The sequence below is a fragment of the Neisseria sp. HMSC078H04 genome, assembly GCF_001838135.1.
In the GTDB taxonomy this organism is placed as follows: Bacteria; Pseudomonadota; Gammaproteobacteria; order Burkholderiales; family Neisseriaceae; genus Neisseria.
Window position 1 is genome coordinate 176,914 of record NZ_KV835852.1, and the last position, 115,343, is coordinate 292,256.

The following is a 115,343-nucleotide window of genomic DNA, read 5'->3' on the forward strand; positions in this document are numbered from 1 at the left end:
AAGGCCGTCTGAAAAGTTTTCAGACGGCCTTTCTGTTATAATTTCAACATTCTTAAATTGACAAGACAAAACATTATGTTCAACCAAGCTGCTCAAGAGCTGACTACTGTTCGCGATTTATTGCGTTTTGCCGTCAGCCGTTTTAATGATGCCGGACTGTTTTTCGGACACGGAAGTGATAATGCCCATGACGAGGCAGCCTATTTGATTTTGCACACTTTGAACCTGCCTTTGGATATGTTGGAGCCTTATTTGGATGCCAAATTGTTGCAAAGTGAGAAGGAGGAAGTGTTGTCCATTATCGAACGCCGCGCAGTTGAGCATATTCCTGCCGCGTATCTGACGCATCAGGCATGGCAGGGTGAGTTTGATTTTTATGTCGATGAGCGCGTTATTGTGCCTCGTTCTTTCATTTATGAATTGCTTGGCGACGGTATCCGTCCTTGGATTGAACACGATGAGTTGGTGCATCGAGCTTTGGATTTGTGTACCGGTAGCGGCTGTTTGGCTATCCAAATGGCGCATTACTATCCCGATGCACAAATTGATGCCGTTGATTTGAGCTTGGATGCGCTGGAAGTGGCCGCCATCAATATTGAAGATTATGGTTTGGAAGACCGCATCAGCTTGGTGCATACTGATTTGTTTGAAGGTTTGGATGAAACCTACGACTTGATTGTTTCCAATCCGCCTTATGTCGATGCGGAATCTGTGGAGGCGTTGCCTGATGAATATCTGCATGAGCCGGAATTGGCTTTGGGCAGTGGCGAAGATGGTTTGGATGCTACACGTCAAATCATTCTGCAAGCGGCAAAATATCTGAATCCGAAAGGTGTATTGTTGGTTGAAATCGGTCACAACCGTGAGGTATTGGAAGCGGCTTATCCCGAATTGCCATTTACTTGGTTGGAAACCAGCGGTGGCGATGGGTTTGTATTCTTGTTGACCCGTGAGCAATTATTGGGTGAAGAGTAGTTTATTTTGATATAAATAAAACAAAGGCCGTCTGAAAAAGCTTCAGACGGCCTTTGTTTTGTATAACCTTTAATATTTTAAGAAAATACAAATGCCTATGGTATGCCGAATATGAAATCCAAGCAGGCTTTGAAACTATGGCTTATAATATTTGCCATAGTTTTTAATGTCAGTGGATTCTTATTACTGACTGTTTGTAGAACATATACTGCCAAACTCCATATTATGAATAATTATTTAAAATCAGGCCTGTTGGCTGCTGTTTTATTCAGTACGCCCGTTGTCGCTTTTGCCCAGCAATATACCGTTTATTTCAATCAAAACGGTAAACTGACGGCAACCATGCCTTCGGTTGCTTATGTCCGCCAATACAAAATTGCGGCAGGTAAGGCGCAGGTTCAGGATTTTTACTATCCATCAATGAAAAAATATTCTGATCCGTACGAGATACCTGCTGGTCAGATTAAGGTTTTTGTGCCGGCATTGGATAATGGCACATTAACCCTGTGGCATTTTAACGGGCAGAAAAAGATGGTTGGCAGCTATCGCAACGGCAAGCCGCACGGCGAGTGGATTAACTGGTATCCAAACGGCAAAAAATCTGCGGTCATGCCTTATCAAAACGGTTTGAGTGAGGGCGTAGGCTCTCGTTATTACCGCAACGGCGTCAAAGAAAGCGAAATCCAATTCAAGCACGATAAGGCAAATGGTTATTGGAAACAATGGTATTCAGACGGCAGCCCGAAAACCGAAATGATGATGAGTAATGATAAACCGACGGAGATTATCAGTTGGGATGAAAATGGTCGCATTGTGTCTGAATTGAGTATTCGCAACGGCAAACGCAGTGGCATTATTTTGGATTGGTATGATGATGGTGCGAAGAAATCCGAGTTGGTTTATAAAGACGATCAGTTGGTGAGAAAAACCTTTTGGGATACAGACGGATACGTTCTCGAGTAATTTTGACAATAAAAAACCGCAGGCTGATCGGCTTGCGGTTTTTTGTGTGTTACATACAGCCTTTGTTTTGGCATAGGGTAAATAACGGCGCGCCGCTTTCGCGGATTTTTTTGCCGCCGTCCAAGTCGGTAAATTCCAAAATGGCAGCCGCTTCGATTACTTCGCCCCCCAGTTTGCGGATCAGCTCGACACCTGCCAGCATTGTGCCGCCGGTTGCTACCAAATCATCTACCAACAAAACGCGTGCGCCCGGCTTGATGGCGTCGGTATGGATTTCTACCGTTGCTTCGCCATATTCCAAAGCGTAACTTTGAGAAACCGTATCAAACGGCAGTTTGCCTTTTTTGCGGATGGGGACAAAGCCGACGTTCAGCTGATAGGCCAAAGCTGCGCCAATGATGAAGCCGCGCGCATCCAAGCCTGCTACGACATCAACTTTTTGCCCCATATAGCGGTAAACCAGTAAATCGACCAGCAGGCGGAAATATTCTGCGCTTTGCAAAACGGGAGTAATGTCATGAAACAAAATCCCTTTTTGCGGCCAGTTTTCAATTTTACGGATTTTGTCCGCCAAAGCTTCTACGCCCATTACTTCAGGATGAATCAACATCTCGACATTCCGAAATCAAAAAGTTTTTAACACGATATTGTAGCGGCCATATGCGGACTTGCCAAATTAATCGATACAATAGCCAAATTTTGCAACATGCCGTCTGAAATTCCGAGAAACATTGTGTTGTGTTATAATTTACAGATACATACCATCGGCTGAACCACCATGCAAAATCATAAAAAAGGCAATATTTACATCATTTCTGCCGCTTCCGGCACAGGTAAAACGACCTTGGTGTCGCGCCTGTTGAAAAATCATGACGACATTCGTGTTTCCATTTCTCATACTACGCGCCAGCCGCGTGAGGGTGAGGCACATGGTGTGCATTACCACTTTGTTCCCAAAGAAGAATTTGAATCGCTGATTGATCAAAGAGCCTTTTTGGAACACGCCAATGTATTCGGCAATTATTACGGCACCAGCATCGCCGGCGTGAATTCGTTGAGCGAAGAGGGCTATGACGTGATTTTGGAAATTGATGTGCAAGGTGCAGCGCAAGTGCGTAAATCGTTGCCTGAAGCCAGTAGTATTTTTATTCTGCCGCCTTCCTTTGAAGTTTTGGCGCAACGTTTGATCGGCCGTGGAACAGATAGCGAAGAAGTTATTCAAACACGCCTGTCCAAAGCCCGTCATGAGATTGAGCAATCCGTTTTGTTCGATTACGTCGTCGTGAATGACGATTTGGATCGTGCCGAAGCCGATTTGTTCCACATTATTAAAGCAGGCCGTCTGAAAAAATCCTCTCAACAGGGATTTATTTCAAACCTGTTGGAAAATTCGTAAAAAACAGCGAAAATAACCGTTTATTTGAAACATAGAAAGAAAGCAAGCAAACATGGCTCGTATTACTACTGAAGACTGCACAGGTAAAATCCCTAACCACTTCGACCTTACCCTCGTTGCCGCCCGTCGCGCACGCCAATTAGAAAACGGCAACACGCCATTGGTTGACGACATTCGCAACAACAAACCAACCGTAACCGCCCTGCGCGAAATCGCTGCCGGACAAATCGGAACCGAGCTGCTGACCCGCAATAAATAAACCAACCGGCAAACCGATAAAACCGCCGCGCGGACTGTATCGGTGCGATATCACAACCGATACAGTCTGACGGCTTAAAAAAATAGCCATAAAAGGCCGTCTGAAAATGCCAGCCCCACTGCCTACCGCCCCCTATGATCCGTTGACAGCAGAAGCGCGCGAGCTTCTGTTTCGCACCGCATCCTATCTCAATACCAATGAGCAGGCCGAGCTTGAAAGAGCCGTTGCCTACGCTTTCCACGCCCATGACGGACAAACCCGTAAAAGCGGAGAACCTTACATCACCCATCCCCTTGCCGTTGCCACGCAGCTTGCGATTTGGCACATGGATGTTCAAGGCCTCTGCGCAGGCGTTATGCACGATGTATTGGAAGATACGGGTGTAACCAAAGTCGAAATGGCGGCGGAATTCGGCGATACCATTGCCGAAATGGTAGACGGCCTCTCCAAGCTGGAAAAACTCAAATTTGAAGATCATGCCGAGCATCAGGCGGAAAGTTTCCGCAAACTTATCCTCGCCATGACTAAAGACGTGCGCGTCATCGTCGTCAAACTTGCCGACCGATTACACAATATGCGCACCGTTGGCTCTATGCGTCCGGAAAAACGCCGCCGCATCGCCAAAGAAACCCTCGAAATCTATGCTCAAATCGCCAACCGCATTGGTCTGAACAATGCGTATCAAGAGCTTCAAGACTTATCGTTCCAAAACCTCCACCCAAGACGCTACGAAACCCTGAAAAAAGCCATGGACAACAGCCGCAAAAATCGCCGCGATGTTGTCGGCAAAGTGTTGCGTGCATTCGGTCAGCGTTTGGTCGGTGTCAATATTGAAGCCAAAATCAAAGGCCGCGAGAAAAACTTATACAGCATCCATCAAAAAATGCTGGCTAAAAAGCTGCGTTTTGCCGAAGTAATGGATATTTACGGCTTTCGGGTCATCGTAAACAACATTCCTGCCTGTTATGCCGCGTTGGGCGCATTACATAATTTATACCACCCCAAGCCCGGCCGTTTTAAAGACTATATCGCCATTCCGAAAAGCAACGGTTATCAAAGCCTGCACACGACCTTGGTCGGCCCTTACGGTTTGCCGATCGAAGTGCAAATCCGTACGTGTGAAATGGATGCCGTGGCAGAGGGCGGTATTGCTGGCCATTGGATTTACAAATCCGGTGAAAACACTCCGGACCAAGCCGTCCTCCATATGAACCGATGGATGAAAAATATTCTTGACCTGCAGGCCAGCAGCTCAAATGCCATCGAGTTTCTGGAGCATGTCAAAGTCGATTTGTTCCCCAACGAAGTCTATATCGTTACCCCGAAAGGCGATATCCTTACCTTGCCTAAAGGTGCGACGCCGATTGACTTTGCCTATGCCGTTCACACCAATATCGGTCATAAAACCGTTGCCGCACGTATCAATAACGTCATGATGCCGTTGCGTACTAAGCTGAAAACAGGCGATACGGTAGAAATCATTACTTCCGAGCATGCCAAGCCTAATGTGGCATGGCTGAACTTTACCGTTTCCAGCCGTGCGCGCAGCGCCATCCGCCAATACATTAAAAATCTGAATCGTCACGATGCCGTTGTTTTGGGTGAGAATCTGCTGCAAAAAGCTTTATCCAGCCTGTTGCCTAAAGACATCCTGCTTTCAGACGACCTCAAAGAAAAATACCTTGCCGATTTGAATACCAAACAAACCTCGTTTGAAGAGGTTCTCTACAATGTCGGTATGGGGCATACTTTGCCGGTACACGTTGCCATGCACATTGCCGAGTTGGCAGGCCAACATTTTGGCAGCACGGTCAAACTCAGCCCGATCAAAGTCAACGATCAGGAAACCGGCCGGATTCATTTTGCCGAATGTTGCCATCCGATTCCCGGCGATGCGATCCGCGCATTATTGGTCAAAGACAAGGGTATGATTATCCACCGAGATACCTGTCAAACTTTGGTCAAAGCCGATCCGGAAGAGCAACTGGATGCGGGTTGGGACAGTTTGCGCAATCAAACGTACCGCACCATCCTCAACGTTAAATCCGAAGATGCGCATGGTTTGTTGGCCTCAATGGCGCAAGCGATTTCAAATTCCGGTGCGGATATCGAATCTGTCGATACGCCAACCAAAGCGCAAGCAGGAACGGAAGGTTTTGTAGAATTTAAATTCACAATTAAAGTCAAAGACTTGGATCAGGTTAATCAGATTATTCATGCAATGCATGCCAATCCGAATATCCGCAAAGTGATTCGAGGATAATCTCGTTATAAGCAAAGGCCGTCTGAAAGTGTTTTCAGACGGCCTTTTTGATGTTTGCAAATAAAAGCTGTTGGCTTCTTTTTAAGAGGGTTTATGGCTTTTTTGTAATTGGATTGGGTTTAACTCAACCAAAAACGGAAAACCAAGAAGAAAACTAAGGCCAAAACGCCGGCCCAAACCAGCAACATGAATCCGGCTACTGCCTGCCCCAAGCGGTAAACAGGGTTTTTGCGTTCGTCTTCGAGTAGGGGATTAGGTGTATCGTGCGGTTTGTCGGACATGATGAAGCTCTGATTGAATTATTGAATAAAAGCGTAAGGGTACGCCGATAGAAGCAAAGTTTCAAGTGGGAATGATTATTGATAGAAGTCTTCGTCTTCATTCCACGCGGTTTTTAAGGCCGTCTGAATGGTGTCGGCACCAAAGCCGCGATAGGCAAGGAAACGCGCTTGTTTTTGTTTTTCTTTCAAATCTTGGGCTTCTTGCTTGAATTTTTTACGCAAGACGGAAATAGCGGTTTGCAGCTCGTCCTCCCTATCGGGTAGGAACTCCCGACAGTCGTCTGCATCGATACCTTGTTGTGCCAAGGCTTGCTTGAGGCGGAGCGTGCCGTAACGGTTGCTTTTGCTGTGAATATAGGCTTCTGCGTAACGTTGGTCGGATTGCCAATTTCGTTCGACGAATTCGTCCAAAACCTTTTCCAATTCTTCTTCGCTTTCGGCGTGGGGAGCCAGTTTGCGTTTCAAGCCGACACGGCTGACTTCTTGACGGGAAAGAATATCCAAGGCGCGGGCGCGTAAGGTTTTGGGAGGTTTCATGGGGATATGGAAGAGGAGGGAGTTTAACTACATTGAATTACATTTCAGACGGCCTGATTGGGTGAAAGCACCGAAAAGGTCGTCTGAAAATAAAGCCGAATTATTCTTCGTCTTTGTTTTTTTGCGGTTGCAGATTTTCGTAGATTTCAGGCAACGCGCGAATCAACAAATCAGGTTTGGTCGCTTTGTCTTGCGAGAGCAAGGTCATGTCGCTGTAGCCGAATGTTACGCCGACACTGAAACAACCGGCCGCTTTGGCGGCAATAATGTCATTTTTAGAGTCGCCCACCATCAGCATATTGGCAACGTCGATGCCCAAAACTTCGGCCGCATGTTGAAGCGGCAATGGGCTGGGTTTTTTCTCAGTCAGGCTATCGCCGCCGAGAACCAGGCTGAAGTAGCCGTCGAGATTGAGCTGCTTCAGCAGCTCTGCAGCCAGTACTTCGTTTTTATTGGTAATGACAACCAATGGAATACCCAAGGACTTGAGCAGGCCGAGACCGGCTTCGGTTTCAGGGTAGGGGCAGGTAAAGTCGCTCAAGTGATCGCGATAATATTTCATAAAGAACACAAAACCTTTTTCCCAGATTTCAGGATCGGCTTCTTTTTCACGATCATTGGTAATGACGCGATGAACCAACTTGCTGATGCCGTCGCCGACATAACTTTCAACCGTTTGGGTGGGCAAAACAGGTAAACCCAAGTGCGCACACATGGCTTGGGCTGCTGCGGCCAAATCGGGAACGGAATCACATAAGGTACCGTCCAAATCAAAGGCAACGGCTTGAACGTGTTCTAAAGCAGCAGTGGTCATTGAGTAGCTTTCTGTCATATTATTTAAGCGCTTATTTTAACATTGTTTGCCTGATTTGCCGATGTTTTGCTGATTCTTTAAAGGGATATTTGTTTAAATTGTTAACAATTTTTGCTGGTGTAAGGCTATCAGCCTATTGGGAATGTGGAAGGGATTTTGTCAACAAAAAGGGCAGTTTGGTAGGCATTAAAAAACAAAGGGTTTGTGTGTTTTTTTGAATGGTTTGATGAGCATTTATACTAGGCCGTCTGAAAATTTTTTGGTCGGCATGCCGATATTTTCAGACGGCCTCAAACTAAATTTATATATAAATGAATGGATTTGCTTTTTATCGACTACATGCTATTACATTTTTTCCTGTTTTTGTATATAGTAACAAGTATGGCTCTCGTCTAATCATGTGTATGAAAAGGAAAAATACATGTCCGCATCTGCTGTTAAAGAAACACTGAATCCGTTTGAAATTGCACAAAAACAAGTAAAAATTGCCTGCGATCGCCTGAATGCCGACCCGGCAGTATTTGAAATCTTGAAAAAGCCACAACGTGTTTTGGAAGTCAACTTCCCTGTCAAACTCGACAACGGTACAGTAGAAAATTTCACCGGTTACCGTTCCCAACACAATAACGCCGTCGGCCCTTACAAAGGCGGCGTGCGCTTCCATCCCAATGTAAATCTGGACGAAGTCAAAGCACTGTCTATTTGGATGACCATCAAATGCTGCGTGGCCGGTATTCCTTACGGCGGCGGTAAAGGCGGCATCACTTTGGATCCGCGCAATTATTCCGAAGCAGAATTAGAACGCATCGCCCGCGCTTATTCTGAAGCTATTTCTCCGCTGATTGGCGAGAAAATCGACATTCCCGCCCCCGATGTGAACACCAACGGCAAAATCATGTCTTGGATGGTTGATGCCTATGAAAACGTGGTGAAACATTCCGCACCGGGCGTATTTACCGGCAAACCGGTTGAGTTTGGCGGCTCCTTGGCGCGTACCGAAGCCACCGGTTACGGCGTAAACTTCGCCGCCGTCCAAGCTTTGGAAAAACTGGGCAAAGACGTGAAGGGTGCCACTTACGCCATTCAAGGTTTCGGTAATGTGGGCTACCACACCGGTTACTATGCACACAAAGCCGGTGCGAAAATCGTTGCTGTATCTACTGTTGACGTTGCCATCTACAATGAAAACGGCTTGGATATGGAAGCAATCATTAAAGAATTCCAAACCAAAGGTTTCATCACCAACGAAGCCGGCTACGGCAAAGAAATCAGCAATGCCGAACTTTTGGCTTTGGATGTGGACGTACTCGCCCCTTGCGCGCTGGAAAACCAACTGACTTCTGAAAACGCCGGTAAAGTCCGCGCGAAAATCGTGGTTGAAGGCGCAAACGGCCCGACTACTCCAGAGGCCGACGTTATTCTGCGTCAAAACGGCGTATTGGTTGTTCCTGATATATTGGCAAACTGCGGCGGCGTGGTTGTATCCTATTTTGAATGGGTACAAAACCTGCAAGGCTACTACTGGGAGTTTGACGAAGTTCAAGAGAAAGAAACCGTTGTCCTGCGCCGTGCGTTCCGCGATATCTGGAACTTGGCTCAAGAATACGATGTCGACCTGCGTACCGCTTCTTATATGATGAGTATCCGTCGTGTTGAAAAAGCAATGAAGCTGCGCGGCTGGTATTAATCGTTTGAGCGATAGCTAAGAGTAGGCCGTCTGAAACCTGTTTTCAGACGGCCTTAATGTTTTTGATAAGAGCCTTTACAAATTTTAATCCACCTTGATTCCATTTCAATCAAACTCAGCTATAATCCCCTTTTTTGACCTTTCCGGAAAAGACATAATCATGAACAAAACTTTCAAATTCAGCGCATTGGCTTTGTCTGCTTTGTTGGCACTGACTGCTTGCAACCAAAAAGACACTGCCGCTAAAGATGCCCCTGCTGCTTCCGCAGCTTCAAATGCGACTGCAGATGCTTCTGCCATCGGTTCTACTGCCCAACAAGCCAGCTACGCAATGGGTGTGGATATCGGCCGTTCATTGAAACAAATGAAAGACCAAGGTACGGAAATCGATTTGAAAGTCTTCACCGAAGCCATGGAAGCCATGTTTGAAGGTAAAGAAGTCAAAATGACTGAAGCCCAAGCTCAGGAAGTGATGATGAAATTTCTGCAAGAGCAACAAGAAAAAGCTACTGCCAAACGTGCTGAAGATGCCAAAGTAAACTTGGAAAAAGGCGAGGCGTTCTTGAAAGAAAACGCAACTAAAGAAGGCGTGAAAACCAGCGCTTCCGGTCTGCAATACAAAATCACCAAAGAAGGCGAAGGTAAAAAACCAACTAAAGATGATATGGTTACCGTTGAATACGAAGGCCGTCTGATTGATGGTACCGTATTTGACAGCAGCAAAGCCAACGGCGGCCCAGTAAGCTTCCCTGTAAGCCAAGTGATTCCAGGTTGGACTGAAGGTATCCAGCTCTTGAAAGAAGGCGGCGAAGCAACATTCTATATCCCTGCCAAATTGGCTTACCGCGAAGTGGGTGCCGGCGATAAAATCGGCCCGAACGCTACTTTGGTATTTGACGTGAAACTGGTTAAAGTCGGCGCGCCTGATGCTGCTGCGCAACAACCTGTACAAGTTGACGTACAAAAAGTTCAATAATCCGAATCAAGGCTTACGCCCTTAAACAACGGATAAAAGGCCGTCTGAAAAATTCCGTTTCAGACGGCCTTTGTTCCAAACCAACAAGGAATTATGATGAAAAATATCGTCATCCTTATTTCCGGACGCGGCAGCAATATGCAGGCGATTGTGAATGCCGATATTCCCGATGCCAACATTGCAGCCGTATTGAGTAACAACGAGACCGCGGCCGGATTGGCATGGGCGGCAGAGCGCGGTATAGCCACCGACAGTTTGAACCATAAAAACTTCGACTCGCGTCAGGCATTTGATCAGGCCATGATGGAAAAGATCGATGCCTATCAGCCGGATTTGGTCGTATTGGCGGGCTTTATGCGCATTTTGACTCCGGAGTTCTGCGCACATTATGAAAACCGCCTGATCAACATCCATCCGTCCATCCTGCCTTCTTTCACCGGTTTGCACACCCACGAACGCGCATTGGAAGCAGGTTGCCGAGTGGCAGGCTGCACCATCCATTTCGTAACGCCCGAGTTGGATTGCGGCCCGATTATTTCACAAGGCATTGTTCCTATTTTGGACGGTGATACCGCTGACGATGTTGCCGCACGCGTGCTGACGGTTGAACACCAGCTTTTCCCACAAGCCGTTGCCGACTTTGTTGCAGGCCGTCTGAAAATCGAAGGCAACCGCGTTTTGAATGCACAACGCAATGCTGCCGGTCAAAGCCTGTTGGCTTAATTAAAACACCATACACACAAGGAAAACATCATGAATCCGATTAAAACAACCCTGCTGACACTTTCCCTGCTCACTGCCTCCATCGGCGCACAAGCCGCTGAATTGCCGCAATCTGCCGTTTTGCAATACTCAGGTAGCTACGGTATTCCTGCAACCATGACCTTTACACGCAGCGGTAGCCAATACAAAATCGTTTCTACCATCAAAGTACCGCTTTACAATATTCGCTTTGAATCAGGTGGCAGCATCAACGGTACGACACTGCATCCGTCTTACTACAAAGATGTACGCGGCGGTAAATTGTATGCCGAGGCCAAATTCTCCGGCGGCAACATCACTTACGGCAAAGCAGGTGATTTGAAAACTGAAAAATCCGGCCCGGCCATGGACTTGTTCACTTTGGCATGGCAACTGGCCGCCAATGACGTGCGCCTGCCGTCAGGCTTGAAAATTACCAACGGTAAAAAACTGTACACCGTCGGCAGCATGAACAAAATCGGCAGCGAAAGCTATAAACTGAACGGCGGCACAACGCCTGTAAGCAAATATCGCGTCCGCCGCGGCGACGATACCGTTACTTACTCGTTTGCTTCCGATATCGACAATATCCCTGCGCAAATCAGTTATACCGATGACGGCAAAACCTACAACCTGAAACTGACTTCCGTTAAAATCAACGGTAAAGTAGTGAAACCGTAATCTTTATTTACTCAAACAAGAAGGCCGTCTGAAAAGTTTTCAGACGGCCTTTTATTTTTACAGCAACACAATATCGTATTGTTCCTGCGTGTAGGCGGTTTCGACTGCCAGTGAAATCGGCTTGCCGATAAAGTCTATCAACATCGCCAGCGATTGTGATTCTTCGTCTAGGAACAAGTCGATGACATTCGGAGCGGCCAAAATGCGGAAGGCTTGGACATCGTAGCGGCGCGCTTCGCGGACGATTTCGCGTTGGATTTCGTAGCACACGGTTTGCGGCGTTTTCAGACGGCCTCGGCCTTGGCAGGAAGGGCAGGGTTCGCAGAGGATTTGGCTTAAGTTTTCACGCGAACGTTTGCGGGTCAGTTCGACAAGGCCCAGACTGGTAAAGCCGTTGAGGGTGACGCGGGTGCGGTCGAAACTCAGGGCTTTGGCAAGCTCTTGCAGGACGGCTTCGCGGTGGATTTCCTGCGCCATATCGATGAAGTCGATGATGATGATGCCGCCGAGATTGCGCAGGCGAAGTTCGCGGGCGATGGTGTGGCAGGCTTCGAGGTTGGTGCGGAAGATGGTTTCATCAAAATTGCGCGCGCCGACAAAGCCGCCGGTGTTGACATCGATGGTGGTCATGGCTTCGGTGGACTCGATGATGAGGTAGCTGCCGAAGTTGAGATTGACGCGCGGTTGCAGGGCGCGGGCGATTTCCTGCTCGATGTTGTGGGTTTCAAATAGGGGGCGTTCGCCTTTGAACAGCTCGATTCTGCCTAATGCGCCTTGAACGTATTGTTCGGCAAACTGGGTCATGCGGCGGTGGTTTTCGGTGGAATCAACCAGGATTTTGTGCGTATCGAGGCTGAACATATCGCGCAAAACGCGCAGGCTCAAAGGCAAATCTTGATACAGCAGGGTTTCGGGCGGCTGAATTTTCGCTTGTTTTTGAATGTGTTCCCATACTTTGGTCAGATAGTTGATGTCTGATTGCAGTTGGTCATCGGAAGCGTTTTCGGCGTTGGTACGGATGATGTAGCCGTGGCAGGCATTTTCGGGCAGCAGGTTGTTGAGGCGCTCCCTCAAACTGCTGCGTTCGGCATCATCCTCGATGCGTTGGGAAATGCCGATGTGGTCTTCTTGCGGAAGATGGACGAGGAAACGGCCGGCCAGCGAGATTTGAGTGGACAGGCGCGCGCCTTTTGTGTTGATGGGGTCTTTGATGACCTGAACCAAGACAGACTGGCCTTCAAAGAGCATGTGTTCGATGCGTTGGGTTTCGTCCGGATTGCGGCGTTGTTCGAGGACGTCGACGATATGCAAAAACGCGGCGCGTTCCAAGCCGATATCGATGAACGCGCTTTGCATGCCGGGAAGGACGCGTTTGACAACGCCTAAATAAATATTGCCGACCAAGCTATGGCCGCTGTTGCGCTCGATGTGCAGCTCGCAGATATTGTTCTCTTCCAAAACAGCCACACGCGTTTCTTGCGGCGTAATGTTGACGAGGACGGTTTCGGGCGGACGCACGGCGTCCTTGGGGATGGGGATTCCTGAAAGCATGGGGATACCTGATTTTGAATAGAAAAACTTTTGCGAAGTGTTCTTCTTCAAAAAAACAAATGGCAAAAGTCATTCAGCGAAAGCGCTTATCATACTTTAATTATGGGTTTTCCGCATCTGCGCAGATGTTTATAGTCAAGAGGCCGTCTGAATGTTTTTTACAACCGTACGGCGGGAACACTTGTAAAATAACGCTTATGCCCATATAGTCATGAACATTGGTATTTTGGAAGAAATCATGCAAACCGTTACTGTTTATACCGGTCCGTATTGTCCGTACTGCACCATGGCGAAAAGGCTGTTGCAGGCGGTGGGCGTGAAAGAAATCAACGAAATCCGCATTGACGGCAATCCGGAAGTTTTTGCCGAAATGCAGCAGCTTTCCGGCCAGCGCAGCGTGCCGCAGATTTTTATCGGCGACACCCATGTCGGTGGCTTTACCGATTTGTACCGCTTGCAGCAGGAAGGCAAGTTGGACGAATTACTGAATCCTTAACCCTTAACTTAGGAAAATAAAATGAGCGAAGAATTGCAACCCGTATTCAGCGTTGAGCGTCTGTATGTAAAAGACTTGTCTTTGGAAGTGCCTCACGCGCCACAAATCTTCTTGGAACAAGGCGAGCCTGAAGTGGATATGCGCGTTTCTACCGGCAGCAGCAAACTGGAAGACGGTTTCTACAGCGTTGACGTTACCGTGACCGTGACTGCCAAACTGAACGAAGAGCGCACCATGTTCTTGAACGAAGTTACCCAAAGCGGCATCTTCCGTCTGGAAAACATTCCTGAAGAAGACGTACAACTGCTGCTGGGCGTTGCTTGTCCGAACATCCTGTTCCCTTACGCACGCGAAGCCATTTCCAACAGCGTAACCCGCGCCGGCTTCCCACCTGTATTGCTCGCTCCGATCAACTTCGAAGCCATCTACCAACAACAACAGGAAGCTAACGCTTAATCGCGTTATACCTAAATTGAGGCCGTCTGAAACATTGCGTTCAGACGGCCTTTTTTATCTAAAAATCAGGACATAAGAAAAAATCTATAACAAAAAGTTCATATATTAATGCATCAGGTATATAATGATTCCGCCTATCATTACTATTATATTTTAATTTTATAGATTAAATATCATTTAAAATTAATAAATTATAATTTTTATCAAATAGGTAAGTAGATTTTATTAATTAAGGAAATAGTTGTGAAACCTGATTTTCAAATGAAAACAATCTGTTTGTTATTAGTACTGCCTTGCCAAACTGTTTTTGCAGATACGGGACATCAAGAAGTGGAACATGTAGATATGGATACGGTCAAGGTCAGTGGCAAACGGCAGGCACAAAGGAATACCGAGCGCAGTCAGTCTTATACAATCGGAACGATGGCAACGGCGACTGGCTTGCGTATTTCAGGCAAGGATACGCCGCAGTCGGTGAGCGTAATGACGCGTCGGCAGATAGATGATAAAGCAATATATTCTTTAGAAGAGGCAATGAAAAACACTACGGGAATCAACGTGGTTCGCGATTCGGGTCTACAAACTCGTTTTTTGTCTCGTGGTTTCTATGTTGATCAGATTGGTGAAGACGGTATTACCACTAATGTGTCTGGACGTTCGGGCTATACGGCAAAAATTGATGTCTCTCCGAGCACAGACCTTGCTGTTTATGATCACATTGAGGTTGTCAGAGGTGCAACCGGTCTTACTCAATCCAATTCCGAACCAGGTGGAACCATTAATTTAATCCGTAAGCGGCCAACAGCTTTGTTTAAGCATACCGGTGAAATCAGCACTGACCATAGGGGCAGCAAGCGTTTGGCTTTGGATGTATCTGGAAGCTTGAATAATGAACATACGGTACGCGGTAGGCTGGTTGGTGTTCATGAGGACCACCGTTCTTTTAAAGAGGGTGTATGGAACAAGAAAGACATGGTTTATGGCGTGATCGATACGGATTTGAGTGATAACAGTATGCTGACTTTGGGTGGTACTTATCAGAAAAATAAAGACATTCCCGATTTTGCCGGCGTGATTTTACCTTGTGAGGATCAAAAAACTGCGGCCTTCAGCTCCAGTCCGGCCTGTAACAATCCTTTGAAATTGCCACGTAATACTTATTTGGGTGAAACCTCATGGTCACGCCTGAATGCTGATAAATACAATATTTTTTCCGGTTTCAAACATGTCTTTGACAATGGATGGCAACTCAATGCCGAAATTTCTTATACGCATAATGATTCAGATGCCAAAGTCGGACAATTTTTTCTGAAAAACGAACACGCGGCAGGTATTTCAGCATCTGCGGCAACAGGTTTCCTAACTGAAAAGGGAGAGGTGATCCCTTTTGAGCCTAAAGACAAGGCGTTGGCAAAATTAAAAGAATATCGTGATGGCGTCACGAAAACATATGAAGAGAAAAAAGCAGATTACGTTGCCCATCATTTCGATGCATCTGCTTTTGAACAATATCGCTCCCAAAGGGCGGCAGCACGTCGGGCAGGTTTTGATCAATGTATGCAGGACATTGGTTTGGATTTCCTGTGCAACGACTGGCAGGATCCGGGTGTAGAAGTAGATAAAAAAGAGTTTGTTGATAAGGAGCTTGCAAAGCAAGGCATTATTAACAATGCAGAAGGCCTGTTTCCCAACCGTCTATACGACTCAGCATACAATCTTCGCCACACATACAACCGCCGTTACAACTTCATGCCGTTGCACTATACCAAACATGATGTGCAATGGGGCTTTAAGCTGGATCTGACAGGTAACTACCGCCTGCTTGGACGTGAACATGATTTCTTTGTCGGTTATGCGTATAACAATGAAAAAATTCGTTCTGCTTATACGGAAATCTATCAAAACCGTTATTTTGTCCGTCCTCAAGGTTATGCAGGTGCAGGCAGTTGCGGCATTCATCCCGATGGTCCGGAGCGTAATCCTTTAGAAAAAGGCATTGTCGAACCAGATTGGCATATTTATAACGAAAAAGGTAATAACAAAATCTATGTGCCGGAATGTAGTGGCGCGCATGTTACCAAATATACTCCCCGTTTGGATGCAGAGGGTAAGCCTGTCTGGACAGTCAACGACAATGGTGAGCGCGTAATGGTGCAAGATCCTGTTTACGAATTGGATGCAAATGGAAACAAAATACAGGAGCGGGATGAAGAGGGAAATTTGAAATGGGCAAACCAATATCTGAAAACGCCGCTGTGGAAAACTGTTCAGGTTGCAGATGATCATGTTCCGGCGTTATACAATTATTCGAAATACCTTAACACGAATAAAACACATTCTTTGACTTTCAGTACCCGCTTTAATGCAACCAACCGTCTGCATCTCTTGGGTGGGATGCACTATACGCGCTATGAAACCACACAAACCAAAGAAATGCCTGTACGCTACGGCCAGCCAGCTACGGCATTCCAAACTGAGAGCAGTAACAAAATCGACAAAGAGCATTACACCTCAAAAATGCAAAGCCATAGGTTTACGCCATATGCCGGCATTACCTACGACCTGACACCGCAACAAAGCTTGTATGCCAGCTATACTAAGATTTTTAAACAACAGGATAACGTTGATGTAACCAGCAAATCCGTTCTTCCACCACTCATCGGTACTAACTATGAAATAGGTTGGAAAGGGTCGTTCTTGCAAGGCCGTCTGAATGCTTCGCTTGCCTTGTTTGTCTTACAGCAGAAAAACCGTACCGTTGTCGATTTCGGATTTGTTCCCGATACTAGTCGTAACGGAGGTTCATTCCAAACCATCGCTAAACCTGTGGGTAAGGTTAAGAGCAGCGGTGCAGAACTTGAATTGGCTGGCGAATTGTCGGAAAACTGGCGTATTTTTGTTGGCTACACATATAACAAAAGTAAGTATAAAAATGCTGCAGAAGTCAATGCGGAGCGGTTGGAGAAAAACACGACTGCCGACCCGTATAACTTCAGTAACTTCACGCCGGTACATATGTTCCGCCTCGGTACAAGCTACCGCTTGCCTCAAACTAAATTGACCTTGGGTGGCGGAATATCCGCGCAAAGTCGCACAAGTAGCCTTTACAATATTCGCCAAGGAGGCTACGGACTTATAGATGGCTTTGTTCAATATGACTTCCACAAACACGGCAGAATCAGCCTGATTGGAACTAACCTGGCTGACAGGACGTATTTTGAAAATAACTACAACCGTACGCGAGGTCAAAACAATTTCTATGGCGAACCGCGGACAGTCAAATTGAAATTGGATTGGCATTTCTAGAGTGAATGGGTGATGATTGGGTATGTGAACATTATTGGCCAAATTCCTGATAAAAGTATGGATTGAACATCCTTCTTTTTTGAAAGCTGTTTTCTAACAATGGCTGAAATTGATTCGATAGCCGGCGTATGTTCAAATATTCATTTGTTTCAAGTATTCAGCTTTGAAGGCCGTCTGAAACATTGCGTTCAGACGGCCTTTTTGTTTTCGGATAAAATACAGCAAACTTCAAATCAGCTTCCTTTTAAGATGACGCCAGAAACCCAAAAACAGCTCAAAATCACCGATGTTTCCGCCAAGAAGCTCGACAAACTCAACCTCCATACCGCATGGGATTTGGTGTTGCACCTGCCGTTGCGTTACGAGGACGAGACGCACATCATGCCGATTAAGGATGCACCAATCGGCGTGCCGTGTCAGGTTGAGGGCGAAGTCATCCATCAGGAAGTGACATTTAAACCGCGCAAACAGCTGATTGTCCAAATCGCTGACGGTTCCGGCAGCGTCCTTTTTCTGCGCTTTATCCACTTTTACGCCAGCAATCAGAAACAGATGGCGGTCGGCAAACGCATCCGTGCCGTGGGCGAAATCAAGCATGGGTTTCACGGCGACGAGATGATTCACCCTAAAATCCGTGATGCCGAGAGCAGCGGTTTGGCGGAAAGCCTCACGCCGATTTATCCGACTGTAAACGGTTTGAACCAGCCCACTTTGCGCCGTATTATTCAGACGGCCTTGGACGTTACGCCGCTGCACGACACCTTGCCTGATGCTTTATTAGGCCGTCTGAAATTGCCGCACCTTGCCGAAAGCCTGCGCCTTTTGCACTCGCCGCCGCCGAGCTTCACCATTCATCAACTTTCAGACGGTACGCTGCCTGCATGGCAGCGACTCAAATTCGACGAACTTTTGGCGCAACAGTTGTCCATGCGGCTGGCGCGACAGAAGCGCATCAGCGGCACTGCGGCAGCATTGGGTGGCGACGGTACGTTGACTCAAGCCCTGCGCCATGCCTTACCGTTTGCCCTGACCGATGCACAAGAAAAAGTTGTTTCCGAAATCCGCCGCGATATGGCACAAACCCACCCCATGCACCGCCTGCTGCAAGGCGATGTCGGCAGCGGCAAAACCATTGTTGCTGCTTTGTCTGCTTTGACGGCTATTGAATCCGGCGCGCAGGCGGCTGTAATGGCACCAACCGAAATCCTTGCCGAACAGCACTTCATCAAGTTCAAACAATGGCTTGAGCCCTTAGGTCTTGAAGTCGTCTGGCTTTCCGGCAGCCAGCGCAAAAAAGCCAAAGACGAAGCCAAAGCCAAACTGGCTGACGGCTCTGTCAAAATCGCCGTCGGCACGCACGCCCTGTTTTCAGACGACGTCGAGTTCCAAAATCTGGGCTTAGTGATTGTGGACGAACAACACCGCTTCGGCGTCGCTCAACGCCTTGCCCTTAAAAATAAAGGGCGCGACGTCCACCAGCTGATGATGTCCGCCACGCCCATCCCGCGCACGCTTGCCATGAGTTTTTTCGCCGACTTGGACGTGTCCGTCATCGACGAATTGCCGCCCGGGCGCACCCCGATTAAAACCCGCCTCGTCAACAATATCCGCCGCGCCGAAGTCGAAGGCTTCGTTCTCAACATCTGCCGCAAAGGGCAGCAGGCATACTGGGTCTGCCCGTTGATTGAAGAAAGCGAAACCCTGCAACTGCAAACCGCTACCGAAACCCTCGAGCAGCTTCAGGCGGCATTGCCTGAACTCAACATCGGCTTGGTACACGGGCGCATGAAAGCCGCCGAAAAAGCCGAAGTCATGGCGGAGTTTGCGGCAGGCCGTCTGAACGTCTTGGTCGCCACTACCGTCATCGAAGTCGGCGTAGATGTGCCCAACGCCGCCCTGATGGTCATCGAACACGCCGAGCGCATGGGCTTGGCGCAGCTGCACCAATTACGCGGACGGGTAGGGCGCGGCGCGGCAGAAAGCGTGTGCGTCCTCCTGTTTGCCGAGCCCTTGAGCGAACTCGCCAAAGCGCGGCTGAAAGTCATCTACGAACACACCGACGGCTTTGAAATCGCCCGCCAAGACCTCAACATCCGCGGCCCCGGCGAATTTCTCGGTGCGCGTCAAAGCGGCGTTCCCATGCTGCGTTTTGCCAACCTTGAAGAGGACTTACACCTTTTAGAACAAGCGCGCGAAATCGCCCCTTTGCTGATTGAACAAAACCCTGAAATCGTCGAAGCGCATTTGGCAAGATGGCTTTCCAGCAGGGAAGGTTATTTGGGCGTATAAAATTTGTATGAAAAGAAAAAGGCCGTCTGAAAACAGACGGCCTTTGGTTTGACTGGATAGGGGTTTAGAAACCTTGCGCCAACATGGCATCGGCAACTTTGACGAAACCGGCAATGTTCGCACCATTGACGTAGTTCACTTTGTCGCCGACTTTGCCGTATTTCAGGCAGGATTCGTGGATGTTGTGCATGATGTCGAACAGGCGTTGGTCGACTTCTTCACGAGTCCAAGACAGGCGGATGGCGTTTTGGCTCATTTCCAAACCTGAAGTCGCTACGCCGCCGGCGTTGGACGCTTTGCCCGGAGCGTAGAGGATACCGGCTTTGATAAATTGTTCGACCGCGCCCAAAGTTGACGGCATGTTCGCACCTTCTGCAACCACATAGCAACCGTTTGCCAGCAGGATTTTGGCGGCATCTGCGTCCAATTCGTTTTGGGTGGCGCAAGGCAGGGCGACTTCGGCTGCGATGTTCCACGGTTTTTGGTTTTCAAAGTATTGCAGGCCTTGTTCTTTGGCGTAAGTGGCGACGCGTTCGCGGCGTACTTCTTTCAGCTCGATCAAAGCGGCCAGTTGCGCTTCGGTCATGCCGCTGTCAGGGAAGAGGACAAAGCCGTTGGAGTCGGAAACGGTCAGTACTTTTGCACCCAGTTGGATGGCTTTTTCGGCAGCGTATTGCGCCACGTTGCCGGAGCCGGAAATCAATACGCGTTTGCCTTCGATGCTGTCGTTGCGGGTTTCCAACATGGCTTGGGCAAAATACACGCAACCGTAGCCGGTGGCTTCAGGGCGAATCAGGCTGCCGCCCCATTCTAGGCCTTTGCCGGTCAGGACGGAAGCAAATTCGTTGCGGATTTTTTTGTATTGGCCGAACAGATAGCCAATTTCGCGGCCGCCTACGCCGATGTCGCCGGCAGGAACGTCGGTGTCGGCGCCGATGTGGCGGTAGAGTTCGGTCATAAAGGCTTGGCAGAAGCGCATTACTTCGGCATCGGATTTGCCTTTAGGGTCAAAGTCGGAACCGCCTTTGCCGCCACCCATAGGAAGGGTGGTCAGCGCGTTTTTGAAGACTTGCTCAAAAGCGAGGAATTTCAACACGCCCAAATCGACGGTCGGGTGAAAACGCAAACCGCCTTTGTAAGGGCCGATGGCGGAACTCATTTGAATGCGGTAGCCGCGGTTGACTTGGACTTGGCCTTTGTCGTCCATCCAAGTGACGCGGAACATAATCACGCGCTCCGGTTCAACAATACGCTCAAGCAGGCTTTGTTGGGTGTATTTTGGGTTTTTCGCCAAAAACGGATCCAAACTCATGAACACTTCTTCAACGGCTTGATGGAAGGGTTCTTGGTTGGGGTTGCGTTGTTTAAGATTGGTAAACAGGGTGTTCAGGTCAGTCATTTTTCTACTCCTATTGAGTGAGATATTTCAATATTTATGTTTTGAAATATAGCTGTAAAAATTTTACTTGCCAAGAAAAATTTTACCTAGATTGTTGACATTATTTTTTTACCAATTTGTAAAAATGGAATTATATTTTAAATTTAATTAAAAATATATAAAAATATTTCATTAAATAGATTTAAATAAAAATAAAATGCTGAGTAATTAAACTAGAAAATGTTGAAAATTTTTTTGTAAAAATTTAAGTCAGCTCATAAATTTGTGTAAATTAGCGCTAAATTGTCAACATTGTTAATGAGTGTACTACGCGAATATGGGGAAGGCTGGCCTATTGAAGACAGAGAGGCAGGCCGTCTGAAAATTCGGTACAATACACAAGAAATTCCCACAACACATACATTAAGGAAACACATGAAAGCCTATCACGACCTTATGCGCCATGTTCTCGACAATGGCATCGACAAATCCGACCGTACCGGCACCGGTACGCGTTCCGTGTTCGGTTACCAAATGCGTTTTGATTTGAGTGAAGGCTTTCCGCTGTTGACCACCAAGAAACTGCATCTGCGCTCGATTATTCATGAGCTGCTTTGGTTTCTCAAAGGCGATACCAACATCAAATACCTGAAAGACAACAACGTTTCCATTTGGGACGAATGGGCGGACGAAAACGGGGATTTAGGCCCGGTTTACGGCTACCAATGGCGCAGCTGGCCCGCACCCGACGGCCGCCATATCGACCAAATTGCTAATGTGGTGGAACAAATCAAGAAAAATCCCGACTCGCGCCGTCTGATTGTATCGGCATGGAATCCGGCTTTGGTCGACGAAATGGCCTTGCCGCCTTGCCACGCGCTGTTTCAGTTTTATGTTGCCAACGGCAAACTGTCTTGCCAGCTTTACCAACGCAGCGCCGATATTTTCCTTGGTGTGCCGTTCAACATCGCCAGCTATGCATTGTTGACCATGATGATGGCGCAAGTATGCGGCTTGGAAGCCGGTGAATTTATCCATACGTTTGGTGATGCGCATTTGTACAGCAACCATATCAAGCAGGCTCAGCTGCAATTAAGCCGCAACTTCCGAAGCCTGCCGACCATGAAAATCAATCCTGAAGTCAAAGACTTGTTTGCCTTCAAATTTGAAGACTTTGAATTAGAAGGCTACGATCCGCATCCGCACATCAAAGCAGCCGTATCGGTGTAATCCAAGTTGAAAAACAAAAGGCCGTCTGAAACTTCAGACGGCCTTTTGTTTAGGCAGGTTTATTGACGTTTCGCGCCATAGCCACCGATTAAGTGTTCGGTTGCATCTTTGTTTTTCAAGCCGTAAGTGCCGCCAATTTCTGCAGCATTGGGGCCGTAGAATTTGCCGTTCAGGTTGCCGCTTAACTTGTCATCGGCCGTGCTGACTTTACCGGAGAAGAGGTTGCCGTCTTTCCAGCTTGCCGTACCTTTGAAATCGTAGTTTTTATCTGCTTTGGATACGCGCTTATCATTTTCCAAAGTATGGAAGTGTGAGTTTGATGTTTCAAAACGGACACCTTTGAGGCCGAAATCAACAATAGCCATGACATTGGAAGTCAACTGACGATTGTTATTGTCGGTAACCACATAGGCAGTGGAAATACCTTTGTAGGTGGCTGTACCTTTTGCAGGCAGGGTAGTGAAGACAGTCTCATCACCCAAGCTTTGGTAGCCTTGGTATACATGTCCTTTAGGGTCGGTGTAATGCGCGAAGGTTTGATATGTCCAGCCGGCTGCGGAAGGATCATGCAACACAATTTTGGTGCCGTCATCAAAGTTGATAACATAAACGCCATCGAATTGTTTATCGAAGACTAAGCCATTTTTATCAGTGCGGAAGTAGGCTAACTTATCGCTGTCAATTTTATTAAAGGTTGCCAGACCAGTACGATGTTGCAGATTTTTTTGGTATAAAGAGTCTAATTCTTCAATTTTAGCTTTAATTTCCTTTATTTTGTCATGATCAACTTGACCAGACTCTGAGTTTTGTTCTTTTTTTAGATTTTCTTTTTCAGCTTCTAACTTCTTATAAAGTTCAACAATACGTTCATCCAAAGTTGATTTACCATATGCGAATTCGGTATTTTTCTCTTTGCCTGTTTGTTCGCTGACATCAGTTTGAGTATTGCCTTTTGAATATACTTTGGCAATAACAGAAGCGTAGCTTGTCCATGTAGGTTGGGTTGCGTTGCCATTAGAGGTCTTATTAAATAACACAACGCCGTCCATTTTGACTTCATCATTGCTGTTAAAGTCAATAGAACTGATCAGGCCATTTTGGTTACGGTCTTGATTGTCCGTTTGGAACATTTTGCCTGCGGCATCTCTGCGGATTTGTACGTTAGGGTTGGATTGCTGTGCACCTTTGGAAGAGATGAAATGTGTGTGCAAAGGCTGGCTAACGTTGGCCGGATCGATTGGAGCTTCATCGGTCAGTGCGGCAAGGTTGTCGGCACTGTTAGTAAGCGTAGTAGACGGCGCTTTCGGAGTGTTGGCATTGCTGTTGTTGGTAGGATTACCATTATTGCCAGCAGAGTTGCCGGTATTATTGGTAGGAGTCGCGCCGGTGCTTAAAGCAGATGAACCGCCGCCTCCGCCACCACCGCATGCGGACAAAATGGCTGCGCTGATGGCTGTAAAAACGATGGTTTTAAGTTTGGTTTGGATGTTTGACATGAGATTCCCTGTATAGTTATTCGCTTGATGAAAAGGTTGGAGAGATCGTTTATCTGATTTTTAAACCTTTAATACCTGATAATAACCATAAATCATAAAAAAATAAACAGTTTGTTTGCATTTCTGTACAAAAATTAATCAAAGGGCAGGTGGTTGGGTAGATGTTTTTTTAGTTATTTGTTTTATATGAATTTATTTTGAATATTTTAGTGAGTTCGATAGCTGGTCTGTTTCTTTTTAACAAACTTTACAGACGGCCTTTTGAGGATAAAAAAGCAGTCGGACTTTATGGATGCTTTTCTCTCAACGGATAAGCGTATTTCCGTTAAAATACGTCTTCTTTTCCGATTCGAAACATTGCCATGCGCCTTACCCACATTAAACTTTCCGGCTTCAAATCTTTTACCGACCCGACCACGATTCATGTGCCGGGGCAGCTTGTTGCGGTTATCGGGCCGAACGGCTGCGGCAAGTCGAATGTGATTGACGCGGTTCGCTGGGTGTTGGGCGAGGCTTCGGCGAAGCAGCTTCGCGGCGAGAGTATGCAGGACGTGATTTTTAACGGTGCGGCAACGCGCCGTCCTGCGCCGAGGGCTTCGGTGGAGCTGGTGTTTGACAATAGCGACCACAGTTTGCAGGGGGCGTGGGGGCAGTATGCCGAGGTGAGCATCAAGCGGCAGCTGACGCGTCAGGGCGAATCGACTTATTTCATCAACAATCAGACCGTGCGCCGTCGCGACATTACCGATTTGTTTCTGGGTACGGGCGTGGGCGCGCGCGGTTATGCCGTTATCGAGCAGGGGATGATTTCGCGCATCATCGAAGCGCGACCGGAGGAGTTGCGCGCCTATATCGAGGAGGCGGCGGGCGTGTCCAAATACAAGGAACGCCGCAAGGAGACGGAAGGTCGTCTGAAAGACACGCGCGAGCATTTGCAGCGTTTGGGCGATTTGCAGAACGAGTTGGCGCGTCAGGTGAAAAAGCTGGAGAAACAGGCGGAAACCGCCGAACGCTACAAATCCCTGACCGCGCAGTTGAACCAACAACAGGATTTGCTCGATTACGCCCAATGGCAGCAATCGCTTGCTGCCGCCGACAAGGCGACCGCACAACATCAGTCTTTGCAGGCGCAGCAGGACGAAACTGCCGCGCAGGTTCGGGCGTTAAACGACGAAGTACACGCCTTGCAGACTGCCGAACAGTCGCAGCAGCAGGCAGTACACGAATTGAGCAACAAACGCGGCGTGTTGCGCGAGCAGATTGCCCGTTTGGAAGAACAAATCCGCCATCAGCAAAACCTGCACCAACGCATCGAACGCGACAAGCAGGCGGCGCAGGCGCAGATGCAACGCATCCATCAGGAGCAGCAGCAAATCCGTGTGCAGCTTGAAGAAAACGAGTTGCAGGCGGAAGAAAAGCAAACCGAATTGGCGGAATGGGCGATGCAGGTTGCCGAACACGAAGAGCGTCTGCCCGAATTGGAAGAAGCCCAAGCCACGCTCAATGCCGCCTTCCAAACCCAGCAGGACGAGGCAAACCGCATCCGTCGCGAACTGGCGTTGAAGCAGCAGCAGCTTGCCCATGCCGAACAAACCGTTGCCAAGCACGAAGAGCGCAAAGGTCGTCTGAAACAGGAAAACCAAGCCCTGAACCTGCCCGACGAAGCCGAAACCGCCGCCGCGCAGGAAGCCGCCGTCTTGTTGCAAAGCCAGCAAGAGCATTACGAAGAACAAATCATTGCCGCCGAAGAAGCCTTACACGCCGCCCGCGAAGCGTTTCAGACGGCCTCAAACCGCTTCCAAAGCCTGAAGCAGCAACATATTACCTTGCAGGCGCAGCAGCAGGCGTTGTCGCAAATCCTGTCGCAACAGCAGGAAGCCGCCGACTTCTGGCAGGCAACCGACCACGCCGCCGCGCCGCAACTGTGGCAACACATCACCGCGCCCGCCGAGTGGCAGCACGCCCTGTCCGTCATCCTTGCCGAACGCCTGCACGCCCGTAGCGTGCCGCACGGCTTCGTTCCCCCCGCACCTTTGCCGCAGGGGCAGGCGGCATGGCTTTCAGACGACCTCTCCGGCGGCATCAAAAAATCGCTGCCCGTACAGGCATTGCTGAACCAAATCCAAGCGCAGCCGCCATTTCAGACGGCATTACACCACTGGCTCGACGGCGTATTGTGCGCGCCCGATTTGAGCTACGCCCTCGCGCATCAAAACGATTTGGGCACGCATCAAATCTGGCTCACGCCCGAAGGCCATCAGGTCGATAAAGTCAGCGTCCTGCTCTATGCCAAACCCGCGCAGGAAAGCCTGATTGCCCAAAAAGCGCGCCTCGACGGCATCGCGTCCGAACTGGAAAACCTCGCCCCCGAACTTTCAGCCGCCGAAGCTGCGTTCAAACAGGCGGAGGCCGCCGTGCGCTCGTCAGAAGTGCAACATAAAAACCTGATGCAGCAGCAACAGCAGCACACGCGCCAATACAGTCAGGCGCAGCAACGCGCCGCCGAACTTCTGGCGCGCACCAACCAAGGGCAAATCCGCCGCGAACACATCGAGCGCGAACTGGCGCAGTTGGCGGAAGAGCAGACCGTGTTGCAACACACGTCCGACGGGCTTTCAGACGACATCGTTACTTTGCAGGAAGCCGCCGCCGAACTCGAACACCAACAGCAAACCACCGCGCACAGTCGCCAAGAGCAGCAAGGCCGTCTGAAACAGGCGCAGCTTGCCCTGCTGGAAGCCAACCGCCAATACGGGCTTGCCGAAGTCGCCGTCCACAAACTCAACCAGCAAAAACAAAACTACCAGCAGCAAATCGCACGGCTCGAACAGCAAACCCTGGACTGGCAGGAACGCCAGCAAGAGCTTGCCCTTGCCTATGAAACCGAGTTCCAAAACGATGAGCAGCACATCAAGCTCGACGAGTTGACCGAAGCCGTACAAACTTTGGATGAAGAATACATCGCCGTGCAGGACAAACTCGCGCAGATTCAGGAGCAGGGCAGGGAACAATACGCCCGCGTACAAACCCTGCAAACCAAGCTGCCGCAGCTTCAGGCCGCCACCCAAACAGCCCTGTTGCAGCAGCAGGAAGCCCTGATTAACGCCAAACGCTACCATCAAAACCTGACCGAACGGGCCGCTGATTTGGACGCGCTCGAAGCGTTGGCGAAAGAATCGCCGAAAGTATTGAACAGCAGCATCGGCAGCCTCACCCAGCAAATCGAAGCCCTCGGCGCCGTCAACCTCGCCGCTTTGCAGGAACTCGAAGAAGCGCGCGAACGCGACGGTTATTACCGCAGCCAGAGCGAAGACGTACAGGCCGCCATCACCCTTTTGGAAGAAGCCATCGCCCAAATCGACGACAAAACCAAAGCGCGCTTCAAAGAAACCTTCGATGCCGTCAACGGCAAAGTCCAAACCTTCTTCCCGACCCTCTTCGGCGGCGGCGAAGCCACCCTCAAAATGATAGGTGACGACCTCCTGACCGCCGGCGTGTCCATCATGGCGCGTCCGCCCGGCAAGAAAAACAGCACCATCCACCTCCTCTCCGGCGGCGAAAAAGCCCTCACTGCCATGAGCCTCGTGTTCGCTCTGTTCAGCCTCAACCCCGCCCCCTTCTGCCTTCTGGACGAAGTCGACGCCCCGCTGGACGACGCCAACACCTCGCGTTTCTGCAACCTGGTCAAAGAAATGTCGGCGCAAACCCAGTTCCTCTACATCTCCCACAACCGCCTGACCATGGAAATGGCAGAGCAGCTCGTCGGCGTAACTATGCAGGAAAAAGGCGTATCGCGCGTTGTAGCCGTAGACATTAAACAGGCGTTGGAAATGGCTGAACCGAATTGAGGTAAGAACAAAGGCTGACGATTAAGAAATTCTGATGGCTAGTTACACAATTAAGTGAGCCTGAATGGGGAGAACTTTAATTTTTCCTTAAAGCAATAAAAAGGTCGTCTGAAAACTTTGGGTATAGTTTTCAGACGACCTTTTTATTCACTTCCATTCTAAAATTGTTTGGAAATATCGATAAACAAGCGATGCTGGTTTTGACGGTAATAAAAATGATTGCTGTGGACATGTGTCCAACCCCAGTTCAGGCGCGGAGTAAAGCCTTTCCAGGACAACTTTTTATGACCCGCTGACAAATGGACGTAGGTTTCACGGTCATTTCGTTTGATATTGAAAATATCTTCTGCCTGATAGCGGCGGTACTGTACAGTGGTATTGAGTGAAGTAACAAGCTTGCCTGACTTGCCCCATGCTTTTGTCCAGCCTGCACGCAGATTTTCATATTTATAGGCATCAGAACGGTCACGCGCACTGTTGTATCCTTTTCCTGCGCCAAATACGAAATATTCACCACTCTTACGATAATAGAGGGTTGATATAGAGGCAATATGGTTTGCACCGTTTAAGAATTTTCTTTCTTTATGTTTACGGTAGCCGGACTGCCATGCGCCGAATACTTGCCATTTGGGCGATAACACACGTGAATAGCGCAAAATACCGCCTGATGTATTGGAGTAGGGCTCTGTACCATACCAGCGCTTTTCATAAAATGGCGATAAGGAGACTTCCTGAGTATGATTCCGCCAGCCGGCACCGGTTTCAGCACGCACAGTTAAATCATCATAATCATGCGCATCCCAATAAAATTTGCCACCAGCAGAAAGGTTTTTTTTCCAGACCCAATGTCCATTGAGCGGAGTATTTTTTTGTGCAGAAACATCGTAGGCAATACCGTTTGCTGTACGAGGCGCTTCAAACTCAAAACCTCCGTACACACGTTCGCGCGGCGTTCGGGCAATATTATTGTCGCGAACGTAGGAAATATTACCGTCAAAATTCCAAGATTTATCTTTCTTCAGAAATTTATCAAATTCATTCAAATATTGCAGTGTTGGTTCAGGTAGGTCGGGAGTTTTGCGGACTTCCTGTAACTCTTTTGCTGCGTCACGCATTTTTCCGTCTTGTGAAAGGGTTAATGCCAATTGTAGGCGTACAGGAGAGTAGTCAGGATGATTGGCAAGGATATTCCGAAAATCCTGTTCTGCTACTTTGTACTTTCCATCTGCACGGGAAAGAATTGCATCTGCATAGGAAACCATTGTTTCGTCGTGTCCGGTCATGCGACGGTAGAGTGGCAATAGGAAACGGATGTTGTCAATATTTTGGCGTGCAAGGGCGGTATCCATTGCATCGGTTAAGATTTCAGGTTGTTGGAGCAATTCTTCTGATGACATAGAAAACTGTTGTTGCTCAACCTGATTGTCTTCTTGCAGAGTTTGTTTTTCAGCCTTGCGGATTTGATTATGGTTTAGGTCGGGCTGAATTTCATCGTGTGGTGTTGGTGCTGCTGAGGCATAGTGTACCGCAGCGCATAAAATTAAAGCCAAAGTTGGATAGCGCATATTTTTTATTTCGTTTTGGGGCGTTTGAGCATGGTAAAAATTCTTTCAGACGGCATATTGGTAAAACAAACCGCCCGGCAGATGCCGGACGGTTGAAAGCGGCAGATTATTGTTTTTTCGCGCCGAAAGAGCCTTGGTAAACATTATTCTCATGCTCAGCACTAAAGACACCGCCTAATTCTGCAGCTTTAGGACCGAAGAAATTACCCTTCATACGGATACCATCTTGCTCGCCGCTGAAGGATGAACCGGAAATTTTACCGGAAACAGGAATATCATATACATGGTCAATCAGGCCTGAGATGGTTTTACGGCCGAAATCAACATCAAATTTAGATGCGCCTGTTGTATAAGCTGCACCTTGAAGCAGAATGGCATCACCAACATAAGATGCTTTGCCAGAAGTTGGCATAGCACCTGCACCACTAGTTGGCGTAATACTACCAATGGCAAAAGAGTCATGATGAAGTGTTGTTTGATAAGTAGGGCTAATAATGCCGACAGTTTGTGCACCGAATTGAACATGGCTGTATTTGCGTCCGCTCAAAACAGTCATACGGGTCGACATATTATCTTTGGTAGGGCCAATTTCTCTGTAGAAGAGAAATGCTGCATTGGCTTTGGATAAATCAATTTTACGACCGTCAATGGTAACACTAGCATTCATCTCGCCTTGAGGAGTAACGTATTTTGCAGTGTTATAGGATGCATTTGTTGAAGTCATTGCATTACCGCCAACAGCTGCACTAGGTGTTGGTTGAGATGGAGTAGTCGGTTTAGCCGGAGTTACAGGAGTGGTCGGTTTAGCCGGAGTTTCAGGAGTGGTCGGTTTAGCCGGAGTTTCAGGAGTAGTTGGTTTAGCTGGAGTTGTAGGTTTAGAAGGAGTAATCGTATTAGAAGGGTTGATATCTGGACCGCTCTCACCATTGCTACTACATGCAGTTACCGCGAACAAAGCGGCGCAAACCAAAGCTGTCGTTTTGATTTTTGTATCATAAGTTTGAATCCTTAAGTATTTGAATATCGGTTAAATCTGGTTAATGACTTTTACGGTCAAAAAAATTCTACAACAAATACATACATAAACAAACAGATAAGATAGAAAGTGTAGGAGGAAACTATTAGGGTAATAATGAAATTTAAATATTTCTTTTATGAAATCAAGATATTACGTATTTTGATATTTTTGAATATTTTTTTGATGTTGTAGGAAAGATACAATATATAAAACAAAATGTTATCAAAAATTAAGAGGAATTAAGTCAGGGTAATATGTATAGTCTTACGTAATAGCGTGTCAAATGCTTTTATTTAATAAACTGTTAATAAACTGTTTAGAGTGTGCCTCAAGTTTGTTTATATTTTTTCAGAGATAAATTAATTCTTTGAAAATATTCTGTTAAATTTAAAAGGGCTATATTTTAATCAGATTCAAATTGGGTATATTTGATTGCATTAATAAATCTATTTTATTGACGATTAAAATATGGAGTATTTGAGTAGTTTGGATTTGTTTTATACATGGTGCTTATTTCTATCTAGATGGATAGTGTCAGAGAAGCATGTTTTGAACATGGCAAATTGAAGTGTTTTTATTTTCAATGAAAAACTGCCTTCGTGCATTAAATATGCAGAAGACAGTTTTTTAAGTTGGCTTGCTATATTTGAATTTTTGATAAAAAGGCTTTGATATAAAAGGATTTTAATCTGATATAAATATTATTATTGTTTTGACGTATTATCTTTGGCGCGTTGAGACTGTCCCGAGCGTTGGTTGCTGCGGTTGACGGCATCGCGCCATGCTTTGCGTTCGGCTTCGATTTTGGCGGCTACTTCGTGAACCATGGTTTCTTGTTTTTTGACGGCCGGCTCTTTTGGTGTGTTGTCGGAAAAGTGGAGGCCGTACCACAAGGCGGCGAAAATGCTGCAGACGAAGATAACGGCAATCAGGCCGACGATGGCTTGTTTGCCGGCGAGGGGTTTTTCAGGGGGAGGGACGAGGACGTCAAAGCAGTCGGCGCAATCGAGGGCGAAGCAGACGTTTTCAGCTTCTTTGCGGCCGCGCCGGCCTTCTGTGATGTTGAAGGAGATGTGTTGCCCTTCGGCCGGAAGGCGGGTAAGGGTGGTGAAGGCGGCAAGGGCAAGAAAGATTTCTTGGCCTGTGTCTTCTATGGTAGCGGCGCCGAAGCCGCGCTTGCTGTTCCAGCGAGTAATCGTTCCGTAATAGCGCATAATGTATGTGGGGATATTATTATAGGTAACAGTTTTTCCTTGGACTGATTTTAAATCAAAAAGTTTGGTTATTGTCTTAATTTTACACTAGATTTGTCTTGTTGGAAGAAGGCGGGCCGTCTGAAGGATTTCAGACGGCCTGCATGGTTTATGCCTATTTATTAAACACTTTTTGGAAGGTGTCGATCAGGTGTTGCGCTATGGCTCGGCTGCCGAATTGTTGCAGGCAATCTTGGCGCAAGCGGACGGGATCGTAGTGTGCATGGTTTTCGTAGAGGGTGAGCAATGCTTTGGTCAGTTCCGGTATGTTTTCGATTGGCACCAGCAGGCCGTTGTCGGAAGTGACGATGGATTCGGGGCCGCCGCAGCGTGTGGCGATAATGGGTAAACCTTGCGACAGTGCTTCGATATAGACGACGCCGAAGGTTTCGGTACGGCTGGCGAGGACGAATGCGTTGCTGTGGCGCATGAGGTCTAGGGTTTGGTCGGTAGTCAATGCGCCGGTAAAGGTAACGGCGTGGTTAATGCCCAAGTCGCTTGCCAGTTGTTTCAGACGGCCTTCTTCTGCGCCGCCGCCGCCGATTTTGAGTTTGAGCTGCGGATAGGTTTTGAGTGCTTCGGCAAAAGCAGGCAGGAGCAGGTCGTGGCCTTTGAGGTGGCGCAGGTGGGAGACGCTGCAGAAGGTGAAGTCTTGATTGTTTTTTTCGGGGAACTCGAAATCCTGTTCAAAATTGCCGCCCAGCATATTAGGCAGGTATTGCCAGTCTGTACCGGCGTAGGTTTTTTCGAGAATACGGCAGAAATCACGGCTGACGGCGAACCGGGCCGCGCTGTGGCGCACGGCTTCGTGCATGGACGGCCATTGGTTTTTGCGGACAAGGCCGCGTGAAATGGCGCTGCTGTGTTCGGTAATCACATAGGGAACGCCGTATTTTTTGAAGATGGCGCAGGCCAAAATAGCGGCGTAGTTGACGCAATGGGCGTGAATTACGTCGGGTTTGTCGTTGTCGGCGATATAGGCTTCAAAAGCTTTCATGCCTGCGTTGACCCAGCGGATGCGGTCGATATCGACAACTGGGCAGCGTGGGAAGAAATACATGCTGTCATAGGCGTAAGTGTTGAGCCCGCCTTGCTGATGGCGGCGCAGGCCGTAGAAGCGTGAGAAGATGGTTTTCGGCTGGCTTCTCAAGTAGCGGAACATGGGCACGACCATGCCGATTTTCATGCCTTCGCGTTGCAGAGCTTGGGCTTGGAGACGGAAAAAGATTCCGTCCACGTCGGTTTCGGAAGAAGGATACCAAGAGGGGATAACGACAATATGCATGATGTGTTTTTTATAGAAGTAGATAACGGCGAGGCCGTCTGAAAAGAAAAGATATCTTTCAGACGGCCTTTTGTATATTTAGTTCAATCAGTTGCCGGCAACCGTCATTTTAGAAACCAAGATGGAGCCAATTTGGTTGGACGAGCGGCGTAATGCGTCGTCTGCCACGCCGGTGATGTCGCGGTACATATCCTGCAAACGTCCGGCAATGGTGATTTCCTGAACCGGATAGGCAATGACGCCGTTTTCCACCCAAAAACCGGCCGCGCCGCGCGAGTAGTCGCCGGTAATGCCGTTGACGCCTTGTCCCATCAATTCGGTAACCAGCAAACCTGTTCCCATTTCTTTCAACAGGTCGGCCTGCGTGGCATGGGTGTGGTTCAGATACAGATTGTGCGCGCCGCCGGCATTGCCTGTTGTCTGCATACCGAGTTTTTTCGCGCTGTAACTGCTAAGGAAATAGCCTTCGACTATGCCGTCTTTCACCACAAAACGCGGCTGCGTGGCCACGCCTTCGGCATCGAAATAAGTGCTGCGGAACGAGCGCAGAATATGCGGTTCTTCGCGCAGGCTGAGAAACTCGGGCAGCACCTGTTTGCCGATGCTGTCAATCAGGAAGCTGCTTTGGCGGTAGAGCGCGCCGCCGCTGAGTGCGCCGATAAGGTGGCCGATTAAGCCGACGGCGACAGTGGTGTCGAACAGTACGGGATAGCTGCCGGTCGGAACGCTGCGGCTGTTCAGACGGCGTAAAGTCCGTTCGGCTGCAGTTTGGCCGATGAGTTCGGGCGCGTCCATATCTTCGTGACGGCAGGAAGAATCATACCAATAGTCGCGCTGCATGCCGTGTTCGTCGCTGGCGACCACGCTGCAAGAAATGCTGTGGTGCGTGCTTTGCTGGTGTGCGGCAAAGCCGTGGGTGTTGCCGTAGACGTATTGGTAATGGCCGGTATGAACCGATGCACCTTCGGAATTTTCAATGCGTTTGTCCGTTGACAGCGCGGCCTGTTCGCATTGCTTGGCCAAATCGATGGCGGATTCGGTACTCAAATCCCATTCGTGGTAGCGGTCGAGGTCGCCGATATGGGTTGCCATCAAGGCAGCGTCGGCAAGGCCGGCGCAATCATCTTCGGCGGTATAGCGTGCAATATCGATGGCGGCTTTGACCGTATCTTGCAGGGCGCGTTCGGAGAAGTCGGCCGTGCTGGCGCGGCCTTTGCGTTGGCCGACATAGACCGTAATGTCTAAAGATTTATCTTGTTGGAACTCGATTTGTTCGATTTCGCCCAGGCGCACGCTGACGCTTTGGCCGAGCGACTCGCTGAAATCGGCTTCGGCCGAGGTGGCGCCGGATTGTTTGGCCAAATCCAGCGTGTGTCCGCACAAGCGCAACAGCTCGTCCGGTGTGTGGTTAAACAGCATAAAAAGGTTTCCTGACAGGGTTTTGCGGCATTTTAACCGTTTCAGACGGCCTCTGCAAAAATCGCACGGAAAGGCCGTCTGAAAACTGATAAAATAGGCAGATTCAGAAAATCAGGGAAACACAATGTTTGAACAAGAAGACGAATGGGTCAGCAAAACCCAAATGAAAAAGCAGATGAACGATTTACAGGCTTTGGGTATGGAATTGACCAAACTCTCCAGCGATACGTTGAAAAAAATCGGCTTGGACGAAGAGCTGTTCGAGGCCATCGCCACCTATAAAAAAATCACTTCCAACAGCGCGCTCAAACGCCAAGCCCAATTTATCGGCCGCCTGATGCGCGATACCGACCCTGCGCCCATCGAAGCCTATTTGGCCAAACTGCGCGGCGACAATACGGCGCACAATGCCTTTTTGCAACGCGTTGAGCAGGCGCGTATCCGACTGTTGGCAGACGATGGCGCGATTACCCAATTTATGGCCGATTTTCCGCAAGCCGACGCCGGTAAATTGCGCACCTTGATCCGCAACACCAAAAAAGAACAGGAACAAAACAAGCCGCCTAAAAACTTCCGCGCGCTGTTCCAAGAAATTAAAGCAGTGATGGAGGCCGGTCAATCCGACGCTCCAGAAGAAGGGCAGGATTGGGAGGAATAAACCTCAAGGCCGTCTGAAAACGGATTGCGGTTTTCAGACGGCCTGTATCGTAATGCCGAAGGAGAATGACCATGAAATTTCGCCGCTCTGTACCCGCCTTGTTAATCAGTGCACTAACCCTGAATGGTTGTACTGTCTTTCTTTGGGGAGAGAACAACCCGTTCCATAAAACCACAACCGAAAAAACCGTTGCCAAAGACAATATTCAAGCATTTGGCGTGGTCGCCAAAGACAATACGCAACTGGAAACAGGCAGCCTGGTCATGATGGGCAAAAAATATTGGTTTGTTGTTAATCCTAGAGATTCGGCCAAGTTGAAGGCGGTCTTAGATGTTAAATTGGACAAACAGTTTCAAATGGTTCAGCAAAACCCAAGATATGCGTATAAGGCTTTGCCGGTCGAATTGAAATCCCCTGAAGCGCAAACTTTCCGCTCAAAATTCTGCCTGCGTTACGATACTCAAAAAGCTGTCGAGATTGCCAAGTTGAAACAGTTGGCATTCAAGTCGGTCGAACTCGATGACAAAACTGTCTACACGCGGTGTATTTCTACCGAAGGTCATTATTACGCAACGCCCAAAAATGTTGCTGAAGACCGCCGTTTTGATACTGCCGTCCCGGTCAGAATTTATTATACGGAAACCAAAAAAAGCACTGATGTTCAGAAGTTGACGGAAAATATCCTGCAAACACCATTCACATTGGCTTTGGATGCAGTCGGCGCAGTGATAGCAGTCCCCTATGTCGTAGTCAGTGAAATTATCGATGCTTCACGCAAATAATATCCAAGGCCGTCTGAAAACGGATTGCAGGTTTCAGACGGCCTTCCCCACCTTAAAATAAACGCTTCAAAAATATATTAATTTTCTCTCTATTTAATCCCACATACCATGTCCGTCAAAATCCAAACACGCTCCATTAATCCGACTGTTTTCAACGACTTGCTCACTGCCGGTACCGATCCCTTGATTGCACGGCTATGTGCTGCGCGTGATGTGCAAAGTCCGGCCGAGTTGGACGACAAGCTTGCTGCGCTTTTGCCGTATCAAACGCTGACAAACTGCGAAGCCGCCTCCGGCCGTTTGGCGGATGCGATTGAGCGTCAGGAAAAAATCCTGATTGTCGCCGACTACGATGCCGACGGTGCGACGGCGTGTTCCGTCGGTATGAGCGGTTTGGCGGCGATGGGGGCGAAAGTAGATTTCCTTGTGCCCAACCGCTTTGAACACGGCTACGGCTTAACGCCAGAGCTGGCTGAAATTGCTGCCGAGCAAGGTGTGGATTTATTGGTGACAGTGGATAACGGTATCGCCAGCATTGCAGGCGTGGCGCGTGCGCAGGAGTTGGGTTTGGATGTGATTGTGACCGACCACCATCTGCCTGCCGAGACTGTGCCCGACTGCATCATCGTCAATCCGAACCAAAAAGGCTGTAGTTTTCAAAGCAAAAGCTTAGCGGGCGTGGGCGTGATTTTTTATGTATTGATGGCTTTGCGTGCCGAACTGCGCCGCCGCAATTATTTTTCAGACGGCCTAAAAGAGCCGAATCTGGGCGACTTTTTGGATTTGGTCGCACTCGGTACCGTTGCCGACGTCGTCACTCTAGACCACAACAACCGTATCCTCGTGTCGCAAGGGTTGAAACGGATGCGTTTGGGCAAAATGCGTCCCGGTATCCGCGCCTTGTTTGAAGTGGCGCGACGGGATTGGCGCAAGGCTCAGCCGTTTGATATGGGCTTTGCGTTGGGACCGCGCATCAATGCGGCCGGACGGCTGGACGATATGTCGGTCGGCATTGCTTGTCTGTTGGCGCAAGATGATGCCGAAGCGCAGGAACTGGCGGCGCAGTTAAACAACCTCAATATCGAGCGCCGTGAAATCGAGCAGTCTATGCTGCAAGATGCGCTGAATGATTTTCCCGAAACCCTGCCTTCAGGTCAGACGACGTTGGTGGCGTATCGCGACGATTTCCATCAAGGCGTGGTTGGCATTGTTGCCAGCCGCCTCAAAGACCGTTTTTATCGTCCGACCATCGTGTTTGCGCCTGCCGACAACGGCGAAGTGCGCGGTTCGGGGCGTTCCATTCCCAATCTGCACTTGCGCGATGCTTTGGACTTGGTATCCAAACGCCATCCCGATTTGATTTTGAAATTCGGCGGACACGCGATGGCGGCGGGTTTGAGCATACTTGAACACAATATTCCCGCGTTTCAGACGGCCTTTGAAGAAGCCGTGCGTGAGATGGTGTGCGAAGACGATTTGTCGCAAACCTTCATCACCGATGGCAGCCTGCCTGCACGCGACATCACGTTGGAACAGGCGCAAAACCTTGCCCGACACGTTTGGGGGCAGGGCTTCGCGCCGCCGAGTTTTACCGACGAATTTCACGTCATCCGCCAGCAGCCTCTAGGCGCGGAAGGCAAACATAAAAAAGTCTGGCTGCAAAAAGACGGCTACGAATTTGAAGCCATGTTCTGGCGTTGCAGCGAAGACATTCCCGAATACATCCGCACGGTGTACCGCCCCGTTGCCAACGAATGGCGGAATAATCTCGAATTGCAGCTTTATATCGACTACTGGGAAGCCGCGTAAGCAAAGGCTGTCTGAAAAATGAAGAAACAAAAACCTTGGCTCGGCTTTTCATTGGCTCTGCTTGCCACCATGACTTGGGGTTCGCTGCCGGTCATCGCCCAACAGGCCTTAAAAGCCGTCAATGCGCCCACGTTGGTGTGGGTGCGCTTTTTAGTAGCTTCGCTGGTGTTGTTTGTGTTGTTGGGGCTGACCGGCAAGCTGCCGAGGCCGTCTGAATTTTCCAGGCAAACCTTGTTTTTATTGGTGCTGGGCATTATTGGTATTTCCGCCAACTTCGTTCTCGTTGCCCTGGGTTTGCACTATATTTCGCCGACCACCACGCAGGTGTTGTGGCAGCTCTCGCCCTTTACCATGATTTTGGTCGGAGTGGGCGTGTTTAAAGAAGCCTTTACGCACTGGCAAAAAATCGGCTTGATGCTTTTGCTGACGGGTTTGGTCATGTTTTTCAACGATAAATTCGGCGAACTTTTCAGCTTGGGCAGCTACGCAGTCGGCGTGATGATGGCGGCTTCAGGCAGCATGATTTGGGTGTGCTACGGTGTGGCGCAAAAACTTCTGTCCAAACATTTCAATTCGCAACAAATCCTGCTCATGATTTATTTTTGCAGCAGCTTTGTTTTCCTGCCATTTGCCGAACCATTGCAAATCGCCCATATCGGCAATCCGTTTTTATGGGGCTGCTTTATCTATTGCTGCCTGAACACGCTGATCGGCTACGGTTCATTCGGCGAAGCGCTCAACCATTGGGACGCTTCAAAAGTCAGTATCGTCACCACGCTGATTCCTGTGTTCACCATGATATTTTCTACCATCGGTCATCATCTCGCCCCCGATTATTTTGCCGCTTCGGATATGAATCTCGTCAGCTATGTGGGTGCCATGGTGGTTGTGGCCGGAGCCTTGCTGGCTGTGGCCGGAGAGAAAGTGGTGGGGCTTTTTTTGAGAAAGATATAAAGCATTTATTGCAAAACAGAATAAAGCAAGGCCGTCTGAAACAGGTTTCAGACGGCCTTTATATTTTCTAAATCAGATTAATGTGAAAACGGCAAATCAATAGAAGCCTTCGCGTTCTTCACGGGTGCTGATGTAGATGTTTTTCACTTGGGTGTAGGCGGCGAGCATCATTTTGTGGGTTTCGCGGCCGATACCTGAAGTTTTGTAGCCGCCAAACGGTGCGCCGGCAGGCAGGCGGTTGTAGCAGTTTACCCAAACGCGGCCGGTTTCCAATGCATTGGAAACGCGCAGGCAGCGGTTGATGTCGGTACTCCACACTGCGCCGCCCAAGCCGTATTCGCTGTCGTTGGCCATTTTGATGACTTCTTCTTCGGTTTTGAATTTAATCACGGTGGCAACCGGGCCGAAGATTTCTTCTTGGGCAACGCGGGCTTCGTTGCTGCTGGCTTCAATCAAAGTCGGTTCGACAAATTCGCCTTTGCCCAATGCGCCTTCGATTTTTTTACCGCCGGTAATGATGCGGCAGCCTTCTTGTTCACCGATTTTGACGTATTTCAAAATAGTCTCGAGTTGACCGGCGTTGACTTGCGAACCCATTTGGGTGTCGTCTTCCCAAGGCAGGCCGACTTTGATTTTTTTGAATTCTTCAGCCAATGCATTGACGAATTTGTCGTAAATGCCTTCTTGTACAAAAATGCGCGAACCTGCGCAGCAGACTTGGCCTTGGTTGAACAAAATACCTTTTTGTGCGCCTTCGAGGGCTTTGTCGAAAGGCATATCGTCGAAGAAGATGTTGGCAGATTTGCCGCCCAATTCCAAAGTGGACGGAATCAGCAATTCGGCGGCGGCGATGCCGACGCGGCGGCCGACTTCGGTTGAACCGGTAAAGGCCAGTTTGTTGAAGCCTTTGTGGTGCAGCATGTATTCGCCGGATTTGGAACCGCGGCCGGTAATCACGTTCAACACGCCTTTAGGCAGCAAGTGGTTGATTTTTTGAGCGAGGGACAACAGGCTCAATGAAGTGCTGGAAGAAGGGTGGATGACGATGGTACAACCTGCGGCCAATGCCGGAGCGATTTTCCATGCGGCCATCAAGAATGGGAAGTTCCAAGGAATGATTTGGCCGACAACGCCGATCGGTTCGCGCAGAACGATGGATAAGTCTTCGGCGTCAAGTTGGGTCGCAGTGCCTTCTTCGCCGCGGATCACGCTGGCGAAATAGCGGAAATGGTCGGAAGCCAATGGTACGTCGGCGGCGCGGGTTTCGCGGATCGGTTTGCCGTTGTCCAAGGTTTCTTGCAGGGCAAACAATTCTGCGTTTTCGTCAATCACGTCGGCGATTTTGTTCAAAATGGCCGCGCGTTCGGCAGTCGTGGTTTTGCGCCATGTTTTGAACGCTTCTTGGGCAGCGGCCACGGCAGCATCGACATCGGCATCGGTTGCGTCTGTGAACTTGGCCAATTCATCGCCATTGGCAGGGTTGTAAGAGGATAAAAGTTTGCCTTCGCTACCTTTCGTCCATTCGCCGTTGATTAAAAGACCATATTCTTTATCAAACACATTTAAATCTTTTGCCATAATACTGTCTCCTTAATGAATGGGAAGGCGTATTTCTGCGCCATAAAAACAGCTTATGCTTTTTTCTTTTTAAGTTCAAGTACTAAAAATAATAATGTTCTCAAAATTTACATTTGCAATGTTATTTCATGTAGCAGGCCGTCTGAAAAATAAAGGATTTGATTGAAATGAAAGTGCATTTGTTAATATATTTAAAGATTCAGATAGTCTGAATAGGATTTGTTATGGTATAACATCATAACTCGTTGTTTTGAAAAAGATTATGGGTTGACGGTTTCAAACATGAGGAGTATTCTCATTTATAGCTAAACAGTTTTTCAACACCCTAGGAGACTCTCTCATGAAAATGCATGCTGTGGTAGTAAACAAAGATGTAGCAGGTGATGTGGAAGTTGTTGAACGCGAACTGCGTCCGCTGGAATACGGTGAGGCGTTGGTGGAAGTTGAGTATTGCGGCGTGTGCCACACCGACTTGCACGTTGCGGCAGGCGATTACGGCGACAAACCGGGTCGCGTGTTGGGACACGAAGGCATCGGTTTGGTTAAAGAAGTTGCTGACGGTGTGAAAAATCTGAAAGTTGGCGACCGTGTCAGCATCGCATGGCTGTTCCAAAGCTGCGGTTCTTGCGAATACTGCAATACCGGCCGCGAAACCTTGTGCCGCTCTGTATTGAACGCAGGCTATACTGCCGACGGCGGTATGGCGACCCACTGTATCGTGAGTGCCGATTACGCGGTCAAAGTCCCTGAAGGCTTGGATCCTGCGCAAGCTTCGAGCATTACCTGTGCCGGTGTGACCACTTATAAAGCGATTAAAGTTTCCGGTGTCCGTCCGGGCCAATGGATTGCGATTTACGGCGCAGGCGGTTTGGGCAACTTGGCGGTTCAATACGCGAAAAAAGTATTCGGCGCACACGTTGTCGCCATCGACATTAACGATGAAAAACTGGCATTCGCTAAAGAAAGCGGCGCTGATTTAGTCATCAACGCCGCCAAAGAAGACGCTGCCAAAGTGATCCAAGAAAAAACCGGCGGCGCACACGCAGCCGTTGTTACCGCCGTATCCGCCGCCGCGTTCAACTCCGCTGTGGACTGCGTCCGTGCAGGCGGCCGCGTCGTTGCCATTGGTCTGCCGCCCGAATCTATGGACCTGTCCATCCCGCGTCTGGTCTTGGACGGCATCGAAGTGGTCGGCTCTCTGGTCGGTACCCGTAAAGATTTGGAAGAAGCATTCCAATTCGGCGCAGAGGGTTTGGTTGTGCCTAAAGTCCAGTTGCGTGCTTTGGATGAAGCGCCTGCCATCTTCCAAGAAATGCGCGAAGGTAAAATTACCGGCCGCATGGTGATTGATATGAACAAAGAGTGCAGCTGCATTCATCACTAATCAAATGATTCCGTGATAAAAAGGCCGTCTGAACAATTTCAGACGGCCTTTTTCATTGGATTGAATAACTTAAAGCGTAAAGCTACTTTCAAATACGCGGATTTCTCCGCTGATAGGATCGGTAAACTCTATTCTTTTGGCCAGAAGTTTTAAAGGTCTGTCGTAGTCTTTATCACCGGCCGCCAAGGGGGTAGGGTAAAGCGCATCGTTCATCAGCGGCATATTCAAACTCATCATATGCACGCGGAGCTGGTGTTTCTTTCCGGTATGCGGCGTGAGGCGGTAGAGGCTGAATGCGCCGCGGTTTTCGATAAGCTCGATGGTCGTGTGGGCATTGGGTTCGCCTTCCGTTTCCTGTGTGAGGAAGAATTTTTTGCCGCGTTCCATTCGGGATGAGATATGCAGCGGATAGTCCAAATCCGTCCGCGTCGGCGCCACCGCTTCATAGATTTTTCGGACGGTTTTTTCTTGGAACATGGTCTGATAATCGCGACGCGTGGCAGGGTTGAGCGAAAGCAGCATAACGCCTGCCGTATCTTTGTCCAAGCGATGAATCGGCGTAATGTCTTCAACATTCAAATGCTGCAATTCAGGCCGCAAACGCAGGCGCGTGAGCAAGGTTTCCCGCAAAAACCTGCCGCTGGGGATGACGGGCAGAAAATGCGGTTTGTCCGCCACAATCAGGTGCTCATCAATATGCAAAATCTTTTCTTCAAACGGAATACGCGGCTCGCTCTCACGGCTGGTTTCACGGTAATAAAACATCGTCTTGCCGGGTTCGAACAAGGTATTCTCATCAAACGGTACGCCATCCGCGCCCACCACAAAACCGCTGTTCAGCCGCCGCCGCCAGTTTTCTTCGCCGACAAAGGGAAAATGGGAGCATAGAAAATGCAGCAGCGGCAAGTCGTAAAACTGCTTTTCATGCGGCAAAACCAAGTAGCTGGGTTTGACACCGTTTAAAAGGGGGAGGGGATTGGTACGTTTTTTCATGCGGCGGATTGTACTCGGTTTTTAGGATTTTTTCAGACGGCCTTGTTTATATGGAAAATAAACTTCTAATAACGGATATGTAGTGATGCAGGTTTTGTGCTTAAATAGATTCTTCAAACGACCAAAGAAACTGGTTTCTTTGGAACTTGCTTTTGTGGCATAAATTAAAGAAATGATAAAGAAGCAATATTTGAGAAAAGGAGAATATTATGCAGAAAGAAATCAGCATAATCATCATGTTATCTGTGTTTTCCGTATCCGCTATGGCGGGAGAGGAAGTTCGGCTTGGCAAGAGTAAGGCATACGATAATGAGTATGAACTTGTGGCAGAGCATGAAGTCAATGAAGAAGTTTCACAATTAAATCAAGATGAGTATGCCATACATCCAATACGCAACGATAGCGGCGTCATGCAGTCAGGAAAAGTGGCTTCAGGCAGACAAGCCGTTTCCCAATACGGAAAACCTAATTTGCCGCCTGTCCGCTTAAATCCGCACCCTTCACGACCTTGATTTCAAAATCAAAGGGCTGCTCCATTTATTTGGGCAGCCCTTTTGTGTTGTTGGCTCACTCACATTTTTGTTTGCGCAAAACGAGTTTGTAATCGGTTTTAATGCTGGTTTGATCGCCAATCATCTTGAAATCATCTATCAAACAACGGTTTTCTGTACATTTCAACATGAAATCTGCACCGACCCTATGGCCGTCAAATTGTTTAAATGTTGCCCGGACGGTATGGGGAGAAGTGCCCTTGACTTGCAAAGTTTTATGGAAGTTATCAGGATGATCCTGACCAAAGCCTAAGTAGTAATGTATCGGCATGTCACACCCCATCTCCATATCGGGTTGCTTACGGATATTTGTGTCGAATTTATTGAATTGTCGGATGATTTTTTGTAGTTCAGGCGTAGTAACACGATTGTGTTCAGAGCCTAAATCCACTTTGGTCAGATAAACCTTTTTGACTAAATCTATTTTCGTTTGATTGTTTGTGGCGTTATTTGCAGCCGTCGCTTGGGAGAATAAGCTGGTGGTTAACAAGCCGATAACAAAAAGAGAGTGCAGTGTTTTCATGATGTGCATAGGGATGGGATGAAAAGAATCCAAGTATAACGGCATTGAATCTATATTGAATATGTTTCTAAGAAATTTAAGTTGAAAAGCAGGGGAGGAATTGAAATCATTGAATGTGATTCTGCAATCTGCTTTACAGGCCGTCTGAATGCGAAAACCAATTTTCAGACGGCCTTTTGATTTGTTCCCAACCTCACAAACCCTTAAAAATCAGCTATAATGCCCAACTATTTGATTTTCGCTTATCCCATATTGAAATGGCACAAAAAATTCAATCTGTAAAAGGTATGAACGACCTTTTACCTGTCGAACAAAAAGATTTTAAACTGACGGCTGCGTTTTGGCAGGCGTTTGAAGATACAGTCGGCCGTTGGACACGCGCTTACGGCTATCAGCAAATCCGTACACCGATTGTCGAGCAAACCGGTTTGTTTGTCCGCTCTATCGGCGAGGAAACCGATGTGGTTGGCAAGGAAATGTACACCTTCTCCGATTCAAACGATTCTTTGAGTTTGAGCTTGCGTCCTGAAGGTACGGCTTCTTGTTTGCGTGCGGTGGTCGAACACAACCTTCTCTACAACAGCCCGCAAAAGCTGTGGTATATGGGGCCGATGTTCCGCCGTGAGCGTCCGCAAAAAGGCCGTTATCGTCAGTTCCATCAGGTCGGTATCGAAGCTTTGGGTTTTGAAGGTCCGGATATTGATGCGGAAATCATCGCAATGTCTGCCGATTTGTGGGAAAAATTGGGTATTCGCGAATACCTGACTTTGGAAATCAACAGCTTGGGCAACCGTGAGGAACGCACGGCACACCGTGCGGCATTAGTCGAATATCTGACCCGCTATGAAGCGCAACTGGATGAAGACAGCAAACGCCGTCTGAAAACCAATCCTTTGCGCGTTTTGGATACGAAAAACCCTGATTTGCAGGAAATCTGCAACGCGGCGCCGCGTTTGGTGGATTACTTGGGCGAGGCTTCGCAAAACCACTATGCACGCTTCAAGGTGATGTTGGACGGTTTGGGTATTCAATATATTGAAAATCCGCGCTTGGTTCGTGGTTTGGATTACTACAATCAGACAGTTTTTGAGTGGACGACCGATAAACTCGGTGCGCAGGCGACTGTGTGCGGTGGCGGCCGTTACGATGGTTTGATTGAAGAACTTGGCGGCAAACCTGCACCGTCTATCGGCTTTGCAATGGGTATTGAGCGCCTGCTGCTTTTGGTGAGCGAATACGGCTCGTTGGAAGTGAACGCTGCGCCTGATGTCTATGCAATGCACCAAGGCGAAGGTGCGGACTTGCAGGTGATGAAGTACGCGCAAGCCTTGCGCGCACAAGGTTTCAATGTGATGCAGCATTCCGGCTATCAAAGCTTGAAAGCGCAAATGAAAAAAGCAGACAACAGTGGCGCACGCTTTGCCCTGATTGTGGCTCAGGATGAGCTGGCAAACGGTACGGTTACCCTGAAAGATATGCAGGGCAAACACGAACAGAAAACCGTTGCCGCCGCTGATTTGACAGACACTTTACAACAATGGAAGAACGCATAAATGGCAGCCCATTTGGAAGAACAACAAGAGTTAGACAACTTTAAATATTTTTGGAAACGCACCGGCCGTTGGATCTTTGCCTTGCTGATCGTGGCGGCTTTGGGATATTTGGGTTACACCATTTACCAAGGCCAAAAAGCTTCAAAAGATCAGGAAGCCGCCGCCGTATTGGCGCAAATGGTGGAAAAGGCGCAGCAAAAAACCGACCAAAAAGCCATCAATGCCGATTTGGCCGAATTGCAAAAAAACTATCCTGATTCCATTTCGACAGCCCAAGCTACGTTGATGGTAGCGGCGACCGAGTTTGATGCCGGCCGTTATGATGTGGCGGAAGGTCATTTGAATTGGGTGCTGAAAAACCAAAACGCACCGCTGGTTCAAGCTTTGGCGGCGCAGCGTTTGGGCGTTGTCCTGTTGCAGCAGAAAAAATACGATGCCGCCATCAATGCCCTGAATACTCAGGTTGAGGCTGATTTCGAGCCTTTGATGCTGGAAACCAAAGGCGATGTTTACGTTGCCCAAAATAAAACCAAAGAAGCCGTACAAAGTTACGAAGCTGCTTTGAGCAAAATGCCGCAAACCGCAGTAGGCCGCGAATTGCTGCAAATGAAAATCGACAGCTTGAAATAAGTTTGTTTGAAATCAAGGCCGTCTGAAGTTGTAATGACTTTTCAGACGGCCTACACTTATCCTTATCAACCGTGTTTTTAAAACACCTGCTTGTGTTCCGCTCCCGTTTTTAGGCGGCACTTGACACAGAAAGACTCAATCATGAAACCAACCATCGCACTTGTCGGCCGTCCCAATGTCGGCAAATCTACTTTATTCAACCGTTTGACGCGCACCAAAGACGCGCTCGTACATGACTTGCCAGGCCTGACCCGAGACCGACATTACGGTCATGGCAAAGTCGGCAGCAAACCTTATTTGGTCATCGATACCGGCGGTTTTGAGCCAGTTGTGGACAGTGGCATTTTGCACGAAATGGCAAAACAAACCTTGCAGGCTGTCGATGAAGCCGATGCAGTTGTGTTTTTGGTGGACGGCCGTACCGGTTTGACACCTCAAGATAAAATCATTGCCGACCGTTTGCGCCAAAGTCCGCGCCCTGTTTATTTGGCCGTGAATAAAGGTGAGGGGGGCAACAGAGCCGTGCTTGCCGCCGAGTTCTACGAACTTGCTTTGGGCGACCCTTATGTTATTTCAGGTGCACACGGCGATGGTGTGTATTATCTGATTGAAGATATTTTGGAAACCTTCCCTGAGCCTGAAAAGGAAGAGGAAGAAGCGAAACATCCTGTTTTTGCCGTTATCGGTCGTCCGAACGTCGGCAAATCTACGCTGGTTAACGCCATTCTCGGCGAAGAGCGTGTGATTGCCTTCGATATGGCAGGTACGACGCGCGACAGCATCCACATTGATTTCGAGCGCGAAGGCAAACCGTTTACCATCATCGATACCGCAGGTGTGCGCCGTCGCGGCAAAGTGGATGAAGCGGTGGAAAAATTCTCCGTTATCAAAGCCATGCAGGCGGTTGAAGCGGCAAATGTTGCTGTTTTGGTATTGGACGCGCAACAAGATATTGCCGACCAAGATGCGACGATTGCAGGTTTCGCTTTGGAAGCAGGCCGTGCCTTGGTGGTGGCGGTCAATAAATGGGACGGCATCAGCGAAGAGCGCCGCGAGCAAGTGAAACGCGATATCAACCGCAAACTGTATTTCCTTGATTTTGCTAAGTTCCACTTTATTTCTGCGTTGAAAGAGCGCGGTATAGACGGTTTGTTTGAAAGCATTCAGGCTGCCTACAATGCGGCGATGATTAAGATGCCGACACCGAAGATCACGCGTGTATTGCAAAGCGCTATCGAGCGTCAACAGCCGCCGCGTGCTGGCTTGGTGCGTCCGAAAATGCGTTATGCTCACCAAGGTGGCATGAATCCGCCGGTGATTGTGGTACACGGCAATTCGCTGCACGCCATTTCTGACAGCTATACACGCTATTTGACCCAAACGTTCCGCAAAGCCTTCAATCTGCAAGGTACGCCGCTCAGAATTCAATACAATGTTTCGGAAAACCCGTATGAAAATGCGGAAGACAAACCGAAGAAAAAACCGCTGCGCCGTGTCAGCTTGAGCAACCGTATTGAGAAACGTGAAGGCCGCAAGGAAGAGAAAAACCGCTTCAAGAAGAAAACCAAAGTCAGCGTGAAAAAACAATTCAGCAAATAAACACAAAGGCCGTCTGAACAATTTCAGACGGCCTTTTTATCATAAAAAAACAGATTGTTAGAGCTTCATGGCATATTTTTGATTGGGTTTGTCGAATTTAAAAAAACATCAAATTTGAATTGGGGATTGTTGTGAATATGGAAATGAAACAGTCGGTTTGACGTGAAGTTCCCTTATTGCTGGATTCCTAAACGGTGTGATAGAAAAAAATAGTTGGTAATTTATCCTATTCGGGGCTACAATCCCATCAAACGCCGATTTTGGCGTCTTTACAATCATAATAATGGAGCTCAAGAATATGACAGCTAAAGGACAAATGTTACAAGATCCTTTTTTGAATGCGTTGCGTAAAGAGCACGTTCCGGTTTCAATCTATTTGGTAAACGGCATCAAGCTGCAAGGCCAAGTGGAATCATTCGACCAGTACGTTGTTCTGCTGCGTAATACTTCCGTCACTCAAATGGTTTACAAACACGCTATCTCAACAATCGTTCCTGCACGCGCAGTCAGCCTGCAACACGAAAACAAACAACCTCAAGCCGCTGCCGCAGCTGCTCCGGTTCAAGTTGAGACAGCGCAACAACCTGCCGAATAAATGATGTAACGCATTCCTGTTTTTCAATACCTTACCGCTTTTGCGGTAGGGTATTTTTATTTTCAGACGACCTTTATCATGCTGCTTGAAAACATTCTTCCCTTTGCCCACTCCCTATTACGACAAGCCTTAAAAGCAGGCAGCCGCGCTTTGGATGCGACGGCTGGAAACGGGTATGATACTTTGCTGTTGGCGCAGTCGGTTGGCGAGACGGGTAGGGTGTGGGCGTTTGATGTGCAATCTAAAGCACTGGAGCAGACCCAAGGCCGTCTGAAAGAAAACGGCGTAGATGGTCGGGTAGTCCTGATACATGACGGCCATGAAAACCTTTTATCTTATATCGACGAGCCTTTAGATGCCGCAGTATTTAATTTCGGTTGGCTGCCGGGTGGCGATAAAAGCTGTACGACTGAGGCGGTAAGCAGCATCCGTGCGTTGACGGATACTTTGGGTTTGCTGAAAGAGGGCGGGCTTGCCGTGGCGGTATTGTATCCGGGGCATGAAGCCGGCCGAATAGAGGCTGAGGCGATTGTGCCATGGGCGGAAACTTTGCCGCAGGAAGCATTTGCCGTGTTACGCTATGGCTTTGTCAACCGCCGCAGTGCGCCTCCCTATCTGCTGGCGATTGAAAAGTTGCGTCAGAAATAGATGTTTGCGGTAAAATAGCTGCTTTGTTTTTCAACCCTTGACATAAGAAACTGCCATGCAATATCTGTTTGTAAAATACAGCCATCAGATTTTCGTTGCCATTACCATCCTGTTGTTCAACATCCGTTTTTTCCTGCTCTGGCGTCATCCTGAGAAGCCGTTGGCAGGCATTTGGAAAGCCATGCCGCATTTGAACGACACCATGTTGCTGTTTACCGGCTTGTGGCTGATGAAGATTACCCATTTTTCGCCGTTCAATGCGCCGTGGCTCGGCATGAAAATCCTGCTGTTGCTGGTTTATATTGTGTTGGGCATGATTATGATGCGTTCGCGTCCGCGTTCGCCGAAATTCTATATCGTCTACGTTTTGGCCATGTCGTGTGTTGCCACGATTGTTTTCCTTGCCAAAACCAAAACGCTGCCGTTTTAAAAGAGGCCGTCTGAAATGTATCCGCATTTTGCCGTTATCGCTTTGGGCAGCAATCTTGCCAATCCTGCCGAACAGGTTCGCGCCGCTTTGGCCGAATTGGCCGCGCATCCGGATATCAGGCTCGAAAAAACATCTTCCCTGTATCTGACTGCGCCGGTCGGCTATGACGATCAGCCCGATTTTGTGAACGCCGTTTGTACCGTGAAAACATCATTGGACGGCGTGGCGCTGTTGGCGGAGTTAAACCGCATCGAGGCCGAATTTGGGCGCGAACGTACTTTCCGTAATGCGCCGCGTACTTTGGATTTGGACATTATCGATTTTGACGGTATCCGCAGTGATGACCCGCATCTGACCTTGCCGCACCCGCGCGCGCATGAGCGCAGTTTCGTTATGTTGCCGCTGGCCGAAATCCTTCCGGATTTCGAGTTGGGCGAGCATGGCCGTGCGGCTGATTTGGCTCAGGCTTTGGGCGGGAAGGGTATTCGCCTGTTGAAAGAATAAAGGCCGTCTGAAAAACGGACTAAAACAAGAAAGGGCGTGTTGGACACGCCTTTTTTGCTATAAAATATTGTTGGGAAACACATTACAAAGAGTTACTATGAATCCTCGTTATATTGTTGTCGAAGGTGCCATCGGTAGCGGCAAGACCGCTTTGAGCCGCCGCTTGGCAGAGCATTTCAGCGCGTTGCTGTTGTCGGAGAATCCGGATCACAATCCGTTTCTCATGAAGTTTTACAGCAATATTTCCAATAATGGCTTGGCTGCCGAGCTTTTCTTCCTGACGCGCCGCGCTGAAAGCGTGAATATTATTGAAGACCAATGCGCGCAAGGCGGAATGGTGGTGGCTGATTTTCTATTGGAAAAAGACCGTATTTTTACGCCTATCGTTTTGAATGATGACGAGCAGCAGCTTTTTACCGATATGAAGCAACGCATTCTGCCGCAATACGCGGAGCCCGATGTGGTGATTTATCTGCAAACCGCCGTCGAAAACAACCGCAAACGCCTGCAAAAACGTCACGAAGGCATTATCAGCTTGTTCCCCGAAGGCTATTTGGGACGGGTGCATGACGAATACAGCCATTTCTTCCATTTGTATCAAAGCGCGCCTTTGCTGACCGTCAATGCCGATGAGTTGGATTTGGCCGGCAATGACGACCACTTCCAGCTTTTGTTGCGCGCATTGGAAGATTTTCAAGGTACGCGCAGTTATTTGAATTTAAGCGAAAAATAAACGCAGGCTAGGTTTAGGCCGTCTGAAAGGAATAATATGTCAAAATATCAATTCACACTCCCTTCTTCTTCCGGCAGCGATTTTAACTCCGCCGAACATTTGCCGTTGGTTGTCTATTTTTATCCTAAAGACAGCACGCCCGGCTGTACCACCGAAGGTTTGGATTTCAATGCCCGATTGGAGCAATTCAAAGCATTGGGCTATACCGTTGTCGGTATTTCGCGTGATGGTGTCAAATCGCATCAGAATTTCTGCGCCAAACAAGGCTTTCAGTTTGAATTGTTGAGCGACAAAGAAGAAACCGTCTGCAAACTGTTTGACGTGATCAAGCTGAAAAAGCTTTACGGCAAAGAATCCCTCGGCATCGAGCGCAGCACCTTTGTGTTGGACGAAAACGGCGAAATCGCCCATGAATGGCGCAAAGTCAAAGTAGCCGGACACGCGCAGGAAGTGTTGGATACAATTTCTCAAGTCTCTTGATAGGGCTTTGAAAACCTAAGGCCGTCTGAACGGATGTAAAGTCATGCCGTTCAGACGGCCTTTCAATACAGTTTGATGAATATGGACGATTTAATAGACAAGCTGCTTGAATCCCTTTGGCTGCAAGACAGGCTCAGCCACAATACGCTGCAAAGTTACTGCCGTGATTTGGTCAAAGTTGCTGCGCGTTTGGCCGAGGGCGGGCAGGATTGGTTGAGTGCCGATGAATTTGCCCTGTCTGATGCCGTGTATGCAGAGGGAGAAAAAAACACGTCCCAAGCGCGGGCATTGTCGGCTTGCAAGCGCATGTACGGCTGGTTGGAAGAAACAGGCCAAAGAGCAGACAATCCCACCCGTTTTCTCAAAGCGCCGAAATCGGAACGCAAACTGCCCACGTTGATTACCGAAGCCCAAATCGACGCGCTGCTGGCTGCACCGGATGTGGAAACGCCGCACGGACTGCGCGACAAAGCCTTGCTCGAAGTCATGTATGCAACAGGTTTACGCGTGACCGAAGCCGTCAAATTGACGCTCAGCGATATCGATTTATATCGCGGCAGTATCCGTACCATAGGCAAGGGTGACAAATTGCGTTTGGTTCCGTTGGGACAGGAAGCAGCGTATTGGGTGGAACGCTATTGCAACGAATCGCGCCCGTTGTTGCTAAAAAACAAAATCTGCGACGAAGTGTTTGTCAGCCAGAAACGCAGCGGCATCAGTCGTCAGCTTGCATGGATGATAGTCAAAGAATATGCCGAAGCGGCCGGTATTGCTTCGCTCAGCCCGCACGGCTTGCGCCATGCTTTTGCCACGCATTTGGTCAATCACGGCGTTGATTTGCGTTCGGTCCAGATGATGTTGGGACATTCCGACATCAATACCACGCAGATTTATACCCATGTTGCCAATATCCGTTTGAAAAACATGGTCGATGAACACCATTCCCGTTCATAAATAAAGGCGGCATCTCGAAGATGCCGCTTTTTGTTATTGAGGCCGTCTGAACGGTTATAAAGTTTATTATTTATAAAATAACAATCAAAATACAAATTTACATAGAAAAATTTCAAAGCAAAAGGACTGTGTCAATATTGCAATGCAAACCGTTTTTATTTATATTTACGTTCAAGAATAAATCCTACTCTCAATTACAGAGGGTAACAAAATTATTGGAGCACATCATGTTTGTCTGCATCTGCAACGCCATTACTGACCACGACATCAAAGAGACCATCGCCGCCGGTGCAACCACCATGAGCGATTTGCAGGCTCAATTGGGCGTGGCGACTTGTTGCGGTTGCTGCGGCGAATTGGCAGCGTCGTTTTTGACTGCAAGCAGTGCCCAAAATACCGTGACTGCCGGTATCAACGTTCAATCTTAATTTCAGAATACACACAAAGGCCGTCTGAAGGCGTGATAGAAATCCTTGATTTCGTTTCGCGCCTGTTCAGACGGCCTTTGTCATGCCTGTATGGTTTGGTGGCATTTTGCTATACAATGGCCGCTTTTGTCCCTCCGAGAGTAACCGCCATGAAACTGACCTTGATGTTTCGGGAGTATTGCAGCCTGTGCCACAAAATGCGCGAACAATTAAAACCTTATCAGGAGCAGTTTGGATTTGAGCTGGATATTGTCGATGTTGATGAAGATCCGGTTTTAGAAGAAAAGTACAATGAGCTGGTGCCTGTTTTGCTGGATGGCGATACCGAAATCTGCCATTGGTTTTTGGACGAAGAAAAACTGAAAGCGCATTTGAGCGCATAACAAACCGTTGACCATATTATCTTTCAGACGGCCTTTGGCTGTTTATGCCGTCTGAACATTGATTTTATTATGACTGAAAAACTTTCTCCCGATGCGCTGATTGAAGCGGCGCTGTTGACGCAAGTCGAACCCTTAAACGAAAAAGCCATGCGTGAATTGTGCGTGCCGCCGTTGTCGCAAGACAAGTTAATTGATGTGTTGGCGCAACTGAAGGCCCGTTGGCAGGGCAGGGCTTTGCAACTGGTGCATACCCATGAGGGCTGGCGTTTCCAAATCGCCCAAGCTGCCTTTGAACGACTTGGCAGCCTGCAAGAGCAGCGCGCGCCGCGTTATTCCCGCGCCGTGATGGAAACGCTGGCGATTATTGCCTATCAGCAGCCGGTAACGCGTGGCGATATCGAAGGCATACGCGGCGTAGCGGTGTCGCAAAATGTCATGCAAACCTTGCAGGATAGGGGCTGGATTGAAGTCATCGGCCACCGTGATTCTGTCGGCCGTCCGGCTTTGTGGGCAACAACGGCAACATTCTTAAGCGATTTGCGTTTGGAAAGTTTGGAAGAATTGCCGCCACTGACTGAATTGGGTGAACTGGTGTTGCCTGATTTGATGGAAACGCCGCCGACAGGCGATGAGGAGGCTGAAGAAACAGTAGAATCAGGAAGCAGACTGATTAACTGATTTGAATGTAAAGGCCGTCTGAAACAATCGTGTTTCAGACGGCCTTTATTGTTGTGTAACATCATGATTTTAAATAAAATTTTCGTTTAGTTTTGTAACTCATTGATTTTGTGATATAATTTAAAAATTATTAGAATAAATATCTCTCATTCTGTAATAGTTTGAGAAGGCATACGGAAACGTTTCCCTCTTTATCAATCGGCAGCCCGTTTGTTCTTCAAATATGCGCTGTATCAACTACGGAACCGATATGAAATTCAAACAATTCATTCAAAACAAATCTTCTTTCAACCCAAGCGTGGTCGGTATTACGCTTTTCTTCGTCCTTTTGCTTTTGTCAGCTGCTTTGGTTTGGCCTCAAAATACTGAGGCTTTGTTAAATGCCATGAAGCAGTTTATTTTTCAAAATGTCAGTTGGTTTTACATTCTGACTTTCTCTGTATTCCTTATTTTCTTATTGGCGCTTCCCATCAGCAGCTTCGGCAGTATCAGGTTGGGTACAAACGAGGATGAACCTGAGTTTTCGTTTTTATCATGGCTGGCTATGCTGTTTGCAGCCGGTATGGGCGTGGGCTTGATGTTTTTCGGGGTGGCCGAGCCTTTATCGCATTTCTCTTCCTCGATTGCCAAAGGCAATGCGCAAGAGGCGATTCTGCATACGGTGTTCCACTGGGGGATTCATGCCTGGGCAATCTATGGAATCATTGCGCTTGCCTTGGCGTATTTCGGTTTCCGCTATAAATTGCCGCTGGCGTTGCGCTCCTGCTTTTATCCGATTTTAAAAGACAAAATCAACGGCAAAATGGGCGATGCCATCGATGTGATGGCTTTGATTGCGACTTTGTTCGGTATTATCACAACCTTGGGATTTGGCGCGGCACAAATGGGTTCCGGTTTGTTGAAGATGGGCTGGGTGCAGGACAACAGCTATGTCTTGCAGGTCGGCATTATCGTTGTTGTGATGGCGATTGCCATATTTTCCGCAACTTCGGGCGTGGGCAAAGGCGTCAAAATTTTGAGTGAAACCAACTTGGTATTGGCACTGTCATTGCTGTTGTTTGTCTTGTTGAGTATGCCGACGACGTATTTGATTTTCGCATTCAGCGACAATTTGGGCACTTATCTGAGTAACTTCGTTTCGTTCAGCTTTAAGTCATATACCTACGAGCCTGAGCATACAAAATGGTTTACCGGCTGGACGGTGTTGTATTGGGCTTGGTGGTGTTCGTGGTCGCCTTTTGTCGGTTTGTTCATTGCCCGAATTTCGCGAGGCAGAACTATCCGCGAATTTATTTTTGGTGTATTGGCAGTGCCTAGCCTGATGAGTATTTTGTGGTTTACTGTATTTGGCAATTCGGCCTTGTGGCTGGACACGCATGTGGCAAACGGCGCGTTGTCTGCCTTGACCAACGAGCCTGAAAAACTGTTGTTTGCCTTTTTGAATTATCTGCCGTGGCCGGTTGTCAGCAGCTTGGTGGCATTGCTGGTGATTGCGCTGTTTTTTATCACTTCTGCCGACTCGGGCATTTATGTGCTAAACAATATTGCTTCGCGCGATAAAGGGCTGGCTTCGCCCAAGTGGCAATCGGTTATGTGGGGTGTGTTGATTTCGGCTGTGGCTATTGTGTTGTTGGGTGCCGGCGGTTTGCCTATTTTGCAAACCATGACCCTGATTGCGTCTCTGCCGTTTGCGGTGTTGATGATTTTTATGATGGTTTCTTTGTGGAAAGCCCTGAACAACGATGCCAACTATTTTGCAACCGCCGTCAATCCGAGCAGTATTTTCTGGTCGGGCGATCATTGGAGGGAACGCCTTGGCCAAATGATGAATCAGACGCAGGAAGTCGATATCATCAAATTTATGAAAAATACGGTGCTTCCGGCAATGCAGGAATTGAAAAACGAATTGACCGAAAAATACAATATGGACGTAGAAATCCGTTGCCTGTTGCAACAGGATGAGCCGTCGGTGGAGCTGGTGGTGCATAAAGGGACGGTAAGGGATTTTGTCTATGGGATTAAATCCGTAAAGCGGGAAATTACCGACCAGTTGATTCGCGAAGACAGCCTGCCTCATTTCAAATATGAGGCAACATTCATACCGTTGACGTATTTCTCGGATGGGCGCGATGGATACGATGTGCAGTATATGACGCAAAAAGAATTGATTGCCGATATGCTCAAGCAGTATGAGCGTTATCTGAACCTGCTTGCCGGAGTGGGGCAGGAATTGATGGGGCATGAACAAGTAGAGCTGGCAGAGTAAAATAAATTTAGGCCGTCTGAACATGTAGCAATATTCAGACAGCCTTTTTATTGCCTGCTTAAAAAATAATTTGTTTAAAATAAATATCTTAGATAAATTATAAGAAAAATCTGATTCAAACTATAAAAAATCTTAGTTATAATCAGTTTATCTAAAGATATTCTGCATGAGTGCGGGTAATTTACTAAGGAATACTACAATGCTGTTGGCACTTTCTTTGCGTGATTTTGTCATTGTTGAAAACCTGAATCTTGATTTTCAAAACGGCTTTACCGTATTGACGGGCGAGACCGGCGCAGGCAAATCGATTACTCTGGATGCGATTGGCCTGTTGTTGGGCGACAAAGCCGATTACAGCCAAGTGCGCAGCGGCGCCAAAGAAGCGCAGTTGTCGGCTTTGTTCGACATCAGCGGTTTGCCCGAACTGAAAGCGCAACTGCAGGAGCAAGGCCTTTTGGAAGAAGATGCCGAAGAGCTCAGCATCCGCCGTATTATCGATGCCAAGGGTAAAAGTCGCAGTTATATCAATAATCAGGCAGCAACATTGGCGCAGCTGAAAGCTATTGGCGAGCAGTTAATCGATATTCACGGCCAAAATGCCCATCATTCGTTGAATCAAGAGTCTGCGCAACGCGAGTTGTTGGACGCATTTGCCGGCAGCAAAGAGCAGGCAGAAACGGTCAAACAGCTTTATCAAAATTGGGTCAATGCGAAAAAAGCCCTGCAAGAAGCGCAAGAACAGGCAGAAACCATGGCCATCGAGCGCGAGCGTTTGGAATGGCAGTTTAATGAATTAAACCAATTGGAGCTCAAACCCAACGAATGGGAAACCTTAAGCCAAAGCCACGACAGCCTGGCGCATTCGGCCGAGTTGCTGCAAACCGCCGAGCAGGTGGGCGACAGTATAGACGGAGACAACGGCATCCAACGTCAAATCTATCAATGCCAAAAACTGCTTGGCAATCTGCAAAACATTGAGCCGCGCTTTGCCGAGAGCCTGAATATGTTGGCAAGTATTGAAGCAGAATTGGGTGAAATCAGTGCCAATATGCGCGATGTAGCCGGTCGCAGCGATATCGATCCTAATGAATTGGCCGCACAAGAAAGCCGTATGGGCGAATTGATGAGCATGGCGCGCAAATATCGCATTGAGCCGGAAGAGTTGCCGCAAAAGTTGGCAGAAATCGACGAGCGCCTGCAAAATCTGCAAGCGGCTGCCGATTTGGAAGCCTTGGAAAATACAGTCGCACGCAATCTTGCCGAATACCACGAAGCAGCGCATATTCTTTCTGCCATGCGCCATCAGGCAGCCGGCCGTTTGGGCGAAGAAACAACCGAGCATATGCAACATTTGGCCATGAAGGGCGCACGTTTTGACATCGTCTTGTTGCCGTCTTCGCCGACCGCACATGGTCTGGAGCAGGTGCAATTCCAAGTGGCGGCAAATAAAGGCAATCCGTCCCGTCCTTTGAATAAAGTGGCTTCCGGCGGCGAATTGGCGCGTATCAGCTTGGCTTTGCAAGTGGTTGCCAGCCAATATACGCAAGTGCCGACATTGATTTTTGACGAAGTGGATACCGGTATTGGTGGCGGCGTTGCAGAAATGGTCGGTAAAGCTTTGCGTGCCTTAGGTAAAAAACATCAAGTCTTGGCAGTAACCCATCTTCCTCAAGTTGCCTCTTGCGGTGAAAACCATTGGCAGGTCCGCAAGCATAGCGAAGGCGAACAAACTGTCAGCGAAATCAGCGTCTTGAACCATCATCAGCGCATTGAGGAAATCGCGCGTATGCTGGGTGGCGAAATCATTACCGATACCACACGCAGCCATGCTGCCGAACTCTTGCATTTGGCAGCTGCCTAAAAGCCTAAAGGCCGTCTGAAAATAGGATTCAGACGGCCTTTTCTATATTTTGCCACCTTTTCAGGCAGGCAGAATACAAGGTATGATTATATCGTCTGTTTACAAGGAAATTTTGATGAAAGTCCTGTTTATCGCCGATCCGATGGCAAGTTTTAAAACCTATAAAGACACTACTTACGCCATGATGCGTGAAATGGCAAAGCGCGGTTGGCAGCTTTTTCATACCTTGAGTGGAGAATTGTCTGTCCGTGAAGGCTGGGTAGTGGCTCAGGCAGCGGCATTTGAGTTTGTCGGCGCGAAGCACGATGACGATCACGAATGGTTTAAAGCAGAGGCAAAAGTTCAGACGGCCTTGAAAGACTTCGATGCGGTCATTATGCGCACTGATCCGCCGTTTGATATGCAATATCTGTATGCAACCCAGTTTTTAACTTTGGCACAGCAGCAGGGTGCAAAAGTATTTAACAGCGGACAAGCAATGCGTGATTTCAATGAGAAATTGGCGATTTTGAACTTCAGCCAGTTTACCGCGCCGACTTTGGTTACCACACGTTCCGCCGATGTCCGTGCCTTTTTGAAAAAACACGGCGACATCATCATCAAACCGTTGGACGGCATGGGCGGTATGGGCATTTTCCGCCTGACCGAATCCGACCCCAATATCGGCAGTATTTTGGAAACCCTGATGCAGCTTGATTCACGCACCATCATGGCGCAACGTTATATTCCTGAAATCGTACATGGCGACAAGCGCATTCTGATTATCGGTGGGGAAGTTGTTCCGTATGCTTTGGCGCGTATTCCGCAAAACGGCGAAACGCGCGGCAACTTGGCTGCCGGCGGCCGCGGCGTGGCACAGGAGTTGAGCGAACGCGACCGTGAAATTGCAGAAACCCTTGCACCTGAATTGAAGCGGCGCGGTATTTTGCTTGCCGGTTTGGATGTCATTGGCAGCAACCTGACCGAAGTCAATGTAACCAGCCCGACCGGCTTCCAAGAAATCATGAAGCAAAAAGATTTCGACGTTGCCGCCATGTTTGCAGATGCCGTGGTATCTTGGGCAAAACAATAAATCCAAAGGCCGTCTGAAAATTGCCCCGACCGTTTCTTTTTCAGACGGCATTCTAATGTTGAGTATATGATGAAACCATCTTCCTACGCTTCCGAGAAAAAAGGCAAAAACGGCATCAAGCGCATTATCAATGCGTTTGGTTATTCCAAAGACGGACTGGCTGCCGCGTATCGTTATGAAAGCGCATTTCGCCAAGTTTTTTGGTTGAACCTGATTTTAATTGTCTTGGCGTTGTTCCTTGATTTCGGACCGGCCATCAAAATGGTGCTCATTGTTGCATCGTTTATTTCATTGATTACCGAATTGTTTAATACCGCCGTCGAAGCAGCTGTTGATCATACTTCTACTGAAAAACACGAGCTTGCCAAGCGTGCCAAAGATGCCGGTTCGGCCGCACAACTGATGGCTTTGTTAATGTTATTTATTGTTTGGATTGTTGCATTAACTGCTTAAAAATGTGGTAATATGGTAATTCGTTAGGATTAGATAGTATTAATTAATCTATATCAAAGTTTTCAGACGGCCTTTGATTGTAAGATGAAGGCTGTATATCCCAGCCATTTGGCAAACACAAGGAGCAAAACATGAAAAAATTAATGGCAACCCTGATTCTGGCAGGCTTGGCAACTTCCGTATCTGCAGCCGGTATCCATATTGAAGACGGTTGGGCCCGTGCCACTGTCGAAGGTATGAAAATGGGTGGCGCATTCATGAAAATCCAAAACGATGAAGCCAAACAAGACTTCTTGGTAGGTGGCAGCAGCCCTGTTGCCGAACGTGTTGAAGTACACACCCATATTAACGACAACGGTGTTATGCGTATGCGCGAAGTTAAAGGCGGCGTGCCTTTGGCGGCAAAAGGCGTAACCGAGCTGAAACCGGGCAGCTACCACGTTATGTTTATGGGTCTGAAAAAACAATTGAAAGAAGGCGAAAAAGTGCCTGTAACCCTGAAATTCAAAAACGCGAAACCTCAAACTGTCGAGCTGGAAGTGAAAACTGCACCGCAATCCGGTATGGATCACGGTCATGGCCATGGTCATGGTGGCGCGCATCAGCACTAATTGCTTGAATTTTCATATAAAGGCCGTCTGAAAGTCATTGGGCTTTCAGACGGCCTTTTCTGTCGTTAAATCAAAATGTGCTAAAATTACGCTTTAAAAAATGCATTTGAAACCCACATTCCCCTCATGAATACTACCAGCACACCAACAAACATCATCGTCGGCCTTTCCGGCGGCGTCGATTCATCCGTTACCGCGGCCCTGCTCAAACAGCAAGGCCATCAAATCAGCGGCGTGTTCATGCAGAACTGGGAAGATGACGACAACGACGAATATTGCAGCATCAAACAAGACTCCTTTGATGCCATTGCCGTTGCCGATATCATCGGAATCGATATCGACATCGTCAATTTTGCCGCGCAATATAAAGACAACGTATTTGCCTATTTCCTTAAAGAATACAGCGCAGGCCGCACGCCAAACCCGGATGTCTTGTGTAATGCCGAAATCAAATTCAAATGCTTTTTGGACTACGCTATCGAGCAGGGCGCCGATACCATTGCCACCGGACACTATGCCCGCAAAGAAGTTCGAAACGGCGTGCATTACCTGCTCAAAGGCTTGGATCAAAACAAAGACCAAAGTTATTTCCTGTACCGCCTCAAGCCTTTCCAACTTGAGCGCGCGATTTTCCCATTGGGTGAGTTGGAGAAACCTGAAGTCCGCCATCTTGCCGAAGAATTCAAATTACCGACTGCAACCAAAAAAGACAGTACCGGTATTTGCTTTATCGGCGAACGCCCGTTCCGCGAATTTCTGCAAAAATACCTGCCGACCAATAATGGCAAAATGGTTACCCCTGAAGGCAAAGTGGTTGGCGAACACGTCGGCTTGATGTTTTACACGCTGGGCCAACGCAAAGGTTTGGGTATCGGAGGCGCAGGCGAACCATGGTTTGTTGCGGCCAAGGATTTGACCAAAAACGAACTGATTGTCGTCCAAGGCCATGACCATCCTTTGCTTTATACACAAAGCCTGATTATGAACGATTTGAGTTTCACATTGCCCGACCGTCCGAAAGAAGGCCGCTATACCTGTAAAACGCGCTACCGTATGGCTGACGCACCTTGTACGTTGCGTTACTTGGATGATGAAACCATCGAGCTTGTCTTTGACGAGCCGCAGTGGGCAGTAACCCCAGGCCAATCTGCGGTACTGTATGACGGCGATGTGTGCTTGGGCGGCGGCATCATCATGTCCACCGACAAGCCTGTCATTATTACTGCTTAATAAAAGGGCCGTCTGAAAACGTAATCGGCTGACTCTCTCAGATTTTCAGACGGCCTCGATTTCAAAAAACGACTCAATAAAAGACTGATCAATATGGAAAAACTCTGGCTCAAAAGCTACGAACAAGGTGTAAGCCCTGAAATCGATATTTCTCAATACAGCTCCATCAGCGATGTATTCCGTCAAAGTGTCGAGAAATTCGCAGATAAACCTGCTTTTCAAAATATGGGCAAAACGCTGACTTATGCCGAAGTGGGCAAGTTGGCGACCGATTTTGCATCTTACCTGCAAAACGTATTGAAACTGCCGCGCGGTGAGCGTGTGGCAATTATGATGCCGAACGTTTTGCAATATCCGATTGCGCTTTTCGGTATTTTGCAGGCAGGTTTGGTGGCAGTGAATACCAATCCGCTTTATACGCCGCGCGAGTTGGAGCATCAGTTGAAAGACAGTGGCGCGACAACGATTGTCGTGTTGGAGAACTTTGCCAATACGCTGGAGCTGGTGTTGCCGCGTACGCAAATCAAACATGTGATTGTCGCGTCGGTCGGTGAGATGTTCGGCATGATTAAGGGCGCGTTGATGAACTTTGTCATCCGCAAAGTGAAAAAAATGGTGCCGGAATACCGCATTTCCAATACCGTGACTTTTCAGACGGCCTTGAAGCAAGGTGCGGCAAATACGTTCAAACCAGTCGAGTTGACGCGCGACGATACTGCCTTGCTGCAATATACAGGCGGCACGACTGGTTTGGCAAAAGGCGCTGTCCTCAGTCACGGCAATATCTGCGCCAATATGTTGCAGGCAAAAGAATGGATTAAAAACAGCCTGCACGAAGGCAAAGAAACGGTTATTGCCGCGTTGCCGCTTTATCATATCTTTGCCTTGACGGTAAACCTGATGATTTTCGCCAATACCGGTTCTAAAATCATCCTGATTACCAACCCTCGCGATATGAAAGGATTTATCGGTGAATTGAAAAAAGAGCCGATTAGCGTGTTCATCGGTGTGAATACCTTGTTTAATGCGATGGTCAACCGTCCAGATTTCGCCGAAGTCGATTTTTCCCGTTTGAAGCTAACTTTGGGCGGCGGTATGGCAACGCAAAAAGCCGTTGCGGAAAAATGGAAAAAAATCACCGGTACGCCGATTGTGGAAGCTTACGGTTTGACCGAAGCCAGCCCGGGCGTATGTTGCAATCCTTTGAATATCGAGGCTTACAGCGGCGGTATCGGTTTACCTGTTTCTTCAACCGAAGTCGAATTACGCGATGCGGACGGCAAAGAAGTGCCTATCGGACAGCCGGGCGAATTGTGGGTACGCGGTCCGCAAGTGATGAAAGGCTATTGGAACCGTCCTGAAGAAACCGCCAAAGCAATCGATGCACGCGGCTTTTTAGAGACCGGCGACATTGCCGTGATGGATGAAAAAGGCTGGCTGAAACTGGTGGACCGCAAAAAAGATTTGATTGTGGTATCCGGTTTCAATGTGTATCCGAACGAAATCGAAGAAGTGGTGGCCAGCAACGACAAAGTCTTGGAAGTCGCCTGTATCGGCGTGGCAAGCGAGAAAACCGGTGAAGCGATTAAGGTCTTCGTCGTACGCAAAGACCCGTCTTTGACCAAGGAAGAGTTGATTGATTTCTGCCGTAAAGAGCTGACTGCTTATAAAGTGCCGAAAGACATCGAATTCCGCGACGAGTTGCCAAAATCCAACGTCGGCAAAATCCTGCGCCGCGAGCTGCGCTGATATATAGAATCAGTATGATAAGGCCGTCTGAAAACGCTGTTTTCAGACGGCCTGAAGCTTTTGCCGTTTGCCAGAATATGCTGCTTCAAGTTAAAATCACACATTCCAACATGGGTATCACATCATGACTAAATTTATTTTCGTAACCGGCGGCGTTGTATCTTCTTTGGGTAAAGGTATCGCCGCCGCTTCTATTGCTACTATTCTCGAGTCGCGTGGCTTGAACGTGACCATGCTTAAACTCGACCCGTATATCAACGTTGACCCGGGTACCATGAGCCCGTTTCAACACGGTGAAGTATTCGTGACCGATGACGGCGCGGAAACCGACCTCGACTTGGGTCACTACGAGCGCTTCATCAACGCCACCATGACCCGCCGTAACAGCTTCAGTACCGGCCAAGTCTATGAAAACGTGATTGCCAAAGAGCGCCGCGGCGACTATTTGGGTGGTACCGTACAAGTGATTCCGCACATTACTGATGAAATTAAACGCCGTATCCATGAAGGCGCGGCTGGTTATGATGTGGCGATTGTTGAAATCGGCGGTACAGTCGGCGATATCGAATCGTTGCCTTTCTTGGAAGCCATCCGCCAAATGCGCAGCCAGCTCGGCCGCAACAATACATTGTTTGCCCACCTGAGCTATGTGCCTTACATTGCCGCCGCCGGCGAAATCAAAACCAAACCGACCCAGCATACCGTTAAAGAAATGTTGAGCATCGGTTTGCAACCGGACATCCTGATCTGCCGTATGGACAGAGAAATGCCTGCGGACGAGCGCCGTAAGATTGCATTGTTCTGTAACGTTGAAGAACGTGCCATCGTGGGCAGCTACGATGTGGACAGTATTTACGAATGCCCCGAAATGCTGCACAACCAAGGCATCGACAGCATCATTACCGAGCAGCTCCAACTGAATGTCAAACAAGCTGATTTGACCGAATGGAAGAAAATCGTTCACGCGATTCAAAATCCGAAACACACCGTCAAAATCGCAATGGTCGGCAAATACGTTGATTTGACCGAGTCCTACAAATCGCTGATCGAAGCCCTGAAACACGCCGGTATTCATACTGAAACCGACGTACAAATTACCTTTGTCGACAGCGAAAGCATCGAGAAGAGCAATGGTGACGTTTCCATGCTCAAAGACATGGACGCGATTTTGGTGCCGGGCGGCTTCGGTTCACGCGGCGTAGAAGGCAAAATTGCCGCCGTGCGCTATGCGCGTGAAAACAACGTACCATACTTGGGCATCTGCTTGGGTATGCAAATTGCCCTGATCGAATACGCCCGCGATGTTGCAGGCTTGAAGGGTGCGAACTCTACCGAGTTTGACTTGAAATGCGCCGCGCCTGTCGTTGCCCTGATTGACGAATGGCAAACTGCAGACGGCAGCGTAGAAACCCGCGACGAATCTGCCGATTTGGGCGGGACCATGCGTTTGGGTGCGCAAGAAGTTGACCTCAAACCAGGCAGCCTTGCCGCAAAAATCTACGGCAGCGAACATATCCGCGAACGTCATCGCCACCGCTACGAAGTTAACAACAACTATGTGCCTCAGTTGGAAAAAGCGGGTTTGGTCATTGGCGGTGTATCCGCAGGCCGCGAGCGTTTGGTTGAAACCATCGAATTGCCAAATCATCCTTGGTTCTTCGCGTGTCAGTTCCATCCGGAATTTACTTCCAATCCGCGCAAAGGCCATCCTTTGTTCAGCGCGTTTGTGAAAGCTGCGTTGGGTAACAAAAAAGCCTGATTGATGTGATTGAAAAAGCACCCATTTCCGGGTGCTTTTTTGTTTTCAGACGGCCTTAGAAGTTATTTGTCTTCATTGACTTCGCGGTCGTTTAAAGGTTGTACGGGACGGTTGTTTTCGCCGCCGATAATGTCGCGCATGGCTTTAAACTGCGCCGCATCTGCCTGAACAGGAGTTTTTAAGACAACCCAAGTCACGTTTTCGCTGCAAGGCGGCGTTGTCAGCGAGCCTTTCAGTTGGAAGGACTTGCTATCTTTAGGCAGCAGGGCTTGGATATTCAAGTTTTTCAACGTTACGGATTCGCCCGCTTTCAGTTTTTTGGCAGTGAGTGCGGACAAGGCAGGGTTGTTTTTGCCCGGTTTAAATACAGAGCCGATGACCGCCAAAGTGCCGTCTTCGGCTTGATGGACAAAATGCGCTTCCATCGGGAAATGTTTGCCTTTGAAAGTATGTTCGCTCGGCGTATGGAAGTGGAATTGTTTGAAGGTATAGGTTTTACCGTTAATCACGATGGTTTGAGCCTTGCCTTGCGGCGTGGCTTGAAGGGTATGGCCGTTATTTTCTACTTTGTAGTCGGCGACGTTGTAACGGTATGCCAGTTGTTTGCCTTTTACTGCTTTTGTCGTGGAGAAGTCCACTGGAGATTGCTGTTTGCCTGTTTTGCAGACAGCAAAGTCTTCACTCAAATCACCCCAGTGTGCAGCATCGTTTTCACCTGTGTAAGACCAATGTGCATGATGGGTTTCGGCGGATACCGTTGCAGTAGAGACAGCCATTAGCAAAGATAAAAAGAGATGTTTGTTCAACATAAGGGCTCCTGTTTATTTATATTAGGTAAAAAAAAAATTTATACCAAATAAATTATTGATATAAAAAAACTTCTTCATAAGAAGAAAGTTAATGATAGTGGCAATTTGGGAATGTTGGGTTGATATATGGCAAACATTTATCAAGCAATCATTTTTGATTAAATGATTGCAATAAGAGGGATGATTGTCCTTGCCGTGACTTTGAATGGGAGAGGCCGTCTGAAATTTCTTTCAGACGGCCTGTTTTATTTGAAAATGTTGTAAAAAGTCTAAACTCTAATGAATAAAAGTGTTTATCAAGATGAAAGTAGTTGTTTGTAGCGTTGGAAAACATTAATATTGCTAAACGTGTTTTCACGAGATTTTAACTTTGTTTTGGAGAGAATAATGAAAAAATCGATTATCGCTTTGGTTATTGCCGGTTTGCCGCTGGCTGCATCTGCAGAAGTGATTCTGTATGGTCAAATCAAAAGCAGCGTGACCGTCGGTCAGGTCAAAATCAAAGGTGACGCAGGTTCTGAAACCAGCTCTACCGCAACCAGCATCAATGACAATACCTCCCGCATCGGTTTCAAAGGCAGCGAGAACTTGGGCGGCGATTTGAAAGCCATTTGGCAGGTAGAACAAAAAACGGCCATTACCGGCGGTTCCCAAGGTTTTGCCACTCGGGACTCCTTCATCGGCCTGCAAGGTAACTTCGGTAAGATTCGCGCCGGTAAACTCAGCAATATGCTGAATGAAATGGACACCATCGATCCATGGATGTACAAAACCAATGCCGCAGGCTTGGGCATCTTTACTCGTACCGGCAACCGCAACGCCGCTGTACGCTACGACAGCCCGGATTTTGGCGGATTCAAATTCAACGTGTCTTACGCACCGCGCGACAACCGCAATCCTTCAGACAAATACACGCACACCCAAGCGGCCAAAGACCAATACACCGGCGGCGTGAGCTTCTCTAAAAACGGCTTTACCGCCAATGCGGCTTACGGCCACTATAATGGCGCGTACACCGACAAATCAGGCAAAGTCAAAGCGGCGCAAATCGCCAAAGTCGAAACTTATTACGATAAAGACAATCTCTTTGTCGGCGGCGGCGTACACTATGCCAAAGGCCATGAGACAGGCAACGAATATTTAGGCTATTTCACCGATGGTTTTAATGAGTACAAGGGTAGTGACATTACTGTCGATACAGGCAAATCTGAAGCCGTAAAAGTAGTTGATGCAGCGGTAACTGTCGGCTACAAATTCGGCAACTTGACCCCACGCATTACTTACGCACACGGCTGGCCTGCCAAGGGCGTGAACAGTGGCGAGAAATTGGTGGATAAATTCGACCAAGTCGTTGTCGGCGGCCAATACACCTTCAGCAAACGCACCGGCATCAATGCCCAACTGGCGTATCTGAAAGTCGGCAACAAAACCCGTCTGACTGCGGTCAACAAAGGCGGCGTTGAACAAAAAGCCGCTTCTGTGGGCCTGTATCACAAATTCTAAGCCGTCTTGAAAGACAAGGCCGTCTGAAAAATTTCAGACGGCCTTTTTGTTGATTAAAGCGGTTTATTTGTCGTGGTTAGTCAGCGTTGTGCCGTGACGACCGCCGCGTTCTTTCAAACGTTGTACCAAGCCTTCGACCGTTGTCGGCATACCGTCGACACAAAATGCCTGATACAGGGCGGTGTGCATGGCGTCGTTGCGGCTGAACGTATTGCCGATCAGCTTCCAATCGCCTTTGCGCGGCTCGATCCAGCGGTGGTTTACTGTGTCGCCGTAAGCGAATACTTTGTAAGAAGAACGCTTGTCGTTGCTGTAAGTAAAGGACGTACGGGCGCAATAGAGGCCTTCGACGGAGAGGTTGTCGTAGCCTTTGTCGGAGCGCACGTTCAAGACGTAGCGGATGCTGTTGTCAGGCGCAGGCATGATTTGCAGACTGCTGAGCAGGATTTTGGGCTGCTTGCCGTAGGTTTCGTTGACATAGAGGTCGAACCAATCGCCCGATTGGGTATCGGGCAGGGGCGGCAACTCGGCTTTGTGTTCTTTAAATTCGCGTGCGGCAACTTCTTCAGGGCTTTCCTGATAACGCGTGTTGGTCAGCGTATCCTTTTGGCTGAAACCCAAAGCAAATGCTTGAGTCGCGGCAAGGCTGAGAGCGAGAAGGGCAAAACGGCGCATAGACAGCTCCAAAGTGAAAAACGGCTTTATTTTATGGGCTTGCAGGGTGGGGTGCAAGTAAGTGCGGTATAATTGACGTTAATTCTGATAAATATGACGAGTTTTCATCATGAATACACAAACTCTGGATGTCATCGGTTTGAAATGCCCGCTGCCGATTTTGCGTGCCAAAAAAGCTTTGGCACAAATGCAGGAAGGCGAAGTGCTGACCGTATTGGCCACCGATGGCGGCGCGCCCGGTGATTTTGAAGCGTTTTGCCGTCAGACCGGACATGTTTTGTTGGAATCGAGCGAGGCCGACGGCGTGTTCAAGCTGGTGTTGAAACACAAATAAAGGCCGTCTGAAATGTCTAAAGCTGTCGCGTTGTCTGCCGTTGTATCGGCTGTTTGCCTGAGTGCATGCGGCAATGAAAGTGTTTCGCCGCAGAACGCTGCCGATTATGCCCAAAATGTAACCGACTTGTTCCGCCAAAGCTGCGTGACTGCAGACGGCGATGCCGCCCTTGTCGGCGAGTTTGCCAATGCCAACAAGCTGATTTTATTGTCGAAAAAAGATATTGCCGATTTGCCTGCCGGAATGATGGATTTGGAGGCATTAAGCATTTGGAAGAAAACGGAAAACGGCGCAGATTATTATTTGAGCCTGACTGAAGACAGTTGCAGCGTGCGCACGGCTAAAGCCGACGACCATCTGATTTTCAAACAATTTTTGGCTTTGGCAGAAAATCCGCCGCAAGGTTTGAACGCTGAATTGCGTGCCGATAATTTGGCGGAAACCCCGTTGCCTATGCGTCAGATTTCCTACGCATGGCGCGCGTCCGGCAGTTCGAAAGAAACCTTGCTGACCGTTAAAACAACGTCGTCCGAGCATTTTCCGGTACAGGCTGTTTTTTATTTGACCCATCATTCTTACGACAATAAGGCACCCGTTTTGCCTTAGGCCGGTTGACGATTGAAACATCAAATTGCTAGAAACCGTTACCGCCGAATAAAGGCCGTCTGAAACATTATCAAACCAAACCACTCGAAAGTAAGCTATGCAAACCCTGACCATCATCCGCCCCGACGATATGCACTTACACCTGCGCGACGGCGACGCGCTCAAAGCCGTTGTCCCGTACACCGCCCGACAAATGGGCCGTGCGGTTATCATGCCCAACCTGAAGCCGCCCGTTGTCAGCGTTGCCGATGCTCAAGCATATAAAGAGCGCATTATGGCCGCCCTGCCTGAAGGCAGCACCTTCCAGCCGTTGATGACGCTTTATTTGACCGACAACGCCACTCCCGAACTCGTGCGCGAAGCCAAGGCTGCCGGTATTGTGGCTTTCAAACTTTATCCAGCAGGCGCGACCACTAATTCCGATTCCGGCGTGACCGACTTGTTTAAGCTGATTCCCGTGTTGGAAGAAATGGCGAAACAGGGTATTTTGTTCTTGGTTCACGGCGAAGTCACTGATCCTGAAATCGATATTTTCGACCGTGAGGCCGCCTTTATCGAGCGCGTGATGAAGCCGGTTTTGGCGCAAGTGCCGAATCTTAAAGTCGTGTTTGAACACATCACCACTGCCGAAGCAGCCCGACTGGTATTGGAAGCAGGCGATAATGTGGCTGCGTCCGTGACGCCGCAACACTTGCTGCTCAACCGTAACGACCTTTTGGTCGGCGGCGTGCGCCCTCATCATTTCTGCCTGCCTGTACTCAAACGTGAAACCCACCGTCAGGCTTTGGTTGCCGCCGTTACCGGTGATAAGGCGCACAAATTCTTCCTCGGCACGGACTCTGCGCCACATGCCAAAACTGCCAAAGAAAATGCTTGTGGTTGCGCTGGTATGTTCAGCGCGATGACTGCTATCGAGCTTTATGCCGAAGTGTTTGAGAAAGCAGGCGCGTTGGACAAACTGGAAGCCTTTGCTTCTAAAAACGGCCCGCGTTTCTACGGTCTGCCTGAAAATTCCGATACCATCACCTTGGTCAAACAAACGCAAACCGTACCTGCCAGCGTACCTTACGGCGATGGCGAACTTGTACCGATGAGGGCCGGCAGCGAGATTGAATGGACGGTGCAATATTAAATTTGCCGCCAATAAGGCATAAAAAGAAACAACCTGCTTGAAAGGGCAGGTTGTTTTTTATTGTCGTTCAGACGGCCTGTTATGGGGAGAGGAGGCATACAAGGCCGTCTGAAAACCAAATTATATTTCGTGTTTAGTCGGTCAACATGGGTTTCAGCGCTTCCCAAGCCTGCGGCAGTTGGGTAAAGCCGTCCGAAGCCATCAAATGGCCGCCTTCGGGGATATGGGTAACAGGGCTTTTGAGTTTGGCCGCCATGTTCAAAGTCAGTTCGGGCGGAACATGGGTGTCGTTGTCGGAAACCAGGCAGTGTTTGGGCATGTCGATTTTGCGCAGGATGTCGAAATCGGGGGACGCTGCTTTAATGTAGGCATCGAGCGCAGGTAAGGGCGGTAGCGTATCGGCAAAACCTGCGGCAAGCAGCAGGCCGCCGATTTTTTGCGGCTGTTGGCGGCTGAGGAAGTGAAGGAGGGTAATGCAGCCGAGGCTGTGGCCGACTAGGAAGGTATGGGCATCGGGCTTGCCAATGTGCTGGTCAAGGGTAAACTGCCACGCGGTCGTGCTTGGTTTGTCGGGATTGGGCATGGCGAGGGAGATTGCTTGTGCGCCGGTACTTTTGATTTGGGCGCAAAGCCAGTCAAACCAGTTGCCGTGCGGATTTCCTTCAAAGCCATGTACGATATAAACGCGTTGATTCATATTTCTCCTCCTTCAGACGGCCTGAGATTTTTGTCTAAATTTCTGCCTGTAAGCGTTTATTATACCATGTTTGTTTATGTTTTATTGTTTTCCGCTTTGTCAGGATGATTGATTAAGCTTTTGTTGTTAAATGATATTTGCAATAATAATAAAGCAAACAACACGGCAGGGGCGGATGGCTTTGCCGTGTTGTTCGGGTTTGAAATATATAGGAGCCGTCTGAAAAACAGGTTTAGAAATAGCCTTGTTTTTTGCGCTCTTCCATTGCTGCTTCCGATACGCGGTCGTCCATGCGCGTGGCGCTGCGTTCGGAAATGGTCGCGGCGGCGGTTTCGGCAATGATGTCTTCGGGCGTGGCGGCGGTACTGGCAACCGGGCAGGTGCAGGAAATATCGCCGACGGTGCGGAAGCGGACATCGCGGATTTGGGCAGCTTCGCCTTCGCGTTTGGGGGTCAACGGGGTAACGGGAACGAGCAGGCCGTTGCGTTCGACAACTTCGCGTTTGTGGGCGTAATAAATCTGCGGCAGGGCGAGTTTTTCGCGTGCGATGTATTGCCAGATGTCCAATTCCGTCCAGTTGGAAATCGGGAATACGCGCATGTTTTCGCCTTGGAACAGGCGTGTGTTGTAGAGCGACCATAATTCAGGACGTTGGTTTTTGGGGTCCCATTGGCCGAACTCGTCTCGGAAAGAGAAGATGCGTTCTTTGGCGCGCGCTTTTTCTTCATCACGGCGAGCGCCGCCCATCAACGCATCAAAGCCTTGTTCTTCGATGGTTTCAACCAGTGTAACGGCTTGGGCGGCGTTGCGCGAATCGGTTTCGCGACGCAAGACGACGCTGCCTTTGCGGATAGACTCTTCTACGCTGCCGACCACAAGTTGTACGCCGGTGCGTGCGACCGTGTCGTCGCGGAACCGGATGACTTCGGGGTAATTATGGCCGGTATCGACGTGCAGGAGTTTGAACGGCAGCTTCAGCGGGCGGCCTTCGATTTGGAAGGCTTTGACGGTAAGCGCCAGCAATACGACGGAGTCTTTACCGCCGGAAAACAGCAGGGCCGGGTTTTGAGCATTGGCAATCACTTCGCGGATGATGTAGATAGATTCGGCTTCGAGCCAGTCGAGGTGGTGGTTTTGGATGGACATCTTTTCTCTCTTTGCAATCTTGGCGATAGCCGATACTTTAGTGAGGCCGTCTGAAAAAGGGAAAGAATGGTTTGTTTGTTGCAAAGATGTTTTTGTTATATTGCAAGGCCGTGTTTTTCAGACGGCCTTTGCGCTTTAACTTATTTTTAACCCGAATTCTCTGACGAAGCATCTATCTTGGCGTACACTTTGGTCTTTTATAAATGAGAATGGTTTATGTATCACGGCGAGAGATTTAATGCGTACAGCCATTTGGCCGGTTTCTTGTTGGCAGTGGCGGCCTTGGTGCTGATGCTGGTGAAAGCGGTGGAATCGGCGGACGGCTATCGGATTGCCGGTGCACTGACTTACGGAGTCTGCCTGCTGCTCCTGTATTTGGGTTCAACCTTATACCACAGCATTCCGCAGCCGAAAGCCAAGGCGATTTTGCAAAAGGTCGATCATTGCATGATTTATCTTTTGATTGCGGGCAGCTATACGCCGTTTACGCTGATTACCCTTCACGGCGGTTGGGGCTGGTCGCTTTTCGGTGTGTCGTGGGGACTGGCTTTGCTGGGCATTGTTCAGGAGCTGACGATTGGGCGTAAAAGCGAGAAGCGGCTGCTGTCGATGGTGATTTATGTGTTGATGGGCTGGTTGATTGTGGTGGCGGTATGGCCGCTGATACAGTCGCTTTCGGCCGGTGGATTATTTTGGCTGGTGTTGGGCGGCGTATTGTATAGCGCGGGGATTTATTGGTTTATCAACGATACGAAAATCCGCCACGGCCACGGTATCTGGCACTTGTTTGTCTTGGCAGGCAGTTTGACGCAATTTATCAGCATTTATTTTTATGTGTTGTAGATTCAGACGGCCTGAAATAAAAAACCTCTCAGTTTGACTGAGAGGTTTTTGTTTGTCGTCAACCTGGGTTTTTGTCGTGGAATTCGTGGAATTCGTAGTTGTAGGTCAACTCTTTGCCGGCTTTGGTTTGCGCCAGATAATCGTCGTAAACCGCACGGATTTCCTTACGCAGCAGGAAGAGGGCGATTAAGTTCGGCAAGACCATAAAGCCGTTGAACATATCGGACATGCTCCAAACCAAATCCACTTTGCCCAATGTACCCAATACGATGGCTACCAAAACCAGTGCGCGGTAGATGCCCAAGTGTTTGCCGCGGAACAGGAAGCGGATATTGGATTCGCCGAAGTAGTACCAGCCGATGATGGTGGTGAAGGCGAAGAAGGTCAGACAGACGGCAAGCAGTTGCGAACCGAAACCCGGGAAGGCTTTGTTAAACGCCAGTTGGGTAACTGCCGCGCCGGTTTCGCCGGAAAGGTTGGCATCGGTCAGCAGGATAATCAGCGCAGTTGCCGTGCAGACCATCAGCGTATCGATGAAGATACCGATAAACGCAGCCATACCTTGTTGTACAGGGTGTTTGACGTTGGCGGTCGCATGAGCGTGCGGGGTCGAACCCATACCGGCTTCATTGGAAAACAGGCCGCGTGCCACGCCGAAGCGGACTGCCTCGCGCATACCGATACCGGCTGCACCGCCCAATACCGCTTCAGGATTAAAGGCGGCGACAAAGATGCTGTGGAACATCGGGATGATGTGGTCGGAGAATTTGAACAAAATAATCACGGCACACAAGATGTAAATCACCGCCATAAACGGCACGACAAATTGCGCGATACCGGCAATGCGGTTGATGCCGCCAATGATGATCAGGCCGGCGAATACCGCCAAAGCAATGCCGACAGCCATAGGGGGAATATCGAAAGCCAAATTCATGGCCGAAGCGATGGAGTTGGATTGGGTCGCGTTACCGATGAAGCCCAGCGCGATAATCAAGGCGATAGAGAAAAAGCCGGACAGAAAACGCGCCGCACCACGGCCGATTTTCGGAGTCAGGCCGTGCGTGATGTAAAACGCAGGGCCGCCGATGTATTTGCCGTGGCTGACCACGCGGTATTTTTGCGCCAAAACGGCTTCTGCAAAAATGGTAGACATGCCCAAAATGGCAGACAACCACATCCAAAAAATGGCACCCGGGCCGCCGGCAGTAATCGCAGTGGCGACACCGGCAACGTTACCGGTACCGATTTGCGCAGAAATCGCTACGGCAAGCGCTTGAAATTGAGACAGGGATTTGCCTTCGTGGTCTTTGTCTTTTTTGCTGAACAAGCCGCCGAAAACGGCTTTAAAACCCGCCCCAAATTTGGTAATTTGCGGCGCGCCCAAGTACAGGGTAAAAAACAGGCCAATACCGATTAAGGCATAAATCAGCAGGTAGTCCCAAAGAACCAGATTGACTGCACCCACCAGAGCAGACAATATTTCTTCCATAATAAAACCTTTAATAAAAACAATAAAAATAAAATGATACGGGTAACTACTCCCACTCATTTTTCGCGTTTGGCAATATCGGCGAGCAGGCCGTTTTGCCATTCGATACCGGTTAAGTTGTTAACAATTTTGACCGATTTTGTCATCATACCGTAAACCTTCGTGAATTAAAACGAAAAACTGACAAAGGTTTGCCGCAAATGTGCTTCTTTATTTAAAAAAGTTTCTTTGTTTTCAGACGGCCTGTTTTTGCAAATATTCGGGCCGTCTGAATATTTTGGCTAAAGGCAACTTATGATAAAATGCACGCCTTACAAATGAAGCAAATTCCGCCTCAGCGCGTGAAAAAACGAAAGGAATCAACATGGCAGGCCATAGTAAGTGGGCAAATATCCAACACAAAAAAGCCCGACAAGATGCCAAACGCGGCAAAATCTTCACCCGTCTGATTAAAGAAATTACCGTTGCTGCCCGCATGGGCGGCGGCGACCCCGGCGCAAACCCGCGCCTGCGCCTGGCTTTGGAAAAAGCCGCTGAAAACAATATGCCTAAAGACAACGTGCAACGTGCCATCGATAAAGGTACGGGCAATCTGGAAGGCGTGGAATACATCGAGTTGCGTTACGAAGGCTACGGCATTGGCGGCGCGGCTTTGATGGTGGACTGTCTGACCGACAACAAAACCCGTACCGTTGCCGATGTGCGCCATGCTTTCACTAAAAACGGCGGTAACTTGGGTACTGACGGTTGCGTAGCGTTCAACTTCGTTCATCAAGGCTATTTGGTGTTTGAACCGGGCGTTGACGAAGATGCGCTGATGGAAGCGGCTTTGGAAGCCGGTGCGGAAGACGTCATTACCAACGACGACGGTTCCATCGAAGTGGTCACAGCGCCGAACGACTGGGCAGGCGTGAAAGCGGCATTGGAAGCCGCAGGCTACAAATCTGTTGACGGCGACGTTACCATGCGCGCCCAAAACGAAACCGAGTTGAGCGGCGAAGATGCGGTTAAGATGCAAAAACTGATTGATGCATTGGAAGATTTGGACGACGTACAAGACGTTTACACTTCTGCCGTGTTGAATCTGGACTAAACAGTTTAAAGAACAAAAGGCCGTCTGAAATTTCAGACGGCCTTTTTATATCGAAACCAATTAGATTTTTCTGGTTTTCAACCAAGTCCAAAGCAGCAGCAATACCACGAAGCTGAAATACAAAATACTCCAAACCGGCAGGGCGACGCCGAATAGATAGTCTGGCTCGGCGCAGTTGCCAAAGCCGCGGACGATGGGTTCAAACCAATCGAACAAAGGCCAGTTGCGTAGGCGGAAAGTCCAAGGTGCGCCGCAAGAAGGGGCGGTGCCGGGCGGCAGGCTTTGCAGCCAAATTTGATAGGCGGCGACACCGGCACCGTAAACGGCCGGGGCGGCAATCAACAATGCCGAGAGTGAGCGGGCAAATTTGGAAGATTGCGAGCTGAATGCCGTAACAATGGCCAACAGCCCGACAGCCAATACGCACAAGCGTTGCAGGATACACAATACGCACGGGTTCATGCCCAAAACGTATTGGGAAATAAAGGAGCCGCAGGCGGCAAATATGGAGAGGACGACTAGAAATAAAACAGTCTTGCGGAAAAAGTTCATAATATAAAACCTTTCAGACGGCCTGGACGCAAAACAGCCGATAAATAATGTTTACTTTAACACAAAACACATATGCTTTTTTTAGTTTGACGGTTTTTTGCGTATGTTTGTTGATGTTGCGTAACCATAAATATGGAAATAAAAATGTGTTCCATATCGAAAAGGCCGTCTGAAATGTTCAGACGGCCTTTAGGGGAGAGACGTTTTATTTTTTCCCGTGAGATTTTTTGACATCTGCTTCAGTAATCGTACCGCCGCCATTATTGAAGGCATTCATGATGTACGTGGCAACGGCGGCAACATCGGCATCGTTGATGGCGGTAGAAGGCATGAAGCCGTTGTAGGATTTGCCGTTTACTTTAATCGGGCCGTTGATGCCTTTGGTCATGCTTTGCAACAGCACTTGCGGTTTTTTATTGATATAGTCGGACTGGAATAAAGGCGGGAACATGGCACCTCGGCCTTCGCCTTTTTTCCCGTGGCAGGCGGCGCAGTTGGTTTCGTAAATTTTTTGTCCTTTGCTCATCAACGTGGCATCAGCAGCAAAAGCGGTTGGGATGCTGAGTGCGGTCAGAAGGAGCAGGATAGGGCGGAGTGGGAGTGCAGTCATGATGTGTTCCTTTTTGAGTAGTATTTTTGATGGCTACACGCTTGGTTTGCGTTTTAATAGCTTGATGATAACGCTAAAGGCCGTCTGAAAGTGGATTTTTCAGACGGCCTTTGGTTTAGGTCAAATCCAGCCTTGCAGATTGGCCCGACTTAATTGTGCAAGTGCGGCAATCCAGTCGGCGGAATCGTTGAGGCAGGGGATGTAACGGTATTCTTTGCCTCCTGCGGCGTGGAATTGTTCGCGTCCCATAATGGCGATTTCTTCCATGGTTTCGAGGCAGTCGGCCAGGAAGCCGGGGCAGAATACGTCGAGTTTGGTCGTGCCTTGTTTCGGCAGCTGATCAAACAGGGCTTGCGTGCTGGGCTTGACCCATTGGGATTTGCCAAACTGGCTTTGGAAAGAAACGATATATTCTTGTTCGGACAAGCCCAATGCCTGCGCCAGCAGTTTGGCAGTATGGTGGCACTCGTCAGGATAGGGGTCGCCGTCGTCGTGATGCTTTTGCGGAATGCCGTGGAAGCTCAACATCAGTTTTTCACCGCGTCCGTTTTGGGCCCAATAGGCTTCAATATGCTGCTTCATGGCTTGAATATAGGCGGTATCGTCGTAATAACGGGAGACGGTGCGGACGCTCATTTGGTTGCGTTGCAGCAATAACTCTTGAAACACTTTGTCCAAAGCCGCGCCAGTAGAAGAGCCGGCATATTGCGGATAGAGCGGGATGACCAGCAATTTGCCCACGCCTTGGGCTTTGAGTTCCGCCAAAACATCGGCAACGCTTGGATTGCCGTAAGTCATTGCATGACGGACGATGACATCGGGCAAATGTTTGGCCAGGGCTTCTGCTTGGCGGCGCGTGTAAACCTCAAGCGGCGAACCTTCTTTAAACCAAACTTTTTCATAGGCATGCGCGCTTTTTTTCGGGCGAAAAGTCAATACCAAGCCGCGCAATATCGGTTGCCATAGGAGCTTGGGCAGTTCGACAACGCGTTGATCAGACAGAAATTCTTTCAAGTAGGGCTTGACTGCGGCAGCAGTGGGCGCGTCAGGCGTGCCAAGGTTGAGCAGCAGGACGGCGGTACGGTTTTGTGCGGTATAGGCTAGGGCCGGTTCGGTATGGAAACGGGACATGGTTGTGCTTTATTAATGATGAATATTGAGGCCGTCTGAAAAGCAGTTTGAATCAAAACCTGGTTTCAGACGGCCTTTAAAAGGATTAATCCACACCGCGGGCGCGGTTTTCATGGAATTGCGCCTGCCAATCGGCAAATTTGCCTTGTTCGATGGCTTCGCGCATTTCGGCCATGATGACTTGGTAGAAGTGCAGGTTGTGGATGGTGTTGAGCTGTGCGCCCAAGATTTCGCCGACTCGGTGCAGGTGGTGCAGGTAGGAGCGGCTGAAGTTTTGGCATGCGTAGCAGGTGCAGCTTTCATCAATCGGACGCTTGTCGAGTTTGTGTTTGGCATTTTTGATTTTCAAATCGCCAAAACGGGTAAACAGCCAGCCGTTACGCGCATTGCGGGTAGGCATGACGCAGTCGAACATATCCACGCCGTGTGCCACGCCGTACACCAAGTCTTCAGGCGTGCCGACGCCCATCAAATAATGAGGTTTGTGTTCCGGCAGGATAGGGCCGACGGCGCGCAACATACGGTACATTTCGGGCTTAGGTTCGCCAACGGACAAGCCGCCGATGGCCAAGCCGGGGAAGTCGAGTTCTTCCAAACCTTTCAGCGATTCTTCGCGCAAATCTTCATACATCGCGCCTTGGACAATACCAAACAGCGCATTCGGGTTTTTTAGGTCTTCAAAAGCCTTTTTGCTGCGTTCCGCCCAGCGCAGGCTCATTTGCAGCGATTTTTGCGCTTGGCTGTGCGTTGCTTCGCCAGGGGTACACTCGTCCAGCTGCATCACGATATCGGAATTCAACACGGTTTGGATTTTCATCGACACTTCGGGCGAGAGGAACAGTTTGTCGCCGTTGATCGGGCTTTGGAATGTACAGCCTTCTTCGGTCAGCTTGCGCATATCGGACAACGAAAATACTTGGAAACCACCCGAGTCGGTCAAAATCGGCTTGTCCCAGCCAATGAATTCATGCAAGCCGCCGAATTGTTCGATGACTTCCAAGCCTGGGCGCAGCCACAGATGGTAAGTGTTGCCTAAGATGATTTGCGCTTTGATGTCATGCAGGTTTTGCGGGTTCATCGCTTTGACCGAGCCGTAAGTACCGACCGGCATAAATACCGGCGTTTCGATTTTGCCGTGGTTCAGTTCCAAAGTACCGCGTCGGGCATGACCGTCTTTTTTGTGTAAGGTAAATTTGAGCATAATAATAGATTGGACGTTCGCGTGTGTGCGAAATGAAAGGGCAGATTATAAAGGATTTTTCGTTGGTTGACGGCTGGATTTTATCTTTGTCAAAACAATGCTTCAGATGGCCTGAATAATAGAAGAAATAAAAAATGAGGCATAAATCAAACAAAAATATCCAGGCCGTCTGAAAAGTATTTACAGATGCTTGCAAAAGGGAACACGCTTCGTTACAATAAGCGACTTAGATGAAGGCACATAGCTCAGTTGGTTAGAGCACCACCTTGACATGGTGGGGGTCGTTGGTTCGAGTCCAATTGTGCCTACCAAATTTCCATAACGGCTTTATGCCGTTATTTTTTAATGTTTTGGAGCTTTCTGATGTTGAACATTACCTTGCCGGACGGTTCGGTCCGCCAATATGAATCACCCGTTACCGTGGCGCAAATTGCAGCGTCTATCGGTGCAGGTTTGGCAAAGGCAACGGTAGCAGGCAAGGTTAACGGTAAATTGGTGGATGCTTGCGATCCGATTACCGAAGATGCCCACGTTCAAATCATTACGCCTAAAGACAAAGAAGGTGTGGAAATTATCCGCCACTCCTGCGCGCACTTGGTCGGTCATGCGGTCAAGCAGCTCTACCCTGATGCCAAAATGGTTATCGGCCCGGTGATTGAAGACGGGTTCTATTATGATATCGCAACTGAAAAACCATTTACGCCTGATGATGTAGCAGCCATTGAAGCGCGCATGAAAGAGTTGATTGCACAAGACTATGACGTTATTAAAGTGATGACGCCTCGTGCAGAAACCGTCAAAATTTTCCAAGATCGCGGCGAAGAGTACAAATTGCGTCTGATTGAAGACATGCCTGAAGTGGAAGCAATGGGTATGTATCATCATCAAGAATACGTCGATATGTGCCGCGGTCCTCACGTTCCCAATACCCGTTTCTTGAAAAACTTCAAGCTGACCAAACTGGCAGGTGCATACTGGCGCGGCGACAGCAACAATGAAATGTTGCAACGTATTTACGGTACAGCCTGGGCAAGTAAAGACGAATTAAAAGCCTATATCCAGCGCATCGAGGAAGCGGAAAAACGCGATCACCGTAAGCTGGGTAAACAATTGGACTTGTTCCACCTGCAAGATGAAGCGCCGGGTATGGTGTTCTGGCATCCTAAAGGCTGGGCTTTGTGGCAAGTGATTGAGCAGCATATGCGCAAAGAGCTGAATGCTGCCGGTTATAAAGAAGTGAAAACGCCTCAGATTATGGATAAAACCTTCTGGGAAAAATCCGGCCACTGGGAAAACTATAAAGACAATATGTTTGTGACCAGTTCCGAAAAACGTGAATACGCGGTTAAACCGATGAACTGTCCGGGTCATGTGCAAATTTTCAATAACGGCTTGCGCTCATATCGCGATTTGCCAATGCGTTTGGCTGAGTTCGGTTCTTGCCACCGCAATGAACCAAGCGGTGCGTTGCATGGTCTGATGCGTGTTCGCGGTTTTGTACAGGATGATGCGCATATCTTCTGTACCGAAGATCAAATCGTTGATGAAGCACGTGCATTTAATGAATTGCTGGTTCGCATTTACAAACAATTCGGCTTTCATGATGTTGCCGTGAAGTTGTCCCTCCGCCCTGAGCAACGTGCAGGTTCTGACGAAGTTTGGGATAAAGCCGAACAAGGCCTGCGTGATGCATTGACCGCTTGCGGCGTAGAGTGGGAAGAATTACCTGGCGAAGGCGCATTCTACGGTCCTAAGATTGAGTACCATGTTAAAGATGCCTTGGGTCGCTCTTGGCAGTGCGGTACCCTGCAATTGGACTTCGTATTGCCAGAACGTTTAAATGCCGAATATGTAACAGAAAACAACGACCGTGCGCGTCCTGTAATGTTGCACCGTGCTATTTTGGGTTCGTTGGAGCGCTTCATCGGTATTCTGATTGAAAACCATGCAGGTTCATTCCCATTGTGGCTTGCGCCGGTTCAAATGGTGATTATGAATATCACTGAAAACCAAGCAGATTATTGTCGCGAAGTGGCTGCCAAATTGCAGGCTGCAGGCTTCCGTGTCGAATTGGATTTGCGTAACGAAAAAATCGGTTACAAAATCCGCGACAACAGCCAATACCGTTTCCCTTATCAAATCGTTGTCGGTGATAAAGAGAAACAAGAAAACAAAGTTGCGGTACGCCGCAAAGCAGAAGACTTGGGTTCTTTGAATGTAGATGATTTTATTGCGCAATTGCAGCAAGAAATCACTGACGCCCTCGTCAATCATTAATTTTTATAGGAGTATTCATCATCGCTCAAGAACGCGAAGCACGAATCAATGGTGAAATTACCGCCAAAGAAGTGCGATTAATCAGTGAGTCAGGCGATCAGCTTGGTGTCGTTTCAGTTCGTGAAGCTCTGGCTATGGCCGAAGAGCAAGATGTCGATTTGGTAGAAATTTCCCCGACTGCCAAACCGCCTGTATGCAAACTGATGGATTACGGTAAATACAAATACCAACAAGCCAAGAAGCGCGACGAAGCCAAGAAAAACCAAAAGCAGGTACAAATTAAGGAAATTAAATTCCGTCCGGGTACAGATGAAGGCGACTATCAAATCAAGATGCGCAACATCAACCGCTTCCTTGCCGATGGTGACAAAGTCAAAGTAACATTGCGTTTCCGCGGTCGTGAAATGGCCCACCAACAATTGGGTGCCCAACTGCTTGAGCGCGTAAAAGAAGATTTGGCAGAAGTAGCGCAAATCGAGTCCTTCCCTAAAATGGAAGGTCGTCAAATGGTGATGATGATTGCGCCTAAGAAAAAATAAAGCTATAATCCGAGGCTTATTTCGATTGCCGCTCGAAATAAGGTTTAATTAGCGGCAAAAACCGTGGTATTTTGGGTTTCAAGAGTTTGAAATTTATTTCAAAACCCCCTTATACCTTATCTAATAACGAATGGAGTTTTCCAATGCCTAAAATGAAAACCAAGTCTAGCGCGAAAAAACGCTTTAAAGTACTGGGTAACGGTGGTGTAAAACGCGGTCATGCGTTCAAAAGTCACATCCTGACCAAAAAAACCACTAAAACTAAACGTCAATTGCGCGGCACCGCTATGGTGGATTCACGCGATTTGGCTTCTGTTGCTAAAATGTTGCCCTACGCTTAAGGAGTTTAGAATATGCCACGCGTAAAACGCGGTGTTACCGCTCGTGCTCGTCACCAAAAAGTCTTCGCGTTAGCCAAAGGCTACCGCGGTCGTCGTAAAAACGTTTACCGTGTTGCCAAACAAGCGGTAATGAAAGCCGGTCAATACGCATACCGTGACCGTCGCCAACGCAAACGTCAATTCCGTCAACTGTGGATCGTTCGTATCAATGCAGGTGCCCGTGAAAATGGTCTGTCTTACAGCAAATTCATGAACGGCCTGAAACGCGCTGCTATCGAAATCGACCGCAAAGTATTGGCTGATTTGGCTGTATTCGACAAAGCTGCATTTGCACAATTGGTTGAAAAAGCTAAAGCTGCTTTGGCTGCTTAATTCGATAAGATTATTTAAAAAGGAAGCTTATGCTTCCTTTTTTCTTTTTTGGAAGAAACTCTATGTAGTTGATTTTCTTTCTTTAAACTCTATTTTTTTATACTGATTTGCGATAAAATAGGCCCCTCTTATCAAACGGATTGGCCGCACTAATACAAAAGGCCGTCTGAACAGGTTTGCAATCAAATCCAACAGACGGCTTTGTTGTTTCAGACGGCCTGCCATCAACAAACAGACGATAAACTACTATGGAAAATGTAAACCGTATCGTTACAGAAGGTATTGCCGCTATTGAAGCCGCGCAAGACTTCAATGCCTTAGAACAAATTAAAGCACGCTATCTTGGTAAAACCGGCGAATTGACCGGACTTTTGAAAACTTTGGGTCAAATGTCTCCTGAAGAGCGTAAAACCATAGGCGCGCACATCAACGAATGCAAAAATCAGTTTCAGACGGCCTTTAATGCCAAACGCGATGCCCTGAATGAAGCCAAGCTGCAAGCCCAATTGGCAGCAGAAGCCTTGGATATTACTTTGCCGGGCCGTGCACAAGAGCATGGTGGTTTGCATCCAGTTACTTTAACTTTGCAACGTGTGGTTGAGCTGTTTCACGGTATGGGTTTCGAAGTGGCGGACGGCCCTGAAATTGAAGACGATTTCCACAATTTCCAAGCCTTGAATATTCCTGCAAATCACCCTGCGCGTGCAATGCAAGATACCTTCTACGTTGAAAACGGCGACGTTTTACGTACACACACTTCGCCTATTCAAATCCGCTATATGCTCGACAAAAAAGAGCCGCCTATCCGCATTATTGCTCCCGGCCGCGTTTACCGTGTGGACAGTGATGCCACTCACTCGCCTATGTTCCATCAGGCCGAAGGTTTGTGGGTGGAAGAGGGTGTCACTTTTGCCGATTTGAAAGCAGTGTTTACTGACTTTATCCGTCGCTTCTTTGAACGCGATGACTTGCAAGTACGTTTCCGTCCGTCTTTCTTCCCGTTCACCGAGCCTTCTGCCGAAATCGACATCATGGGTGAAAACGGCAAATGGTTGGAAGTCGGCGGTTGCGGTATGGTACATCCTAACGTATTGAAAAACGTCAATATCGACCCTGAAAAATATACTGGTTTCGCCTTTGGTATTGGTCTCGACCGCTTCGCTATGCTGCGTTACAACGTGAACGACTTGCGCCTGTTCTTCGATAATGATTTGAACTTTTTGAAGCAGTTTGCGAAATGATCGTGCAGACTGCCTGAATATGGAAAAGCAGCCTACTCTTGGTTTTCAGGCTGCTTAGGAAAATTCAAATGTAAGATATAAAACATTTGATATTTTGTTGTGAAATTACATTCCTAATTTTGTTTAAAGAGACATAATTTATTGCTTTGTAGAGATTATATAGTTAATTTGGGTTTGGTTCTATGATGATAGGGGCTTCTTTATTTTCGAGTGCAGGGATTGCAGAAACCTACTTGCATAATGCGGGTATTAAGATTATAGCTGCAAATGAATTGGTGCCAGAACGTGCTAATTTATATAAAGCTCTATATCCCGAAAGTAAAATGATTATAGGTGATATACTTCATGAGGAAGTGTTTCAAAATTTAATACAGAGCGTGCCTAATCAATTAGATTTTTTAATTGCTTCTCCTCCTTGTCAAGGCATGAGTGTTGCAGGGAAAAATCGTAACATTCAAGAGATGGCTAATGATAAACGTAATCATTTAATATTCAGAGTAATCGAATTTATTTTATTAAAACGCCCAACTTTTGTTTTAATTGAAAATGTTCCATTTTTTTTAAAAATTAAGTTACCTTATAAGGGGACATTACAAACAGTAGAAGCAATTTTGCAAGATTTATTTGGTTGCGAATATTATATTCAAACTCATATTTTTGATTCTGCCGATTATGGTGTTGCACAACATCGTAAACGAGCTATTATTCGTATGAATAAACATTCAACTATTTGGGGAATGCCGGAAAAAGTTACAAAAACCATTTCTGTTCGTGATGCTATTAGTTTTTTGCCTAGTATTGAGTCTGGACAAAAGTCTAATGTGAAATGGCATTTTGCACGTACACATGCTCCGGAGCACATTATATGGCTAAAAAATACGCCAACAGGACGATCTGCTTTTGATAATATAGAACATTATCCAAAGAAAAAAAATGGTGAAAAAATTAAAAGTTATAATACAACTTATCGCCGTATGGAGTGGGATGCTCCTGCCCCAACTATTACTATTCGTAATGACGCTATCAGTTCACAATTAAATGTTCATCCTGGACGGCCTATGCCTGATGGAACATATTCAGATGCAAGAGTTTTAACACCATTAGAGTTAATGCTTTTAACATCATTACCTATTGATTGGAATATTCCCGACGATACATCAGAATTATTAATTCGGCAATGTATTGGTGAATCTATTCCTCCATTGTTAATTAAAAAAATTGTAGAGAGAATAGGGAAATAGATATGACAACTGCGCGCTGGGTAATAGATAAACATTTACAGAATTTTCATATTTTATGTAAATTTGCAGGTATTTTGAAAACAAATTCCTTTATATCTGTAGAGGATAAAGCTAAGTTATCTGAAAAATTGGAAAAACTAGATTTATACCATAGACGAAATACAGGTAAATCATTGGATGCTACTACTCATAAAATAAAAGAATTATCATTCTATATGTTTGGTTATCGTGATGTATGTGGGCAAGGTACACAGAAATTCCTGTTTAGTCCATTGGGTAATTTATTTTTGAAACACTTGGATAATAATGAATATATTCAAAAAATTTTTCTTACTATGTTGTGGGCGATACCATTTCCTCATCCGTACATTAAGACTGATGAAAGGATTCAATTATATCCCATAAGACTAATATTTAAGTTGTTATCTGATGAGAGATTGGATTGCAAACTATTTTCTTATGAATATATCTATTTAATTTCGTTTGTGAAACGTGCTGATCAGAATAGCTATGAAAAATTAGTACAAGACATTTTGGCATTACGAACATGTGCGGAAGTAAAAATTAAACATCAATTAACTGCGGAAAATAGTCGTAGTCATGCTTACGTAAATGCAGCGCATGAGTGGGAATCTTATTTCTCAAAAACATTGACTGATGCAGGTGTTTTACAAAAAACGGATGGTAAAATTATTTGCCGTCTAAAGCATGGTAAGACCGAAACATATCGTAAAGTAACATCAAGTGAGTTTTCGATTCCTAAGCAACTTCAGGAATTTGTGAAAAAATTGCAAAGTGCTTATTCGTTTTCAGAAATGCCATTAAATCTAAATGATAGTGATCGTTTGAAAATTGATGTCATTAAGGAAATTTATAGCTTCTACCCAAAAGTGTTATTGGAGGAGATTGGTGAGCTTAAGGATGAAGCAGCATATGAATTATTACATTTACCTAGGTTGATTGAACAATATGCAGATAATAATAATGGAACAGAGGCGTATCTATTTGAAGATGTTCTAGAAATGGGGTTTAATATGTTTTATAACGTAGAAGCTAAAAAAATTGGTGGGCCAGGTAATACGGATTTAGAGTGCTTATATATTACGCAAAAGAGAAAATTTGCAGTAGAGGCAAAATCAACTAAAAATAAGTTATCAGGTATTAATTCAGGAAGATTGGAAGATCATAAAAATAAAATTAAGGCCATTTACACAATTGTTGTTACACCACGTTATGTCCCTGCCGTGTTATCCGATATTCGTAATTGCCCAATTGTAATTATTCGTGCCAATACATTTGCTGAATTTTTATATAATTGTTTGATTAATCGCTCCAGTATTCCAGAGATTGATTATCGGTATTTTGATGAAATTATTATTAAAAATCTTGGAAAAGATATTAGCTCAGAAATTTCCAATTTGACTATGCAACGGTTTGCAAGTAACACCACAATGGAAGCGTATAGTACATGATAACTATTTCAAATGAAGATAACATGATCTTAATGTCTCGGTATCCTGACAAGTATTTTGATTTGGCAATTGTAGATCCTCCTTATGGGATTTTAAATAAAACTAAACGTGGTGGTGATTATAAATTTAATATGAATGAATACTCACAATGGGATATTAAGCCAGACCAAACTTACTTTAATGAATTATTTCGCGTGTCAAAAAATCAAATTATTTGGGGTGGGAATTATTTTGGCGAGTTATGGTTAAGAAGTGAATATAATAAAGGATTTATTATTTGGGATAAAAATCAACCAGAGACATTAAATAATTTTTCTATGGCAGAAATGGCTTGGTCGTCATTCGATAGGCCATCTAAAATTTTCCGTTTTAGTGTTCGGAAAAATCGTAATAAAACTCACCCAACACAAAAACCAGTCGAATTATATCAGTGGTTGTTAAAAATGTATGCAAAGCAGGGTGATAAGATTTTAGATACACATTTAGGAAGTGGAACTCTTGCTATTGCATGCTGCCTTGCACAGTTTGATTTGACAGCTTGTGAAATCAATTCCGATTATTACCAACAATCGATTGAGAAAATAAAAAATAATTTACCTGAAGCTAGAATCAGTTTTGGGCACCCAGGTTATTGTATTATTGAATAACTTAAAAAATATAGAGAAATTAACCATGCAATTCTCCTACTCATGGCTGAGAACCCAAGCCAATCCTTATCTTTCTGCCGATAAACTGGAACATCTTTTGACCATGGCCGGTTTGGAAGTGGAAGAAATCGATACTGCTGCCCCTGCTTTCAGTGGCGTGGTTGTTGCCGAAGTAAAATCTGTTGAAAAGCATCCTGATGCAGACCGTTTGAACGTTACCCAAGTTGATGCCGGTACGGGCGAATTGGTTCAGATTGTTTGTGGTGCGCCGAATGTCAAGCCGGGCATTAAAGTGCCGTGTTCGCTGCCGGGTGCCGTTTTGCCGGGCAACTTTAAAATTAAGCCGACTAAAATGCGTGGTGTGCCATCAAACGGTATGCTGTGCTCGACCAATGAACTGGGTTTGCCTGATGATGGTGTGGACGGTCTGCACATTCTGCCTGAAGATGCGCCCGTCGGTACCAATATCCGCGAATACTTAGATCTGGACGATACGCTGTTTACGTTGAAAATTACGCCCAACCGCGCTGATTGCTTGAGCGTTAAGGGTATTGCGCGTGAGGTTTCTGCGTTGACTCAATGTGCGTTTACGCCTGTCGAAATTCAGACGGCCTCTATCAGCAGCGAGAAAAAACAGGCTGTCCGTATTGATGCACCGGCCGACTGTGGTCGTTTTATCAGTCGCGTTATTGAAAATGTCAATGCAAAAGCGCCTACTCCAGATTGGATGAAACAACGTTTGGAACGCAGCGGTATCCGCAGCATTTCTGCATTGGTGGACATCGGCAACTATGTCATGCTGGAAATCGGTCAGCCTATGCATGTTTTCGATGCTGATAAGCTGTCGGGCAGTTTGATTGTCCGCCGTGCTCAAAATGGCGAGACTTTGGCGTGCCTGAACGAGAAGACCGTTACTTTGGCTGACAATACATTGGTGGTCGCTGATGAAAAAGGTGTGTTGAGTTTGGCCGGTCTGATGGGCGGCGAGGCAAGTGCGGTTTCTGATGAGACGCAAAATATTGTATTGGAAGCGGCTTGGTTTGCCCCGGAGATTATTGCCGGTAAATCCCGTCAATACGGTTTTGGTTCGGATTCTTCTTTCCGCTTTGAACGCGGTGTGGATTACCGCTTGCAAGCTGATGCCATTGAGCGTGCTACCGAATTGGTGTTGCAGATTTGCGGTGGCGCAGCCGGTGCAATGGTTGAGGCACAAGGTAAATTGCCTGAGGCAAAACAGGTCGAATTGCGTTTAGGCCGTCTGAAAACGGTATTGGGCGTTGAGATCCCTGCCGAGCAAGTCGAAATTATCTTGCAACACTTGGGTTTGCAGCCTGAGAAAACTGCAGAAGGCTTCCGTGTCACTTCTCCTAGCTTTCGTTTTGATATCGAGATCGAAGCCGATTTGATTGAAGAAATCGGCCGTGTGTACGGTTATGAAAATATTCCTGACGACTATACTTCAGGCCGTCTGAAAATGTTGGCTTTGCCTGAAACCAAACGCCCGCGTTTTGCAGTTTATAACGAAATGGCGGCACGCGGTTACCGCGAAGTGGTCAGCTATGCGTTTGTGGATGAGCAATGGGAGCAAGACTTTGCTGCCAATACCCATCCTATCCGCCTGCAAAATCCGTTGGCGGCGCAGTATGCCGTCATGCGTTCTACGCTTATCGGCGGTTTGGTGGAAGTTTTGCAAAACAATTTGAACCGTAAGCAAAACCGTGTACGCGTATTTGAAATTGCCCGCGTGTTCCGCAAAGATTTGGCTGATCAATTTGTTCAAAATGAACGTATCGGCGGTTTGTGGTATGGCTCCGTGTTGCCTGAGCAATGGGGCGAGAAAACACGCAACGTAGATTTCTACGATATGAAAGCCGATGTTGAGAGCCTTTTGAAAAACAAAGAAGTATCCTTTGTGAAGACCGAACATCCGGCATTGCATCCTGGACGTGCCGCCAATATTGTTTCAGACGGCAAAGTAGTTGGTTTTGTCGGCGAGTTGCATCCGAAATGGCTGCAAAAATATGATTTGCCGCAAGCGCCGCTGGTATTTGAAATCGATATGGATGCGGTATTGGGTCGTGAGAAAACCCGTTATCAGACCGTATCCAAATTCCAGCCTGCACGCCGAGATTTGGCATTTGTAATGCCTGAAGCTGTAACGCATGATGATTTGTTAAATGCCCTGAAAGCGGCGGCGAACAAACTGGTTCAAGAAATCAGCGTTTTTGACGTTTACCGCGGTACAGGCGTGCCTGAAGGCATGAAGAGCGTTGCCGTCAAAATCATTTTGCAGGATATGGAAAACACGCTGACAGATGAAGTCATCGAGCCTTTGGTTGCGAAAATGATTAAAGCGGCAGCCGAAAAAGATGCACAGCTTCGCGCTTAAAATTAGGATAAAAGTTGTTGCCAAAAATTGCCAATAATATTTGTTTTTTTGGTGAGGACTTGATTTTTAAAAGAATTTTGGTAATAATTGCACCAGTTTGAATGAAGGTAAACACATGACACTAACTAAAGCAGAATTGGCTGATATTTTGGTCGACAAAGTCAGCAACGTCACCAAGAATGATGCCAAAGAAATCGTCGAGCTCTTTTTTGAAGAAATCCGCAGCACTTTGGCGCGTGGTGAAGAAATTAAAATTTCCGGTTTCGGCAATTTCCAATTGCGCGACAAACCTCAACGCCCGGGTCGTAACCCTAAAACCGGCGAAGAAGTGCCGATTACCGCACGCCGTGTGGTGACTTTCCATGCCAGCCAAAAACTCAAAGGCATGGTGGAGCATTACTATGACAAACAACAATAATCCGGTTATTCCTGCCAAGCGTTATTTTACGTTGGATGAAATGTGCCAATTGGTGCAAATCAGTCCGGCTCAGTTTGCCCAATGGCAGCATGAAAATAATGTTGTGATTGGATACGGTGGCGATCGATATACGCGCTCAGATGTAGTTAAGTTGTTGAAACTGAAAGATACGTTTGAACCGTATATCGATACGTTCAGCCGTGGCGCTTTGGATGCAAACGGCAATCCTGCCGCCAATGCAGAAGAAGTCCGTCATGGTCTGATGCAGGTTTTGTCCGATTTGGAGCGTCATCTTGGTTCTGAGCAACAAAATCACCATGTCGAGCTGTAATCGATAGGGAAATTCTGATCAAAAGTGCGAAGGCATACAAAGATTTGCATAATTGATTCTAATAAAGGCTGTTTGAATGATTTTCAGACGGCCTTTATTGTTTTATATTGCTTTCAAAATATCAGAATCTTGATTGCAAATGATTCTATGAAATAGCCGTAAATGTTATACTTAGCCTCTTGTTTGCCGATTAGGAAGAAACAGTCATTAGATAATGCGGATAGATGCCGCCTTTTCATGGCAGACTGAGGTTTTTAAAACAAATGTAACGGCAGCATAAACAGGCTGCCGGACAACATTCAAATCGATGAAATGGATAGCAGAAAATGAGCAGAATCCAACAAACTTTCTCAGCGCTCAATGGCGCAAAAGCACTGATTCCTTATATTACGGTGGGTGATCCCAGCCTTGAGACAACCTTGGCATTGATGCATAGCCTGGTGGCTAATGGTGCTGATATTTTGGAACTGGGTGTGCCGTTTTCTGACCCTATGGCGGATGGCCCGACTATTCAACGTGCGGCTGAAAGGGCGTTGGCAAATCATGTTTCTTTGCGCGATGTATTGGAAACAGTACGCTTGTTCCGCCAAACCAATGATAAAACGCCGGTTGTGTTAATGGGTTACTTGAACCCGGTACATAAAATGGGTTATCAGGCGTTTGCGCAAGTGGCTGCCGAGGCAGGCGTAGATGGCGTGTTGACCGTGGATTCTCCGGTAGAAACCATTGCGCCTTTGCATGAGTCGTTGAAAGCGCAAGGTATTGATTGTATTTTCCTTATTGCGCCGACAACAACTGAAGAGCGTATTCAAACGATTGCCAAAGTAGCCGGTGGCTTTGTGTATTATGTATCGCTCAAAGGTGTAACCGGTGCGGCAAGTTTGGATACTGAAGAAGTTTCGCGTAAAATAGAACTTTTGCGCAAATATATTGATATTCCGATCGGTGTCGGCTTCGGCATTAATAATGCGGAGAGTGCGCGTAAGATTGGCGCGGTGGCGGATGCCGTTATTGTCGGCAGCCGTATCGTCAAAGAGATTGAAAGCCACGCAGGTAGCGAGGCCGAAGCGGTAGGCGTGTTGGTTAAAGAGTTGAAAGACGCGATTCGCTAATATTTTTTATTCCATTATTTCAGACGGCCTTACATTCAACAGGCCGTCTGAATTCTGAATTCCAAGGAGTCATTCATGAGCTGGCTAGATAAAATTCTTCCTCCGAAAATTAAAAACCGAAGCAGTTCGTCCAGCGTCCCTGAAGGCCTGTGGCATAAATGTCCGTCTTGTTCAGCAACGGTTTATTCAACCGAGTTGAAACAAAACAGCGAAGTCTGCCCGAAATGTAATCATCACAATCCGCTTTCTGCGCGCGAACGTTTGGACCTGCTTTTGGATGAAGAAGGCCGTGAAGAGATTGCAGCCAATATTAAACCGACCGACCCGCTGAAATTCAAAGACAGCAAAAAATATCCGGACCGCCTCGCGGCTGCGCGTAAAGCAACCGGCGAAGACGATGCATTGGTTGTTATGAAAGGCACCATGAACGGCCTGCCTGTCGTTGTGGCTGCGTTTGAATTCCGTTTTATCGGCGGCTCTATGGGTTCGGTCGTGGGTGAGCGTTTCGTTCAGGGTGTACGTCGTGCCGTTGCAGATAATTGTTCGTTTATTTGCGTGGCGGCTTCCGGTGGTGCGCGTATGCAGGAAGGTTTGAACTCTTTGATGCAGATGACGAAAACCAGCGCGGCTTTGCATTTGCTGACTGAAAAACGTCTGCCGTTTATTTCCGTATTGACCGACCCGACCATGGGCGGCGTATCTGCCAGCTTTGCCTTCTTGGGCGATGTGGTTTTGGCAGAACCGAATGCGCTGATTGGTTTTGCCGGTCCGCGCGTTATCGAGCAGACTGTACGTGAAACCTTGCCGGAAGGTTTCCAACGTGCAGAATTCTTGTTGGAAAAGGGGGCAATCGACCAAATCGTCGATCGCCGTTCCATGAAAAAACGTATCAGCGATTTGATTACCTTGTTGCGTCATGAGAGCAAAGTAACTGCTGCTTGATTGGCACAATAAGAAAGGCCGTCTGAAAATAATATTTCAGACGGCCTTTTTGATTATTGATGATTAAGCAGTCAATGCGGCTTTCAAAACCTTATTGACTTCACCCATGTCAGCTTTGCCGGCCAGACGGGTTTTCAATACACCCATGACTTTACCCATATCTGCCATGCCTGATGCACCGGTTTCTGCAATGGCTGCATCAACGACAGTCTTGATTTCTTCTGCGGACATCATTTGCGGCAGGTAGCGGTTGAGGATTTCGATTTCCGCGTTTTCTTTGTCAGCCAAATCTTGACGACCGGCTTCGGTATAGATTTTGGCGCTGTCTTTGCGCTGTTTCACCATTTTGGTCAGGATAGAGATGACTTTGGCGTCATCGGCTTCGGTGCGCTCATCTACTTCAAATTGTTTGATGGCGGCATTAATCAGGCGGATGGTGCTTAAAGACACGTGGTCTTTGGCACGCATGGCGGTTTTCATGTCTTCGGTTAATTGTGTTTTTAGGCTCATAATGTTCTCACTTTATATAAAAAGATGCCGTCTGAAAAACAAAACACACCGCAAAGCTGCCCTTGCGGTGTGTCGTTTATCACAGGGCAGGCCTGTAATTAGTACATTTTAGGAGGCAGTTGTTGGCTGCGCAGACGTTTTTGCAGACGTTTGACTGCAGCAGCTTTTTTGCGTTTACGCTCGGTAGTTGGTTTTTCGTACGCTTCACGGGCGCGCAGTTCGGTCAACAGACCGGTTTTTTCTACGGCACGTTTGAAACGACGCATGGCAACTTCAAATGGTTCATTCTCTTTAACACGAATAGCAGGCATTTTATTTCCTTTAAATTTTGTTCAATCAAACCGTTTTAAGAAATAGAGGACGGTTTGTCATAATGGGAGAGTTGTTGTATCGCTGGTTTGCCTAGGGCAGGGCGGGATACGCGCCGTGATGTAAACATCACCTCCTAACAAGTCGGCTTTTGCCGTGCAAGTGACCTTTTCGGTCGGAAACAATCGGGCGATTATCTTATAAACCCGATAGTCTGTCAAGGTTGCAGGCCGTCTGAACGTTTGATTCTGTCTCACTTTTCAGACGGCCTATCGGGTATTAATAACGGCCGGGAACCGTACCCATACGTTGTTTCAACGAAGTTTGCGGCTCATTGAACAATGACGCGTAATAAGTCGCGTTGGTCATGACTTTTTTCACGTAGTCGCGGGTTTCGGTGAATGGGATGGTCTCGGCGTAGATGGCGCCTTCCAAAGGCGAAGAAGCCTGCCAGTTGCGGGCGCGGCCGGGGCCGGCATTGTAGCCTGCGGTGGCCATCACTTCGTTATTTTGCAGGCGGCGTTTGGCATCTGCCATGTACCAAGTACCCATGCGGATGTTGCCGTCCATGGTGTAGAGTTCGCTGCTGCTCATGCCGATTTTGCCGGCGATTTCGCGGGCGGTCGCAGGCATGACCTGCATCAGGCCTTGTGCGCCGACGCTGGATTGTGCGCCCATGACAAAGCGGCTTTCTTGGCGAATCAAACCGTAAACCCATGCCGGGTCAATACCAGCCTGTGCGGCATAGCGGACGGTTAGGTCTTTAAACGGAGAGAGGTAGCGCAGTTTGTAGTTGAGTTTGTGGTCGGTACGGTCTGCGCTGTTGATTGCCATGTCGTAGAACTGGTTGTCAAAAGCAACTTGTGCGGCAGTCAGCAGGTTGTCTTCGTTGAAGTCGCGGGTGGCAAAACGCCATTCCGCCTGTGCCTGACGGCGCATTTTGGAATCGCCGTTGCTTTGGCTGTTTTTAAACAGAACCAATGCGCGTTTGATGGCACCGTCTTCGCTCATGCGGCGGACGTCTCTGGCATCGGCATCGGAAACGTTGTTGCGCGTATTGATGCGGCGGCCCAGTTCTTCACCTGCCATTACGGCGTAGAAATTGCGGCCGGAAGCGGCGGCTTTTTCGTACATTTCTTTGGCTTGGCCGCTTTTGCCTTGTGCGGAAAAGCTGCGGCCCAGCCAATATTGCCATGTCGGGTCTTTTTGCAGTTTTTCAGGCATATGCTGAATTACGCTTGCCAATTCGTCCCAACGTTGCAGACGCAAAGCGGCGCGTGCGTACCATTCCAATTGTTCGTCGGTCAGTTGTTTGCGGTCGGAAACGCGGCCGTAGTAGCTCAAAGCGGTCGGCATATTTTGGCTTTGTGCATGGTAGTGGCCCAATACGCCCCATGCGAAGCTGCGTTGTTCGCGGCTGAGGCCTGATTCCATGTCGGACAGGGTAGCGGCGGCAGAAGCGGATTTGCGTGCATCTTTGCCGATTACGCTCAACAGGCTGTATTCGGTTGCGCCTTGCGCGCCACCTTCAAAGGGGCTGCCCAATGCGGCGGCGAGGTTGCGTGCATCTGTGGTTTGGCTGTTGCTCAATAAGCCGCGTACGCGACGCCATGCATCGTTGGCGTTCAGACGGCCTGAAGCTGCCGCGCTTTCAACCAAGCGGGTACAGCCGGCAGGCAGTTTGCCGGTAACGCGAACCAGCTCGGCGGCTTTGCTGTAATTGCCGCTGCTCAAATCGGCATAACATTGCACTTCTTGTGCGACGCCGGCGGCGTTCAATTTGCTGAATTCTTGACGGAACAAATCCCATTGGCCGCGCGCGCCCAAGGTTTTCAGCCATTCGTTGCGGACATTTTCAGCCATTGCGCTGTCGCTGGCTTGGGATAAAAATTGTTGTACCCAAGCATCGTCGCCGCGTTTGGCGGCATCGATGGCGCTTTGGTATTGGCTGTAATCGGACAGGACTTTGGATTCGCTGTCGGCGCGGCGTGAAGAAATAGAAGTAGATTTAGGCTGAACGACGGTTTCGGTTTTCGAAGCAGTCGGTGTGTTTTGGGTGGCGCACGCCGATAAAACAGCGGCGGTAATCAAGCTGAGGGAGAGAGGGAAAAGACGTTGAACGTTCATTGGATACCGTGTCGTTTTTAGAATCAAAATAGCTACTTATTTTAAATGATTTATGCGGAATAACCGAATTACAAACCGATATTTACATTTTAAAAGCCCGGAAATGACTAAGGCCGTCTGAAATATGAAACACTTTTGAGGTATTCCTAATTCAGACGGCCTGTTATGAAGGAAGTCGTCAATCGGGTTTGTGTTCGATATAGTCTTGCGGTTTGTCGGCTTTGCTGGTGCGCGTAACCGTGTATTCACCTTCGATAATGTCTTCATCCTCTTTGGCGGAGCTGTAAGTCTGACGGCTTTGGAAAGACTGCGTAGAAGAAACGGCCGCGTTGCCTTTAAACGGAATCAGTAAGAGCAGGGCGACGGCGGTTGAAATAAAGCCTGGGCTGAGCAGGAAAACCGCAGCGGCAGTATAGCGAATCGGCCACAGCATCTGATAGAGGGAAATGTTTTGGCCGCTGCGGACGGCTGCGCCTGCGAGCAAAAGGCCGGAGATGCCGGTATGGCGCAGCATAAAGATACCGCTGATAAAGCTGACGGCCATCACAAACAGCGTCCAGCCGCCACCTATCCAGTCGGCAACCCAGACGATGGACATGATTTCCAAAAAGATTAAAACCAAAAAACCGATTCCAAAATACTGCATAAGTGTTTGTTCCTTCATTCAACGGATAGTGTCGATTGTGTTCTATCTAGATAAAGATAAACCTTATTTTTTCAAGCAAATGCTGTGTGAAAAAGGGTAAACGGGTAATGAGGCCGTCTGAACGGGGATAAAAAGAAGACAGATGTTTCAGACGGCCTTTAGATATTCTATCGCATCACATTGTTCCAATCGCTTTCAAAATAACTGACGAGAATTTGGTTGTTCAAATAATTTGCTTCCACCTTGCGCCTTGCCATATCGGGCGGAAAACGGAACATTTCGGCGACAGTCTGGGCATTGAGATAGCGGGTGGGTACGTCGAATTTTTGCGGAATGGGGAAGTTTTGGTCGAAACCTGCCAACACAAATCCCCATTCGCCAAATGAGGGGACGTAAACATGATAGGGTGCGGTATTCAACTTGGCCGCTTCGAGGGTGGCAACGACCGACCAGTAGGCGTTAGGGGCGAAATAAGGCGAAGTCGATTGCACAACAATCTTGCCTTGAGGCTCAAGATGGCGGGCAACGAGGCGGTACATGGGGACGGAGTAAAGTTTGCCCAGCGAGAAATTGGACGGGTCGGGCAGGTCGATGATGATAACGTCGAATTTTTCAGACGACCCTTCCAGCCATTTGGCGGCATCGTCGTTGACGACGTGCATTTTGGGATGGGACAGCGAGCCTTGATTGAGTGCGCTTAAGGTGGCTGAGGTTTTAAAGGTGGCGGTCATGTCGGGGTCGAGATCGACCAAAGTAACATTTTTGACCTGCGGATATTTTAAGACTTCGCGTGCCGCCAATCCGTCGCCGCCACCGAGAATCAGGACGCGTTCGGCGTTGGGAACCATCTGCATGGCAGGCAGAACGAGTGCTTCATGGTAACGGGCTTCGTCGCGTGAGGAGAATTGCAGGTTGCCGTTGATGTAGAGGCGGGTGTCGTCTTTCCAGCGGGTTACGACGAGCCGTTGGTAGGGCGAGTGGCTTTGATAGACAACGGGATCGCCGAAATAGCTTTGTTCGGCTTTAAAGGAAATACGGTCGGCGTAGGCGAAGGTGATGGCGAGGATGGACAAAACAATCAGCGCACGCAGGCGGATGGCGCGGTAACGGGGTAGTTCGGCTTTGAAGACGCGCGCGGTCAGATAGGCGACGGCGGCGTTGAAGATGCCAAACAACAAGGCGGAACGCGCCATGCCGAGTTTGGGGGCGAGTAGAAGCGGAAATAATAACGAGACGGCAAGTGCGCCCAAGTAGTCGAAGGTCAATACTTTGGAAACGAGTTCTTTAAATTCCGCCCCTTTTTGGTTTAACACGCGCATGACCAAAGGAATTTCCATGCCGACAACCATGCCGACAATCAGTACAAAAGTGTAGAGCAGGGTGCGGAACGGGGCGGCGGATAAACCGAAGGCTACAAATAATGCCAGCGCGGAAATACCGCCGATGATGCCGACCAGAAGTTCAATTTCGATAAAGCGGTGCAATACGTCTTTATCTTTGATGTATTGGGTCAGGTGGGCACCGATACCCATTGAAAACAGATAAAGCCCGATGACGGAGGAAAACTGCAAAATACTGTCGCCCAAAAGATAGCTTGCGAGCGCGGCGATGATGAGCTCATAAGCGAGGCCGCAGCTGGCGACGATAAAAACGGAGATGATGAGGGTGCGGTGGGCGTTCATGATGACGTTTTTGTTGCTTGAGTGTGGGCAATGTAATGATTTTTAAGGTAGGCTGCAAGTTTAATTATAGGATGTGGAAAAGGCCGTCTGAACAAATTGTTTCAGACGGCCTTTAATCTGTCAGGCATTAATAGCGGTGTTTGAATACCATGCCCACTGCGTAAGAAGATTTTTTCGGCAAATCTTCGTCGTATTTCGGATTGACGTTTTCTTTCAACCAGCCGGCGCCGAGTGTGGCAGTCGTCCGTTTGGAGAAGCTGTAATCGGTGCTGACGGCGACGTGTTTGTAGTCTTCGCCGATAGAGCTTTTACCGTAGGCAAAGCCGATTTGAGGTTTGAAATTGCCTACTTTGTATGAGCCGGACACCATAAATTCTTTGGTGTTGTTGATTTCTTTGTCGTAAGAACCGGCTACGTTGCCTGCCGCATCTTTCCATACGCCCCAGCAGCTGAAGCCGTCGCAAGTATTTTTGGCGTATTGGAACGCGGCATCGACGGAGATTTTGTCTTTGCTGTATCCGGCCATGAATGCATGGGCTTGGAAGTCTTTGGTTTCGGTTGGAGAGTCGTTGGGTGCGTATTCGGCAGCGTAGTGGGCGTTAAAGCCATTGTTGGGGTGGTAGTAGTCTACACCCCAGCCGAAGACCCAGTCGCCGTCACGTTTTTTGTCCGGATTCCAGTCATTGTTGTTGCGCGCGGCATTGGAACCGGGGGAAACGTTGAATTTGAATTGGAAACCGTTTTTCCAAGGCGACTCATAAGCCATGGAAACACGGCGTTGGCCGAAGCGGGAAATTTTGCCGAATTCCAAAATCGGGCTGTTGGTGTCGAACGGGTTCAGATAAATGCTGTTCATAGGGGTACTGATGTAGCCCATTTTGACGGTGCCAAGGTTTTTGTAGCTGTTGAGCGCGACGTATGAGTCGGCAGTACCCCAGCCGCCCCAGCGGTCGGAATCGAAGTAAATAAAGGAGCCAAGTTGCCATTTCAGCCATAAGTCGTTGTTGAGTCGTACTTCATCGGAGAGATAAAGACTGGAACTTTTATCGGAAATGGTTGTATTGGTTACGCCGGTTTTATTGTTGTGTTCGACCTCGGTCATGATGTAGATGGTACCGCTCATTTTAGGTTCGGCGTGGGCGATGCTTATGGAAGAACCGATGAGGGTAGTGGCAATAAAACAAGATAACTTGTTCATTTTGTTCTCCTTTTATGTCTTTTTCTTAATTGGGGGCGGGGAATTCGGATAATCTTATTTGACAAATTATAAAAAATCAATACATTTGTAACTTATCGTAGGATAAATTGAAAAATAGTTTTCAGTTACGTATTTTTGTGTTAATTTGCCAACAATCTTAGATGGCTGCTTTTATTTCGATGGTATAGGTAGTTTAAAACACTATTTTTATATCTGAAAATAGAGAATTTAACTAGGTTTAAAAACCTCAAATATTTGTAGTTTAAGTGTAGTTTGAATAATCAGGCCGTCTGAAAAAGAAGAATACCCAAAAGAAGGAATGAAATATGGCCGGAAAAACCTATCCGCTGTTGGCTGCATTATTGGCTGCCGTATTCGCATTGTCGGCGTGTAGCCGCGATGTTAAGCCTGCTCCTGAGTTTAAACGTACCGATTATGAGCGCGTGGTGGTCAGCAACGGCGTTGAGCCGGGTACGCTGGATCCTCAGATGAGCGGTGATATGGCGGCCGGTGCGATTATCCGTCAGTTGATGGATGGTTTGGTCGGTACGGATGCCGAAGGCAAAACCATTCCTGCTTTGGCGGAAAAATGGGAGAGCGAGGGCGAGCGTGTTTGGACCTTCCATCTGCGTGATGCCAAATGGAGTAATGGCGATCCGATTACTGCCGAAGATTTCGTGTACAGCTTCCGCCGTCTTGCCGATCCGGCCACCGGCGCACCTTTCGGCAGCTATTTGGTCGATGCCCAAGTGGAAAATGCGGAAGATATATTAAACGGCAAAGCCAAGCCTGAGACATTGGGCGTCAAGGCGTTGGACGCGAAGACCCTGCAATTTACGCTGATTGCGCCCGTACCTTATTTCCCTGATATGCTGATTCAGCAATTCACTTTTCCGGTTCACCGCGCCACTGTTGAAAAATATGGCAATAAGTGGACGCAGCCCGGTCATTATGTTTCCAGTGGCGCTTATCTGTTAACGGATTGGAAAGTCAACAGCCACATTAATATGGAACGCAATCCCAATTATTACGATAAAGACAAAGTAGCCATTCCGAAGGCGGTTTTTCTGTCAGGCAGTGGTGAGTACAACCGTTATCGCGCCAATGAAATTGATGTGACCTACGGTATTCCCAGTGATCAGGTCAAAGTGGCGGATATTGAGTTTCCGGGCCAAGTAAGACGCACGACTTCTTTATGTAGCTGGTATTTGGAGCCGAACCACGAAGCAGCGCCGTTTAACGATCCGCGCGTCCGCAAGGCGCTCAATATGCTGACGCGCCGCGACATCGTCGTCAAAGTGGGCGGCCGTGGCGATACGCCTGCGTTCCAATTGACGCCGCCGCAAATGCAGGGCGTGATTCCTGTTTATCCTGAGTGGAAAGAGTGGACGCCTGAAAAACGCATCGAAACCGCACGCAAACTGTTGAACGAAGCAGGCTACAACGATGATCATCCGCTTGAGTTCGATATTTTGTACAGCACCAGCGAAGCATCCAAAAAACAAATTACTGCTGTGCAGTCGGTGTGGAAAGCCGCCATTCCGTTTATCCGTCCGACTTTGTCCAACGAGGAATGGAAAACTTATTTGGATACGCGCGCGCAAGGCAATTTCAAGGTTTCGTTCAGCGGCTGGTGTTCTGATTTTAACGATCCGGCGGGCATGCTCAATATCTTGAAATCCAACAACTCAAACAATGCATTCCGCTACAAAAGCGCGGCGTTTGACACATTTATGAACAATACGCTGAAAGATGGCGTCAGCAAGGAAGCGCGCAGCCAGCTCTATGCCGATGCGGAGAAGCAGCTTCAAGAAGACGCTGCACTGATTCCGCTGTATCATCAGGTTGAAGTGCGTATGGTCAAACCCGATGTTATCGGCTATTCCGACAAAGATCCTTTGCGGAACTACACGGTCAAGAGCTGGTCGTTCGCACCGAAAAAATAGATTGATTATAGACAGCACAAGTTTTCAGACGGCTTTGATGACAGAGGCCGTCTGAAACAACAGGAGACATAACACATGAAATCTGTACAACAACGTTTGTCCGCTTTACGCGAAGCCATGAAAAAACATGGCGTGGACGCGTTTGTCATTCCTTCCGCCGATCCACACCTTTCCGAATATCTGCCCGAGCATTGGCAGGCGCGCCGCGATTTTTCCGGCTTTACCGGTTCGGCCGGCACTTTGGTGGTAACCGCCGATAAAGCAGGCGTGTGGACGGACAGCCGCTATTGGGAGCAGGCCGGCCAACAGCTTGCACCAAACGGCATCGAGCTGCAAAAAATGGGTGTTGATGCGCCTTATACCGAGTGGTTGGCACAAAATCTGCCCGAGGGTGCAGTCGTCGGAGCGCCTGCCGATATGTTCGCACTCAGCGGCGAGCGCGGTTTGAAACAGGCACTTGCCGCCAAAAACATCCGCCTCGAATATCCTGAAACCTTGTTGGACGAAGTGTGGGACGACCGTCCTGCATTGCCGACTCCGGAAATCTACGTTCACCATCCCGACTACGTTTCCGAAACTGCGGCCGAAAAACTGGCCCGTATCCGTGCGGCCATGAAAGAGCAGGGCGCAGATGCACATTTGGTTTCTTCTTTGGACGACATCGCTTGGATTACCAATCTGCGCGGCGATGATGTGCCGTTCAACCCCGTGTTCTTGTCCCATCTGTTTATCAGCCAAGACAAAGCCGTATTGTTTACCGATGCAGGCCGTCTGAAAGCCGAATCTGCCGAAGCCTTGAAAGCGGCAGGTTTTGAAGTGTTGCCTTATGCGCAAGCGGCGGACTATTTGGCAGGCGTTAACGGCGCATTGCTGATTGATCCGAACAAAACCGCCGTCGGCACTTTGCGCCGCCTGCCTGAAGACGTCCGTTTGATTGAAGCCATCCACCCAAGCACATTCTTCAAATCGGTTAAATCCGATGCCGACATCGCCCATATCCGCAATACCATGGCGGAAGACGGCGCGGCATTGTGCGGCTTCTTTGCCGAGTTTGAACAAATCTTGGCAGACGGTGGCGAATTGAGCGAACTGGACATCGACGGCATGCTCTATAAACACCGCAGCCAACGTCCCGGCTTTATTTCGCCAAGTTTCGACACCATCGCCGGCTACAATGCCAATGCCGCCTTGCCTCATTACAGCGCGACACCGGAAAATAACAGCAAAATTAAAGGCGACGGTATGCTGTTGATTGACTCCGGCGGCCAATACTGGGGCGGCACGACCGACATCACGCGCGTGGTGCCTGTCGGCAATCCGAGTGCGGCCATGATGCGCGATTACACTTTGGTGTTGAAAGCGCATATTTCTCTGGCGGAAACCATTTTCCCTGAAAACATCAAAGGCCCGATGATTGATGCCATCTGCCGTAAATCGCTCTGGCAGGCGCAATGTGATTACGGTCACGGTACCGGTCATGGCGTGGGCTATTTCCTCAATGTGCATGAAGGCCCACAAAGCATTGCCGTTGCCGCCGTACCGCAACCGCATCACGCGATGAAATCAGGCATGCTGACTTCCAACGAGCCGGGTCTTTACCGTCCGGGCAAGTGGGGTATCCGTATCGAAAGCCTGGTAATCAATCGTCCGGTTGAAAACCCAGAGGAAACCGAGTTCGGCAAATTCCTGTATTTTGAAACCGTTACCCTCTGCCCAATCGATACGCGCCTGATCGATACCAAACTGATGACCGGCAGCGAAATCGAATGGCTGAACCAATATCACGCCGAAGTGCGCCGCCGTCTCGAGCCTTTGACAGAAGGCGCGGCCAAAGCATGGCTGATTGAACGCACCGAACCTTTGGCGCGTTAACTTGAAAGGCCGTCTGAAACGGCGGATACAAAATTTCAGACGGCCTTATAACAACAATTATCTAAAAACTAAAAAACCTTACCCGACTCCGAATAAAAACAATAACCCGGTCGGAATAGAGAGAGAAACCGGCGCGGCGACGTTACAGACGCCTGCTGCCATTCATCCGATTTCCGCTTCAGGTCAGCTTTGTTTTCACGAGTCCGGTATGTTCAGACAGGACAGCCTGATTATGTTGAAATTCATCATCAAACGGATATGTGCTTCCATCCCGACCATGCTGGTGTTGATTACCGTATCGTTTTTCCTGATGCGGCTCGCACCAGGCAGCCCGTTCACAGGCGAACGCAATCTGCCGCCTGCGGTCATGGCCAACATCGAAGCCAAATACCACCTCAATGATCCGATGTACCTCCAATATTTCCACTACCTCAAGCAGTTGGCACAGGGAGATTTGGGGCCGTCGTTCAAATATAAAGATTTCAGCGTTAATGAGTTGCTTGCCCAATCCCTGCCGGTATCGGCAGAACTTGGCTTCTACGCCTTTTTGATTGCCGCCATCTTCGGTATGTTTATCGGCATCATCGCCGCCTTAAAACAGAACAGCTGGCTGGATTATTCGCTGATGAGCGGCGCGATGACCGGCATTGTTGTTCCCAGCTTTGTGATGGCGCCGGTATTGGTGCTGGTGTTTGCCGTCAGACTGCAATGGCTGCCTGCAGGCGGTTGGAACGATGGCGCACTGATGAACCTGATTTTGCCCGTCGTTACTTTGTCCATCGGTTATGTGTCCAGTATCGCGCGGATTACGCGCGGCGCGATGATCGAAGTATTGAACAGCCCCTTTATCCGCACGGCACGCGCCAAAGGCCTGCCCATGAGCCGCATCATCCTGCGCCATGCGCTGCGTCCAGCCATGCTACCGATTGTTTCTTTCTTAGGCCCGGCATTCGTCGGCATCATCACCGGCTCCATTGTGATTGAAAACGTGTTCGGTATTCCCGGTGTCGGACAATTGTTTGTCAACGGCGCGCTCAACCGCGACTACGGCATGATTTTGGGTTTGACGATTTTGGTCGGCATCATGACCATTTTGTTCAACGCCATCCTCGATATTCTGTATGCCATTATTGACCCGAAAATCCGTTATTAATCCCATTTGCGCAAAGGCCGTCTGAAACGTTCAGACGGCCTGAAGAAAGAAGAAAAAGCGAGAGAGAACATTATGTTATTCAAAAAGAAGCAGACTCAGGCCCTTGCAGAGGCAGCAGAATACGCCCAAGTACACGGCAAAAGCCTGTGGAGCGACGCATGGCGGCGTTTTAAACAGAATAAAGCGGCAGTGTATAGCATTATCATCCTGTTGCTGATCAGCATTTTTGTGATTGTGGCGCCATGGATTGTCCGCTACACCTACGACTTCACCGACTGGGACAATATGCAGATTCCGCCGTCTTTTTCTACCCATCACTATCTGGGTACGGACTTGCTCGGCCGCGATTTGCTGTCGCGCGCGGCAACCGGCGGACGTATTTCCTTGCTGGTCGGTGTGGCCGGCGCATTGGTGGCCGTTGTCATCGGTACGCTTTACGGTGCGATTGCCGGCTTTATCGGTGGTAAGCTCGATTCGCTGATGATGCGCTTTTTGGAAATTTTGAACGCGTTTCCGTTTATGTTTTTCGTGATTCTGCTGACCACATTCTTCGGCCGCAACCTGCTTTTGATTTTTGCCGCCGTGGGTTTGGTGTCTTGGTTGGATGTGGCGCGTATCGTGCGCGGCCAAACCTTGAGCTTGAAGCATAAAGAGTTTGTCGAAGCAGCGCGTGTGAGCGGCGTGGCAAAACGTAAAATCGTAACGCGCCACATTATTCCGAATGTTTTGGGCGTGGTGATGGTGTATGCCTCATTGTTGGTACCGGGCATGATTATGTTTGAATCCTTCTTGAGCTTCTTGGGCTTGGGTGTGCAAGAGCCTATGACCAGTTGGGGTTCGATGCTGCAAGAAGGCGCGATTTCGATGGAAGCCGCACCATGGCAGCTGCTCGTACCGAGTTTCTTCCTGGTAACCACTTTGTTCTGTTTCAACTTTATCGGCGACGGCCTGCGCGATGCGCTTGACCCGAAAGACCGCTAAACCACAACCAAAAGGATAATCAAAATGACAAAACAGTTACTGGTTGTAGAAAATCTGGACATCAATTTCGAACTGCATGAGAAAACCGTGCACGCCGTGCGTAATGTCAGCTTTAAAGTGGCAGAGGGCGAAACATTGGCTTTGGTCGGCGAATCCGGTTCGGGCAAGTCGGTAACGTCCATGTCCATCATGCGCCTGCTGCCTGAAAAATTTGCCCGATACAGCAAAGATTCGCGCATTACGTTTGACGGCATTTCCATTTTGGACGCCGATGAGAAAACCCTGCGCGATTTGCGCGGTAACCGCATCAGCGTGATTTTCCAAGAGCCGATGACTTCCCTCAATCCGTTTATGCGTATCGGTACGCAGCTGATTGAAGCAGCGCGGGTACACAATAAAAAGCTCGGCAAAAAAGAAGCAGGGCAGAAGGCATTGGCATTGCTGCAACGGGTTGGCATCAAAGAAGCCGAACGCCGCATGAAGCAATATCCGCACGAGTTTTCCGGCGGTCAGCTGCAACGCATCATGATTGCCATGGCGCTCATTAACGAACCCGACCTGCTGATTGCCGATGAGCCGACCACCGCTTTGGATGTGACCATTCAAGCCGAGATTCTCGATTTGCTCCACGACTTGCAACAGCAAATGGGCATGGCGATTATCTTCATTACCCACGATTTGGGTTTGGCGGAACACTATTCCAAAACCGTCTGCGTCATGCGCAACGGCGAAATTGTCGAACGTGGCAAAATCAAAGAAGTATTTGCCCATCCAAAACACGAATATACCGCCGAACTCATCAATGCCATTCCCAAAGGCATGAAAGAGCCGGAAGAAAACAACGCCGGTGTGTTAATCGAAGCCGATAATGTCCATGTTTCTTTCGTATTGAAGCAAAACTTTTTCGGCAAACCGCTCAAAACTTTTGACGCCGTCAAAGGCATCAGCCTCAAAATTAAAGAAGGCGAAACATTGGGCGTCGTCGGCGAGTCCGGTTCCGGCAAATCCACACTAGGCAAAGCCGTCATGCAGATGCTGCCTTATACCGGCAATATTTCCTTTGAAGGCAAAGACCTGAAAAACTATACCGCCGAAGAAGCACGCCGTCTGAAATCGCAACGGCAAATTGTGTTCCAAGACCCGTTTGGTTCGCTTTCCCCACGTCTGACCGTTGGCGAAATTATCGGCGAAGGTTTGACGGTTCATCATCCTGAAATGACCAAAAAAGAACGCATCCAGCGCGTTTTGGAAGTCATGAAGGAAGTGTCCCTGCCGCTTGACGCGCTCAACCGTTATCCGCACGAATTTTCCGGCGGCCAGCGTCAGCGTATCGCCATTGCACGCGCCGTTATCCTGCGCCCGAAATTCATCCTTTTGGACGAGCCGACTTCTGCACTTGACCGTTCCGTACAATCCAAAGTGGTCGAACTTTTGCGCGATTTGCAAAAGAAATATGGCCTGACTTATATGTTCATCAGTCATGATTTGTCTGTCGTGCGCGCCGTCAGCGACAACGTGATTGTGATGAAGCAGGGCGAAATGGTCGAGTACGGCAGCGCAGATCAAATTTTCCACCATCCGCAAAACGACTACACCAAACGTTTGATTAACGCCGCGTTTGATTTGTAGAAAAGGAAAAGGCCGTCTGAAAAGAGATTTTCAGACGGCCTTTTTAAGCGGAGGCTTTTTTCATTTAATTAGCGCTACTGTTGCCTATGCCTGTGCGGCATCCAATGCCTGTGCGGCATCCAATGCCTGTGCCAAGTCGGCAAGCAAATCGTCGATATGCTCGATACCCACGCTCAGGCGTACCATGTCGGGGCTGACACCTGCTGCGGCGAGTTCTGCATCGTCAAGCTGACGGTGAGTCGTTGTAGCGGGATGGGTAGCCAGCGATTTGGCATCGCCGATATTCACCAAGCGCAGGAAGAGTTGCAGTGCGTCAATGAACTTCGCGCCAGCTTCACGACCGCCTTTAATACCGAAACTCAGCAAACCTGAGGCTTTTCCGCCGTAGTCTCGGTCAATCAAGGCTTTATACGGACTGTCGGGCAGGGCAGGATAGTTCACCCATTCGACCTGCGGATGTTTCTTTAAGAATTCGGCTACTTTTAGGGCGTTTTCGCAATGACGTTCCATACGCAGGGCGAGGGTTTCCAAACCTTGAAGCAGTAAAAATGCGCTGTGCGGAGACAGGGCGGCACCGGTGTTACGCAATGGGACGACACGGGCACGGGCGATATAGGCGGCCGCACCAAAATGTTCGGAGTAGTTTACGCCGTGGTAAGACGGATCAGGCTGATTGAAGGTTTTTTCAAAACGCGGATTGCCTGCCCATTGGAATTTGCCGCCGTCGATAATGGCACCGCCAATCGTTGTACCGTGACCACCGATATATTTGGTCAGGGATTGGATAACGATGTCGGCGCCATGCTCGATGGGGCGGAACAATGTGGGCGTAGCGACTGTGTTGTCCACCATCAGTGGCAGCCCTTGAGCGTGCGCGGCTTGGGCGAATGCTGGAATATCAACGACATTGATGGCGGGATTGCCGATAGATTCGCAATACACCAGTTTGGTACGGCTGTCGGTATTGGCGGCGATTTCTTCGGGTTTGGCCGGATCGATAAAGCGTACTTCAATGCCTTGGCGCAGCAGGCTGTGGGCAAAGAAATTGTAAGTGCCGCCGTAGAGCGTTTTGGTTGCGATGATGTTGTCGCCTGCTTCAACCAAGGTTTGAACGGCATAGGTAATTGCAGCCATACCGCTGGCGACAGCCAATGCGGCGATACCGCCTTCTAAACGGGCAACGCGTTCTTCCAAAACGGCAGTGGTCGGATTCATGATACGGGTGTAGATATTGCCCGCTACATCAAGGTTGAACAAGTCTGCGCCGTGTTGCGTGTTGTCGAAAGTGTATGAAGTGGTTTGGTAAATGGGGACGGCAGCGGATTTGGTAGTCGGTTCGGATTGATAGCCTGCATGCAGGGCAATGGTTTCCCGTTTCATTTAAATATCCTTGTAGCGATTAAATAATGATAAATAGAGGCCAGCAGATTCGGATTTGAAGGGCAAACTTTCCATAACGGAAAAGTTCGGTATGCAGCAGCATACAGCCTTTCCTACAAGAAAGATTACCCTGAGCGACACGCAACTGACCCAAGAAGAACGATACCACATTCAAGACCTGTCCTGCCACCACACCATCATCGAATGACACCCCATCACAATACCGTTTACCGCGACCTTCTCCAAGATAAAAGCAACGGCGGTACTCTGTGGTAATATCTCGAAATATGCAGCAAACCCTATCGCAAACGATACGGCGGCACACAGACCTGAAGCAAAATGCACAATTGCGTCGGCATAGGAAAAGCCCAGCATGGTTGAGAGAAAATTCCGCATTGGTGATGGGTAGGCTGATGCCATTGACGGCAAAGATTAGAAAAGCGGAGACCTTCGCAAAAGTCCCCCAAGTCTCTAAATGTCTGGGTAGGACTTTAGGGATTTGGGGGAATTTTAAAGGTATTAGGCCGTCTGAAACTGAGTTATAGAAAGTTTCAGACGGTCTTTACGGGATTCTTTGGATTTGAAAATAAAAAAAGACTTGAATCATCAAGTCTCTCATTTCATTTTTCATTAGATAAAAAAATATCAAGAATGGCGGAAGCGGTGAGATTCGAACTCACGGAGGGCTATCAACCCTCGACGGTTTTCAAGACCGTTGCATTAAACCGCTCTGCCACGCTTCCGTTCTTGAAGTCGTAATATTAATGGAACTTACGGCCTTTGCCAAGTAGTATTTTAGGGAAAATATCTAGTATTTTGTTTTTATTTGGATTGTTCTTCACGCATGAATACCCATTCGGCTTCGTTTGAAGCTGCCTCATTGAATGAATAGCCCTCGTAGTCGAAATTTTTGAGCATTTCAGGCTCGGTAATGCCGTGTTCTGCCGCGTAGCGCACCATCAAACCGCGTGCACGCTTGGCGTAGAAGCTGATGATTTTGTATTTGCCGTTTTTCTCGTCTTTAAAAATCGGCGTAATCAGGCGTGCGTTGAGTTTTTTGGTGTTGACGGATTTGAAATATTCTTGTGAGGCGAGGTTGATTAAAACGTCGCTGCCGGCCTGCTTCAGTGTTTGGTTGAGCAGATCGGTAATTTTATCGCCCCAAAATTCGTAGAGGTTTTTACCGCGCGAGTTGGCAAAGGCCGTGCCCATTTCCAAGCGGTAGGGCTGCATCAAGTCGAGCGGGCGCAGTACGCCGTATAGGCCGGAGAGCAGGCGGACGTGTTGTTGCAGGTAGTCGATTTGCTCCGGTTTGAGCGTATCGGCGGCAATGCCTTCATAGACGTCGCCGTTGAACATAAATACGGCCTGCTTGGCGTTTTCAGGTGTAAACGGCGTGTGCCATACGGCATTGCGTTCGGCGTTGAGCAGGGCGATTTTGTCGGAAACGTGCATCAGCTCGGCGATTTGTTGAGGGGCAAGTTTGCGCAATTCCTGCATCAGGATTTCTGCTTCGGGCAGAAGGTCGGGCTGGGTAAAGCTGCTGACGGGGGAGGGGTCTTTTTCGTTGAGGTTTTTGGCTGGGGATAAGACAAAAAACATAATAATTTCGGCTTTGAAATGAATAATGTGTGGGATTGTAGGTTTAAAATCGAGGAAGAACAAGACGGGCTAAACGCATTAATTGAATGCTTTTATTGAAACGTATTTCTGTTGAAAGTAAAATTCGAAGCTTCCACCTGTTTCTGACATTTCTACTTGAGGAGAATATCATGTCTAAAACCATTATCCATACCGACAAAGCCCCTGCCGCAATTGGCGCATACAGCCAAGCAGTCCGCGCAGGCGATACGGTTTATATGAGCGGCCAGATTCCTTTGGATCCGGCCACGATGACTGTGGTTGGTAATGGTGATTTCCGTGCCGAAGCAGTGCAAGTATTTAAAAACCTGCAAGCCGTAGCCGAAGCGGCCGGCGGTTCTTTGAACGATATCGTCAAACTCAATGCTTATTTGACCGATTTAGCCAACTTTGCCGTGTTTAATGAAGTGATGGCTGAATTTATCGAACAACCTTTCCCTGCGCGCGCGGCGGTTGGTGTGGCCAGCCTGCCTAAAGGCGTTCAGGTTGAGGCGGAAGCAGTATTGGTTTTAAATGCATAATTGATGTTTCAGACGGCCTGGGCTGGGCTTGAGGCCGTCTGAAAATAATAACAACGGAAAACAATAATAATGGCACATTACGCAATTGGAGACATTCAAGGCTGCTTTGACGAACTGACTTTGCTGCTTGCCAAAATCGGCTTTAATCATGGTACGGACACCCTTTGGCTGGTCGGCGATATTGTCAATCGCGGCCCGAAGTCATTGGAAACCTTGAAATTTGCTAAAGAGCACGACAGTAGTGTGCAAATGGTTTTGGGTAATCATGATTTGCATCTTTTGGCCGTCGGTTGCGGTGAAGGAACGCTCAAGCGCAGCGATACGGTTGAGCCGATTTTGTCCCATCCCGAGAGTCAATCCTTATTGGACTGGCTGCGTCATCAACCGCTTTTGGTGCGCGGTAACAGGCATGTGATGGTGCATGCCGGTATTTTGCCACAATGGTCGGTTGATAAAGCCGAAAGCCTTGCCCGTGAAGCCGAGGATGAATTGCAAGGTAAAAAGTACAGGAAATTTTTTGGCAAAATGTACGGCAACAAGCCGACTGCGTGGACGGATGATTTGACCGGCTACGAGCGCCTACGGATGATTGTTAATGTCTTTACCCGTATGCGTGCGCTGACGTACAAAGGCGAATTGGATTACGAATATAAATCCACTTTGAAGAAAATGCCGCTTTACCTGCGCCCTTGGTTTAAAGCACCTGATAGGCAGAATTTGGATTATATTACCGTGTTCGGGCATTGGTCGTCGTTGGGCTACGTTAATACAGACCAAGTAATTGCTTTGGATACCGGCGCGTTGTGGGGCGGAGAGCTGACAGCGGTCAATTTGGATACCAATGAAGTAATACAGGTACCGTCTTTGGGCGGATTGGACTGGAAAACGGCATTGAAATAGTTTGGATAAGATGAAAGGCCGTCTGAAATGTTTCAGACGGCCTTTTTGTATTGGTTAATCCAAAGAAGGCAGGAGTTTGCCCGGATTCATGATGCCATAAGGGTCAAGCTGATTTTTGATGGCATGCATCAGAGCAAGTTCGGCTTGTGTGCGCACTCGGGGCAGCCAATGTTTTTTGATGATGCCTACGCCGTGTTCGGCAGCAATCGTGCCGTGGCAGGCAAGGATGTTTTCATAAACAATGGTATTGACGGCATCTTCGTATTGGTAGGCTTCGTTGCTCAATACGTTGGGTAGGAATGTATTGTAATGCAGGCTGCCGTCGCCTAAATGTCCGAAACAGACAATTTGTATGCCGGGGAAACGGGTTTCCAAGGCAGGCGCGCATTGGCGGACAAAAGCGGCTACTTGGGCGATAGGGACGGCGATGTCGTGTTTGATGCTGGTGCCGAGTTTGCGTTGGGAGGCGGAAATATTTTCACGCAAGGTCCATAAATCGGAGCGCTCTTGCTCGGATTGCGCCAAGATGCTGTTTTCCCATCCGTTTTGATAGAGAAATTCGGCAAGCTTTTCATCCAAACCTGCGTCGGGAACAGAGTCGGCAAGTTCAATCAAAATATGCCATTCCGCATCGGCAGGCTTTTTGAGTTGGCTGAATTCCGAAGATAAATCAAGGGCAAAGCGGCTGATCAGCTCGAAGCTGGTCAAACGTTCGGCAAAATGGCCTTGCACAGCGGTCAAAAGCGAGACGGCAGATTCAATATCATCTAGGCCTACCCATGCGGTCGCTTTGGTTTTGGGCCGGGCAAAGAGTTTGAGTGTGGCGGCGGTAATGATGCCCAATGTTCCTTCGCTGCCGATAAAAAGATGGCGCAAGTCGTAGCCGGTTGTGTTTTTGTGCAGGGGCTGAAGGTGGGAAATCAGTTCGCCGTTGGGTAAAACGACTTCCAAACCCAATACCAAATCACGCATGCTGCCGTAACGCAAGACATTCAAACCGCCGGCATTACAGGCGATATTGCCGCCGATTTGGCAAGAGCCTTCGCTGGCAAGGCTGAGCGGAAACAGTCGTCCTGCTTTGTCTGCCGCTTTTTGGGCATTTTGTAAAATCACGCCGGCCTCAACCGTCATGCTGTTGTCGGCAAGGTTGATATCGCGGATGCGGTTGAGCTTGGAGAGGTTGAGCAGTACGCCTTCTGCGGTTACCGTTGCGCCGCATAATCCGGTATTGCCACCTTGCGGGGTGACGCGGATGCGGTTTTCAAAACAGAAACGCATGATTTTCTGCACGCTTTCGACAGAGTTCGGCTGTAAGACAATATCCGGCGAAGAAACAAAACGGCGGCGTTGGTCGTTTAACAAGGCCGGAGTGGCTTCGATGATTTCAGAGGCGGAAAGAAACGTTGCAAAACGGTCGTGAAGGTGCATGGCAGTCAGGCGGAAAAGTCGGGAAGGGGAGTGTGAGGAATGTAAAAAAGCAGGATACGCAATGGTATCCTGCTTTTCTTATATTCAAAAGAATATTATTTAGCAGCTTCAGAAGCAGCAGAAGCAGCGGCTTCAGTAGCAGATGCAGCAGCTTCAGTAGCTTCGGTAGCAGCAGAAGCGGCAGCTTCAGTAGCAGATGCAGCAGCTTCAGTAGCAGATGCAGCGGCTTCGGAAGCAGCAGAAGCGGCAGAAGCAGCAGTTTCAGCAGCTTTATCAGCACCGCCACAAGCGGCCAAAGCTAAAGACAACAAAGCAGCAGCGAACAGAGATTTTTTCATTTTTAAGAACCTTTTTTAAATCGATTTAAACTAAAAATAGCCGTCAGACGGCCTATACAGTAGAAATTCATTGCTGAATTTTTCAATATTATGCCCCACGGGATAGGTCAATGCAACGTTGCGTAACCGTTTGCCGGCTAAAATCAATACGAAAATAGTGAAAATAATGTAAATCATATTGGCGCGCGAAAAATCATCTAAAAATATTCATTATTAATGAAGATTTTAAAAATACATTGTATTCAATGAGTTGTGTATTTTTATTTGTTATAGGTTTTAAGGGTTTGGAATGTTTTTGCGTTTAGGGAAATTTTTGTAATTTAGCAACTTTGTGTTGTGAAAAAGCAACTTTTATGGATTGGAATCATTCGATTTTGTTTTTTATATGGACTTTTTCGGTTTTGTTGTGTTTGCTAAAAGTATTTGTTTAAGGTAAACCGATTGTTTAGTTACAGCTGTGATAGAATAGCCTGAACTTGACTTTATAAATATTGATTAAGGACGACATGATGTCTATTGTTAAAAATTCCGTAGTTTCCCTGCATTATGAAATGTACGATGCAAACAACCAGTTGTTGGACAAAACCGAAGAGCCGATTGCTTACTTGCATGGCGGTTATGACGGTATTTTCCCTTTGGTGGAAGAAGCGTTGCACGGCAAAAATGTAGGCGATACCGTCGAAGTGGCTTTGTCGCCCGATGATGCTTTCGGCGAGCAAGATCCTGAGTTGGTGCGCATTGAAGATGTAAGCGTATTTCCTGTTGAAGTTGAAGTCGGCATGATGTTTGAAGCCGATGATCCGGAAACAGGCGATGTATTGATTTATCGTGTAACCGATGTTGCCGACGGTAAAGCCGTAGTAGACGGCAACCATCCTTTGGCCGGTATGAAAGTATTGTTCAAAGCGACCGTTGAAGGTGTACGCGATGCGACTGAGGAAGAAATTGCCCACGGTCACGTACATGGCCCGCACGGTCATCACCACCACTAATCAGGCTTGAAGCATGATGAAGGCCGTCTGAAAAGGAATGAAACCTTCCTTTTCAGACGGCCTTTAAGTTTTTACAAGACAGATAAATAGGAAATTTTGGCTCAGGTCAAATCAAGCGGGGAAATATGGGGTTTGTTTGATACTACAATGAATTACATATCACGGTGCGGCAGAATCTGTATTAAGATTCTGATATTGGTAAAACAGGCAGAATACAATGAGTGAAACATTGGAGCAGCAGGCGGTACAGGCCGGTATTGATTTAGGTTATCACGACATCAACGGCACTTATCGTGTGACCAAAACGGAAGTTTTGGAATCGATTGTTGCTGTTTTGGATAAAAGCAAACCGGATTCAGATGGCCTTTATTTGAATACGATGGTTGCGCATGAAAATGGCGAAGAATCTTTACAGATGCCGTCTGAATTTCATGGTGCGGAAGCGGTCGTATTGATTGATGAGGCGGATGAGTGCCAGACCTTGACTTTGTATCTGGGCGACAACGATACGCTTTGGATTAAGCTGCCCCAACTGGCTTGCGGTTATTACACTTTGTCGGCCGAGACCGGCGGCAAATGTCGCCTTGTACGCCTGATTGTTGCGCCTGAATCGGTTTATCAACCCAAACTGCTTGCCAATGGCGGACGGATGAATGGTTTGACCATGCATTTGTACAGCCTGCGTTCCGAGCGCAACTGGGGCATAGGCGACTTTACCGATTTGCTGAACCTGATGAAATATGCTGCAGAGAAAAAGCTGGATTTTGTCGGTATCAACCCTTTGCACGCCTTGTTTACCAGCAAGCCTGCCTTTGCCAGCCCGTATAGCCCTTCTTCGCGCGAATGGCTCAATCCGATTTATTTGGATATAGAGAAAGTCGGGGCGTTTACTTATAACGAGCAACTGAAAAACTGGCTGGCGCAACCGAAAATCCGTCAGCGCATCGCTGCTTTGCGTATCACGGAAACGGTGACTTATACCGCGGTTTGGGCATGCAAACGTGATGCGCTGCAAATGGCGTTTAATGCATTTGAACAAGATACTTGTGAAGCCGCGGAAAATGAGCGTGCTGCATTTGAATCGTTTGTGATGGAAAAAGGCAAAGCCTTACAGGGCTTCGGTTTGTTTGAGGCTTTGGACCAGTATTACAGCCGTCCTGGACAAGTGGGTTGGCAGTCATGGCCGTCTGAATTTCATCAACCTGATGGCGAAGCAGTAGAAAAATTCGAGCGCAGTCATGAGCGGGAAATCCGTTTTTATATGTGGCTGCAATGGCTTTGCGCGGAGCAATTGCAAGAAGTTAACCAAGCCGCTGCCGAATACGGTGTCAAACTCGGCATTTACGGCGATTTAGCGGTCGGCGTGGCGCGAGGTAGCGCGGATACTTGGTTAAACCGCCAAGATTATTGTATGGACGTATCGGTCGGTGCGCCGCCCGATCCTTTAGGGCCGACAGGGCAGAATTGGGATTTGCCGCCGCTTAATCCGTCGATGTTGAAGCATACGGGCTATGAAAAGTTTGCCCATCTGTTGCGCGAAAATATGCGTCTGTATGGCGTGTTGCGGATTGACCATGTGATGGCATTGTGTCGTTTGTGGTGGGTTTTAAAGGATAAAACAGCAGATTTCGGCGCATATGTGCATTACGATGCCGAAGTGACTTTTGCCATTTTGGCATTGGAAAGCCAGCGCAACCGTTGCGTCATTATCGGCGAGGATTTGGGGACGGTACCCGATCAAGCGCGTTATCTGCTCAACCGCTATCAAGTGTTCTCCTACAAAGTGATGTATTTCAGCAAGGGCTGGAACGGTTTTCAATTACCTGACGAATACCCCGAGCAGGCGATTACGGTCATCAGTACCCACGATGTCGCACCCTTGGCAGGTTATTGGATAGGCAAAGATTTGGATACGATGTTCAAACTCGGTACTTTGCCTGATGCAGCCGCTTTTCAGACGGCCTTGGATGAGCGCGAACACGATAAAGCCGATTTGCTGGACAAATTGAAAGAAACCGGCTGTCTGGGTGCAGACGTACAAATGCCGGCAAAAGCCGATGAAACCTTGCTGGCGGCTTTGCACAAATACGGCGCATTGAGCCGCAGCAAGCTTTACGCCGTACAACTGGAAAACCTACTGGGCGTCATCGACAATCTGAATGTCCCGGGTGTAACCGAAGGCTATCCGAACTGGGCGCAAAAAATGCCGGTTTCTTTGGAAGATTTCCTACAACACCGCCTCATGGGCGGCCAACTTGCCATTATTGACGAGGTACGCATGAAAACAAACAGCCAAATCAAGGCTTATCATGAACTTGACCAAATCGAGCGCGATACGGTCGAAAGCCTGTTTCTTGCCACCCATAGCGATGTGTTCGCTTATCTGGGACGACACCGCCTTGCAGAGGGCGATGAAGTAGTGCGCGTTTTGATTCCCGGCGCAGTAAGCGTGGATATCGTGAACCGCCGCAGCGGCGAACTCATCGTGCCGTCTGAAAAAATTGATGAACGCGGTTTCTTTGTGGCCGTTTTGCCCGATGATGCGCCCGATTACGCTTTACGTATCCGTTACACCGAAGACACCGAGCCAGTGATTGAAGAAGACCCTTATCATTTCAGTTCTGCGTTGCAAGACATGGATTCCTGGCTGTTGGCCGAAGGTAAACACCTGCGTCCTTATGAGACTTTAGGCGCGCATTTTGCCGAGTTGGACGGCGTGAAGGGCGTACGCTTTGCCGTATGGGCGCCAAATGCGCAACGCGTTTCCGTCATCGGCGAGTTCAACAACTGGGACGGCCGTCGCCATGTGATGCGTTTCCACCGTGACAACGGCATTTGGGACATCTTCATCCCTGCTGTCAAACTCAATGCCCTATACAAATTTGAAATCCGCGATGCCAACGGTAATGTACGCGAAAAAGCCGACCCGTATGCC

At 48.2% G+C, this 115,343-nt stretch carries 104 protein-coding genes, 2 tRNA genes and 1 pseudogene (1 of these 107 running past the window's edge); 72 read left to right on the plus strand and 35 right to left on the minus strand.

The window, feature by feature from the left end; translation table 11 throughout:
- The first annotated feature begins 75 nt into the window (after positions 1–75).
- Both prmB and HMPREF2560_RS09585 read left to right on the plus strand, forming a co-directional pair.
- Positions 76–975 (plus strand): 50S ribosomal protein L3 N(5)-glutamine methyltransferase, encoded by a 900-nt coding sequence (gene prmB, locus HMPREF2560_RS09580; RefSeq protein ID WP_070607930.1) that lies wholly within the window; start codon positions 76–78, stop codon positions 973–975.
- A gap of 225 nt (positions 976–1,200) precedes the next feature.
- A complete protein-coding gene (locus HMPREF2560_RS09585; protein WP_070607928.1) occupies positions 1,201–1,938 on the plus strand; it encodes a toxin-antitoxin system YwqK family antitoxin in 738 nt (245 codons plus the stop codon).
- 49 nt (positions 1,939–1,987) lie between these two features.
- Here HMPREF2560_RS09585 and HMPREF2560_RS09590 read toward each other — a convergent pair whose 3' ends face one another.
- Positions 1,988–2,548, minus strand: a complete 561-nt coding sequence (locus tag HMPREF2560_RS09590) for an adenine phosphoribosyltransferase (protein WP_003682296.1) — start codon at positions 2,546–2,548, stop codon at positions 1,988–1,990.
- Between the two features lie 168 nt (positions 2,549–2,716).
- Here HMPREF2560_RS09590 and gmk point away from each other — a divergent pair, with 168 nt between their 5' ends.
- The 3 genes from gmk to HMPREF2560_RS09605 all read left to right on the plus strand — a co-directional run bounded on the left by gmk (position 2,717) and on the right by HMPREF2560_RS09605 (position 5,856).
- Positions 2,717–3,334: a guanylate kinase gene (gene gmk / locus HMPREF2560_RS09595; protein ID WP_070607926.1), complete on the plus strand. Its 618-nt coding sequence runs from the start codon at positions 2,717–2,719 to the stop codon at positions 3,332–3,334.
- 52 nt (positions 3,335–3,386) lie between these two features.
- Positions 3,387–3,593: a DNA-directed RNA polymerase subunit omega gene (rpoZ, locus tag HMPREF2560_RS09600; protein WP_003682294.1), complete on the plus strand. Its 207-nt coding sequence runs from the start codon at positions 3,387–3,389 to the stop codon at positions 3,591–3,593.
- A gap of 106 nt (positions 3,594–3,699) precedes the next feature.
- Positions 3,700–5,856 (plus strand): RelA/SpoT family protein, encoded by a 2,157-nt coding sequence (locus tag HMPREF2560_RS09605; RefSeq protein WP_070607924.1) that lies wholly within the window; start codon positions 3,700–3,702, stop codon positions 5,854–5,856.
- A 119-nt stretch (positions 5,857–5,975) separates the two neighbouring features.
- Here the strand turns inward: HMPREF2560_RS09605 and HMPREF2560_RS11215 are convergent, their stop codons facing one another.
- The 3 genes from HMPREF2560_RS11215 to HMPREF2560_RS09615 all read right to left on the minus strand — a co-directional run bounded on the left by HMPREF2560_RS11215 (position 5,976) and on the right by HMPREF2560_RS09615 (position 7,488).
- Positions 5,976–6,137 (minus strand): hypothetical protein, encoded by a 162-nt coding sequence (locus HMPREF2560_RS11215; protein ID WP_039861975.1) that lies wholly within the window; start codon positions 6,135–6,137, stop codon positions 5,976–5,978.
- Between the two features lie 75 nt (positions 6,138–6,212).
- The gene (gene recX / locus HMPREF2560_RS09610; protein WP_070734648.1) at positions 6,213–6,674 is read right to left on the minus strand and encodes a recombination regulator RecX; all 462 of its coding nucleotides are present in this window, start codon (positions 6,672–6,674) and stop codon (positions 6,213–6,215) included.
- A 100-nt stretch (positions 6,675–6,774) separates the two neighbouring features.
- Positions 6,775–7,488: a phosphoglycolate phosphatase gene (locus tag HMPREF2560_RS09615; RefSeq protein ID WP_070734646.1), complete on the minus strand. Its 714-nt coding sequence runs from the start codon at positions 7,486–7,488 to the stop codon at positions 6,775–6,777.
- A 421-nt stretch (positions 7,489–7,909) separates the two neighbouring features.
- Between HMPREF2560_RS09615 and HMPREF2560_RS09620 the strand changes: the two genes are divergently transcribed.
- From HMPREF2560_RS09620 to HMPREF2560_RS09635, 4 genes are all read left to right on the plus strand, one after another.
- Entirely contained in the window at positions 7,910–9,175 is a 1,266-nt protein-coding gene (locus HMPREF2560_RS09620; RefSeq protein WP_070504425.1) for a Glu/Leu/Phe/Val family dehydrogenase, read from the plus strand.
- A gap of 160 nt (positions 9,176–9,335) precedes the next feature.
- Positions 9,336–10,151 carry an FKBP-type peptidyl-prolyl cis-trans isomerase gene (locus HMPREF2560_RS09625; protein ID WP_070607922.1) on the plus strand — a complete coding sequence of 272 codons (816 nt, stop codon included), beginning with the start codon at positions 9,336–9,338 and terminating at the stop codon, positions 10,149–10,151.
- A 96-nt stretch (positions 10,152–10,247) separates the two neighbouring features.
- On the plus strand, positions 10,248–10,874 hold the full coding sequence (purN, locus tag HMPREF2560_RS09630; protein ID WP_070607919.1) for a phosphoribosylglycinamide formyltransferase: 627 nt from the start codon (positions 10,248–10,250) through the stop codon (positions 10,872–10,874).
- 30 nt (positions 10,875–10,904) lie between these two features.
- Entirely contained in the window at positions 10,905–11,573 is a 669-nt protein-coding gene (locus HMPREF2560_RS09635) for a DUF3108 domain-containing protein (RefSeq protein ID WP_070584289.1), read from the plus strand.
- 57 nt (positions 11,574–11,630) lie between these two features.
- Here HMPREF2560_RS09635 and HMPREF2560_RS09640 read toward each other — a convergent pair whose 3' ends face one another.
- Positions 11,631–13,124 (minus strand): Rne/Rng family ribonuclease, encoded by a 1,494-nt coding sequence (locus HMPREF2560_RS09640; protein WP_070607916.1) that lies wholly within the window; start codon positions 13,122–13,124, stop codon positions 11,631–11,633.
- A 238-nt stretch (positions 13,125–13,362) separates the two neighbouring features.
- Here HMPREF2560_RS09640 and grxC point away from each other — a divergent pair, with 238 nt between their 5' ends.
- The 4 genes from grxC (at position 13,363) to recG (ending at position 19,671) form a co-directional block, all read left to right on the plus strand.
- The gene (gene grxC / locus HMPREF2560_RS09645; RefSeq protein ID WP_003684090.1) at positions 13,363–13,620 is read left to right on the plus strand and encodes a glutaredoxin 3; all 258 of its coding nucleotides are present in this window, start codon (positions 13,363–13,365) and stop codon (positions 13,618–13,620) included.
- 21 nt (positions 13,621–13,641) lie between these two features.
- A complete protein-coding gene (secB, locus tag HMPREF2560_RS09650) occupies positions 13,642–14,076 on the plus strand; it encodes a protein-export chaperone SecB (RefSeq protein ID WP_049348903.1) in 435 nt (144 codons plus the stop codon).
- A 261-nt stretch (positions 14,077–14,337) separates the two neighbouring features.
- On the plus strand, positions 14,338–17,382 hold the full coding sequence (locus tag HMPREF2560_RS09655; RefSeq protein ID WP_070607914.1) for a TonB-dependent siderophore receptor: 3,045 nt from the start codon (positions 14,338–14,340) through the stop codon (positions 17,380–17,382).
- Between the two features lie 249 nt (positions 17,383–17,631).
- On the plus strand, positions 17,632–19,671 hold the full coding sequence (gene recG / locus HMPREF2560_RS09660; RefSeq protein WP_070608087.1) for an ATP-dependent DNA helicase RecG: 2,040 nt from the start codon (positions 17,632–17,634) through the stop codon (positions 19,669–19,671).
- A gap of 64 nt (positions 19,672–19,735) precedes the next feature.
- Here the strand turns inward: recG and gdhA are convergent, their stop codons facing one another.
- On the minus strand, positions 19,736–21,070 hold the full coding sequence (gdhA, locus tag HMPREF2560_RS09665; protein ID WP_003745850.1) for an NADP-specific glutamate dehydrogenase: 1,335 nt from the start codon (positions 21,068–21,070) through the stop codon (positions 19,736–19,738).
- A 414-nt stretch (positions 21,071–21,484) separates the two neighbouring features.
- On the opposite strand from gdhA, the gene HMPREF2560_RS09670 reads away from it, so the two are divergent.
- Complete coding sequence (locus HMPREF2560_RS09670; protein WP_070607912.1) at positions 21,485–22,279, plus strand: thymidylate synthase; 795 nt, start codon at positions 21,485–21,487, stop codon at positions 22,277–22,279.
- Between the two features lie 59 nt (positions 22,280–22,338).
- Here the strand turns inward: HMPREF2560_RS09670 and HMPREF2560_RS09675 are convergent, their stop codons facing one another.
- Positions 22,339–23,775, minus strand: a complete 1,437-nt coding sequence (locus HMPREF2560_RS09675; RefSeq protein WP_070607911.1) for a transferrin-binding protein-like solute binding protein — start codon at positions 23,773–23,775, stop codon at positions 22,339–22,341.
- A gap of 362 nt (positions 23,776–24,137) precedes the next feature.
- Here HMPREF2560_RS09675 and smc point away from each other — a divergent pair, with 362 nt between their 5' ends.
- A complete protein-coding gene (gene smc / locus HMPREF2560_RS09680) occupies positions 24,138–27,623 on the plus strand; it encodes a chromosome segregation protein SMC (protein WP_070607909.1) in 3,486 nt (1,161 codons plus the stop codon).
- Positions 27,624–27,781: 158 nt separating this feature from the next.
- Here the strand turns inward: smc and HMPREF2560_RS09685 are convergent, their stop codons facing one another.
- From HMPREF2560_RS09685 to pmbA, 5 genes are all read right to left on the minus strand, one after another.
- The gene (locus HMPREF2560_RS09685; protein ID WP_070607908.1) at positions 27,782–29,188 is read right to left on the minus strand and encodes a surface lipoprotein assembly modifier; all 1,407 of its coding nucleotides are present in this window, start codon (positions 29,186–29,188) and stop codon (positions 27,782–27,784) included.
- Positions 29,189–29,294: 106 nt separating this feature from the next.
- Complete coding sequence (locus HMPREF2560_RS09690; RefSeq protein WP_141755469.1) at positions 29,295–30,158, minus strand: transferrin-binding protein-like solute binding protein; 864 nt, start codon at positions 30,156–30,158, stop codon at positions 29,295–29,297.
- A 752-nt stretch (positions 30,159–30,910) separates the two neighbouring features.
- On the minus strand, positions 30,911–31,420 hold the full coding sequence (locus tag HMPREF2560_RS09695) for a cold-shock protein (protein WP_070734645.1): 510 nt from the start codon (positions 31,418–31,420) through the stop codon (positions 30,911–30,913).
- 154 nt (positions 31,421–31,574) lie between these two features.
- Complete coding sequence (locus tag HMPREF2560_RS09700; protein ID WP_070734643.1) at positions 31,575–32,744, minus strand: glycosyltransferase; 1,170 nt, start codon at positions 32,742–32,744, stop codon at positions 31,575–31,577.
- An 87-nt stretch (positions 32,745–32,831) separates the two neighbouring features.
- Positions 32,832–34,163: a metalloprotease PmbA gene (gene pmbA / locus HMPREF2560_RS09705; protein WP_063067937.1), complete on the minus strand. Its 1,332-nt coding sequence runs from the start codon at positions 34,161–34,163 to the stop codon at positions 32,832–32,834.
- A 124-nt stretch (positions 34,164–34,287) separates the two neighbouring features.
- On the opposite strand from pmbA, the gene yjgA reads away from it, so the two are divergent.
- The 4 genes from yjgA (at position 34,288) to HMPREF2560_RS09725 (ending at position 38,366) form a co-directional block, all read left to right on the plus strand.
- Positions 34,288–34,821 (plus strand): ribosome biogenesis factor YjgA, encoded by a 534-nt coding sequence (gene yjgA, locus HMPREF2560_RS09710; RefSeq protein WP_049335475.1) that lies wholly within the window; start codon positions 34,288–34,290, stop codon positions 34,819–34,821.
- Between the two features lie 71 nt (positions 34,822–34,892).
- Positions 34,893–35,603: a hypothetical protein gene (locus HMPREF2560_RS09715; protein WP_049335476.1), complete on the plus strand. Its 711-nt coding sequence runs from the start codon at positions 34,893–34,895 to the stop codon at positions 35,601–35,603.
- 108 nt (positions 35,604–35,711) lie between these two features.
- Positions 35,712–37,412: a single-stranded-DNA-specific exonuclease RecJ gene (gene recJ, locus HMPREF2560_RS09720; protein ID WP_049335478.1), complete on the plus strand. Its 1,701-nt coding sequence runs from the start codon at positions 35,712–35,714 to the stop codon at positions 37,410–37,412.
- Positions 37,413–37,430: 18 nt separating this feature from the next.
- Positions 37,431–38,366, plus strand: a complete 936-nt coding sequence (locus HMPREF2560_RS09725) for a DMT family transporter (protein WP_070607899.1) — start codon at positions 37,431–37,433, stop codon at positions 38,364–38,366.
- Between the two features lie 96 nt (positions 38,367–38,462).
- On the opposite strand, the gene HMPREF2560_RS09730 is transcribed toward HMPREF2560_RS09725, so the two are convergent.
- A complete protein-coding gene (locus tag HMPREF2560_RS09730) occupies positions 38,463–39,944 on the minus strand; it encodes an aldehyde dehydrogenase family protein (protein ID WP_049335482.1) in 1,482 nt (493 codons plus the stop codon).
- Between the two features lie 340 nt (positions 39,945–40,284).
- On the opposite strand from HMPREF2560_RS09730, the gene adhP reads away from it, so the two are divergent.
- On the plus strand, positions 40,285–41,328 hold the full coding sequence (adhP, locus tag HMPREF2560_RS09735) for an alcohol dehydrogenase AdhP (protein WP_083306176.1): 1,044 nt from the start codon (positions 40,285–40,287) through the stop codon (positions 41,326–41,328).
- Between the two features lie 69 nt (positions 41,329–41,397).
- On the opposite strand, the gene HMPREF2560_RS09740 is transcribed toward adhP, so the two are convergent.
- On the minus strand, positions 41,398–42,321 hold the full coding sequence (locus HMPREF2560_RS09740) for an RluA family pseudouridine synthase (protein ID WP_070607898.1): 924 nt from the start codon (positions 42,319–42,321) through the stop codon (positions 41,398–41,400).
- A 209-nt stretch (positions 42,322–42,530) separates the two neighbouring features.
- Here HMPREF2560_RS09740 and HMPREF2560_RS09745 point away from each other — a divergent pair, with 209 nt between their 5' ends.
- Positions 42,531–42,833: a hypothetical protein gene (locus tag HMPREF2560_RS09745; RefSeq protein ID WP_070607896.1), complete on the plus strand. Its 303-nt coding sequence runs from the start codon at positions 42,531–42,533 to the stop codon at positions 42,831–42,833.
- 55 nt (positions 42,834–42,888) lie between these two features.
- Here HMPREF2560_RS09745 and HMPREF2560_RS09750 read toward each other — a convergent pair whose 3' ends face one another.
- Positions 42,889–43,395, minus strand: coding sequence for a hypothetical protein (locus tag HMPREF2560_RS09750; RefSeq protein WP_283116368.1), 507 nt, complete (start codon positions 43,393–43,395; stop codon positions 42,889–42,891).
- A gap of 257 nt (positions 43,396–43,652) precedes the next feature.
- Here HMPREF2560_RS09750 and hisS point away from each other — a divergent pair, with 257 nt between their 5' ends.
- The 21 genes from hisS (at position 43,653) to HMPREF2560_RS09855 (ending at position 64,011) form a co-directional block, all read left to right on the plus strand.
- A complete protein-coding gene (gene hisS / locus HMPREF2560_RS09755) occupies positions 43,653–44,948 on the plus strand; it encodes a histidine--tRNA ligase (protein WP_070607893.1) in 1,296 nt (431 codons plus the stop codon).
- Positions 44,949–45,578 carry a YfgM family protein gene (locus HMPREF2560_RS09760; protein ID WP_070607891.1) on the plus strand — a complete coding sequence of 210 codons (630 nt, stop codon included), beginning with the start codon at positions 44,949–44,951 and terminating at the stop codon, positions 45,576–45,578.
- A 141-nt stretch (positions 45,579–45,719) separates the two neighbouring features.
- Positions 45,720–47,177, plus strand: coding sequence for a ribosome biogenesis GTPase Der (gene der, locus HMPREF2560_RS09765; protein ID WP_049331367.1), 1,458 nt, complete (start codon positions 45,720–45,722; stop codon positions 47,175–47,177).
- Positions 47,178–47,475: 298 nt separating this feature from the next.
- Positions 47,476–47,772 (plus strand): RNA chaperone Hfq, encoded by a 297-nt coding sequence (hfq, locus tag HMPREF2560_RS09770; protein WP_003683208.1) that lies wholly within the window; start codon positions 47,476–47,478, stop codon positions 47,770–47,772.
- A 78-nt stretch (positions 47,773–47,850) separates the two neighbouring features.
- The gene (locus HMPREF2560_RS09775; protein ID WP_070607886.1) at positions 47,851–48,420 is read left to right on the plus strand and encodes a tRNA 5-(aminomethyl)-2-thiouridylate-methyltransferase MnmM; all 570 of its coding nucleotides are present in this window, start codon (positions 47,851–47,853) and stop codon (positions 48,418–48,420) included.
- A 55-nt stretch (positions 48,421–48,475) separates the two neighbouring features.
- Complete coding sequence (locus HMPREF2560_RS09780; protein WP_003681989.1) at positions 48,476–48,850, plus strand: SirB2 family protein; 375 nt, start codon at positions 48,476–48,478, stop codon at positions 48,848–48,850.
- A gap of 15 nt (positions 48,851–48,865) precedes the next feature.
- Positions 48,866–49,354: a 2-amino-4-hydroxy-6-hydroxymethyldihydropteridine diphosphokinase gene (folK, locus tag HMPREF2560_RS09785; protein WP_070607884.1), complete on the plus strand. Its 489-nt coding sequence runs from the start codon at positions 48,866–48,868 to the stop codon at positions 49,352–49,354.
- A gap of 97 nt (positions 49,355–49,451) precedes the next feature.
- Positions 49,452–50,087 (plus strand): deoxynucleoside kinase, encoded by a 636-nt coding sequence (locus HMPREF2560_RS09790; RefSeq protein ID WP_070607881.1) that lies wholly within the window; start codon positions 49,452–49,454, stop codon positions 50,085–50,087.
- Positions 50,088–50,123: 36 nt separating this feature from the next.
- Positions 50,124–50,567, plus strand: a complete 444-nt coding sequence (locus tag HMPREF2560_RS09795; protein WP_070607880.1) for a peroxiredoxin — start codon at positions 50,124–50,126, stop codon at positions 50,565–50,567.
- A gap of 81 nt (positions 50,568–50,648) precedes the next feature.
- The gene (gene xerD / locus HMPREF2560_RS09800) at positions 50,649–51,521 is read left to right on the plus strand and encodes a site-specific tyrosine recombinase XerD (RefSeq protein WP_210385467.1); all 873 of its coding nucleotides are present in this window, start codon (positions 50,649–50,651) and stop codon (positions 51,519–51,521) included.
- 227 nt (positions 51,522–51,748) lie between these two features.
- Positions 51,749–51,949, plus strand: a complete 201-nt coding sequence (locus tag HMPREF2560_RS09805; protein WP_003681978.1) for a (2Fe-2S)-binding protein — start codon at positions 51,749–51,751, stop codon at positions 51,947–51,949.
- Between the two features lie 149 nt (positions 51,950–52,098).
- Positions 52,099–52,332 (plus strand): glutaredoxin family protein, encoded by a 234-nt coding sequence (locus tag HMPREF2560_RS09810; protein WP_036472354.1) that lies wholly within the window; start codon positions 52,099–52,101, stop codon positions 52,330–52,332.
- A gap of 69 nt (positions 52,333–52,401) precedes the next feature.
- Positions 52,402–53,010 (plus strand): SMC-Scp complex subunit ScpB, encoded by a 609-nt coding sequence (locus HMPREF2560_RS09815; protein ID WP_070607876.1) that lies wholly within the window; start codon positions 52,402–52,404, stop codon positions 53,008–53,010.
- A gap of 250 nt (positions 53,011–53,260) precedes the next feature.
- Positions 53,261–55,276 carry a BCCT family transporter gene (locus tag HMPREF2560_RS09820; protein WP_070829612.1) on the plus strand — a complete coding sequence of 672 codons (2,016 nt, stop codon included), beginning with the start codon at positions 53,261–53,263 and terminating at the stop codon, positions 55,274–55,276.
- 199 nt (positions 55,277–55,475) lie between these two features.
- A complete protein-coding gene (recN, locus tag HMPREF2560_RS09825; RefSeq protein WP_070607873.1) occupies positions 55,476–57,137 on the plus strand; it encodes a DNA repair protein RecN in 1,662 nt (553 codons plus the stop codon).
- Positions 57,138–57,252: 115 nt separating this feature from the next.
- On the plus strand, positions 57,253–58,209 hold the full coding sequence (gene gshB, locus HMPREF2560_RS09830; protein ID WP_070607871.1) for a glutathione synthase: 957 nt from the start codon (positions 57,253–57,255) through the stop codon (positions 58,207–58,209).
- Positions 58,210–58,278: 69 nt separating this feature from the next.
- A complete protein-coding gene (locus HMPREF2560_RS09835) occupies positions 58,279–58,662 on the plus strand; it encodes a diacylglycerol kinase (protein ID WP_070607869.1) in 384 nt (127 codons plus the stop codon).
- 131 nt (positions 58,663–58,793) lie between these two features.
- Positions 58,794–59,273: a copper chaperone PCu(A)C gene (locus tag HMPREF2560_RS09840; protein WP_070734641.1), complete on the plus strand. Its 480-nt coding sequence runs from the start codon at positions 58,794–58,796 to the stop codon at positions 59,271–59,273.
- Positions 59,274–59,399: 126 nt separating this feature from the next.
- Entirely contained in the window at positions 59,400–60,503 is a 1,104-nt protein-coding gene (gene mnmA / locus HMPREF2560_RS09845) for a tRNA 2-thiouridine(34) synthase MnmA (protein ID WP_070734639.1), read from the plus strand.
- 93 nt (positions 60,504–60,596) lie between these two features.
- Positions 60,597–62,252 (plus strand): AMP-binding protein, encoded by a 1,656-nt coding sequence (locus HMPREF2560_RS09850; RefSeq protein ID WP_070829610.1) that lies wholly within the window; start codon positions 60,597–60,599, stop codon positions 62,250–62,252.
- A gap of 124 nt (positions 62,253–62,376) precedes the next feature.
- A complete protein-coding gene (locus HMPREF2560_RS09855; protein WP_049348005.1) occupies positions 62,377–64,011 on the plus strand; it encodes a CTP synthase in 1,635 nt (544 codons plus the stop codon).
- A 62-nt stretch (positions 64,012–64,073) separates the two neighbouring features.
- On the opposite strand, the gene HMPREF2560_RS09860 is transcribed toward HMPREF2560_RS09855, so the two are convergent.
- Complete coding sequence (locus HMPREF2560_RS09860) at positions 64,074–64,820, minus strand: carbonic anhydrase (RefSeq protein WP_070873840.1); 747 nt, start codon at positions 64,818–64,820, stop codon at positions 64,074–64,076.
- Positions 64,821–65,207: 387 nt separating this feature from the next.
- Here HMPREF2560_RS09860 and HMPREF2560_RS09865 point away from each other — a divergent pair, with 387 nt between their 5' ends.
- Positions 65,208–66,323, plus strand: a complete 1,116-nt coding sequence (locus HMPREF2560_RS09865; protein WP_070873841.1) for a porin — start codon at positions 65,208–65,210, stop codon at positions 66,321–66,323.
- Between the two features lie 63 nt (positions 66,324–66,386).
- Here the strand turns inward: HMPREF2560_RS09865 and HMPREF2560_RS09870 are convergent, their stop codons facing one another.
- Positions 66,387–66,998 (minus strand): CNP1-like family protein, encoded by a 612-nt coding sequence (locus HMPREF2560_RS09870; RefSeq protein ID WP_070625864.1) that lies wholly within the window; start codon positions 66,996–66,998, stop codon positions 66,387–66,389.
- Positions 66,999–67,107: 109 nt separating this feature from the next.
- On the opposite strand from HMPREF2560_RS09870, the gene HMPREF2560_RS09875 reads away from it, so the two are divergent.
- From HMPREF2560_RS09875 to pyrC, 3 genes are all read left to right on the plus strand, one after another.
- On the plus strand, positions 67,108–67,332 hold the full coding sequence (locus tag HMPREF2560_RS09875) for a sulfurtransferase TusA family protein (protein WP_003681929.1): 225 nt from the start codon (positions 67,108–67,110) through the stop codon (positions 67,330–67,332).
- Between the two features lie 12 nt (positions 67,333–67,344).
- A complete protein-coding gene (locus tag HMPREF2560_RS09880) occupies positions 67,345–67,938 on the plus strand; it encodes an NMCC_0638 family (lipo)protein (protein ID WP_070873842.1) in 594 nt (197 codons plus the stop codon).
- 97 nt (positions 67,939–68,035) lie between these two features.
- Positions 68,036–69,070, plus strand: a complete 1,035-nt coding sequence (pyrC, locus tag HMPREF2560_RS09885) for a dihydroorotase (RefSeq protein ID WP_070873843.1) — start codon at positions 68,036–68,038, stop codon at positions 69,068–69,070.
- A gap of 133 nt (positions 69,071–69,203) precedes the next feature.
- On the opposite strand, the gene HMPREF2560_RS09890 is transcribed toward pyrC, so the two are convergent.
- Both HMPREF2560_RS09890 and cysD read right to left on the minus strand, forming a co-directional pair.
- The gene (locus HMPREF2560_RS09890) at positions 69,204–69,767 is read right to left on the minus strand and encodes an RBBP9/YdeN family alpha/beta hydrolase (RefSeq protein ID WP_070873844.1); all 564 of its coding nucleotides are present in this window, start codon (positions 69,765–69,767) and stop codon (positions 69,204–69,206) included.
- Between the two features lie 232 nt (positions 69,768–69,999).
- Positions 70,000–70,932 carry a sulfate adenylyltransferase subunit CysD gene (gene cysD, locus HMPREF2560_RS09895; RefSeq protein WP_283132714.1) on the minus strand — a complete coding sequence of 311 codons (933 nt, stop codon included), beginning with the start codon at positions 70,930–70,932 and terminating at the stop codon, positions 70,000–70,002.
- Positions 70,933–71,130: 198 nt separating this feature from the next.
- Here cysD and HMPREF2560_RS09900 point away from each other — a divergent pair, with 198 nt between their 5' ends.
- Positions 71,131–71,757, plus strand: a complete 627-nt coding sequence (locus tag HMPREF2560_RS09900; protein ID WP_070625855.1) for a PAQR family membrane homeostasis protein TrhA — start codon at positions 71,131–71,133, stop codon at positions 71,755–71,757.
- A 58-nt stretch (positions 71,758–71,815) separates the two neighbouring features.
- Here the strand turns inward: HMPREF2560_RS09900 and HMPREF2560_RS09905 are convergent, their stop codons facing one another.
- A complete protein-coding gene (locus HMPREF2560_RS09905) occupies positions 71,816–73,246 on the minus strand; it encodes an alanine/glycine:cation symporter family protein (RefSeq protein WP_070873846.1) in 1,431 nt (476 codons plus the stop codon).
- Positions 73,247–73,610: 364 nt separating this feature from the next.
- Here HMPREF2560_RS09905 and HMPREF2560_RS09910 point away from each other — a divergent pair, with 364 nt between their 5' ends.
- A complete protein-coding gene (locus HMPREF2560_RS09910; RefSeq protein WP_049331317.1) occupies positions 73,611–74,339 on the plus strand; it encodes a YebC/PmpR family DNA-binding transcriptional regulator in 729 nt (242 codons plus the stop codon).
- A 60-nt stretch (positions 74,340–74,399) separates the two neighbouring features.
- On the opposite strand, the gene HMPREF2560_RS09915 is transcribed toward HMPREF2560_RS09910, so the two are convergent.
- The 4 genes from HMPREF2560_RS09915 to tgt form a co-directional block, all read right to left on the minus strand.
- On the minus strand, positions 74,400–74,891 hold the full coding sequence (locus HMPREF2560_RS09915) for a disulfide bond formation protein B (RefSeq protein WP_070873847.1): 492 nt from the start codon (positions 74,889–74,891) through the stop codon (positions 74,400–74,402).
- 205 nt (positions 74,892–75,096) lie between these two features.
- Complete coding sequence (locus HMPREF2560_RS09920; protein ID WP_283122242.1) at positions 75,097–75,417, minus strand: c-type cytochrome; 321 nt, start codon at positions 75,415–75,417, stop codon at positions 75,097–75,099.
- A gap of 204 nt (positions 75,418–75,621) precedes the next feature.
- The gene (gene hemH, locus HMPREF2560_RS09925; RefSeq protein ID WP_070873849.1) at positions 75,622–76,632 is read right to left on the minus strand and encodes a ferrochelatase; all 1,011 of its coding nucleotides are present in this window, start codon (positions 76,630–76,632) and stop codon (positions 75,622–75,624) included.
- Between the two features lie 85 nt (positions 76,633–76,717).
- Complete coding sequence (gene tgt, locus HMPREF2560_RS09930; protein ID WP_003745960.1) at positions 76,718–77,833, minus strand: tRNA guanosine(34) transglycosylase Tgt; 1,116 nt, start codon at positions 77,831–77,833, stop codon at positions 76,718–76,720.
- 234 nt (positions 77,834–78,067) lie between these two features.
- Here tgt and HMPREF2560_RS09935 point away from each other — a divergent pair.
- The 14 genes from HMPREF2560_RS09935 to accD all read left to right on the plus strand — a co-directional run bounded on the left by HMPREF2560_RS09935 (position 78,068) and on the right by accD (position 91,155).
- Positions 78,068–78,144 (plus strand) — tRNA-Val (locus tag HMPREF2560_RS09935).
- Between the two features lie 52 nt (positions 78,145–78,196).
- Entirely contained in the window at positions 78,197–80,110 is a 1,914-nt protein-coding gene (thrS, locus tag HMPREF2560_RS09940; RefSeq protein ID WP_070843132.1) for a threonine--tRNA ligase, read from the plus strand.
- 17 nt (positions 80,111–80,127) lie between these two features.
- A complete protein-coding gene (gene infC, locus HMPREF2560_RS09945; RefSeq protein ID WP_079453755.1) occupies positions 80,128–80,649 on the plus strand; it encodes a translation initiation factor IF-3 in 522 nt (173 codons plus the stop codon).
- Positions 80,650–80,792: 143 nt separating this feature from the next.
- Positions 80,793–80,990 carry a 50S ribosomal protein L35 gene (gene rpmI, locus HMPREF2560_RS09950; RefSeq protein WP_003675505.1) on the plus strand — a complete coding sequence of 66 codons (198 nt, stop codon included), beginning with the start codon at positions 80,793–80,795 and terminating at the stop codon, positions 80,988–80,990.
- A 12-nt stretch (positions 80,991–81,002) separates the two neighbouring features.
- Positions 81,003–81,362, plus strand: coding sequence for a 50S ribosomal protein L20 (gene rplT / locus HMPREF2560_RS09955; protein ID WP_003675502.1), 360 nt, complete (start codon positions 81,003–81,005; stop codon positions 81,360–81,362).
- 248 nt (positions 81,363–81,610) lie between these two features.
- Positions 81,611–82,603 (plus strand): phenylalanine--tRNA ligase subunit alpha, encoded by a 993-nt coding sequence (gene pheS / locus HMPREF2560_RS09960; protein ID WP_070873850.1) that lies wholly within the window; start codon positions 81,611–81,613, stop codon positions 82,601–82,603.
- Between the two features lie 182 nt (positions 82,604–82,785).
- On the plus strand, positions 82,786–83,844 hold the full coding sequence (locus HMPREF2560_RS09965) for a DNA cytosine methyltransferase (protein WP_049344094.1): 1,059 nt from the start codon (positions 82,786–82,788) through the stop codon (positions 83,842–83,844).
- 2 nt (positions 83,845–83,846) lie between these two features.
- A complete protein-coding gene (locus HMPREF2560_RS09970) occupies positions 83,847–85,316 on the plus strand; it encodes a restriction endonuclease (protein ID WP_070873851.1) in 1,470 nt (489 codons plus the stop codon).
- Positions 85,313–85,963 carry a DNA-methyltransferase gene (locus HMPREF2560_RS09975; protein WP_070873852.1) on the plus strand — a complete coding sequence of 217 codons (651 nt, stop codon included), beginning with the start codon at positions 85,313–85,315 and terminating at the stop codon, positions 85,961–85,963. Before HMPREF2560_RS09970 ends, HMPREF2560_RS09975 begins: the two co-directional genes overlap by 4 nt.
- Before the next feature lie 25 nt (positions 85,964–85,988).
- Positions 85,989–88,352 carry a phenylalanine--tRNA ligase subunit beta gene (gene pheT, locus HMPREF2560_RS09980; protein WP_070873853.1) on the plus strand — a complete coding sequence of 788 codons (2,364 nt, stop codon included), beginning with the start codon at positions 85,989–85,991 and terminating at the stop codon, positions 88,350–88,352.
- 115 nt (positions 88,353–88,467) lie between these two features.
- Positions 88,468–88,770 (plus strand): integration host factor subunit alpha, encoded by a 303-nt coding sequence (locus HMPREF2560_RS09985; protein ID WP_003680933.1) that lies wholly within the window; start codon positions 88,468–88,470, stop codon positions 88,768–88,770.
- Positions 88,754–89,101, plus strand: a complete 348-nt coding sequence (locus tag HMPREF2560_RS09990) for a hypothetical protein (RefSeq protein WP_049344100.1) — start codon at positions 88,754–88,756, stop codon at positions 89,099–89,101. Before HMPREF2560_RS09985 ends, HMPREF2560_RS09990 begins: the two co-directional genes overlap by 17 nt.
- Positions 89,102–89,427: 326 nt before the next feature.
- Entirely contained in the window at positions 89,428–90,213 is a 786-nt protein-coding gene (gene trpA, locus HMPREF2560_RS09995) for a tryptophan synthase subunit alpha (protein ID WP_070607841.1), read from the plus strand.
- A gap of 75 nt (positions 90,214–90,288) precedes the next feature.
- Positions 90,289–91,155: an acetyl-CoA carboxylase, carboxyltransferase subunit beta gene (gene accD / locus HMPREF2560_RS10000; RefSeq protein ID WP_070607838.1), complete on the plus strand. Its 867-nt coding sequence runs from the start codon at positions 90,289–90,291 to the stop codon at positions 91,153–91,155.
- Between the two features lie 63 nt (positions 91,156–91,218).
- On the opposite strand, the gene HMPREF2560_RS10005 is transcribed toward accD, so the two are convergent.
- The 6 genes from HMPREF2560_RS10005 to HMPREF2560_RS10030 form a co-directional block, all read right to left on the minus strand.
- Positions 91,219–91,665, minus strand: coding sequence for a GatB/YqeY domain-containing protein (locus HMPREF2560_RS10005; RefSeq protein WP_070607836.1), 447 nt, complete (start codon positions 91,663–91,665; stop codon positions 91,219–91,221).
- Positions 91,666–91,763: 98 nt separating this feature from the next.
- Positions 91,764–91,976: a 30S ribosomal protein S21 gene (gene rpsU, locus HMPREF2560_RS10010; protein ID WP_002214819.1), complete on the minus strand. Its 213-nt coding sequence runs from the start codon at positions 91,974–91,976 to the stop codon at positions 91,764–91,766.
- Positions 91,977–92,253: 277 nt separating this feature from the next.
- Entirely contained in the window at positions 92,254–94,101 is a 1,848-nt protein-coding gene (locus HMPREF2560_RS10015) for a lytic transglycosylase domain-containing protein (RefSeq protein WP_070607833.1), read from the minus strand.
- 178 nt (positions 94,102–94,279) lie between these two features.
- Positions 94,280–94,747, minus strand: a complete 468-nt coding sequence (locus HMPREF2560_RS10020; RefSeq protein ID WP_039862014.1) for an FxsA family protein — start codon at positions 94,745–94,747, stop codon at positions 94,280–94,282.
- A gap of 167 nt (positions 94,748–94,914) precedes the next feature.
- Entirely contained in the window at positions 94,915–96,432 is a 1,518-nt protein-coding gene (locus HMPREF2560_RS10025; protein ID WP_349267205.1) for a polyamine aminopropyltransferase, read from the minus strand.
- Between the two features lie 124 nt (positions 96,433–96,556).
- A complete protein-coding gene (locus HMPREF2560_RS10030; protein ID WP_070607828.1) occupies positions 96,557–97,627 on the minus strand; it encodes a porin in 1,071 nt (356 codons plus the stop codon).
- Positions 97,628–97,953: 326 nt separating this feature from the next.
- On the opposite strand from HMPREF2560_RS10030, the gene HMPREF2560_RS10035 reads away from it, so the two are divergent.
- The 5 genes from HMPREF2560_RS10035 to HMPREF2560_RS10055 all read left to right on the plus strand — a co-directional run bounded on the left by HMPREF2560_RS10035 (position 97,954) and on the right by HMPREF2560_RS10055 (position 105,208).
- The gene (locus tag HMPREF2560_RS10035; RefSeq protein WP_070607826.1) at positions 97,954–99,573 is read left to right on the plus strand and encodes an ABC transporter substrate-binding protein; all 1,620 of its coding nucleotides are present in this window, start codon (positions 97,954–97,956) and stop codon (positions 99,571–99,573) included.
- Between the two features lie 75 nt (positions 99,574–99,648).
- Positions 99,649–101,445, plus strand: a complete 1,797-nt coding sequence (locus tag HMPREF2560_RS10040) for an aminopeptidase P family protein (RefSeq protein ID WP_070607823.1) — start codon at positions 99,649–99,651, stop codon at positions 101,443–101,445.
- Between the two features lie 232 nt (positions 101,446–101,677).
- Positions 101,678–102,598, plus strand: a complete 921-nt coding sequence (gene oppB, locus HMPREF2560_RS10045) for an oligopeptide ABC transporter permease OppB (RefSeq protein ID WP_036472303.1) — start codon at positions 101,678–101,680, stop codon at positions 102,596–102,598.
- A gap of 72 nt (positions 102,599–102,670) precedes the next feature.
- The gene (oppC, locus tag HMPREF2560_RS10050; protein ID WP_003683112.1) at positions 102,671–103,579 is read left to right on the plus strand and encodes an oligopeptide ABC transporter permease OppC; all 909 of its coding nucleotides are present in this window, start codon (positions 102,671–102,673) and stop codon (positions 103,577–103,579) included.
- Between the two features lie 24 nt (positions 103,580–103,603).
- Entirely contained in the window at positions 103,604–105,208 is a 1,605-nt protein-coding gene (locus HMPREF2560_RS10055; protein ID WP_070873854.1) for an ABC transporter ATP-binding protein, read from the plus strand.
- 84 nt (positions 105,209–105,292) lie between these two features.
- Here the strand turns inward: HMPREF2560_RS10055 and HMPREF2560_RS10060 are convergent, their stop codons facing one another.
- Entirely contained in the window at positions 105,293–106,588 is a 1,296-nt protein-coding gene (locus HMPREF2560_RS10060; RefSeq protein ID WP_070873855.1) for an O-acetylhomoserine aminocarboxypropyltransferase/cysteine synthase family protein, read from the minus strand.
- Between the two features lie 195 nt (positions 106,589–106,783).
- Here HMPREF2560_RS10060 and HMPREF2560_RS11500 point away from each other — a divergent pair.
- Positions 106,784–106,994, plus strand: a pseudogene (locus HMPREF2560_RS11500) (IS30 family transposase); the annotation flags it as partial.
- Positions 106,995–107,240: 246 nt separating this feature from the next.
- Here HMPREF2560_RS11500 and HMPREF2560_RS10070 read toward each other — a convergent pair.
- Positions 107,241–107,331: transfer RNA gene (locus tag HMPREF2560_RS10070), tRNA-Ser, on the minus strand.
- 79 nt (positions 107,332–107,410) lie between these two features.
- Positions 107,411–108,190: a peroxide stress protein YaaA gene (gene yaaA, locus HMPREF2560_RS10075; protein ID WP_070873869.1), complete on the minus strand. Its 780-nt coding sequence runs from the start codon at positions 108,188–108,190 to the stop codon at positions 107,411–107,413.
- A gap of 170 nt (positions 108,191–108,360) precedes the next feature.
- Between yaaA and HMPREF2560_RS10080 the strand changes: the two genes are divergently transcribed.
- Positions 108,361–108,750 (plus strand): RidA family protein, encoded by a 390-nt coding sequence (locus HMPREF2560_RS10080; RefSeq protein WP_003746001.1) that lies wholly within the window; start codon positions 108,361–108,363, stop codon positions 108,748–108,750.
- 69 nt (positions 108,751–108,819) lie between these two features.
- On the plus strand, positions 108,820–109,650 hold the full coding sequence (locus tag HMPREF2560_RS10085; protein ID WP_070873857.1) for a symmetrical bis(5'-nucleosyl)-tetraphosphatase: 831 nt from the start codon (positions 108,820–108,822) through the stop codon (positions 109,648–109,650).
- Positions 109,651–109,704: 54 nt separating this feature from the next.
- Here the strand turns inward: HMPREF2560_RS10085 and HMPREF2560_RS10090 are convergent, their stop codons facing one another.
- Both HMPREF2560_RS10090 and HMPREF2560_RS10095 read right to left on the minus strand, forming a co-directional pair.
- The gene (locus tag HMPREF2560_RS10090) at positions 109,705–111,078 is read right to left on the minus strand and encodes an FAD-binding oxidoreductase (protein ID WP_070873858.1); all 1,374 of its coding nucleotides are present in this window, start codon (positions 111,076–111,078) and stop codon (positions 109,705–109,707) included.
- A 95-nt stretch (positions 111,079–111,173) separates the two neighbouring features.
- On the minus strand, positions 111,174–111,416 hold the full coding sequence (locus HMPREF2560_RS10095) for a hypothetical protein (protein WP_070588359.1): 243 nt from the start codon (positions 111,414–111,416) through the stop codon (positions 111,174–111,176).
- 509 nt (positions 111,417–111,925) lie between these two features.
- Between HMPREF2560_RS10095 and HMPREF2560_RS10100 the strand changes: the two genes are divergently transcribed.
- Positions 111,926–112,408, plus strand: coding sequence for an FKBP-type peptidyl-prolyl cis-trans isomerase (locus tag HMPREF2560_RS10100; RefSeq protein ID WP_003683125.1), 483 nt, complete (start codon positions 111,926–111,928; stop codon positions 112,406–112,408).
- Between the two features lie 217 nt (positions 112,409–112,625).
- Positions 112,626–115,343 carry the 5' portion of a 1,4-alpha-glucan branching protein GlgB gene (gene glgB, locus HMPREF2560_RS10105; RefSeq protein ID WP_049335546.1) on the plus strand. 1,569 nt of this gene lie beyond the right edge of the window, so only the first 2,718 of its 4,287 coding nucleotides appear in the window; its start codon is at positions 112,626–112,628; its stop codon lies off the right edge, out of view.

Excerpts from the sequence above, each read along its gene's own strand:
- prmB (WP_070607930.1), top strand. The coding sequence starts at position 76 with ATGTTCAACCAAGCTGCTCAAGAGCTGACTACTGTTCGCGATTTATTG.
- HMPREF2560_RS09585 (WP_070607928.1), top strand. The coding sequence starts at position 1,201 with ATGAATAATTATTTAAAATCAGGCCTGTTGGCTGCTGTTTTATTCAGT.
- HMPREF2560_RS09590 (WP_003682296.1), bottom strand. The coding sequence starts at position 2,548 with ATGTTGATTCATCCTGAAGTAATGGGCGTAGAAGCTTTGGCGGACAAA.
- gmk (WP_070607926.1), top strand. The coding sequence starts at position 2,717 with ATGCAAAATCATAAAAAAGGCAATATTTACATCATTTCTGCCGCTTCC.
- rpoZ (WP_003682294.1), top strand. The coding sequence starts at position 3,387 with ATGGCTCGTATTACTACTGAAGACTGCACAGGTAAAATCCCTAACCAC.
- HMPREF2560_RS09605 (WP_070607924.1), top strand. The coding sequence starts at position 3,700 with ATGCCAGCCCCACTGCCTACCGCCCCCTATGATCCGTTGACAGCAGAA.
- HMPREF2560_RS11215 (WP_039861975.1), bottom strand. The coding sequence starts at position 6,137 with ATGTCCGACAAACCGCACGATACACCTAATCCCCTACTCGAAGACGAA.
- recX (WP_070734648.1), bottom strand. The coding sequence starts at position 6,674 with ATGAAACCTCCCAAAACCTTACGCGCCCGCGCCTTGGATATTCTTTCC.
- HMPREF2560_RS09615 (WP_070734646.1), bottom strand. The coding sequence starts at position 7,488 with ATGACCACTGCTGCTTTAGAACACGTTCAAGCCGTTGCCTTTGATTTG.
- HMPREF2560_RS09620 (WP_070504425.1), top strand. The coding sequence starts at position 7,910 with ATGTCCGCATCTGCTGTTAAAGAAACACTGAATCCGTTTGAAATTGCA.
- HMPREF2560_RS09625 (WP_070607922.1), top strand. The coding sequence starts at position 9,336 with ATGAACAAAACTTTCAAATTCAGCGCATTGGCTTTGTCTGCTTTGTTG.
- purN (WP_070607919.1), top strand. The coding sequence starts at position 10,248 with ATGAAAAATATCGTCATCCTTATTTCCGGACGCGGCAGCAATATGCAG.
- HMPREF2560_RS09635 (WP_070584289.1), top strand. The coding sequence starts at position 10,905 with ATGAATCCGATTAAAACAACCCTGCTGACACTTTCCCTGCTCACTGCC.
- HMPREF2560_RS09640 (WP_070607916.1), bottom strand. The coding sequence starts at position 13,124 with ATGCTTTCAGGAATCCCCATCCCCAAGGACGCCGTGCGTCCGCCCGAA.
- grxC (WP_003684090.1), top strand. The coding sequence starts at position 13,363 with ATGCAAACCGTTACTGTTTATACCGGTCCGTATTGTCCGTACTGCACC.
- secB (WP_049348903.1), top strand. The coding sequence starts at position 13,642 with ATGAGCGAAGAATTGCAACCCGTATTCAGCGTTGAGCGTCTGTATGTA.
- HMPREF2560_RS09655 (WP_070607914.1), top strand. The coding sequence starts at position 14,338 with ATGAAAACAATCTGTTTGTTATTAGTACTGCCTTGCCAAACTGTTTTT.
- recG (WP_070608087.1), top strand. The coding sequence starts at position 17,632 with ATGACGCCAGAAACCCAAAAACAGCTCAAAATCACCGATGTTTCCGCC.
- gdhA (WP_003745850.1), bottom strand. The coding sequence starts at position 21,070 with ATGACTGACCTGAACACCCTGTTTACCAATCTTAAACAACGCAACCCC.
- HMPREF2560_RS09670 (WP_070607912.1), top strand. The coding sequence starts at position 21,485 with ATGAAAGCCTATCACGACCTTATGCGCCATGTTCTCGACAATGGCATC.
- HMPREF2560_RS09675 (WP_070607911.1), bottom strand. The coding sequence starts at position 23,775 with ATGTCAAACATCCAAACCAAACTTAAAACCATCGTTTTTACAGCCATC.
- smc (WP_070607909.1), top strand. The coding sequence starts at position 24,138 with ATGCGCCTTACCCACATTAAACTTTCCGGCTTCAAATCTTTTACCGAC.
- HMPREF2560_RS09685 (WP_070607908.1), bottom strand. The coding sequence starts at position 29,188 with ATGCGCTATCCAACTTTGGCTTTAATTTTATGCGCTGCGGTACACTAT.
- HMPREF2560_RS09695 (WP_070734645.1), bottom strand. The coding sequence starts at position 31,420 with ATGCGCTATTACGGAACGATTACTCGCTGGAACAGCAAGCGCGGCTTC.
- HMPREF2560_RS09700 (WP_070734643.1), bottom strand. The coding sequence starts at position 32,744 with ATGCATATTGTCGTTATCCCCTCTTGGTATCCTTCTTCCGAAACCGAC.
- pmbA (WP_063067937.1), bottom strand. The coding sequence starts at position 34,163 with ATGCTGTTTAACCACACACCGGACGAGCTGTTGCGCTTGTGCGGACAC.
- yjgA (WP_049335475.1), top strand. The coding sequence starts at position 34,288 with ATGTTTGAACAAGAAGACGAATGGGTCAGCAAAACCCAAATGAAAAAG.
- HMPREF2560_RS09715 (WP_049335476.1), top strand. The coding sequence starts at position 34,893 with ATGAAATTTCGCCGCTCTGTACCCGCCTTGTTAATCAGTGCACTAACC.
- recJ (WP_049335478.1), top strand. The coding sequence starts at position 35,712 with ATGTCCGTCAAAATCCAAACACGCTCCATTAATCCGACTGTTTTCAAC.
- HMPREF2560_RS09725 (WP_070607899.1), top strand. The coding sequence starts at position 37,431 with ATGAAGAAACAAAAACCTTGGCTCGGCTTTTCATTGGCTCTGCTTGCC.
- HMPREF2560_RS09730 (WP_049335482.1), bottom strand. The coding sequence starts at position 39,944 with ATGGCAAAAGATTTAAATGTGTTTGATAAAGAATATGGTCTTTTAATC.
- adhP (WP_083306176.1), top strand. The coding sequence starts at position 40,285 with ATGAAAATGCATGCTGTGGTAGTAAACAAAGATGTAGCAGGTGATGTG.
- HMPREF2560_RS09740 (WP_070607898.1), bottom strand. The coding sequence starts at position 42,321 with ATGAAAAAACGTACCAATCCCCTCCCCCTTTTAAACGGTGTCAAACCC.
- HMPREF2560_RS09745 (WP_070607896.1), top strand. The coding sequence starts at position 42,531 with ATGCAGAAAGAAATCAGCATAATCATCATGTTATCTGTGTTTTCCGTA.
- HMPREF2560_RS09750 (WP_283116368.1), bottom strand. The coding sequence starts at position 43,395 with ATGAAAACACTGCACTCTCTTTTTGTTATCGGCTTGTTAACCACCAGC.
- hisS (WP_070607893.1), top strand. The coding sequence starts at position 43,653 with ATGGCACAAAAAATTCAATCTGTAAAAGGTATGAACGACCTTTTACCT.
- HMPREF2560_RS09760 (WP_070607891.1), top strand. The coding sequence starts at position 44,949 with ATGGCAGCCCATTTGGAAGAACAACAAGAGTTAGACAACTTTAAATAT.
- der (WP_049331367.1), top strand. The coding sequence starts at position 45,720 with ATGAAACCAACCATCGCACTTGTCGGCCGTCCCAATGTCGGCAAATCT.
- hfq (WP_003683208.1), top strand. The coding sequence starts at position 47,476 with ATGACAGCTAAAGGACAAATGTTACAAGATCCTTTTTTGAATGCGTTG.
- HMPREF2560_RS09775 (WP_070607886.1), top strand. The coding sequence starts at position 47,851 with ATGCTGCTTGAAAACATTCTTCCCTTTGCCCACTCCCTATTACGACAA.
- HMPREF2560_RS09780 (WP_003681989.1), top strand. The coding sequence starts at position 48,476 with ATGCAATATCTGTTTGTAAAATACAGCCATCAGATTTTCGTTGCCATT.
- folK (WP_070607884.1), top strand. The coding sequence starts at position 48,866 with ATGTATCCGCATTTTGCCGTTATCGCTTTGGGCAGCAATCTTGCCAAT.
- HMPREF2560_RS09790 (WP_070607881.1), top strand. The coding sequence starts at position 49,452 with ATGAATCCTCGTTATATTGTTGTCGAAGGTGCCATCGGTAGCGGCAAG.
- HMPREF2560_RS09795 (WP_070607880.1), top strand. The coding sequence starts at position 50,124 with ATGTCAAAATATCAATTCACACTCCCTTCTTCTTCCGGCAGCGATTTT.
- xerD (WP_210385467.1), top strand. The coding sequence starts at position 50,649 with ATGGACGATTTAATAGACAAGCTGCTTGAATCCCTTTGGCTGCAAGAC.
- HMPREF2560_RS09805 (WP_003681978.1), top strand. The coding sequence starts at position 51,749 with ATGTTTGTCTGCATCTGCAACGCCATTACTGACCACGACATCAAAGAG.
- HMPREF2560_RS09810 (WP_036472354.1), top strand. The coding sequence starts at position 52,099 with ATGAAACTGACCTTGATGTTTCGGGAGTATTGCAGCCTGTGCCACAAA.
- HMPREF2560_RS09815 (WP_070607876.1), top strand. The coding sequence starts at position 52,402 with ATGACTGAAAAACTTTCTCCCGATGCGCTGATTGAAGCGGCGCTGTTG.
- HMPREF2560_RS09820 (WP_070829612.1), top strand. The coding sequence starts at position 53,261 with ATGAAATTCAAACAATTCATTCAAAACAAATCTTCTTTCAACCCAAGC.
- recN (WP_070607873.1), top strand. The coding sequence starts at position 55,476 with ATGCTGTTGGCACTTTCTTTGCGTGATTTTGTCATTGTTGAAAACCTG.
- gshB (WP_070607871.1), top strand. The coding sequence starts at position 57,253 with ATGAAAGTCCTGTTTATCGCCGATCCGATGGCAAGTTTTAAAACCTAT.
- HMPREF2560_RS09835 (WP_070607869.1), top strand. The coding sequence starts at position 58,279 with ATGAAACCATCTTCCTACGCTTCCGAGAAAAAAGGCAAAAACGGCATC.
- HMPREF2560_RS09840 (WP_070734641.1), top strand. The coding sequence starts at position 58,794 with ATGAAAAAATTAATGGCAACCCTGATTCTGGCAGGCTTGGCAACTTCC.
- mnmA (WP_070734639.1), top strand. The coding sequence starts at position 59,400 with ATGAATACTACCAGCACACCAACAAACATCATCGTCGGCCTTTCCGGC.
- HMPREF2560_RS09850 (WP_070829610.1), top strand. The coding sequence starts at position 60,597 with ATGGAAAAACTCTGGCTCAAAAGCTACGAACAAGGTGTAAGCCCTGAA.
- HMPREF2560_RS09855 (WP_049348005.1), top strand. The coding sequence starts at position 62,377 with ATGACTAAATTTATTTTCGTAACCGGCGGCGTTGTATCTTCTTTGGGT.
- HMPREF2560_RS09860 (WP_070873840.1), bottom strand. The coding sequence starts at position 64,820 with ATGTTGAACAAACATCTCTTTTTATCTTTGCTAATGGCTGTCTCTACT.
- HMPREF2560_RS09865 (WP_070873841.1), top strand. The coding sequence starts at position 65,208 with ATGAAAAAATCGATTATCGCTTTGGTTATTGCCGGTTTGCCGCTGGCT.
- HMPREF2560_RS09870 (WP_070625864.1), bottom strand. The coding sequence starts at position 66,998 with ATGCGCCGTTTTGCCCTTCTCGCTCTCAGCCTTGCCGCGACTCAAGCA.
- HMPREF2560_RS09875 (WP_003681929.1), top strand. The coding sequence starts at position 67,108 with ATGAATACACAAACTCTGGATGTCATCGGTTTGAAATGCCCGCTGCCG.
- HMPREF2560_RS09880 (WP_070873842.1), top strand. The coding sequence starts at position 67,345 with ATGTCTAAAGCTGTCGCGTTGTCTGCCGTTGTATCGGCTGTTTGCCTG.
- pyrC (WP_070873843.1), top strand. The coding sequence starts at position 68,036 with ATGCAAACCCTGACCATCATCCGCCCCGACGATATGCACTTACACCTG.
- HMPREF2560_RS09890 (WP_070873844.1), bottom strand. The coding sequence starts at position 69,767 with ATGAATCAACGCGTTTATATCGTACATGGCTTTGAAGGAAATCCGCAC.
- HMPREF2560_RS09900 (WP_070625855.1), top strand. The coding sequence starts at position 71,131 with ATGTATCACGGCGAGAGATTTAATGCGTACAGCCATTTGGCCGGTTTC.
- HMPREF2560_RS09905 (WP_070873846.1), bottom strand. The coding sequence starts at position 73,246 with ATGGAAGAAATATTGTCTGCTCTGGTGGGTGCAGTCAATCTGGTTCTT.
- HMPREF2560_RS09910 (WP_049331317.1), top strand. The coding sequence starts at position 73,611 with ATGGCAGGCCATAGTAAGTGGGCAAATATCCAACACAAAAAAGCCCGA.
- HMPREF2560_RS09915 (WP_070873847.1), bottom strand. The coding sequence starts at position 74,891 with ATGAACTTTTTCCGCAAGACTGTTTTATTTCTAGTCGTCCTCTCCATA.
- HMPREF2560_RS09920 (WP_283122242.1), bottom strand. The coding sequence starts at position 75,417 with ATGAGCAAAGGACAAAAAATTTACGAAACCAACTGCGCCGCCTGCCAC.
- hemH (WP_070873849.1), bottom strand. The coding sequence starts at position 76,632 with ATGTCCCGTTTCCATACCGAACCGGCCCTAGCCTATACCGCACAAAAC.
- tgt (WP_003745960.1), bottom strand. The coding sequence starts at position 77,833 with ATGCTCAAATTTACCTTACACAAAAAAGACGGTCATGCCCGACGCGGT.
- thrS (WP_070843132.1), top strand. The coding sequence starts at position 78,197 with ATGTTGAACATTACCTTGCCGGACGGTTCGGTCCGCCAATATGAATCA.
- rpmI (WP_003675505.1), top strand. The coding sequence starts at position 80,793 with ATGCCTAAAATGAAAACCAAGTCTAGCGCGAAAAAACGCTTTAAAGTA.
- rplT (WP_003675502.1), top strand. The coding sequence starts at position 81,003 with ATGCCACGCGTAAAACGCGGTGTTACCGCTCGTGCTCGTCACCAAAAA.
- pheS (WP_070873850.1), top strand. The coding sequence starts at position 81,611 with ATGGAAAATGTAAACCGTATCGTTACAGAAGGTATTGCCGCTATTGAA.
- HMPREF2560_RS09965 (WP_049344094.1), top strand. The coding sequence starts at position 82,786 with ATGATGATAGGGGCTTCTTTATTTTCGAGTGCAGGGATTGCAGAAACC.
- HMPREF2560_RS09970 (WP_070873851.1), top strand. The coding sequence starts at position 83,847 with ATGACAACTGCGCGCTGGGTAATAGATAAACATTTACAGAATTTTCAT.
- HMPREF2560_RS09975 (WP_070873852.1), top strand. The coding sequence starts at position 85,313 with ATGATAACTATTTCAAATGAAGATAACATGATCTTAATGTCTCGGTAT.
- pheT (WP_070873853.1), top strand. The coding sequence starts at position 85,989 with ATGCAATTCTCCTACTCATGGCTGAGAACCCAAGCCAATCCTTATCTT.
- HMPREF2560_RS09985 (WP_003680933.1), top strand. The coding sequence starts at position 88,468 with ATGACACTAACTAAAGCAGAATTGGCTGATATTTTGGTCGACAAAGTC.
- HMPREF2560_RS09990 (WP_049344100.1), top strand. The coding sequence starts at position 88,754 with ATGACAAACAACAATAATCCGGTTATTCCTGCCAAGCGTTATTTTACG.
- trpA (WP_070607841.1), top strand. The coding sequence starts at position 89,428 with ATGAGCAGAATCCAACAAACTTTCTCAGCGCTCAATGGCGCAAAAGCA.
- accD (WP_070607838.1), top strand. The coding sequence starts at position 90,289 with ATGAGCTGGCTAGATAAAATTCTTCCTCCGAAAATTAAAAACCGAAGC.
- HMPREF2560_RS10005 (WP_070607836.1), bottom strand. The coding sequence starts at position 91,665 with ATGAGCCTAAAAACACAATTAACCGAAGACATGAAAACCGCCATGCGT.
- rpsU (WP_002214819.1), bottom strand. The coding sequence starts at position 91,976 with ATGCCTGCTATTCGTGTTAAAGAGAATGAACCATTTGAAGTTGCCATG.
- HMPREF2560_RS10015 (WP_070607833.1), bottom strand. The coding sequence starts at position 94,101 with ATGAACGTTCAACGTCTTTTCCCTCTCTCCCTCAGCTTGATTACCGCC.
- HMPREF2560_RS10020 (WP_039862014.1), bottom strand. The coding sequence starts at position 94,747 with ATGCAGTATTTTGGAATCGGTTTTTTGGTTTTAATCTTTTTGGAAATC.
- HMPREF2560_RS10030 (WP_070607828.1), bottom strand. The coding sequence starts at position 97,627 with ATGAACAAGTTATCTTGTTTTATTGCCACTACCCTCATCGGTTCTTCC.
- HMPREF2560_RS10035 (WP_070607826.1), top strand. The coding sequence starts at position 97,954 with ATGGCCGGAAAAACCTATCCGCTGTTGGCTGCATTATTGGCTGCCGTA.
- HMPREF2560_RS10040 (WP_070607823.1), top strand. The coding sequence starts at position 99,649 with ATGAAATCTGTACAACAACGTTTGTCCGCTTTACGCGAAGCCATGAAA.
- oppB (WP_036472303.1), top strand. The coding sequence starts at position 101,678 with ATGTTGAAATTCATCATCAAACGGATATGTGCTTCCATCCCGACCATG.
- oppC (WP_003683112.1), top strand. The coding sequence starts at position 102,671 with ATGTTATTCAAAAAGAAGCAGACTCAGGCCCTTGCAGAGGCAGCAGAA.
- HMPREF2560_RS10055 (WP_070873854.1), top strand. The coding sequence starts at position 103,604 with ATGACAAAACAGTTACTGGTTGTAGAAAATCTGGACATCAATTTCGAA.
- HMPREF2560_RS10060 (WP_070873855.1), bottom strand. The coding sequence starts at position 106,588 with ATGAAACGGGAAACCATTGCCCTGCATGCAGGCTATCAATCCGAACCG.
- yaaA (WP_070873869.1), bottom strand. The coding sequence starts at position 108,190 with ATGTTTTTTGTCTTATCCCCAGCCAAAAACCTCAACGAAAAAGACCCC.
- HMPREF2560_RS10080 (WP_003746001.1), top strand. The coding sequence starts at position 108,361 with ATGTCTAAAACCATTATCCATACCGACAAAGCCCCTGCCGCAATTGGC.
- HMPREF2560_RS10085 (WP_070873857.1), top strand. The coding sequence starts at position 108,820 with ATGGCACATTACGCAATTGGAGACATTCAAGGCTGCTTTGACGAACTG.
- HMPREF2560_RS10090 (WP_070873858.1), bottom strand. The coding sequence starts at position 111,078 with ATGCACCTTCACGACCGTTTTGCAACGTTTCTTTCCGCCTCTGAAATC.
- HMPREF2560_RS10095 (WP_070588359.1), bottom strand. The coding sequence starts at position 111,416 with ATGAAAAAATCTCTGTTCGCTGCTGCTTTGTTGTCTTTAGCTTTGGCC.
- HMPREF2560_RS10100 (WP_003683125.1), top strand. The coding sequence starts at position 111,926 with ATGTCTATTGTTAAAAATTCCGTAGTTTCCCTGCATTATGAAATGTAC.